Origin of the sequence: Aeromonas sp. 600774 (genome assembly GCF_049175075.1) — a bacterium.
Classification (GTDB): Bacteria; Pseudomonadota; Gammaproteobacteria; order Enterobacterales; family Aeromonadaceae; genus Aeromonas; species Aeromonas veronii_A.
The window spans coordinates 170,918-283,950 of sequence record NZ_JAAKUJ010000003.1 but is presented as its reverse complement, the minus strand read 5'-3'; the positions used below and the strand labels follow the sequence as shown (position 1 = coordinate 283,950).

Annotated in this window: 100 protein-coding genes and 2 tRNA genes (1 of these 102 cut by a window edge); 49 read left to right on the top strand and 53 right to left on the bottom strand. The window is 57.5% G+C overall.

What is annotated here, in order from left to right:
- Positions 1-19 precede the first annotated feature (19 nt).
- Positions 20-5,860 (top strand): type I secretion C-terminal target domain-containing protein, encoded by a 5,841-nt coding sequence (locus G5171_RS05555; protein ID WP_421259936.1) that lies wholly within the window; start codon positions 20-22, stop codon positions 5,858-5,860.
- A gap of 70 nt (positions 5,861-5,930) precedes the next feature.
- On the opposite strand, the gene G5171_RS05550 is transcribed toward G5171_RS05555, so the two are convergent.
- On the bottom strand, positions 5,931-6,425 hold the full coding sequence (locus G5171_RS05550) for a hypothetical protein (RefSeq protein ID WP_216980216.1): 495 nt from the start codon (positions 6,423-6,425) through the stop codon (positions 5,931-5,933).
- Positions 6,426-6,610: 185 nt separating this feature from the next.
- Here G5171_RS05550 and G5171_RS05545 point away from each other — a divergent pair, with 185 nt between their 5' ends.
- Positions 6,611-8,563, top strand: coding sequence for a sensor domain-containing protein (locus G5171_RS05545; RefSeq protein WP_005348383.1), 1,953 nt, complete (start codon positions 6,611-6,613; stop codon positions 8,561-8,563).
- A gap of 56 nt (positions 8,564-8,619) precedes the next feature.
- On the opposite strand, the gene rraB is transcribed toward G5171_RS05545, so the two are convergent.
- The gene (gene rraB / locus G5171_RS05540; protein WP_041234500.1) at positions 8,620-8,955 is read right to left on the bottom strand and encodes a ribonuclease E inhibitor RraB; all 336 of its coding nucleotides are present in this window, start codon (positions 8,953-8,955) and stop codon (positions 8,620-8,622) included.
- A 264-nt stretch (positions 8,956-9,219) separates the two neighbouring features.
- Here rraB and G5171_RS05535 point away from each other — a divergent pair.
- Positions 9,220-9,295 (top strand) — tRNA-Phe (locus G5171_RS05535).
- A 4-nt stretch (positions 9,296-9,299) separates the two neighbouring features.
- Positions 9,300-9,375 (top strand) — tRNA-Asn (locus tag G5171_RS05530).
- Here G5171_RS05530 and G5171_RS05525 read toward each other — a convergent pair.
- Positions 9,354-9,827, bottom strand: coding sequence for a hypothetical protein (locus G5171_RS05525; RefSeq protein ID WP_421259935.1), 474 nt, complete (start codon positions 9,825-9,827; stop codon positions 9,354-9,356). The genes G5171_RS05530 and G5171_RS05525 overlap by 22 nt on opposite strands.
- Between G5171_RS05525 and G5171_RS05520 the strand changes: the two genes are divergently transcribed.
- Together G5171_RS05520 and G5171_RS05515 are read left to right on the top strand one after the other, a co-directional pair.
- Complete coding sequence (locus tag G5171_RS05520; RefSeq protein WP_421259934.1) at positions 9,789-11,063, top strand: alpha/beta fold hydrolase; 1,275 nt, start codon at positions 9,789-9,791, stop codon at positions 11,061-11,063. The genes G5171_RS05525 and G5171_RS05520 overlap by 39 nt on opposite strands.
- A 350-nt stretch (positions 11,064-11,413) precedes the next feature.
- The gene (locus G5171_RS05515; RefSeq protein WP_421259939.1) at positions 11,414-12,139 is read left to right on the top strand and encodes a carbonic anhydrase; all 726 of its coding nucleotides are present in this window, start codon (positions 11,414-11,416) and stop codon (positions 12,137-12,139) included.
- 86 nt (positions 12,140-12,225) lie between these two features.
- Here G5171_RS05515 and G5171_RS05510 read toward each other — a convergent pair whose 3' ends face one another.
- Both G5171_RS05510 and G5171_RS05505 read right to left on the bottom strand, forming a co-directional pair.
- Positions 12,226-13,134 carry a pseudouridine-5'-phosphate glycosidase gene (locus G5171_RS05510; RefSeq protein ID WP_005348314.1) on the bottom strand — a complete coding sequence of 303 codons (909 nt, stop codon included), beginning with the start codon at positions 13,132-13,134 and terminating at the stop codon, positions 12,226-12,228.
- Positions 13,128-14,219: a PfkB family carbohydrate kinase gene (locus G5171_RS05505; RefSeq protein ID WP_236348681.1), complete on the bottom strand. Its 1,092-nt coding sequence runs from the start codon at positions 14,217-14,219 to the stop codon at positions 13,128-13,130. Before G5171_RS05505 ends, G5171_RS05510 begins: the two co-directional genes overlap by 7 nt.
- Before the next feature lie 202 nt (positions 14,220-14,421).
- Here G5171_RS05505 and G5171_RS05500 point away from each other — a divergent pair, with 202 nt between their 5' ends.
- Entirely contained in the window at positions 14,422-14,874 is a 453-nt protein-coding gene (locus G5171_RS05500; RefSeq protein WP_005348310.1) for an RNA methyltransferase, read from the top strand.
- Between the two features lie 14 nt (positions 14,875-14,888).
- On the opposite strand, the gene G5171_RS05495 is transcribed toward G5171_RS05500, so the two are convergent.
- On the bottom strand, positions 14,889-15,641 hold the full coding sequence (locus G5171_RS05495; RefSeq protein ID WP_421259938.1) for a substrate-binding periplasmic protein: 753 nt from the start codon (positions 15,639-15,641) through the stop codon (positions 14,889-14,891).
- Positions 15,642-15,833: 192 nt separating this feature from the next.
- Between G5171_RS05495 and G5171_RS05490 the strand changes: the two genes are divergently transcribed.
- A complete protein-coding gene (locus tag G5171_RS05490; protein WP_005348306.1) occupies positions 15,834-16,265 on the top strand; it encodes a universal stress protein in 432 nt (143 codons plus the stop codon).
- Positions 16,266-16,334: 69 nt separating this feature from the next.
- On the opposite strand, the gene G5171_RS05485 is transcribed toward G5171_RS05490, so the two are convergent.
- The 6 genes from G5171_RS05485 to crp all read right to left on the bottom strand — a co-directional run bounded on the left by G5171_RS05485 (position 16,335) and on the right by crp (position 25,584).
- Positions 16,335-16,964: a murein L,D-transpeptidase catalytic domain family protein gene (locus tag G5171_RS05485; RefSeq protein WP_005348303.1), complete on the bottom strand. Its 630-nt coding sequence runs from the start codon at positions 16,962-16,964 to the stop codon at positions 16,335-16,337.
- A 347-nt stretch (positions 16,965-17,311) separates the two neighbouring features.
- A complete protein-coding gene (locus G5171_RS05480; protein ID WP_216980220.1) occupies positions 17,312-20,446 on the bottom strand; it encodes an efflux RND transporter permease subunit in 3,135 nt (1,044 codons plus the stop codon).
- A gap of 18 nt (positions 20,447-20,464) precedes the next feature.
- The gene (locus G5171_RS05475; RefSeq protein ID WP_216980221.1) at positions 20,465-21,604 is read right to left on the bottom strand and encodes an efflux RND transporter periplasmic adaptor subunit; all 1,140 of its coding nucleotides are present in this window, start codon (positions 21,602-21,604) and stop codon (positions 20,465-20,467) included.
- Between the two features lie 299 nt (positions 21,605-21,903).
- A complete protein-coding gene (locus G5171_RS05470) occupies positions 21,904-22,977 on the bottom strand; it encodes a porin (protein ID WP_216980222.1) in 1,074 nt (357 codons plus the stop codon).
- A 1,042-nt stretch (positions 22,978-24,019) separates the two neighbouring features.
- Complete coding sequence (locus tag G5171_RS05465; RefSeq protein WP_421250712.1) at positions 24,020-24,820, bottom strand: putative RNA methyltransferase; 801 nt, start codon at positions 24,818-24,820, stop codon at positions 24,020-24,022.
- A 125-nt stretch (positions 24,821-24,945) separates the two neighbouring features.
- Positions 24,946-25,584 carry a cAMP-activated global transcriptional regulator CRP gene (crp, locus tag G5171_RS05460; protein WP_005335304.1) on the bottom strand — a complete coding sequence of 213 codons (639 nt, stop codon included), beginning with the start codon at positions 25,582-25,584 and terminating at the stop codon, positions 24,946-24,948.
- 300 nt (positions 25,585-25,884) lie between these two features.
- Here crp and G5171_RS05455 point away from each other — a divergent pair, with 300 nt between their 5' ends.
- The gene (locus G5171_RS05455) at positions 25,885-26,289 is read left to right on the top strand and encodes an OsmC family protein (protein WP_421250718.1); all 405 of its coding nucleotides are present in this window, start codon (positions 25,885-25,887) and stop codon (positions 26,287-26,289) included.
- Between the two features lie 93 nt (positions 26,290-26,382).
- A complete protein-coding gene (locus G5171_RS05450) occupies positions 26,383-26,679 on the top strand; it encodes an MliC family protein (RefSeq protein ID WP_005348285.1) in 297 nt (98 codons plus the stop codon).
- Positions 26,680-26,765: 86 nt separating this feature from the next.
- Here G5171_RS05450 and G5171_RS05445 read toward each other — a convergent pair whose 3' ends face one another.
- From G5171_RS05445 to G5171_RS05435, 3 genes are read right to left on the bottom strand one after another with little or no spacing between them, the layout of a single operon-like run.
- A complete protein-coding gene (locus G5171_RS05445) occupies positions 26,766-27,299 on the bottom strand; it encodes a DUF4136 domain-containing protein (protein ID WP_005348282.1) in 534 nt (177 codons plus the stop codon).
- Positions 27,300-27,315: 16 nt separating this feature from the next.
- On the bottom strand, positions 27,316-28,185 hold the full coding sequence (locus tag G5171_RS05440) for a phosphoribulokinase (protein WP_421213090.1): 870 nt from the start codon (positions 28,183-28,185) through the stop codon (positions 27,316-27,318).
- A gap of 52 nt (positions 28,186-28,237) precedes the next feature.
- A complete protein-coding gene (locus G5171_RS05435) occupies positions 28,238-28,462 on the bottom strand; it encodes a YheU family protein (RefSeq protein ID WP_005348275.1) in 225 nt (74 codons plus the stop codon).
- Between the two features lie 145 nt (positions 28,463-28,607).
- Here G5171_RS05435 and G5171_RS05430 point away from each other — a divergent pair, with 145 nt between their 5' ends.
- The gene (locus G5171_RS05430) at positions 28,608-29,711 is read left to right on the top strand and encodes a membrane-associated sensor domain-containing protein (RefSeq protein ID WP_421250711.1); all 1,104 of its coding nucleotides are present in this window, start codon (positions 28,608-28,610) and stop codon (positions 29,709-29,711) included.
- Here G5171_RS05430 and G5171_RS05425 read toward each other — a convergent pair.
- The 3 genes from G5171_RS05425 to G5171_RS05415 form a co-directional block, all read right to left on the bottom strand.
- Positions 29,690-30,676, bottom strand: coding sequence for a hydrolase (locus tag G5171_RS05425; protein WP_421250710.1), 987 nt, complete (start codon positions 30,674-30,676; stop codon positions 29,690-29,692). The genes G5171_RS05430 and G5171_RS05425 overlap by 22 nt on opposite strands.
- A gap of 65 nt (positions 30,677-30,741) precedes the next feature.
- Positions 30,742-31,641 carry a chemotaxis protein gene (locus tag G5171_RS05420; protein ID WP_371178290.1) on the bottom strand — a complete coding sequence of 300 codons (900 nt, stop codon included), beginning with the start codon at positions 31,639-31,641 and terminating at the stop codon, positions 30,742-30,744.
- A gap of 153 nt (positions 31,642-31,794) precedes the next feature.
- Positions 31,795-32,454, bottom strand: a complete 660-nt coding sequence (locus tag G5171_RS05415) for a hypothetical protein (RefSeq protein ID WP_421250709.1) — start codon at positions 32,452-32,454, stop codon at positions 31,795-31,797.
- Positions 32,455-32,493: 39 nt separating this feature from the next.
- Between G5171_RS05415 and G5171_RS05410 the strand changes: the two genes are divergently transcribed.
- A complete protein-coding gene (locus G5171_RS05410) occupies positions 32,494-32,697 on the top strand; it encodes a YheV family putative zinc ribbon protein (protein WP_005335287.1) in 204 nt (67 codons plus the stop codon).
- 143 nt (positions 32,698-32,840) lie between these two features.
- On the top strand, positions 32,841-33,512 hold the full coding sequence (gene slyD, locus G5171_RS05405) for a peptidylprolyl isomerase (protein ID WP_005348264.1): 672 nt from the start codon (positions 32,841-32,843) through the stop codon (positions 33,510-33,512).
- A gap of 100 nt (positions 33,513-33,612) precedes the next feature.
- Here slyD and G5171_RS05400 read toward each other — a convergent pair whose 3' ends face one another.
- The gene (locus G5171_RS05400; protein WP_005335285.1) at positions 33,613-33,828 is read right to left on the bottom strand and encodes a SlyX family protein; all 216 of its coding nucleotides are present in this window, start codon (positions 33,826-33,828) and stop codon (positions 33,613-33,615) included.
- A 14-nt stretch (positions 33,829-33,842) separates the two neighbouring features.
- On the bottom strand, positions 33,843-34,811 hold the full coding sequence (locus G5171_RS05395; RefSeq protein WP_021230804.1) for a hypothetical protein: 969 nt from the start codon (positions 34,809-34,811) through the stop codon (positions 33,843-33,845).
- 118 nt (positions 34,812-34,929) lie between these two features.
- Here G5171_RS05395 and fkpA point away from each other — a divergent pair, with 118 nt between their 5' ends.
- Both fkpA and G5171_RS05385 read left to right on the top strand, forming a co-directional pair.
- Positions 34,930-35,733: an FKBP-type peptidyl-prolyl cis-trans isomerase gene (gene fkpA, locus G5171_RS05390; protein WP_421250708.1), complete on the top strand. Its 804-nt coding sequence runs from the start codon at positions 34,930-34,932 to the stop codon at positions 35,731-35,733.
- A gap of 151 nt (positions 35,734-35,884) precedes the next feature.
- On the top strand, positions 35,885-37,291 hold the full coding sequence (locus G5171_RS05385; protein ID WP_164537592.1) for a sigma-54-dependent transcriptional regulator: 1,407 nt from the start codon (positions 35,885-35,887) through the stop codon (positions 37,289-37,291).
- A gap of 54 nt (positions 37,292-37,345) precedes the next feature.
- Here G5171_RS05385 and G5171_RS05380 read toward each other — a convergent pair whose 3' ends face one another.
- From G5171_RS05380 to G5171_RS05370, 3 genes are all read right to left on the bottom strand, one after another.
- Entirely contained in the window at positions 37,346-38,215 is an 870-nt protein-coding gene (locus G5171_RS05380) for a hypothetical protein (RefSeq protein WP_421250707.1), read from the bottom strand.
- Positions 38,216-38,328: 113 nt separating this feature from the next.
- Entirely contained in the window at positions 38,329-38,664 is a 336-nt protein-coding gene (locus G5171_RS05375) for a hypothetical protein (protein ID WP_107684268.1), read from the bottom strand.
- 143 nt (positions 38,665-38,807) lie between these two features.
- Positions 38,808-39,152: a DUF2956 domain-containing protein gene (locus G5171_RS05370; RefSeq protein WP_193859634.1), complete on the bottom strand. Its 345-nt coding sequence runs from the start codon at positions 39,150-39,152 to the stop codon at positions 38,808-38,810.
- Between the two features lie 268 nt (positions 39,153-39,420).
- Here G5171_RS05370 and ushA point away from each other — a divergent pair, with 268 nt between their 5' ends.
- Positions 39,421-41,145, top strand: a complete 1,725-nt coding sequence (gene ushA / locus G5171_RS05365) for a bifunctional UDP-sugar hydrolase/5'-nucleotidase UshA (RefSeq protein WP_335853727.1) — start codon at positions 39,421-39,423, stop codon at positions 41,143-41,145.
- Between the two features lie 190 nt (positions 41,146-41,335).
- On the opposite strand, the gene G5171_RS05360 is transcribed toward ushA, so the two are convergent.
- Positions 41,336-42,196, bottom strand: a complete 861-nt coding sequence (locus G5171_RS05360; RefSeq protein WP_110304330.1) for a Tim44 domain-containing protein — start codon at positions 42,194-42,196, stop codon at positions 41,336-41,338.
- Positions 42,197-42,559: 363 nt separating this feature from the next.
- Here G5171_RS05360 and dnaB point away from each other — a divergent pair, with 363 nt between their 5' ends.
- The 3 genes from dnaB (at position 42,560) to G5171_RS05345 (ending at position 45,646) form a co-directional block, all read left to right on the top strand.
- Positions 42,560-43,954 (top strand): replicative DNA helicase, encoded by a 1,395-nt coding sequence (gene dnaB / locus G5171_RS05355; RefSeq protein ID WP_026035132.1) that lies wholly within the window; start codon positions 42,560-42,562, stop codon positions 43,952-43,954.
- Between the two features lie 199 nt (positions 43,955-44,153).
- Complete coding sequence (alr, locus tag G5171_RS05350) at positions 44,154-45,227, top strand: alanine racemase (protein WP_158114146.1); 1,074 nt, start codon at positions 44,154-44,156, stop codon at positions 45,225-45,227.
- On the top strand, positions 45,227-45,646 hold the full coding sequence (locus tag G5171_RS05345; RefSeq protein WP_124928662.1) for a secondary thiamine-phosphate synthase enzyme YjbQ: 420 nt from the start codon (positions 45,227-45,229) through the stop codon (positions 45,644-45,646). Before alr ends, G5171_RS05345 begins: the two co-directional genes overlap by 1 nt.
- A gap of 123 nt (positions 45,647-45,769) precedes the next feature.
- Here G5171_RS05345 and pepE read toward each other — a convergent pair whose 3' ends face one another.
- The 5 genes from pepE to G5171_RS05320 form a co-directional block, all read right to left on the bottom strand.
- Complete coding sequence (gene pepE / locus G5171_RS05340; RefSeq protein ID WP_421259933.1) at positions 45,770-46,495, bottom strand: dipeptidase PepE; 726 nt, start codon at positions 46,493-46,495, stop codon at positions 45,770-45,772.
- A gap of 233 nt (positions 46,496-46,728) precedes the next feature.
- Positions 46,729-48,099 carry an endonuclease/exonuclease/phosphatase family protein gene (locus G5171_RS05335; RefSeq protein WP_421259932.1) on the bottom strand — a complete coding sequence of 457 codons (1,371 nt, stop codon included), beginning with the start codon at positions 48,097-48,099 and terminating at the stop codon, positions 46,729-46,731.
- A 230-nt stretch (positions 48,100-48,329) separates the two neighbouring features.
- Positions 48,330-49,142, bottom strand: coding sequence for a heme ABC transporter ATP-binding protein (locus tag G5171_RS05330; RefSeq protein WP_421259931.1), 813 nt, complete (start codon positions 49,140-49,142; stop codon positions 48,330-48,332).
- Positions 49,143-49,153: 11 nt separating this feature from the next.
- Entirely contained in the window at positions 49,154-50,185 is a 1,032-nt protein-coding gene (locus G5171_RS05325) for a FecCD family ABC transporter permease (RefSeq protein ID WP_199259014.1), read from the bottom strand.
- The gene (locus G5171_RS05320; protein WP_042080088.1) at positions 50,182-51,033 is read right to left on the bottom strand and encodes a heme/hemin ABC transporter substrate-binding protein; all 852 of its coding nucleotides are present in this window, start codon (positions 51,031-51,033) and stop codon (positions 50,182-50,184) included. Before G5171_RS05320 ends, G5171_RS05325 begins: the two co-directional genes overlap by 4 nt.
- Positions 51,034-51,203: 170 nt before the next feature.
- Between G5171_RS05320 and hutX the strand changes: the two genes are divergently transcribed.
- Together hutX and hutZ are read left to right on the top strand one after the other, a co-directional pair.
- Positions 51,204-51,716 carry a heme utilization cystosolic carrier protein HutX gene (hutX, locus tag G5171_RS05315; protein WP_005362516.1) on the top strand — a complete coding sequence of 171 codons (513 nt, stop codon included), beginning with the start codon at positions 51,204-51,206 and terminating at the stop codon, positions 51,714-51,716.
- Positions 51,713-52,270 carry a heme utilization protein HutZ gene (hutZ, locus tag G5171_RS05310; RefSeq protein WP_005335257.1) on the top strand — a complete coding sequence of 186 codons (558 nt, stop codon included), beginning with the start codon at positions 51,713-51,715 and terminating at the stop codon, positions 52,268-52,270. Before hutX ends, hutZ begins: the two co-directional genes overlap by 4 nt.
- Positions 52,271-52,357: 87 nt before the next feature.
- Here hutZ and G5171_RS05305 read toward each other — a convergent pair whose 3' ends face one another.
- The 3 genes from G5171_RS05305 to G5171_RS05295 are packed head-to-tail and all read right to left on the bottom strand — an operon-like array spanning position 52,358 to position 54,330.
- Positions 52,358-52,741, bottom strand: coding sequence for a hypothetical protein (locus G5171_RS05305; protein WP_216978135.1), 384 nt, complete (start codon positions 52,739-52,741; stop codon positions 52,358-52,360).
- Between the two features lie 37 nt (positions 52,742-52,778).
- Positions 52,779-53,333: a cysteine hydrolase family protein gene (locus G5171_RS05300; protein ID WP_005335255.1), complete on the bottom strand. Its 555-nt coding sequence runs from the start codon at positions 53,331-53,333 to the stop codon at positions 52,779-52,781.
- A 25-nt stretch (positions 53,334-53,358) separates the two neighbouring features.
- Entirely contained in the window at positions 53,359-54,330 is a 972-nt protein-coding gene (locus G5171_RS05295; RefSeq protein WP_421259930.1) for a ChaN family lipoprotein, read from the bottom strand.
- A 192-nt stretch (positions 54,331-54,522) separates the two neighbouring features.
- Here G5171_RS05295 and G5171_RS05290 point away from each other — a divergent pair, with 192 nt between their 5' ends.
- The 7 genes from G5171_RS05290 (at position 54,523) to G5171_RS05260 (ending at position 65,393) form a co-directional block, all read left to right on the top strand.
- Positions 54,523-56,628, top strand: a complete 2,106-nt coding sequence (locus G5171_RS05290; protein WP_216978137.1) for a TonB-dependent hemoglobin/transferrin/lactoferrin family receptor — start codon at positions 54,523-54,525, stop codon at positions 56,626-56,628.
- 306 nt (positions 56,629-56,934) lie between these two features.
- Positions 56,935-57,645, top strand: coding sequence for a LuxR family transcriptional regulator (locus tag G5171_RS05285; RefSeq protein ID WP_337072483.1), 711 nt, complete (start codon positions 56,935-56,937; stop codon positions 57,643-57,645).
- Between the two features lie 226 nt (positions 57,646-57,871).
- Positions 57,872-58,390, top strand: coding sequence for a type VI secretion system effector Hcp1 (gene hcp1 / locus G5171_RS05280; RefSeq protein WP_010634242.1), 519 nt, complete (start codon positions 57,872-57,874; stop codon positions 58,388-58,390).
- A gap of 348 nt (positions 58,391-58,738) precedes the next feature.
- On the top strand, positions 58,739-60,784 hold the full coding sequence (gene tssI, locus G5171_RS05275; protein WP_421259929.1) for a type VI secretion system tip protein TssI/VgrG: 2,046 nt from the start codon (positions 58,739-58,741) through the stop codon (positions 60,782-60,784).
- A 9-nt stretch (positions 60,785-60,793) separates the two neighbouring features.
- Positions 60,794-63,301 (top strand): pesticin C-terminus-like muramidase, encoded by a 2,508-nt coding sequence (locus G5171_RS05270; RefSeq protein ID WP_337072481.1) that lies wholly within the window; start codon positions 60,794-60,796, stop codon positions 63,299-63,301.
- A 1-nt stretch (position 63,302) separates the two neighbouring features.
- Complete coding sequence (locus G5171_RS05265) at positions 63,303-63,836, top strand: hypothetical protein (protein ID WP_216978141.1); 534 nt, start codon at positions 63,303-63,305, stop codon at positions 63,834-63,836.
- A 402-nt stretch (positions 63,837-64,238) separates the two neighbouring features.
- Positions 64,239-65,393, top strand: a complete 1,155-nt coding sequence (locus G5171_RS05260) for a 3-phenylpropionate MFS transporter (protein WP_421259928.1) — start codon at positions 64,239-64,241, stop codon at positions 65,391-65,393.
- A 77-nt stretch (positions 65,394-65,470) separates the two neighbouring features.
- Here G5171_RS05260 and G5171_RS05255 read toward each other — a convergent pair whose 3' ends face one another.
- The 3 genes from G5171_RS05255 to G5171_RS05245 are packed head-to-tail and all read right to left on the bottom strand — an operon-like array spanning position 65,471 to position 67,524.
- Positions 65,471-66,688 (bottom strand): hypothetical protein, encoded by a 1,218-nt coding sequence (locus G5171_RS05255; RefSeq protein WP_421259927.1) that lies wholly within the window; start codon positions 66,686-66,688, stop codon positions 65,471-65,473.
- Between the two features lie 7 nt (positions 66,689-66,695).
- Positions 66,696-66,905 carry a helix-turn-helix domain-containing protein gene (locus G5171_RS05250; protein ID WP_005335250.1) on the bottom strand — a complete coding sequence of 70 codons (210 nt, stop codon included), beginning with the start codon at positions 66,903-66,905 and terminating at the stop codon, positions 66,696-66,698.
- 7 nt (positions 66,906-66,912) lie between these two features.
- Positions 66,913-67,524 (bottom strand): DUF2975 domain-containing protein, encoded by a 612-nt coding sequence (locus G5171_RS05245; protein WP_337072479.1) that lies wholly within the window; start codon positions 67,522-67,524, stop codon positions 66,913-66,915.
- A gap of 344 nt (positions 67,525-67,868) precedes the next feature.
- Here G5171_RS05245 and G5171_RS05240 point away from each other — a divergent pair, with 344 nt between their 5' ends.
- A complete protein-coding gene (locus G5171_RS05240; RefSeq protein ID WP_421213120.1) occupies positions 67,869-71,324 on the top strand; it encodes a NahK/ErcS family hybrid sensor histidine kinase/response regulator in 3,456 nt (1,151 codons plus the stop codon).
- Between the two features lie 15 nt (positions 71,325-71,339).
- Here G5171_RS05240 and G5171_RS05235 read toward each other — a convergent pair whose 3' ends face one another.
- Positions 71,340-71,951, bottom strand: coding sequence for an arylesterase (locus G5171_RS05235; protein WP_421259926.1), 612 nt, complete (start codon positions 71,949-71,951; stop codon positions 71,340-71,342).
- Between the two features lie 56 nt (positions 71,952-72,007).
- On the opposite strand from G5171_RS05235, the gene G5171_RS05230 reads away from it, so the two are divergent.
- Positions 72,008-72,703: an ABC transporter ATP-binding protein gene (locus G5171_RS05230; protein ID WP_421250694.1), complete on the top strand. Its 696-nt coding sequence runs from the start codon at positions 72,008-72,010 to the stop codon at positions 72,701-72,703.
- Between the two features lie 36 nt (positions 72,704-72,739).
- A complete protein-coding gene (locus G5171_RS05225) occupies positions 72,740-75,187 on the top strand; it encodes an ABC transporter permease (protein WP_421259925.1) in 2,448 nt (815 codons plus the stop codon).
- A gap of 117 nt (positions 75,188-75,304) precedes the next feature.
- Here G5171_RS05225 and G5171_RS05220 read toward each other — a convergent pair whose 3' ends face one another.
- Positions 75,305-76,210, bottom strand: a complete 906-nt coding sequence (locus G5171_RS05220) for a TIGR01777 family oxidoreductase (protein ID WP_421245162.1) — start codon at positions 76,208-76,210, stop codon at positions 75,305-75,307.
- 246 nt (positions 76,211-76,456) lie between these two features.
- Here G5171_RS05220 and G5171_RS05215 point away from each other — a divergent pair, with 246 nt between their 5' ends.
- Positions 76,457-77,986 carry an EAL domain-containing protein gene (locus G5171_RS05215; RefSeq protein WP_216978150.1) on the top strand — a complete coding sequence of 510 codons (1,530 nt, stop codon included), beginning with the start codon at positions 76,457-76,459 and terminating at the stop codon, positions 77,984-77,986.
- A 73-nt stretch (positions 77,987-78,059) separates the two neighbouring features.
- Here G5171_RS05215 and G5171_RS05210 read toward each other — a convergent pair whose 3' ends face one another.
- Entirely contained in the window at positions 78,060-79,241 is a 1,182-nt protein-coding gene (locus tag G5171_RS05210) for a PLP-dependent aminotransferase family protein (protein ID WP_376902379.1), read from the bottom strand.
- Positions 79,242-79,442: 201 nt separating this feature from the next.
- Positions 79,443-80,510 (bottom strand): M28 family metallopeptidase, encoded by a 1,068-nt coding sequence (locus tag G5171_RS05205; protein WP_421259924.1) that lies wholly within the window; start codon positions 80,508-80,510, stop codon positions 79,443-79,445.
- A 274-nt stretch (positions 80,511-80,784) separates the two neighbouring features.
- Between G5171_RS05205 and trmB the strand changes: the two genes are divergently transcribed.
- From trmB to G5171_RS05175, 6 genes are all read left to right on the top strand, one after another.
- The gene (gene trmB, locus G5171_RS05200; RefSeq protein ID WP_421259923.1) at positions 80,785-81,498 is read left to right on the top strand and encodes a tRNA (guanosine(46)-N7)-methyltransferase TrmB; all 714 of its coding nucleotides are present in this window, start codon (positions 80,785-80,787) and stop codon (positions 81,496-81,498) included.
- 48 nt (positions 81,499-81,546) lie between these two features.
- Positions 81,547-81,879, top strand: a complete 333-nt coding sequence (locus tag G5171_RS05195) for a YggL family protein (protein ID WP_005348158.1) — start codon at positions 81,547-81,549, stop codon at positions 81,877-81,879.
- A gap of 122 nt (positions 81,880-82,001) precedes the next feature.
- The gene (glsB, locus tag G5171_RS05190) at positions 82,002-82,922 is read left to right on the top strand and encodes a glutaminase B (RefSeq protein WP_421259922.1); all 921 of its coding nucleotides are present in this window, start codon (positions 82,002-82,004) and stop codon (positions 82,920-82,922) included.
- 29 nt (positions 82,923-82,951) lie between these two features.
- Positions 82,952-84,247: a sulfurtransferase gene (locus G5171_RS05185; RefSeq protein WP_421259921.1), complete on the top strand. Its 1,296-nt coding sequence runs from the start codon at positions 82,952-82,954 to the stop codon at positions 84,245-84,247.
- A gap of 203 nt (positions 84,248-84,450) precedes the next feature.
- On the top strand, positions 84,451-84,660 hold the full coding sequence (locus G5171_RS05180; RefSeq protein ID WP_069526451.1) for a YgdI/YgdR family lipoprotein: 210 nt from the start codon (positions 84,451-84,453) through the stop codon (positions 84,658-84,660).
- Positions 84,661-84,827: 167 nt separating this feature from the next.
- Positions 84,828-85,229, top strand: a complete 402-nt coding sequence (locus G5171_RS05175) for a DUF2541 family protein (protein WP_005335217.1) — start codon at positions 84,828-84,830, stop codon at positions 85,227-85,229.
- An 82-nt stretch (positions 85,230-85,311) separates the two neighbouring features.
- On the opposite strand, the gene mog is transcribed toward G5171_RS05175, so the two are convergent.
- A complete protein-coding gene (gene mog / locus G5171_RS05170) occupies positions 85,312-85,842 on the bottom strand; it encodes a molybdopterin adenylyltransferase (protein WP_005348144.1) in 531 nt (176 codons plus the stop codon).
- 393 nt (positions 85,843-86,235) lie between these two features.
- On the opposite strand from mog, the gene G5171_RS05165 reads away from it, so the two are divergent.
- The 7 genes from G5171_RS05165 to proX all read left to right on the top strand — a co-directional run bounded on the left by G5171_RS05165 (position 86,236) and on the right by proX (position 92,475).
- A complete protein-coding gene (locus tag G5171_RS05165) occupies positions 86,236-86,571 on the top strand; it encodes a DUF3135 domain-containing protein (RefSeq protein WP_005348142.1) in 336 nt (111 codons plus the stop codon).
- A 235-nt stretch (positions 86,572-86,806) separates the two neighbouring features.
- Positions 86,807-87,604, top strand: a complete 798-nt coding sequence (locus G5171_RS05160) for a threonine/serine exporter family protein (RefSeq protein WP_005348133.1) — start codon at positions 86,807-86,809, stop codon at positions 87,602-87,604.
- The gene (locus G5171_RS05155) at positions 87,601-88,068 is read left to right on the top strand and encodes a threonine/serine exporter family protein (RefSeq protein WP_026035076.1); all 468 of its coding nucleotides are present in this window, start codon (positions 87,601-87,603) and stop codon (positions 88,066-88,068) included. Before G5171_RS05160 ends, G5171_RS05155 begins: the two co-directional genes overlap by 4 nt.
- An 18-nt stretch (positions 88,069-88,086) precedes the next feature.
- Positions 88,087-88,578: a type 3 dihydrofolate reductase gene (gene folA / locus G5171_RS05150; protein WP_337072472.1), complete on the top strand. Its 492-nt coding sequence runs from the start codon at positions 88,087-88,089 to the stop codon at positions 88,576-88,578.
- Positions 88,579-89,132: 554 nt separating this feature from the next.
- Positions 89,133-90,329 (top strand): glycine betaine/L-proline ABC transporter ATP-binding protein ProV, encoded by a 1,197-nt coding sequence (gene proV / locus G5171_RS05145; RefSeq protein ID WP_421250690.1) that lies wholly within the window; start codon positions 89,133-89,135, stop codon positions 90,327-90,329.
- Positions 90,326-91,477 carry a glycine betaine/L-proline ABC transporter permease ProW gene (gene proW, locus G5171_RS05140; protein ID WP_421259920.1) on the top strand — a complete coding sequence of 384 codons (1,152 nt, stop codon included), beginning with the start codon at positions 90,326-90,328 and terminating at the stop codon, positions 91,475-91,477. The genes proV and proW overlap by 4 nt, the downstream gene beginning before the upstream one ends.
- A complete protein-coding gene (gene proX / locus G5171_RS05135; RefSeq protein ID WP_323942193.1) occupies positions 91,474-92,475 on the top strand; it encodes a glycine betaine/L-proline ABC transporter substrate-binding protein ProX in 1,002 nt (333 codons plus the stop codon). Before proW ends, proX begins: the two co-directional genes overlap by 4 nt.
- A 95-nt stretch (positions 92,476-92,570) precedes the next feature.
- On the opposite strand, the gene G5171_RS05130 is transcribed toward proX, so the two are convergent.
- The 5 genes from G5171_RS05130 to prfB all read right to left on the bottom strand — a co-directional run bounded on the left by G5171_RS05130 (position 92,571) and on the right by prfB (position 99,737).
- The gene (locus G5171_RS05130) at positions 92,571-93,353 is read right to left on the bottom strand and encodes a phosphoadenylyl-sulfate reductase (RefSeq protein ID WP_421259919.1); all 783 of its coding nucleotides are present in this window, start codon (positions 93,351-93,353) and stop codon (positions 92,571-92,573) included.
- A complete protein-coding gene (gene cysI, locus G5171_RS05125; RefSeq protein ID WP_421259918.1) occupies positions 93,343-95,067 on the bottom strand; it encodes an assimilatory sulfite reductase (NADPH) hemoprotein subunit in 1,725 nt (574 codons plus the stop codon). The genes G5171_RS05130 and cysI overlap by 11 nt, the downstream gene beginning before the upstream one ends.
- Positions 95,067-96,860: an assimilatory sulfite reductase (NADPH) flavoprotein subunit gene (locus tag G5171_RS05120; RefSeq protein ID WP_421250686.1), complete on the bottom strand. Its 1,794-nt coding sequence runs from the start codon at positions 96,858-96,860 to the stop codon at positions 95,067-95,069. The genes cysI and G5171_RS05120 overlap by 1 nt, the downstream gene beginning before the upstream one ends.
- A 226-nt stretch (positions 96,861-97,086) precedes the next feature.
- Positions 97,087-98,622: a lysine--tRNA ligase gene (gene lysS, locus G5171_RS05115; RefSeq protein WP_216975654.1), complete on the bottom strand. Its 1,536-nt coding sequence runs from the start codon at positions 98,620-98,622 to the stop codon at positions 97,087-97,089.
- A 16-nt stretch (positions 98,623-98,638) separates the two neighbouring features.
- Positions 98,639-99,737 (bottom strand): peptide chain release factor 2 gene (gene prfB / locus G5171_RS05110; protein ID WP_100645262.1). Its coding sequence is split into 2 segments (ribosomal slippage): positions 98,639-99,661 and positions 99,663-99,737, totalling 1,098 coding nucleotides; the frame shifts between segments, so codons are not numbered across the junction.
- 255 nt (positions 99,738-99,992) lie between these two features.
- Here prfB and G5171_RS05105 point away from each other — a divergent pair.
- Positions 99,993-101,864: a methyl-accepting chemotaxis protein gene (locus tag G5171_RS05105; RefSeq protein WP_421259937.1), complete on the top strand. Its 1,872-nt coding sequence runs from the start codon at positions 99,993-99,995 to the stop codon at positions 101,862-101,864.
- 249 nt (positions 101,865-102,113) lie between these two features.
- On the opposite strand, the gene gltS is transcribed toward G5171_RS05105, so the two are convergent.
- Entirely contained in the window at positions 102,114-103,313 is a 1,200-nt protein-coding gene (gltS, locus tag G5171_RS05100) for a sodium/glutamate symporter (protein WP_216978165.1), read from the bottom strand.
- Positions 103,314-103,715: 402 nt separating this feature from the next.
- On the opposite strand from gltS, the gene ansA reads away from it, so the two are divergent.
- The gene (gene ansA, locus G5171_RS05095) at positions 103,716-104,771 is read left to right on the top strand and encodes an asparaginase (RefSeq protein WP_216980274.1); all 1,056 of its coding nucleotides are present in this window, start codon (positions 103,716-103,718) and stop codon (positions 104,769-104,771) included.
- 249 nt (positions 104,772-105,020) lie between these two features.
- On the opposite strand, the gene G5171_RS05090 is transcribed toward ansA, so the two are convergent.
- Positions 105,021-105,314, bottom strand: a complete 294-nt coding sequence (locus G5171_RS05090; protein WP_042061025.1) for a YeaC family protein — start codon at positions 105,312-105,314, stop codon at positions 105,021-105,023.
- A gap of 62 nt (positions 105,315-105,376) precedes the next feature.
- The gene (locus G5171_RS05085; RefSeq protein ID WP_216978166.1) at positions 105,377-106,810 is read right to left on the bottom strand and encodes a glyceraldehyde-3-phosphate dehydrogenase; all 1,434 of its coding nucleotides are present in this window, start codon (positions 106,808-106,810) and stop codon (positions 105,377-105,379) included.
- A 211-nt stretch (positions 106,811-107,021) separates the two neighbouring features.
- Between G5171_RS05085 and G5171_RS05080 the strand changes: the two genes are divergently transcribed.
- A complete protein-coding gene (locus G5171_RS05080) occupies positions 107,022-107,822 on the top strand; it encodes a DUF2989 domain-containing protein (RefSeq protein ID WP_421259917.1) in 801 nt (266 codons plus the stop codon).
- Positions 107,823-107,829: 7 nt separating this feature from the next.
- The gene (locus tag G5171_RS05075; protein ID WP_421259916.1) at positions 107,830-108,393 is read left to right on the top strand and encodes an NUDIX hydrolase; all 564 of its coding nucleotides are present in this window, start codon (positions 107,830-107,832) and stop codon (positions 108,391-108,393) included.
- Between the two features lie 105 nt (positions 108,394-108,498).
- On the opposite strand, the gene lipA is transcribed toward G5171_RS05075, so the two are convergent.
- The 5 genes from lipA to G5171_RS05050 form a co-directional block, all read right to left on the bottom strand.
- Positions 108,499-109,464 (bottom strand): lipoyl synthase, encoded by a 966-nt coding sequence (lipA, locus tag G5171_RS05070; RefSeq protein ID WP_139740976.1) that lies wholly within the window; start codon positions 109,462-109,464, stop codon positions 108,499-108,501.
- A complete protein-coding gene (gene lipB / locus G5171_RS05065; protein WP_421259915.1) occupies positions 109,461-110,138 on the bottom strand; it encodes a lipoyl(octanoyl) transferase LipB in 678 nt (225 codons plus the stop codon). The genes lipA and lipB overlap by 4 nt, the downstream gene beginning before the upstream one ends.
- 62 nt (positions 110,139-110,200) lie before the next feature.
- Entirely contained in the window at positions 110,201-110,464 is a 264-nt protein-coding gene (gene ybeD, locus G5171_RS05060; RefSeq protein WP_005348100.1) for a DUF493 family protein YbeD, read from the bottom strand.
- Positions 110,465-110,756: 292 nt separating this feature from the next.
- The gene (locus G5171_RS05055; RefSeq protein ID WP_216953014.1) at positions 110,757-111,953 is read right to left on the bottom strand and encodes a D-alanyl-D-alanine carboxypeptidase family protein; all 1,197 of its coding nucleotides are present in this window, start codon (positions 111,951-111,953) and stop codon (positions 110,757-110,759) included.
- Positions 111,954-112,137: 184 nt separating this feature from the next.
- A protein-coding gene (locus tag G5171_RS05050; RefSeq protein ID WP_421259914.1) for a septal ring lytic transglycosylase RlpA family protein crosses the window boundary here: on the bottom strand, positions 112,138-113,033 show its 3' portion. Its footprint extends 88 nt past the window's final position; the window shows 896 of its 984 coding nt (coding positions 89-984); its start codon lies off the right edge, out of view — the gene reads right to left on this strand; the stop codon is at positions 112,138-112,140.

Sequence of the window (113,033 nt, the reverse complement as noted above, 5' to 3'; positions counted from 1 at the left end):
GTTCACCGTCAAGGCGGACGTGACCGACCAGGCGGGCAACCCGGCGACCGACAGCGAGAATGCGATCCTGGACAGCGACAGCGCTGACCTGCCGAGCATTGATTTGTCGGCAATTGGCGATGGCAACCTGTCGGTGGCGGAAGCCAAGGCGGTTGAGCTCAAGGGCACGACCAGCAACGTGGAAGATGGTCAGAAAGTCACCCTGACCGTGACCGACGTGAACGGCAAGTCAGTGACCTTCATCGCGACCGTGACCGGCGGCAAGTTCAGCACCACCGTGGACCTGGGGGCCAGCGGCCTGGCGGATGGCAAGTTCACCGTCAAGGCGGACGTGACCGACCAGGCGGGCAACCCGGCGACCGACAGCGAGAATGCGATCCTGGACAGCGTAGCTTCCTCAGCACCGACCGTGACCATCGTTGATGACACCAATAATGACCAAATGCTGACCAAGGCCGAGATTGGCAATGATCAGATCCAGGTTCGGGCAGAGGTCAATCATGCTGACTTGGTTGCGGGTGGCAAGGTGACGCTGACTATCAACAATGGCGGGGTGAACAGCACTGTCCAATTGACGCTCAAGGCCGATGGCACCCTGCTGGCAAGCAATGGCAAGAGCTACGGCTATCAGAACGGCACCATCAGCTGGACGGAGACGACCCCGGCCAACGGCAAGTCGTTGACGGTGACGGCAACCCAGACTGACAAGGCGGGCAACGTCTCACTGCCGGGCAGCGACAACGCGAAGATCCTGAATGAAGCGCCGGAGACTGTGAATAAACAGGCAAACGGTCAGGAAGATGCCGCCAGCATCGCCATTCCGACCCTCAGTGGCAGCGACATTGATGGCAACGTGGTGAGTTTCACCATCAAGAGCCTGCCTGCCAACGGCATCCTCTATCTGAACGGGGTGGCGGTGACCGTGGATCAGAGCATTGCGGTGGCGGACGCCGGCAAGCTCACCTTCACTCCGAATGCGAACTGGAATGGCAACGCCAGCTTCAACTATGCGGCGGTAGACAACGACGGCGCCGTGGATGCGAGTCCCGCAACCGTGACCATCAAGGTGGATGCGGTCAACGATCTGCCGACACTGAGCATCTCCAACGGGGTTGTCGTCTCTGAAGAGGGGTTGGCAAACGGCATTGCCGACACGGTCGGCAACCCGGATACCACCAATGCCATCAAGGCGTCGGGTACCCTCTCGGTGGGCGACATCGACAGCAGCACACTCAACATTTCCCTGAATGGACCGGCCGGGCTGACGTCCGGTGGGGCCAAGGTCCAGTGGAGCTGGGATGCGGGCAGCAAGACGCTGGTTGGCTACACAGGAGTGATTGGCGGCGCCGATTACAAGGCTGTGGTCGAGGTCAAGCTGACGGCACCCAATGCCAGTGGAAAGGGAGAGTGGACCTATGACGTGACCCTCAAGGGTCCCCTCGACCACGGGGATACGACCTCGGAAGACAAGTTGTCGTTCCAGCTGGATGTGGAGGTCTCCGATGGCAGCGGCGTCACCAAGGACAAGCTGGATATCAGCGTTGAGGACGACTCCCCCATTGCCGACAACAGCGATGCTGTTTCCGTGGTGAAGACCGATATTCCGAACGTGCTGACCGGGCTCTTTGACCTGACCAGGTACAGTGGCAACCAGAGCACTCTGAACATGGCGGGCTTTACTATCAGCGCCCTGGGCTTCAAGTCGGCAACAGACTCCTCACTGGTAACGGCGGTGGTCAACGGTTCCAGCTCGGGGCTGGGGGTGGCCAGCGGAGCTGCGCCTTACCACAACCTCGCCAACGAGATTGACTTCCGTCACTTTGCCGACGGATCGTCCGTCTCCGAGCAGTTGATCGTCAGGCTGGATGCAGGCAAGGTTGCCTACGGCGCCAACATCAAGTTCAGCAAGATGTTTGGCGGCGAGCTCGAGAGCGGGGTCGTGGAGTTCTATCGCGGTGGTGTACTGATCAGTACCCTGGTATTCAACTCCAACGCATCGGGTGGGGAGTTCAACCAGAACTTCCAGGTGCAGCAGGGCGGCTTTGATACCATGGTGATCAAGGCGACCAACAACGGCAACACCAATACCTCCGACAACAGCGACTTCACCGTACAGAGCATCGAGTTCCTCGGTTCCAACACGGCGCAGGCAATCGCCTATGGTTCCGGCACCGTGACCCCGCAGTGGGGGGCGGACGGCAAGGGCTCCATCGGGCTGGTAATGGACCCGGCAACCTTCGAAAATGGTCTGCGAACGGCTTCCGGTTCTGCCATCGCCATCACCGCCAGCGGCGCCAATACCCTGGTCGGGAAGGATGCGGACGGCAACCTTGTCTTCAAGCTGGAGTTTACGCCGGCCACAGGCAAGTGGGAGTTCTTCCAGTATCAGCGTATGTCCAAACCTCTGGGTGATGGTGACATCGACTTCCAGATCCGGGTGGTGGATGGTGACGGCGACGCCAGCATTGGCTCCTTTGCAACCAAGCCTCTCTTCACGCCGCTGGTTCAGGGAGTTTCCAGCGAGAGCGTAACCGAAGGGGGCAATCTGCTGCACAAAGTCACCCTGTCAGATGCGACCCAGGAAGCGACTGAATACGATTTCGCCATTCGTGGTTCGGGCAACAACTCCGCCTCCAACCAGGATTGGGGCAATGCCCAGTTCAGCAATGGTGTGACCTATAACAGCACTACCGGCAAGATCACAGTACCAGCCGGCGTGTCGGACTTCACTGTGACCATCCCGACGGTGAACGATCGCTTGGTCGAAACGAACGAGACCCTCTCGGTGACCATCGGTGGGCAGAGCGGGACCGGCACCATAGTGGACAACGATCGGGCGCCGGTGACCACGGGTGGCTACAGTGCCGGCAAGGAGGACACGCCACTGGTGCTGAAGTGGGCCCAGTTTGGTGCCAGCGATGATCAGGCCGCTTCTGACCTGAGCGTGCAGATCAACACCCTGCCGCTGAGCGGCAAGCTGGAATACCTGAACGTTGCTGGCCAGTGGATTGCGGTGAAGGTGGGGGATCTTGTCTCCTACGCCGATATCGACAGCGGCCATCTGCGCTTTGTGCCTAGCCTCAATGAATCCAGCAGCAATGCCCTCAATGGTGGCGGTACGACGACGGGCAACCAGCAAGGGGACTACGCCACTCTGGGTTACCAGATCAGCGATGGTGCCAACCTGAGTAACTCAGGCAAGCTGGTGATCGATATCACGGCGGTCGCGGACAAGCCGGTGGTCGACATCAGCCTGACGGGCAACGGCGTCCCGCTTTATACCCAGTACCCGTCGTCCGGCATCTCCACCGGGGCGTTCCAGAGCGGCAACTTCAACAAGGGCAACTTTGGCATCACCAATAGTCTGACCGACAGCACCACCAGTCAGGATCAAGTGGTGGGTGGCAACGGCAATGACTACATCGTCAGCGTTAAGGGTGGCGGCGATTACTTCGTCGGCGGTGCTGGCAATGACGTGCTGGTCGGTGGTAACTCCACCTCAGGTGACACCCTCGACGGCGGTACCGGCAACGATATCCTGGTGGCCGGGCTGGGTGGCGATACCCTGTTTGGCGGTGCCGGTACCGATCTGGCCGTACTGATGGGCTCACGTGCCAACTATGTCATCGAGCGCAGAAGTGATGGCGGCTTCAACTTCCTGGTGAAGGAGAACGGCGTCACCATCAGCAAGTCGCTCTACGACATCGAGCTGGTGCAGTTTGATGACGGTATCTACCAGTTCAACCAGACCGACGGCACCCTGACGGCGGTACAGCCGAGCGTGGTGGATTACCCGCTCGAGATCACTGCTTCCCTGACCGACCGGGATGGTAGCGAGCAGTTCGACAGCCTGGTGCTGACCGGCATGCCGACGGGGTCGACCCTCTATCAGGGCTCCACCGCGCTCGGTACCGTGGGGGCCAATGGCACGCTGACGCTGAGCGGTCTGTGGAACCAGAGTGCACTGGACATCAAACTGACCGGTCTGACCCTGCGGGTGCCGGGCAGCAGTGCCGGCCAGTTCGACCTCAAGGTTGAAGCCATCGCCAAGGAAGTGGCGACCGATCAGACCAGCAGCGCATCGGATCAGGACTCGATCCGCATGAGCTACTTCCTTTCTACCGAAGGGGAGCCGGGCGATCAGAACCGCACCTATGGCAGCGAACACAATATCGTGGTCGGGGATCTGGATGGCAGCGTGGTGCTGCCGGGCCAGAACTACAACATCGCCTTTATGGTCGACAGCTCGGGCAGTATCGGCACCAGCGCCATGAACACCATAAAGAGCCAGTTGGCACAGATCTTCGCCAGCCTCAAGGCGAGCGCAGGTAGCGAAGGGGCTGGTACAGTCAACATCATGCTGGTTGACTTTGATGCTCTGTCGAATGCCAGTATTAGTGTGAACCTGAAAGACAGCAATGCCTTGAATCAGCTGCAGGCTGTAATCGATTCCATGAGTAGCGGAGGGGGTACCAACTATGAAGATGTGTTCAAGACGGTTGCCAACTGGTTCAGTAGTTCTACGGCTCAAAGTAACAGTAATGCCAAGAATCTGACCTATTTCATTACCGATGGTCAGCCGACTTATTACCTCGGTAACGAAGGTTCCAACCCGAGGGTATTGAATTTCTCAGGTAGCAGCTATGACGTCTATCTCAACAGTCTGCTTGGTGGCACCTATATTCCGGGTCGGGTATATAGCTCCAATGGCTACACCATCATCGATAGCGCTGGCCGAGTGTATGCCGATGGTAGATACAGCAACCCGATCGGTTTTATGCGTCCGGATGGTAGAGGGGGATATACCTACTCAACACTGGATGGTGATGGCGGCACTACCTCCAGCTCAACTATCAATAACTCGGTAGCAGGTTTTGGGCTGCTTACAGGGATGGGGGTTACGGTAGAAGCGATCGGACTGGGGGCCAACATCTCCTACAACGATCTCAAGTCCTACGACTCTGACGGCGTCATCATGACCGGCGTCAACGCCAGCGATTTGGCCAACGCTATTCTGGGCACGTCGGTGAACAACCTGCCGGGCAGTGACCGGATCGACGGCGGTGCTGGCGACGATATCCTGTTCGGGGATGCCATCCACTTCGCCGGTATCAATGGTGAAGGCTACGCGGCCATCAAGCAGTATGTGGCCGGCAAGCTGGGCGCAGGCTCGGTGACCGATGCCCAGGTCCATGACTACATCACGGACCATGCCAGCGAGTTCGATCAGTCCTCCAGCAATGACAAGGCGGACGTGCTAATTGGTGGGGATGGCAACGACATCCTGTTCGGTCAGGGTGGCGATGACTTCCTGTTCGGTGGTGCCGGCAACGACATCCTGTTCGGTGGTGCCGGCAACGACACCCTGTATGGCGAGAGCGGTAACGATACCCTGTACGGTGGCAGTGGCAACGATACCCTGTTTGGTGGAATCGGCGACGATAACCTGATCGGCGGTCTGGGCAATGACATCCTGGTCGGCGGGCTTGGCAATGACATCCTCAAGGGGGATGGCGGTGCCGATACCTTCACCTGGCTGCAGGGCGACACAGCCGCAGGCAGCGTTGCCAAGGATTACGTGGTCGACTTCTCCAAGGCGGAAGGTGACAAGCTGGATCTGAGCGACCTGCTGGATCACGATGGTTCTCGTAACCAGAACGATCTGAAGAGCCTGCTGTCGGTGTTCCAGGACAATGAGGGGGTACATCTACAGGTCAAGGAGAGCAGTACTGCGCCGGTGACTCAGGAGATTGTACTGATGAACCATACCTTCGATAGTCTGACGGGGGGGGCCGGTACCACTGCCAACCAGGTGATCGATTACATGTTGACTAACAACATGCTCGATATCGACAAGTAAGCCCAACTCGGGGCAATAAAAAAGCGGCAGAGTAATCTGCCGCTTTTTTTATCTTTGCAGGTAAGTGAAATCAGTTGCCGAGGGTGGCGAACAGGCTCTGCTCCAGAGAGCCGCGGGAGACACAGACCGGCTTGATGGACGGGGCTGGTACGCGCTCGCCTGAGGATTCAACAAAGAACAGCTCGGTGTTGCCCTTGACGTTGACAGTGGCCACGCTGCTGTTGCCGCTCTGGGTGATGATCAGGTTGATCTGCAGGTTCGGGTTGCCCAGTGCAACTTTTGAACCCATGGTACCGCAGTCCAGCCACTCCAGTCCGTCGGCTGATTGGTTGACATTGGCGGTCATCAGGCCGGCACCGCGCTGACTGTTTTCGATGGTGAGGCCGTGATCGGTGAACCATTTCTCGGCGCGAGCCCATACCAGATCCACCGGGATCGCCATCTCCTGGGTATTGTTGGTCGCTTTGGCGACCGGCGGATTGTAGCGATACTCCTCACCACCGTTATTGTCACCAGCACAACCCGCCAGCAACAGCGCCAATGCGCACCCCATCATCTTTTTCATCTTGCTTCTCTCGTCCATTTATCAGGCCATTGGCCAACCGGTGCCTATTATCACCTGAGCGACAACCTCTGTCAGCATGCGTGCTGCATCGGTGTAAACTGAGGGGTTACCGTGGGTGCTTTACAAAATTGGTTTGCTATCATAGATTTGCTCGAAATTCCTCCATAAGCGCCTCTGTGACCAACATGCTTACCCCGGATCTGCTGCAGCAGATCATCGACCAGTTGCCAATGAGTATCTTTTGTCGTGATAGGCATGGTCGCTACCTGTTTGCCAATCGTGAATTTGCCATTGAGGCCAGGCTGGGTTCACCCGCCGAGGTGGTCGGCAAGAGTGATGCCGAGATGCCATGGGGTGATGTATTTCGCACTGAGGATGCGCAGTTGCTGACGGGGGGCGTTCCCTTGCTTCATCAACAGTTGCACTGCAACCGGGGCGGTGAGACCTGCTGGATGGAGGTGCACAAGATCCCGCTTTACACGGCTCAGGGTGAGCCATACGCCGTATTCGGAATGGTCAACGAGATTGCCCAGCGCAAGCACCTGGAACAGACGGTCAAAAAACAGCAGTTGTTGCAGCGTTTTCTGCTCGATGCCATCCCTGACCTGATCCGTTTCGATGATCACAACGGGGTGTTGCTGGAGTGTAACCAGGCATTTCTCGACTTTATTGGTCAGGGGGCGGATGAGGTGCTGGGTCAGCAGATACCATATCGGTTGGCGGCCCCCCAAGGGATGGGCCACGGCGAATGTTGCCTGCTGGATGCCAGCGGGCAGGGGCGGCACATGGAGATCACCCGGGTCGATGTCCCCGATGGTGATGGTCACTCCCTCGGGATCCTGACGCTGGGACGCGATATCACCGGCTTGCGGACCACCCAGGCGCAGTTGCAGCAGGAGCAGCACTACGACAGCCTCACCGGGCTGCTCAAACTCTCCCGTTTCTTGCAGACCAGCCGCCATTTGGGGGGCCGCAGCGCCACGCTGGTGCTGGTCGATCTGCACCACTTTCGTGAGGTTAATGATCGTTTCGGGATCCGGATTGCCGATCGCCTGCTGAGCCAGGTGGCCAAGCGACTACAGCAGTTGGTTCCGCCGCGAACCCTGCTTTGCCGTGTGGCTGCCGATGACTTTTGTCTGCTACTTCCCGAGTTCAACGAGCCTTTGCTGGAGTGGAACCAGCATCTGCAGCAGCAGTTGATGGAGTTCTATCAGGTGGAAGAGCATCGTATCCAGATTCCGGTGTTTCTGGGGTTGGCTCAGGGGCGGGCAAACGATGCCGAGCGATTGCTTAGCCACGCCGAAGCAGCGTTGGCGCAGGGCAAGCGGCAGCAGCAGTACTGCACCCTGTTTGATCCTTATCTGCAGGCGAGACTCAAGCGGCGCCAGCTGATCGCCGCCCAGTTGCCGCTCGCCATCAAGTCATCCCAGCTGATTGCCGTCTATCAACCCATTATCAGCAGCACAACCCATCAGCTTTGTGGCGCAGAATTACTTTGCCGCTGGCCGCATCCTGAACTTGGCATGATCTCGCCGGAAGAGTTCATTCCACTGGCGGAAGAGATGGGGATCATCGGCCAACTTGGTCAGCTGATGCTGGAGTTGGGGTGTGCTCAGTTGGCCCAGTGGCAAACCGCTCGGTCGGATATGGTGCTCTCCATCAACCTTTCGCCGTTGCAGTTTCGTGATCCGGCGCTCTGCAAGCTGGTGCAGGGCTGCATTGCCCGTCATGGTCTGAATGCAGGCCAGCTGGAGCTGGAGATCACTGAAGGAGTCTTGATGGAGAATGCCGATGAGATTGAGACCAACCTGGATAACCTGATCGCCGCCGGTTTTCAACTGGCCATCGATGATTTCGGTACCGGGTATTGCTCGCTGGCCTATCTGCCAAGGCTCAAGGTCGCCACGCTCAAGCTGGATCGCAGCTTCACCCAGGGGTTGGTCAGCAACAGTGCCACCACCGCCATCGTGCGATCGGTCATCGGACTTGGCCATGAGCTGGGGATCCGCATTACTGCAGAAGGGGTGGAAACCGTCGAGCAGCAGTTGTGGCTGACCCAGGCGGGTTGTGATCGGCTACAGGGCTATCTGTTCAGCCCCCCGTTGCCGCCCGACCAGTTTGCCGCCAGTTATTTGTGACAGTCTGCAATAACAGAGAGGCCACCCACAGGTGGCCTCTCTGTTTGTGGCAGGGATCAATCCTGAAAGTAGGTGCCCCAGCCATCGTAGTCCACCCCGTATTTTTCCAGGATGGGCAGCATCTTTTCGATATCGGCAACGATGGCTTCGACATCCAGTTTGCACTCGATGGTGGCATCGAAGCAGAAGATGGTGGCGCCGTCATCCAGCTCCATCTCTTCGGCATCGGTCACTTCAAATCCGGCCTTGAACAGGTCAACCGCTGCTTTTTCCAAACGGTCGAAATCCTGGCAGGCGAAGTGGTGCTCGATGTCGTAATCCGCATCGGGATTGCTGCCATCGGCCAGCAGTTCGTTGACGATCTCGGTGGTCTCATCACGCCACTCTTGCATATTCAGACTCATGTTGCCTCCAGGCGGTATCATTGCGGCAAAGCATACTCGCAGAGTGGATTCGGCTCAATGTGGCTGACCTGCTGACCCTCTAATTTCTATCATATTGACGCTGCCTGTAGGCATGCAGGGGCCAGCAAGTGTGGGAAAAGGGACTGAAATGGGTGATATATGGCCATGGCGTTCAGTTGTTGAGCGAACGCGCTTTTTATCGTGCCATCATGGTTGACACTCTGCGCAGGAAAGGGTTTAATGCGCGCCGTTGCCCAGATAGCTCAGTCGGTAGAGCAGGGGATTGAAAATCCCCGTGTCGGCGGTTCGATTCCGTCTCTGGGCACCACAATTCCTCCTTAGTTCAGTCGGTAGAACGGCGGACTGTTAATCCGTATGTCACTGGTTCAAGTCCAGTAGGAGGAGCCAAATTCGAAAAGCCCGCTCAATCGAGCGGGCTTTTTCATTTCTAGTTGCTGTTGCATGCCGCCAAAAAGAGCGTCGCACCACAGGTGGCACTGAACAACAGCATTCCGGTCTGCAGCATGCTGCCAGGGCAGGGCTTCTTCTCTCTTTTTCTGGCCCTGATCCACTTCGGTTTCATCACGTTTCCTTATCCATTTTGTCGCACTCCTGTGCAGGCTCGCCATCTTTGTTGAATGGCGCCATGGCGTCAATCTCCCTCGCAAAACAATTAATTCAGCACAGTTGAACCGTGTCTTCTCTGGAGATGTTTCGACCTTTAAGCCATTGTTAACATTTTGGAAAACCTGAGTGACCCTGTGGCCTGGCGGGGATATGATGGGATCAATGATGTTCCCATCCTGACGGAGAGATCCCAGATGAGCAGCCCCTTGAGCTATGTACTGGACGGCATTCATTGCGAGCCGCACTTTTTTACCGTTCCCCTCGATCATGATGAGCCGGATGGTGACAGCATTACCCTGTTTGCCCGTACCCTCTGCCGTAAAGACAAGCTCGATGAGAAGTTGCCCTGGCTGCTGTTTTTGCAAGGGGGGCCGGGATTCGGGGCGCCGCGCCCGACGGCTAACAGTGGTTGGCTCAAGCGGGCGTTGCAGGAGTTCAGAGTGCTGCTGCTGGATCAGCGTGGCACCGGGATGTCGAGCCCCATCCATGGGCATATTCTGGCCAAAATGACACCGACCGAGCAGGCGGAGTATCTCAGCCATTTTCGCGCCGACAGCATAGTGCAAGATGCCGAGTTCATCCGGCTGGAGCTCAGTCCCAAGCATCGCTGGAGCCTGCTGGGGCAAAGCTTTGGTGGTTTTTGCTGCTTGACCTATCTCTCGCTCTTCCCCGATAGCCTGCGGGAGGTTTATATCACCGGCGGCATCGCGCCGATTGGCCGCAGCGCCGAGGAGGTTTACCGCGCCACCTATCAGCGGGTGGCTGACAAGAACCGAGCCTTCTTCGCCCGCTTCCCCCACGCTCAGGGGATTGCCAACCGGTTGGCTAACCATCTGCACCAGCACGATGTGCGGCTGCCCAACGGCCAGCGCCTGACGGTGGAGCAGTTCCAGCAGCAAGGGCTGGATCTCGGCGCTACGGGTGCTTTCGAGGAGCTTTATTACCTGCTGGAAGAGGCCTTTATCGGCGACAAGCTGAGCCCGGCCTTTCTCTATCAGGTGCAGAGCATGCAGCCATTCAATACCAACCCGCTGTTTGCCATCCTGCACGAGGCTATCTACGCCGAGGGGGAGGCGACTCGCTGGGCGGCGGACCGGGTCAGAGGGGAGTTTCCTGCGGTGAACTGGGTGCCCGGCAAGGATTTCACCTTCACCGGAGAGATGGTTTACCCCTGGATGTTCGAGCAGTTCCGCGAGTTGCAGCCCCTGAAAGAGGCGGCTCATCTGCTGGCCAACAAGGCGGACTGGGGGGCGCTCTATAATCCGGCCCAACTGGCCCGCAACAAGGTGCCGGTAGCATGCGCCGTTTATGCCGAGGATATGTATGTGGAGTTTGACTACAGTCGCGAAACTCTGCGTGGTCTTGGCAACAGTCGCGCCTGGATCACCAATGAGTATGAGCACAACGGTTTGCGTGCCGATGGTGAGGCGATTCTTGATCGCCTGATCGCGTTGAATCGCGACCGTTAATTGCCGTTATCGGCAACCATCGCGGGAGCCCGGACTCCCGCGATGGTTGTGATGGATGGTTGTTATGAAAGCGTGACTCCCTGAACCTTGACTCGTATCCGCCAGACGATGAGTGGATAGCTGGCTGATTAATTTCCCCCTCTTTCACTGTATCTGCCGATCCCTCACCATATACTTGCCAAACGACTCTGAATTGAGCGGCAGTCAAATCGATTGACCAGCCCTTGCTCGTTACCATTAGAAAGTCGCTCTACCGCTCTGTATCCCGCGTATCAGATATGCCATCTCTGCATGCCCCACTATCAGGGGGATGGGATGGTTGTGCTTTTCAATCAAGATAAGGATGTATGATGAGAAAGTCTCTGTTGGCCTGCTCCCTGTTGCTGTGCCCTGTCGTGTTTGCTGCCGCCCCCCATTGGGAATATAGCGGTGAGGCGGGGCCTGCCCACTGGGCCAAGCTGACCCCTGAGTTTGGTCAGTGTGCGGGCAGCAATCAGTCGCCGGTTGACCTGAGCGGATTGGTCGAGGCCAAACTGGCCCCGCTGGTACTCCACTATCAGGCGGGTGGCAACACAGTGGTCAACAACGGTCATACCGTGCAGGTCGGTTATGCCCCGGGCAGCACCTTGCAACTCGATGGCACCACGTTTGAACTAAAGCAGTTCCACTTCCACGCCCCGAGTGAGAACCTCATCGAGGGCAAATCCTATCCGCTGGAAGGGCATTTGGTACACGTCAGTGACAAGGGAGAGATCGCCGTGGTGGCGGTGATGTTCGAGGCTGGTAAGGCCAATCCGGCACTGGCGTCAGCCTGGGGTGAACTACCGGCCAAGGTGGGGGAGATCCACACCCTCAAGGCACCGCTCTCTGCTGAGCAACTACTGCCCGAGAATCGTGACTACTATCGCTTCAGCGGCTCCCTTACGACGCCTCCCTGCTCGGAAGGAGTGCGCTGGCTGGTGATGAAGCAGCCGGTTGAGGTTAGTCAGGCCCAGACCGACGCCTTCAAGTCGGTGATGCACCACCCCAACAACCGGCCGGTGCAACCGCTCAATGGGCGCGTGGTCCTGCAATAACACAGCGTTGCAATAGCACAGTAGATAGCAAAAACAACAAGAGGGCCGTCAGGCCCTCTTTTACATGGCGAGGTATCGGTGTGCGATTACAGGCTAGCAGCGATGCGGGCGCCGAGGGCCGCGTTGTTCAGTACCAGCTGGATGTTGGCTGCCAGCGAGTTGCCGCCGGTCAGTTCGCAGACGCGGGCCAGCAGGAAGGGGGTTGACGCCTTGCCCTTGATCCCCTGCTCGTCCGCTTCATGGAGCGCTCGGGCGATGGCCGCGTCGATATCGGCTTTCGGCATGGCGTGTGCGGTCGGGATGGGGTTGGCCACTACGGCGCCGCCCGCCAGTCCCAGCTCCCACTTGAGGCGCAGCGCCTCGGCGATGGCTGCCGGGGTATCGAGGCGATAGTCAACCTTGAAGCCGCTCTCGCGGGTGTAGAAGGCGGGCAGCTCGCCCGTTTGATAGCCGATCACCGGCACGCCCTGGGTCTCCAGATACTCCAGCGTCAGGCCGATATCGAGGATCGACTTGGCACCGGCGCAGACCACAGCCACCGGCGTTTGTGCCAGCTCCTGCAGGTCGGCTGAGATATCGAAGGTCTCCTGCGCACCGCGATGTACCCCGCCAATACCGCCGGTGGCAAAGACCCGGATCCCCGCCATGGCGGCGATGATCATGGTGGATGCGACGGTAGTAGCGCCCATTCCCTTGCGTGCCAGCACGAACGGAATATCCCGGCGGCTGCACTTGGTTACGTCGTGGCCTGCCCGGCCCAGCGCTTCCAGCGCCCCCGCATCGAGACCCACCTTGAGGCGGCCGTCGAGGATGGCGATAGTGGCTGGAATAGCGCCGTTATCGCGTACCACTTGCTCTACCTGACGGGCCGTCTCCACGTTCTGCGGATAGGGCATGCCGTGGGAGATAATGGTGGATTCGAGGGCGACGACCGGTTTGCCAGCGGCCAGCGCGGCAGCAACTTCCGGTTGGATATCGAGGTAAGTATTCAGCATGGGTACTCCTCCAGTATGCGGTCAACGGCGGTTTTGCAGAGACCGGAAAAAACGGTATCGGAACAATTGACGGTGAGGGCGGCACAGCCCAGGGCAAAACGGGTGGTCTGTGTGATATCGAGATCTTGCAGCCAGGCGTGGGCGAGGCCGGCCATAAAGGCATCCCCGCCACCGGTGACGTTGAGCACCGGGCTGCCCAGTATCGGCAGGTGGCCCTGCTGCTCGCCGTCGCTATAGAAGATCCCCTGCTCACCCAGACTGAGGAACAATCGCTTGACTCCGGCGCGGTGGAACCAGGCGGCTACCATGGGCCAAGAGTCTGGCCCGGCGATGGTCATGCCACACAACTGTTCGGCTTCGCTGCGATTGGGTTTGAGGGTGTGGATCTTGCCGAGCCAGGGGCGGATCTTCTCCACCTTGGCCACCGAGACGGTATCGACAAAGATGGCGTGATCCCCCTGTCGTTCGAACAGCCAGTCGAGGGTGTGGATGGCCAGATTGGTGTCGAGCACCCAGAGCTTGGCACCCCCGAGAAAGCCGCCAAGGGGGGTCAGGCGGGCAGGGGTGAGCTGCTCTATGATAGCCATGTCGTTAATGGCGCAGCTCATTTCACCGCTCCCATCGTGAATGCTGAGGTAGCAGGAGGTCGCGTGACCATCGAGCACCAGGGTCTGGCGTACATCGACGCCGGCTCGTTGACTCACCTCTAGCAGATGGTGACCATACTGGTCGTTGCCGACGGCAGTCAGCAACCGGGTATCGCTCCCTAATCGCGCCAGATTCTCGGCGATATTGCGGCCGACACCACCGGCTGAAGTGCGCACTTTGCCCGGGTTGGAGTCACCGAGCAGCAGGTTGTCGTGGCTGGTACCGCATATATCCATATTGGCACCGCCGATCACGACTACATAGGGCCCCTCTCGTAGTACATAGCCTCTGCCCTGCACATATCCCTGCCGGATCAGGCTGGAGATATGGCTGGCCAGCGCAGAGCGGCTAATGCCGAGGTTGTCGGCCAGATCCTGCTGGGCAATCATGGGATCCTGACGCAACAGGGCGAGGATCTCTTGTTCACGCTCGGTCATAGACAAATATCCATTTAAAAACGTTTGTCTATTATTGCTGATAAACGTTTTCTAGCTATCGGGTTATACAAAATTTGTCGGTTCGCGCACAAAAAAACGTCATGTGGGTTGGTTGGTGAACGGGTAAGCCGGCCGAAGTATTTTTCACCGGGCTGACGTTCCATTGCGGCTTATAATGGCCGCAGCAAGATGAGGAGAGATAATGGAAAAGAGTGCATTCTGCTGTGTGGGGCTGGTCAATCCCAAGTCCCCGGAAAATGTCGGCTCGGTGATGCGGGCTGCGGGTTGCTACGGAGTGGATGAGGTCTACTACACCGGCAACCGATTCGAGCTGGCACGCCGCTTTGCCACTGATACCAAGCAGATGGTGGAGAAGATCCCGCTGCTCGGGGTGGATGACCTGATGGCGTTTATCCCGCAAGGTTGTGTGCCCGTGGTGGTCGATCTGATCGACGGAGCCACGCCGCTCCCGGACTACGTTCATCCGGAGCGTGCCTTCTATATCTTCGGACCGGAGGATGGCACACTCGATCCCGCACTCTACGGGGCGGTGAAAGATGTGGTTTATGTGCCGACCCGGGGTTGCATGAATCTGGCTGCCTCGGTCAATGTGATCCTCTATGATCGGTTGGCCAAGGGAATGAGGGGAGAGTAATTAGCGCAACGCTATCACTCAGTTGCAGGGCTGGTCGCCACTTTCTGCTCCAGCTCTTTGATAAAACCCTGATAGTAGTCATAGAGCTGATAGTGCTTATAGATCTCTGCCAAAGCCCCGCTGCGGATCAACTGAACCATCTCCTTATCCCAGAGCTGCAACATCCGGTTGCCTTGCTGGGTATTGGCAAAGATGGGATAGGTCGGGATCCAGCGCAGGAAGACACGATGCAGCTCGGGAGGGATAGCCTCATCCACATAGAGCACGCCGGCAGTCAGGTAATAACGATAACGCTCTTTACCGAGCAGTTGCAGAGCCAGCTCATCGCTATCAATTTCATGCCACAGCATGTTGACCGTAATGTATTTGTCGAATGCCCAGCCTCGTTGCCATATCACGGTTTGCCCTTCCAGACTTTGCTCTCCCTGCCACTGGGGCTGCCATTTTTTGAGCATGAATACGGTCAGGTCATCGGCTGATGCCGCATAGCGAGGCTGTTGTACGCCGGAGACTTCATCGCGATATACCCCCATGGCGATATCTCCTCCTTTTTTAGCAATAATCGCGAGGGCACGCTTATAGGGCACAATATGGGGGATGACCTGGTAACCGTTAGGCTGGTAGATGGCTCGCACCAGATCAAGATAAAGGCCTTTGCCATCCTTTTGACAAAAACCGGGCCAATCATCGCAATAAACGTCAATAGACTCTGCCCGGCAATTAACCGCAGTACACAGACAACAGAGCAACAGACAGATGCGTAGCATGGTCAGAGCTGGCCTCATTGGGGTAGAGGAAAAACACTCATGACCTACTTTATACCATGGCATTGATGGTGACGGCGTACAGAAAAAATCCATGATGTTCATTTTGCGACAGGGTCGAGGGTTATTTTCAATCTGATGGTTATGATGGTCTCAAGATTCAATAGCACCCCAATCAGTAGAGGAGACTGCGTTATGCCATCGATCAAAACTCTGCTTTGTCCTGTCGATTTTTCCCAAATGTCCCGGACTGTACTCGACTATGCCGTATTCATGGCGCAGAGCCATCAGGCCCAGCTCAAGCTGATCCATGTCGTTGACCAACTACACGGCTTTGACAGTTACAAAATTCTTCATATGACCGCTGTTGAGATCACTCACGAAATGGAGCGTCAGGCCAGAACCCAACTCAAGGAACTGATTGCAACCCTCCCTATCCCGGCTACGTTTGACATTCGTTTTGGCCGAGCGGCGGATGAAATCATTATTCAGGCCAAGGAAGACGAGGTTGAACTTATCGTCATGGGCAGCCACGGTCGTTCCGGTATCAGTCATCTGCTGGTAGGCAGCGTTGCCGAGTCCGTGGTGCGTCATGCTCCGTGTCCGGTACTGGTGGTGCGCCAATGATTCACTGTATAGCAACACAATAAAAAACAAGGCCAGCAAGAGCTGGCCTTGTTTTTTATTGTGTTACTGCTAGCCGTGAGCGTAGATGACACTTCCCCCTTTTATGGTATCTATGATGGCCCTGGCCTGCTCCTTTGGCAGGGCTGGGCAGCCCCAGCTGCGGCCCAGTCTGTCATGTTTACGCAGATGGTTTGGGCTGGCATAGGCGGCGCCGTGTACTACGATTGCGCGTTTGCGGGCATTGCAATTTTTGCCTGGTGACAAGCCATCAAGTCGAAGTGAATAGCCATGTTTGCCTAGATAGGTCTCTGCTGTGCGGTATACTCCGAGAGAGCTTTGCCGGGAGTTGAGCTGATTGGAGAAGCGTTCCGCGGCCAGTTCGCCGGAGTTTCGGCCATGACTGACCCAGGTGTGATAAAGCAGTTTGTGGCGTTTCATGTCGATGACGAACAGCCTGCGTTGAGTCGAAGGCTTGCTGTAATCAATGATGGTCAGGATGGTTTTTTGCTTGCTGCGTACGCTTTGATAGCTGACAAGGGCTTTTTGAAAGGTTTGTCTGTCGAGTTTACCGGCAAGCCCAAGCTGCTGGTAGAGATGGCGCTCACTACTGGCGGCGCTATTCCCGCTCCAGCCAATGCTCACCAGCAACAGTAACACTGGCCATAGTGGCCTCCACCGTTTTCCGAGTAACTCTGTCATCCCTGATCCCCTCTTTGCGCATCCTTGCCTGTCAAACGGGCTGAAATTACAGCTATCCGCTCGATAGTTATATGCAAGACCATGAAAACGCGCAATAAAAAAACGGCCGCAGAGCGGCCGGAAGAAAATAAAATAGTAGACATAGATATTACAGGGTATAACTGACTTCCAATCACTTGGAAGCTGTAGTGCAGAGCAACAGCAGCAACAGTGTTATCGCTGTTATTGCTCAGATAGTTGGTGGCATAGCCACCAACTGAATCGAGCTGGTTCAGTTTTCAATCCGAACTTAAGCCGAATCATACAGCGGTAGATACGTACTCGGCGTAACCAGCATCGATATTCTTCTAGTTCCCACTTTCTGGTATGACCGATAGTTGTTCCGACATTTTTGGTGGAAACTTTTTCATTACTATATCAAAGAACAGAGGCACGAAAAAAATAGCCAGAATAGTTGCTGTGATCATGCCACCGATGACACCTGTACCAATAGCATGGCGACTGTTGGCTCCAGCACCTGAACTGATTGCTAATGGCAAAACACCCAGCAAGAAAGCCAAAGATGTCATGAGAATTGGCCGTAGACGCTGTCGAGCAGCTTCAATAACTGCTGATTGTAAATTAGCACCTTGTGCATAAAGGTCTTTTGCAAACTCAACTATTAAGATTGCGTTCTTAGCTGACAGGCCAATTGTCGTTAATAGACCAACTTGAAAATAGACATCATTTTCAAGCCCGCGCACATATGTTGCAACTAATGCTCCAATTACGCCTAATGGTACTACTAATATAACAGAAGTAGGAATTGTCCAACTTTCATAAAGTGCTGCAAGGCACAGAAAAACAAAGAGTATGGAAATAGCATAAAGATACGGTGCTTGTGATCCCGACTTTTGCTCTTCCAGTGATAATCCTGTCCAAGAGACGGTAATACCATTGGGCAATTTTTCGGCTATTTCTTCAACGGCCTTCATGGCGTCACCGGTACTATAGCCAGGGGCTGCCTCACCAACGATTTCGACTGCAGAGTAACCATCATAACGTTCTAACCTCGGCGATGCCACCTTCCAACGGGTGGACGCAAAGGAAGAGAAAGGCACCATATCTCCTTTACTGTTACGAATATACCATAGGTTAAGATCATCGGGAGTCATTCGATAATTTGGCTCCGCTTGCATGATTACTTGTTTTTGGCGGCCACGGTCAATGAAATCATCGATATAACTACTACCCCAACCTGTTGATAGAGTTTCATTAATATCATCAATACTGACACCTTGTGCGATTGCTTTTTCATAATCAATATCGATAATAAACTGAGGGCTATCTTTCATCCCATTAGCTCTTACATTTGCTAGTCGAGGATCCTTGTTGGCATTCTCCAGAAATGTTTTTTCTAGATTCATTAGTTCATTGTGCCCCAGATTTGAACGATCTTGCAAAAAGAAGTCAAAACCAGAAGATGTTCCCAAGCCACGAATAGCTGGTTGATTGAAAGCCATTACATTGGCTTCCTTTATTGAGGAGAAATATTTGTTGGCTCGTTTTATTATGCTATCAACCTGATCGTCTTCATTTTTACGAAGGTCCCATGGTTGTAGTTTTACAAATGCCATTCCCATATTTTGCCCGCGACCAGAGAAGTTAAATCCATGTACAGCTAGCATCATCTGCACATTATTTTTTTCTTCGCTGGAAAAATAATTGTTTACTTTTTCCAAGGTAGCCTGAGTCTGTTTTAGATTGGCTCCATCAGGAAGCTGAATAGATACAAAAAATGAACCCTGGTCTTCCGTAGGCAAGAACGATGATGGTAATACCTTAAATAAACCAAGCATTACGCATAGCAGTAAAACATAGATGAGAGTAAACGTTCCTCCTCTTTTAAGTATTTGTACCAGGCCAGTTTCGTAGTTGATTGTCATTCTCTCAAAATATATGTTGAAAGTCTCAAAAAATTTATTTCTTGTCGAGCTGTCATGTGTCGCTTTTAATAATGTTGCACAGAGGGCTGGCGTAAAAACCATAGATGTAATTACAGATAGCCCCATGGCTGCAACGATAGTAAGTGAAAATTGACGATATATAACACCAGTTGAACCACCAAAGAAAGCCATAGGAATAAAGACAGCGCTTAATACTAGTGAGATACCAACTAGTGCACCTGTGATTTGATCCATGGATTTGCGAGTCGCCTCAATAGGAGAAAGTGACTCCTCCGTCATTAAACGCTCGACATTTTCTACGACGACAATTGCATCATCGACCAGCAAACCGATAGCCAGTACTAATCCAAACATGCTAAGGGTGTTAATACTGAACCCCATAACCGACATAATCCCGAATGTACCTAATAGTACTACTGGAACTGTAAGGGTTGGAATCAAGGTTGCACGAAAATTTTGCAAAAACAGATACATGATAAGAAACACAAGGATGACAGCTTCAAATAGTGTTTCTACAACCTCTTCAATTGATAACTTTACAAATGGCGTCGTGTCGTTAGGATACTCCAATTTATAATCCATTGGGAATTGTTGAGACAATTCATCCAGTTTTTCACGTACCAGCTTTGATGTAAGCATCTCGTTCGCACCAGATGCCAGTTTTATACCTACTGCTGCCGTAGCTTGGCCGTTTAATAATGAAGATGTGTCAAAAGATTCGCTATTTAATTCTACTCTTGCAATATCTTTCAATTTTACATTTTTACCATCAGTTTTTGCCAAAACTACAATGTTCTCAAATTGCTCGCTGGTATTCAAACGACCGCGACCAACAATCGTTGCACTGAAGTCTTGAGCTGATGTGGCTGGTGCTCCACCGAGCTGACCAAAGGATACTTGAGAATTTTGGGATTTAATAGCTTTTTTAATATCAGCAACAGATAAGTTAAGCTGTGCCAATTTATTAGGATCAAGCCAGATACGCATGGCATATTGGCTACCGAATACTTGTAGCTCTCCAACACCGTTGACCCGGCCTAGTGGTTCATAAATATTATTTAATAAGTAGTCTGAAAGATCTGCCCGGCTGACTTTTGGATTGCTGGAGGTAATTGATGCAATCATTAGAAAAGAGTCGGATGTTTTTTTAACCATGACACCCTGTTGTCTTACTGCATCAGGTAAATGAGCCTCAACAGTTTTTAACTGATTTTGTACCTGCACCTGAGCGATATCAGGATCGGTTCCTGGTTCAAAGGTTAGTTGAGTGACACCATTACCATTCGAATCACTCGTTGACTTTATATACATCAGATTATCGATACCAAGCATTTTCCGCTCAATATTCTGAGTTACTGTATTCTCTACAGTTTCAGCCGACGCACCGGGGTAACTTGTAGTAATTCGAACTACTGGGGGGGCGATATCAGGGTATTGCTCTATAGGCATAAAGATAATGGATAATATGCCTGAGAGCATTATTATTATGGCTAAAACCCAAGCAAAAATAGGGCGATCTATAAAAAAACGAGCCATGTGATAGATACTCCGGCCTTAGTTATAAAGGTATGGTTTTACTAAATCACCAGGATTGATTTTTTGAATCCCTTCAACAATAACTTTATCAATGCTTGACAAACCAGATGTAACAGTCCAATTAGAACCAGTCATTTTACCTAGCGACACATTTTTTATTGCAACATGATTATCTTTGGTTAGTGTCATTACAAATGCTTCTCCGCGAGGAGTCCTCTGTATTGCTTTCTGGGGTATTAAAAAGCTGTCCTTTAATGAACCCTCTTTTATTGAAGCTTTGACAAACATGCCCGGTAGTAATTTGTGTTCCGGATTCGGCACTGTTACACGAACCAATACCATACCTGTATCTTGGTCAACACTAATGTCAGAAAATTTTATACTGCCAAGATGAGGGTAATCGGTATCATTCATTAGTGATATTTTTACATTATTTCCTGTTGAGCTAAGGTTAGTGATTTTTCCTTTGCTTACGGCGTTTTCTAGATTGATGAGGTCAGTAGATGACTGATTCACGTTAATATAGACATGATCAAGTTGTTGTATAGATGCAAGCGCTGCCGTTTGGTTGGCGGTGACCAGCGCGCCCTCAGTGATATTCGAGCGACCGATTTTTCCGCTGATAGGGGCTCGTACATTTGTATAACCAAGATTTATTTCAGCTTCATCTAGTGCTGCTTTAGCAGCCATGACGGCAGCTTTTGCCTGTTGCCAAGCTGAGTGATTCTTATCATAATCTTGTTTACTTATAAGATGTTTGCTTAAAATATATTTAAATCGTTCATCTTGCAGTCTCAGCATCTCTTCATTAGCCTGTTCTTTTGCTAATTCAGCTTTGAGTTTTTTGACTGTTGCCTCATATGGTGTTGGATCAATCTGATACAGTATTTGTCCTTTTTTTATATCAGCACCTTCTTCAAAGAAACGCTTTAAAATTATTCCATCAACTCTGGGCCTTACTTCAGAGACACGCTCTGCTTCAACTCTACCAACTAAACTTGTAATGACAGGGATGTTTTCATTAACTAAGTTAATATAACTAACCTCAGTAGGTAAGGTACTTATAGATGGCGTGTTAGTATTTCTATTGCATCCACTGAGTAGTGCTGAGCAGCTAAAAATAACAAAGGATAACAATAGAGTATGTTTTCTATACATGCATTTATTACCTGGCTGATAAAAATATGGGTGGCAAGAAGATATAACCTTATGACTGTAAGTGAACAGCAGAAATCATCCTTGGCGATATTTAATACTTGATAGATATATTCTGTATTAATTTACAAAATCAAGTATGCTCATTAATTATTAAAGTGTAACCAAGATATGTGTTATGAATGTGTTTATCTGTAGCAAATTGTGTCAGCAATTAATTGATGATTGTTTTTAAAGACAAAAAGAAAAAGCAAAAAAAAATGCCGGATGACCGGCATTTTTTATTTTAATGCTATCTGTAATTAGAAGTTATATTCCATGGAGATAGCTACGATATCATCTGTCGGCTGACCATATTTGCTATAGCCACTCATGGAACCATCATCCAGCAGATTCATTTTATAATCTACAAAGGTAGTGAAATTCTCGGTGAAGTAATATCTTACGGACAGGTCAACATATTCGTTAAGGCGGCCGCTAATATTGTTAGAGGTGTCTTTTACATCTTCTCTAATGTAAGCTGCGATGGGTTCAAAGTCGCCAGCACGATATTTTGCTACGGCTTCATAACCATTGCTCTCTGCAGCAAAACCATTGTTTACGATAGACTGATATTCACCATGAGAGTAGTTGACTGCCATGTAGAAACCGCTATTGGTATAGCTAATTGCGCCACCAACAAGTTTGGCATCATGGTCGCCACCAAACGATGAATAGTTTCTTTGATCGTTAGTTTTCTTGGCTTGGTTATAAGCAACACCCAAACCGAGACCATTATCAAAGTTGTAAGTAGCTGATGTGGCGAAACCGTTACCAGTCCCCATCAAATGATTACCAGAATTGGTAAAACGGTCATTATTTTGAGCTTTACCTTCACCGGTAAACTGAGCACCCAAGGAGAGGCCATCGTATGTATAGATGTACTGAAGCAGACCGTTGCTACGTCCAGTACCAAATAGATCGTTTACTTTACCAAGGCCATCACCACCAAATTCTGGCATGATATCAGTGGTGTTCTTTACTGCTTTATCGAACAAACCATCTTGACGACCATAGACTAACGTTCCGAAAGTATCATGCTTCATACCTGCATAGGCATAACGCAGTTCATCGTTGTCAGAGCCAGAGGTTGGCAAGTTATACTCAGCGAAACCAAAAGCATTTAGCTCATTATTGATAGCCGTTTCACCGTTAACATGCAGGCGAAAATAGCTTGAATCACCACGGAGATCTTTGTTACCGGAGGCATAATATTCACCGTTTACTCGGCCACCAATATCCAGCTTAGTACCATTTTGATTAATAACAGTGGCTGCTTGAGCGCCGCTGGCCAGTACTAAGCTGGTGATGGCCATAGTCAGTGCAGATTTTTTCATATCCATGTTTCCTCTGATGTAAACACTTCCGAACCTGTGATCGGCTCTATGGAAATCGGAAAGGGTCCGATAACCACACGGTAGGCGCCTGAACCTTGACTGGGCCTGAATCTGTCGCCGTTTAATTGAGCGGGGAAGGGGGCTGGAAATATCAGAAAAGACATTTTTGAAGTAGGTGAAAAGCAATTAAATTCAATGTGTTATTATCATTTTAATTTTTATGTATTTCGACATTCCTCATCAACCAAGCCGATAAAGCAAGTTGTGAGCTGTGTCACAGCTGATAGTGCCAACGCTTTTCTGGATAGCAGACGGCACACAACCTGTAGCACTTTGTGAACCTGGTTGTCTGCTATCTTGCATGAGCATGTATTGCGCCATAATGCTCAGGTTCTCCATCCGTTTTTTGCTGACAAATAGTTAGATTGGAGATCCGGAGTGCTGATGAGTTCACTAACATGACCTGCTCGTGCCACTCTTGAGCTGGTTGAAAGGGCGGTTGAAGTGGTGAGAATGGTGGTTGCCTATGTGATATGCCCAGCGCTGATGCTGTAGGTAGTCTGGCTTGCGATACCCAGTTTTGGATACAGCACATATACCCACCTAGTACTCCGCAGATTGCTTAAGGTACTTGCTGTCAAGGAGCTAGCAGGTCCATCCCGTGTTTCCTGCACGTAACCATATAAGAATGGGCTAGTTTACCCTGACAGCCATAACGCGTCGGCGTCTGCCAGCATATCAACTCACCAGTTTTGCTCTATCCGATAAAGGGCAGTTTAAAAATCGGTGAGTCTCACTCCTCGTCCCATCGGTGCTCCATGTATAAGGTCAGCCATATTCAGGCTGTAATACTGGAAACATTGCACGTTATCTGATGAACAATACCTTGTTTATATCTGCTGCAACAGTGAGGAATTGCGCCAAAATAAGCCAACGCCAGGGGGGCGTGACAGCGCCTCAGTTTGTTACACCTCCCTGTGTACCCGCACTGATGACGACGCTATCCTGGAAACCCAGCCCCTTTGAGTGTCTTGCCAGGTAGTCAACTTGCTTTTTGCCACAGGGTCAGCAGCAGATCCTGTTCCAGTTCATCCGGACCCTGTTGAGCGAAAGCGTGACGCTGCTCACCGGTTGCCCGCCAGCCGAGACGGCTGGTCTCCAGAATAAAGCTGCGCATGGCCTGATCCATGGTGAAGCTGAACTGGCAGCGCTGTTGAGCCATCAAATTGAGGCCGTCGAGGGTTGGCCAGCTGAGGGAGTGTTCCATGCTCACCGGATTGAGGCTGACCCGCAGTTGCCACTGATGGCGCGGGCCCGGCTGCAGATAGAGCAGATAGCCACCGGGGGCCAGCCAGCTAACAAGCTGTTCGGTCTTGACCTTGAGATCGTTGACCAGCAACACCTGAACCGAGCCTGGTTGCAGCGGCGCACGGGCGGGATCGGCAATGACAAATTGACCGTCCGGCTGCGCTTTTTTTGCAGCAAAGATGGTGTTTTTGGCGATATCAATCCCGGCAAACTGCCAGCCGGGCAGGCGCTCTGCCAGAGCACGGCAGTAGTAGCCTTCACCGCACCCGAGATGGATCAACTCTTGCGGGGCCAGCGGAGAGAGCAGGGAGGCCATTGCTTCAACCAGCGGCAGTTGGTGTCCGGCTTCCAGGAAATGGTGCTTGGCGCGCATCAGGGCGCGGCTGTCGCTGTCTTTGGGGTTTTTCTTGCCGGGAATGAGATCCAGATAACCTTCCGGTGCCGGATCGAAGTGATGTTTGTTGTCGCAATAGCGCCCCTGGGAGGCTTCATGAAGATGGAGCGGGCTGCGGCAACGGGGACATTGAAGGTGCATAGTAACTCTCTGGGCGAATGCCGGAACAGTGAAAGGCGTTCGGGATTATAGGGGAGAGGATCGAAAAAGGCTGCCGTAGCAGCCTTTTTTATCCCAAGGCCTCAGCCAGGCCTGCGGACGGGTCATCAGCGAGTGCCAAATACCACAATGGTCTTGCCGTGAGCAGAGATGAGCTCCTGCTCTTCCAGCATCTTCAGGATGCGGCCCACGGTTTCACGGGAGCAGCCGACGATCTGGCCGATCTCCTGACGGGTGATCTTGATCTGCATGCCATCCGGGTGGGTCATGGCATCCGGCTGTTTGGCCAGGTTGAGCAGGGTCTGGGCGATCCGGCCAGTCACATCCAGGAAGGCGAGGTTACCCACTTTCTGGCTGGTGTGTTGCAGGCGCTTGGCCATCTGGCCAGAGAGACGCATCAAAATGTCCGGGTTGACCTGGATCAGCTGGCGGAACTTCTTGTAGGAGATCTCTGCCACTTCGCAAGAGCCTTTGGCGCGAACCCAGGCGGAGCGCTCGGGATTCTCGTTCTCCTCGAACATCCCCATCTCGCCCAGGAAATCGCCCTGGTTCAGATAGGAGAGGATCATCTCTTTGCCCTCATCGTCCTTGATCAAGACGGCCACAGTGCCCTTGACGATGTAGTAGAGGGTCTCCGCTTTTTCACCCGCATGGATCAGGGTGCTCTTGGCGGGATACTTATGAATGTGGCAGTGCGACAAGAACCATTCCAGGGTGGGATCGCTTTGCGGTTTGCCAATGACCATGAGAATTCCTCTGTAGTGTCTTTTTATGGACTTGTGCGTCCGGGCAAGCTGCCAATCTTGCCATTCCTTGTATTGGTCGCAGTAGGATAAGAGCCTTTGCCTGTGCTGACAAGGCTTTGCGGGCTTTTGACAGAGCCCTTTGAGTAATGCCTGCTGCGCCGCTTCGGCCATTCTAGGGAAGATAGAGGTCGGAGATGTTGATTTTGATCTATTTCCATCCCAACTCCCCCTGTTCGGCAGAGATAAGCGACTGGGTTATGCTAGGGATCCATCATCATGATTAACAGGAGAGAGTGCGAGATGAAAGCCAAGGTCAGCTGGGTGGAAGGGATGAAGTTTGTGGGTGAGATTGAATCCGGTCACAAGGTGATCCTGGATGGTGCCAACCCCGGTGAGGGGGCCAGCCCGATGGAGATGATCCTGCTGGCGGTTGGTGGCTGCAGCTCCATTGATGTGGTCTCCATCCTCGAAAAAGCGCGCCAGTCGGTGACCGCATGTCATGTTGATGTCAGTGGCGAACGGGTCGATAGCGTGCCCCGGGTTTTCGAGAAGATTAATCTGCACTTCGTGGTGACAGGCAAGGGATTGGCAGAGAAACAGGTGGCCAGAGCGGTCGATCTGTCGATGGAAAAATACTGTTCTGTTTCCCTGATGTTGGAAAAAGCGGTACAAATTACCCATAGTTATCAAATTGTTGAAGCTTGATAACGATAGTTTCGTTGGTACCCTGGCATAAGGCCGTTACGTAAGGCCACTGCACAAGGCCATGACATAAAGCCATTACATAAGGAAAGTGCAATGAAAAAATTGATCGCTCTGCTTCCCCTTTTGGGCCTGGCGGCGTGCAGCAGCCCGCAACCTACCCAGTATCAATACAGCCAATACCAGTGTGGCGAAGAGATGCTGGCCGTTACCTATGATGCCCAGGCTGATATGGTGCAGTTCCCCTATGCCGGTGTTTACCACAAGCTGGCGCGTGTGGAGTCAGAGTCTGGCGCCAAATATTCTGACGGCCTGACCACCTTCTGGAATCAGGAAAAACAAGCTCTCCTTACCCAGAAAGGGGTGACGCTGCTGACCTGTACGCTGAAGTAATCCCGGTGTGTTCCCGCAAGAAGAGCGGCTTGTCATTCGACAAGCCGCTCTTCTTATTAAAAGCATCAACAAAAATGATGAGGACGTCAGTGGGTTGGTACTGGTGCCAGCAGTTTGGCCGCGAGCTGTTGGCTGAGAGCCTGGCGCTGGTTATCGGCAATGGCGACATCGCTGGCCAGCGAGATGGCGCTACTCCAGACGGCTTTCTGGGTTTTGCGGTCGAGTAGCACGATGGCCAGGGTGCCCTTGCGCTGATCTGGTGTGGCCTGCACCCCGGGCGTCATGCCAAGGCGGGAAAAAATCTGTCCATCGCTGATATCCTTGTTACCCGCTACACCGATAGCGACCCAGAGATCCGCTTCATCAAGAGGAACGCTCTGCCACCCCTTGCCATTGAGTTCTTTACTGACCGCATTCTGGATGGGTTCCAGCCATCCTTCGGCCTGATCGCCGGCAAACTGATATTGTTCAGCCAGTGCGTAGCGCGGAGTGGCGCCGAAGGTCCAGTCACCGAGCGAGCGAGCCACCATGGTTCCGGGCTCAAACGTTGGTGCTGACGGCCCGCTACTGCAGCCACCCAGCAGGGCAAGTAGCACCACAGAGAGAGAGGCAAAGCGCATCATAAGCTCCTTTGTATCAGGTGATTTTGCCCGTTTCGAGCAGTTGCTGGATCAGTGGCTTGAGGATCAGCTCCATGGCAAACCCCATCTTGCCGCCCGGCACGACGATGGTATTGATCCGCGACATGAATGATCCATCGATCATTGACAACAGGTAGGGAAAATCAACCTGTTTTATGCCACGAAACCGGATCACCAGCATACTCTCGTCCAGACTCGGGATCACCTTGGCGCTGAAGGGGTTGGAGGTATCCACCGTCGGTACTCGCTGAAAGTTTATATGGGTACGGGAGAACTGCGGGGTAATGAAGTTGATGTAATCATCCATGGAACGGACGATGGAGTCGGTCACTGCCTCACGGGAGTGGCCACGCTCCGAGGTATCGCGAATGAGCTTCTGGATCCATTCCAGGTTGACGATGGGCACCACGCCGATGAGAAAGTCAACGTGGCGGGCCACATTGTGATCCTCGGTGACCACACCGCCGTGTAACCCTTCGTAGAACAACAGGTCGGTATCGTTCGGCAAATGCTGCCAGGGGGTAAAGGTGCCGGGCATCTGGTTGAAGGGGACCGCCTCGTCAAAGCTGTGCAGATAGCGGCGATATTGACCGGTGCCATCCTGGCCATAGCCCTGGAAGAAGCTCTCCAGCAAGCCGAAGTCATTGGCCTCGGGGCCAAAATAGCTGATGTGGCGTCCCTGCTCGCGCGCCTTGCGGATTGCCACGTCCATCTCGGGGCGGGTATAGCGGTGAAAACTGTCACCTTCTACCACGGCCGCCTGATAACCCAGCTGGTGGAACATAGATCTAAAGGCAATGGTGGAGGTAGACGTACCGGCACCGGACGACCCGGTGACGGCGATAATGGGATGCTTGGCCGACATAGAATGCTCTCTTCCTTGGGAGTTTCGTTATACGGGCGTGAACCCGAGATGGTCAAGACGGCTCGTTGAAACGATCACGCGGCACAATATTGACCGATTCATGCAACTCGCTATAGACGATCACGGCGATGCCTTGCTGTAATTGAGTCCTTACCATAGCGACCTTAGCCTCAAGCGGCACATCATGCTCGCCATATTCGGTGCCTTCCTGCAGCACAAAGTGCTCGATCAGGTTGGTCAGGGTATCGGCATCCAATGCTTGCCAGGGGATTATCATGAAGGGATCTCGATGCAAAAGGGTATAACTGTCAGCTATTGTTGTGCGCAATAAAATGAGTGCAACCTCTTTTTACGCGTTTCGTGGAGTGTGAGACATGTTGTCTGAAGAGCAACGCCGGGCCCCCTCAACGATGTCGGCTCACATGGATCTTGCTCGCCGGCAGGCTATCAGTCGCGGCATGGTCTGGTTCTGGCTGTTGAACTGGCTGGTGGTGCTGTTTCTTGCGATACGCTACCAGGTCTACAGTCAGGCGGGCCTGGCCAGTGATGGTGCTCTACCATGGCGTTTTCAGAGTGAGTTGGGTTTTGTCATGGTAGTGCTACTGCTACTGCCGGTTGCAGCCCTGCTCTGCAACCATATGCAGGATCGAGTCTGGCTATGGTGCGCACTGGTCGTAATGTTGGTCTGGGGGGGCGTCTGGACGCTGCATATCTTCACCATTGGTGAAGTTGAGCTGCGGGGAGGTGCAAGCTATGCCAACGGGATCATGCGCCTCAATTTACTGGCCGCGCTGATCGCGTTCTATCCCGACCGACGCGTGCTATATGCCTATCTCAGTGTACCGTTGCTATTTGGCGTTGCGCGCTTGTGGTGGCTGGAGGTGGATTTTCCCCAGCTTTATCTGCTTGAAGTGGTATGTACCATCATGGCGCTGGAGGTTGGCCGCCGGATGCTGCATCGCTGGTTTGAGTTGGCCGTAATTCGCGAGCATGACAATCTGGCTCTGTTGCGGCGCCTCGATGCACTGGCCAAGCAGGATCCACTGACCGGTCTTGCCAACCGGCGCCACTTCAGTCAGGAACTCGAACGTTGCAGAGCCCATAGTCAGTCGAGCGGCACTCCGCTTGCCCTTATCCTCATTGATGTGGACTACTTCAAGCGCTTTAACGATCACTATGGCCATCAGGCGGGAGATGTCTGCCTGCGGGAAGTGGCGCAGTTGATGATGCGTGTGGTGCGCAGTGAGGCGGAGCTGGCTGCCCGTTACGGCGGTGAGGAGTTTGTGTTGCTGCTACCCGATGCCGATAGTCAGGGCGCAGCTAAGGTAGCGCAGCGGTTGCAGGATGGGCTGGCTGAAGTGCAGCTTGAGCATCTGGCATCCGACGTCGCCGATCGGGTGACCATCAGTCAGGGGATCGCAGCACTGGGAAACGGGGAGAGTGGCGAGCAGCTACTGGAGCGGGCCGATCAGGCGCTCTATCGGGCCAAGGAATTCGGACGCAATCAGTTCTGTGTTGCAGAGTGACTCTGTTCGGCAATCCAGCGGCTGATCCGCTCATCCAGCCAAAACCGTGGCCGCCAGGGCGTGCCGTGCAGAAAGCCGACATGGCCGCCGCGCTGGCTCAGCTCATAGCGCACCGTGGGCGAGAGTTGCTCCGGCCGTGGAATGACGGCGTGTGACATAAAAGGGTCGTCGGCGGCGTGGATGATCAGGGTCGGGATCGCGATCTGGCGCAGCAGGGGAAGGCCGGAGCAGCTCTGGTAGTAGTGGGTTGCACTGTGAAAGCCGTGCAGTGGCGCGGTGACCAGCTCGTCAAAATCACGCAGGGTGGCAATCTGCTCTACTTGCTGGGGTTGCCAGCGTTCACTCGCTTTCTGCTGCTGGCTGATTTTGTTGAGCAGATTGCGGCGCATGGTACGCAGCAGATAGTTCTGGTAGACCTTCGAGAAGCCCTGATTGACCCGCTCGGCGCAGCTCGCCAGTTGCAGCGGGGCCGAGACCACCACCGCCGCTTTCAATGCCGCAGGACAGGCTCGCGCCAGCAGATTGACCAGCATATTGCCACCCAGTGAAAAGCCGATGGCGATCAGCGGTTTGCCCGGGAAGCGCTGGCTCAGCTCGGCAATCAGCTCCTGCGCATCACCGATGGCGCCGGAGTGATAGGCTTGCAGGTGGCGATTGGGCTCGCCACTGCAACCGCGAAAGTGCATCAGCACAGCCTCTCTGCCTTCTTGCTGCAGGTGGGCGAACAATCCCTTGGCATAGTGGGAGTGAATGCTCCCCTCCAGCCCGTGAAACACCACTACCAGCGGCCGTTCATCAAGGCTGACTTCCCCGCTCCAGGCGAGGTCGACAAAGTCGCCATCCTGCAGTTCAAAACGCTCAGCCACAAAACGGGCAGGGGGGCGGCGCAGCCATTTGGGCAATATGGTCTGCAGATGAGGATTGCGGGCCCACCAGGGGGCGTGGAAGTGGCTCTCGGTCAGCATGGGGTCAGCCGGTCAGTGTCGAAGATAAGGAGGACGGGAGGAGTGACCTCCCGCCAGTCATTGGTTTATTTCAGCAGGCGATCGTGATGTTCGGCGCCGCGCAGCATGGCCTGGATCAGCTCGTTGGCCTCGAACTTGGTCAGCGCCTCATGGGCCCCCACCTGATGTGCACGCTCCACACTGATCTCGCTGGAGAGCGAGGTGTGGAGGATGATGTAGGCTCCCGCCAGTTTGCTGTCGCTCTGCACTTCGAAGGCCAGCTCGTAGCCATCAAGCCCCGGCATCTCGATATCGCTCACCAGAATGTCGATAGGGGTCTTCTGGCTGGCCCGTTGCTGCATCAGGGTCAGTGCATCCTTGCCATTGGTACAGACCTCATAAGGAATATTGATGTAGTCCAGCGCTGCCATCAGCTGACGGCGGGCAACCGAGGAGTCATCAACCAGCAGGATCCGCATCGGCTTGATCCGCTCCCGCTGCACATCGGTCAGTACCGGATAGAGGTGGCTCGGATCGTCCGGATAGACCCGGGAGAGGATCAGCTCCACGTCCAGCAACTGGATCAGCTGGTCATTGACCCGGGTTACACCGGTTACGAACACATTGTGGCCGAGGGCGGCGGGAGGTGATTCGATATCGCGCCAGTTGCACTCGGTGATCTTGTCGATACCCCGTACCAGAAAGCCCACCAGGGTGCGGCGGCAGTCGGTGATGATGATGAAGCAGTGCGGCATCTCCTCCTTGCTGATGGGGCGATAACCCACCGCCATTGCCATGTCGATCACCGGAATGGTGGAACCGCGCATGTTGGCGGCCCCCAACACGGTCGGATGCGAGTGTGGCATGGCGGTCAGCTGGGTGTAAGGGACTATCTCCTTCACCTTGAGAGTACCGATGGCAAAGGATTGCTGGGCCGAAAGGTGAAACAGCAACATGCCTTGGGATTGATTGGCTTTGCTCGTCATGGCAGATGTCCTGTTGGTCGAAACGTTGGCAGTCACTTCAGGTCTCTAGCATAAAGGATTACGGTGGGGATGGCCCTTCCTTGTTAACGATCATCTGGCAAAAAACTGGACTCGTTCAGCCGATTTATTTGGCGCATTCACACCGGCGTCCGGTTATTGATCACCATCTTCGCCAAATCCCCACTGCTGGCAGGCAGCTTGCAATGAGGCCTCATCGGCATAACCCAGCTTGCTGGCCACCTGCGCGGGTTTGCTGCCGCCCTTGAGCAATCTGAGCGCCTGTAGAAGTTGCCACTGTTGTTGCAATTTACTCCCTTCCATCGGCGCATCGGCTTGTTGTGCCCACTGTTGCAGAGACTCCGGCTGGCCATTGGCCAGCGCTTGCCAGCAAGCTTGCAGCTCACCATAACCCTGCTGGCTGATGGCGCACTGTTGCAGCTCATCCAGGATCACCTGCAGTCGCTGACCGTAGGCCCCTTGCCACTCTTTCGGACGTTGCCACCGGGCTAGCGAGTCGAGCAGGGCATCGAGCAGCGGGGTCGTCTGCAGCCAGCCTGCCTGCTGCGGCTGAGCCACGCGCAAAGAGACATTCAGCTGATCGTACTCGCAACCGCTGAGGGGGCTGAAGGCGGCGAGGGCATCGGCGCAGAGCCAGAAGCTGCTGCCTGCCGGCAGCAATAGCTCATGTTGGCCCAGTCTCAGCAGCGCGGCGCCCCGGGTGATCCGCAACAGCTGCCCGACCGGAGTTCGTTTGCGGTTGCCGGCGTGCAGGCCCTGGCAGGAAAAATGGTGATACTCGATGGCGTGATGCATGTAAAAACCCTGATATGATGCTGCCTGGAGGTAACAAATATGGAAACCAGACGTAAAAAGCGCTTCATTGCCGGTGCAGTCTGCCCGGCGTGCGGCAAGTTGGACAACATGATGCTGTATCTGGAGCATGGAGTCGAGAAGGTGACCTGCGTCGCCTGTGGCGATACCCAGGTACAAACGCCTGCCGAGGTCGACAAGCAGACTCGCGAGGCGGAAGAGGTGATCGGGGTGTTTCGCCCCTGATAAGGGAACGGCGGGTGGAATGAGGGTCTCCTTGCTGACGCTGTTGCCGTTTTTTTCGTCACTCAGTGGCGCCGCACGGCATATGCGCGGCCCGCTTTTTAGGGTATTCTGAGCCCGTTTTTTTCTATCCGCAGGATCCTGACATGAAAGTAGCTCCTCTGAGCGTGGTTACGCTGGAATACACAGTCACCGACGAGCACGGTGAAGTCATCGACAGCACTGTCGGCAAAGAGCCGCTGGTCTATCTGCACGGCACCCGTTACCTGGTCTCAGGCCTGGAAGCCGAGCTGGAAGGTCGCGCGGTAGGTGAAGCCTTCGAAGTGACTCTGGCACCGAGCCAGGCCTACGGCGAATATGACGAGACACTGGTACAAGAAGTACCGGGCGAGCTGTTCGATGGCATGGAAGTCTCCGAAGGGGATACTTTTGTGGCTGAAACCGACGATGGCCACCGTCCGGTGACCGTGGTTGAAGTGTCCGAAGAGTTCGTCAAAGTGGATGGCAACCATCCGCTGGCTGGTGTGACTCTGGGCTTCAAGGTCGAGATCAAGGACGTGCGTGCTGCCACTGCCGAAGAGCTGGCTCACGGCCACGTTCACGGTGCCGGTGGTTGCGGTCACGATCACGGTCATGACCACGATCACGGCGGCTGCTGTGGTGGTCATGGTCACGACCATGATGAGGATCACGGCCAGGGCGGTTGCTGCGGCGGTGCTGGCCACGGTCACGATCATGGCCACGACCACGGTGATGACCATGGTCACGGCGGTTGCTGCGGTGGTGGCGGTTGTGGTGGCAAGGGTCATCACCACTAATCACGGCCAGGCCGATGATAAAAAACCCGCGATAATCGCGGGTTTTTTATTGGCTGACAGTGGTGCCAAGCCATGTCGCCAGACCAGAGATAGCGCCGGTTCAGTAGTGCGGCGGAGGGGTCTCTTCGGCCATGCTGGCAATCTGGCTGGGTTGTACGCTTTGCAGTTTGTCGATCAGCAGCTGGATCTGGTATTTGAGTCGATCGAGTTCACGGCCCTGGGTGGTTACCTCGTCGTTGAGCTGCTCTATGGTGTACTCCGCATAGGCGAGACGGGTTTCCAGGGTTTCGATGCGATCGTTAAGTTGCTGACTCATGGGCCTTCGGGTCCTTACTTGATTGTCCAGATTTCGGCCAGACCACTGGAGCTGGCACTGACAAGGTGGCTATTGTCGCGCAAAGCGACGCCGTAGACCACTGCGCTGGGCGGTTTCACCTTGGGTTGCGGCGAGACGCGCCAGCTCTGCAGCAGGGCACCATCGCTCACTTGCCACAGGGAGAGCTGACGGGAAGGGGCGCCGGTGATGAGCCACTTGCCATCGTTGGCAAAGCGGGCGCTGGTGTAGACCTCGAAGCGGTGATCATATTGCAGCTGACTCACCTCCTTGCCGGTTTTCAGATCCCAGATGCTGGCCCGGCTGCTGTCGGCGGTGAAGGCGTAGCGGCCGCTCGGCTCCAGTCTGGCCATGATCACCCGGCCACCATGGTTGAACCGCCAGATCACCTGCCCGCTACGGGTATCCCACAGATAGGCGCTGTAGTCGTTGCCGCCAGTCAGGGCGTAGCGACCGTTGGCGGAGAGATCCACCGTATTGACCTGTTCGGTGTGCCCCAGAAACTGCAGGCGACGACCGCTTCGGGTATCGAGCCACTCGGCCTTGCCATCTTCCCGACCTATCAGCACATAACGACCGTCGGCAGAGAGCGCGATGTCCCTCAGCCTGGATTCAGGAAGTGAGTAGTAGCCTTGTGATTGCCCGTCGTTCAGCCGCCAGGTAGCAAAGGTGTCTGGGGTGGCGGTGACGGCATGGCTGTTGCCTTCGGAAAAGCGGGTAATGAATACCAGATCATCCGCCGAGTCGGATTGCTTCCAGCGCCAGCGTTGACGGTTCTGTTCCAGATCCCAGACGATGATGCCCTGGCTGATGCTGGAGACGATGGCCTGCTTGCCATCACTGGAGAGATCTGCGGTCAGCAGACCCGTGCTGGCGAGGGTCATTTGCTGGTTGGGTTGGGAGCTCTGCTCGCAACCGGTGAGCATTAAACAGAGGCTCACCAGATAAATGGCACTTTTTATCATTTTTGCGGTCTCACGCTTTTGTTACCTGCGATCACGGCGTTAGTATAAGGCGCTTATCACGATAAACCTCTCATTTCACGATGGAACCGAGAGCGGTATTTGGAGTTTGGAGAAACTGATGAACAAATTTCTGAAGGTGTCCCTGTTGGCGGCGGCCGTTGCCGTCGGTCTGACTGCTTGCCAAAAAGACGAGAAGCCTGCTGCGGCCAATACCGCCGAAGTGAAGGCAGAAGCCAGCAAGCCGGCAGAGGCGACCAAGGCTGAAGCCAAGAGCTTTGAAGAGCAATCTGGCTACGCAATTGGCCTCTCCATGGGTCGTTACATCGCCAATACCCTGGAGCGTCAGCAGGAACTGGGCATCAAACTGGACAACACCGTGATCCTGAAAGGGGTGACTGACGGTCTGGGCAAAGAAGCCAAGATGACTGATGAAGAGATCCAGAAGGTACTGCAGGATTACGACGCCAAGATCAACGAGCTGACCAAGGCCAAGGCCGAGAAAGACGCCGTTGAGAATCTGAAGAAGGGCGAAGAGTTCCTGGCTGCCAACGCCAAGAAAGAGGGTGTGAAGAGCACTGAATCCGGCCTGCAGTACGTGGTCGAGAAGATGGGCACTGGCGCCAAGCCGAAATCTACCGACATCGTCAAGGTTCACTACACCGGTACCCTGACCGACGGCACCAAGTTCGACAGCTCCGTCGATCGCGGCGAGCCGGCTACCTTCCCGCTCAACCAGGTTATCCCGGGTTGGACCGAAGGTGTTCAGCTGATGCCGGTTGGCTCCAAGTTCAAGTTCTTCCTGCCGTCCAAGCTGGCCTATGGCGAGCACGGTGCAGGCTCCATCCCGGCGAATGCCGTGCTGGTGTTTGACGTTGAGCTGCTGGCTATCGAGAAGCCGACTGCTGACGACGCCAAGAAGTAATCCCTTCTTGTAGTTAAAAACGGCTCCTTAAGGAGCCGTTTTTACTTGTGTATTCCCTGCAATCGCGGGATAACAGAGCTGTCTTGGCGTTGGGTTTGCGCGCGAAAATAAGGCAAAATAGATCGCAGAATCAAAAACAAGGATGAGTCCAGTGGCTGAAAATAAATCGCGTGTCCTGCTGGTGGAAGATACCCGTAGTCTGGCGGTGGTCTATGAACAGTACCTGCGCCAGGAGGGGTATGAGGTGGTTCAGGCCGACTGTGGTCAGCAAGCGTTGGCGCAGTTGCTGGCAAGTCCTCCCCCCGTGGTGCTGCTGGATCTGGAGCTGCCGGATATGTCCGGTATGGATATTCTGCAAATGATCACCGAACAGCAGTTGCCTTGCTCGGTGGTGGTGATCACCGCCCACGGCTCGGTGGATGTGGCGGTGGAGGCGATGCGCCTCGGAGCCTTCGATTTTCTGACCAAGCCGTTTGACAGCAAGCGACTCTGCGCCACCGTTCGCAATGCCTTGAAACACCAGCAGTTGAGCTCGCTGGTTGCCCACTATCGGGAGAACTTCGAGCGCAGCTCCTTCTTCGGCTTTATCGGTGCCTCCATGTCGATGCAGGCGGTCTATCGCATCATCGAAAGTGCGGCGCCCAGCAAGGCGACCGTCTTTATCACGGGCGAGAGCGGCACCGGCAAAGAGGTGTGTGCCGAGGCGATTCACCAGTGCAGTCCCCGCAGCGAACAGCCCTTTATTGCCCTTAACTGCGCCGCCATTCCCCACGATTTGATGGAGAGCGAGATCTTCGGTCATGTGAAGGGCTCTTTTACCGGCGCCCAGGGGGATCGCAAGGGGGCGGCCAGTCTGGCCGATGGCGGAACCCTGTTTCTCGACGAGATCTGCGAGATGGACCTGGATCTGCAGAGCAAGCTGCTGCGCTTCATCCAGACCGGCACAGTGCAGCGAGTCGGCAGCGGCAAGCTCGAGACGGTGGATGTGCGTTTTATCTGCGCCACCAACCGGGATCCGCTGGTGGAGGTGAAAGCAGGCCGTTTTCGCGAGGATCTCTACTATCGGCTCCACGTCATTCCCCTCACCCTGCCGCCGCTGCGGGAGCGGGGTGAGGATATCCTGCTGCTGGCGCGTACCCTGTTGCAGAGCTACGCCAAGGAGGAGAACAAACGCTTCAAGGATTTTGATGTCGAGGCGGCGCGAGTGCTGCTCGACTACCCCTGGCCTGGCAACGTACGCGAGCTGCAGAACGTGGTGCGCAATATCGTGGTGCTCAATGACAAGGAGCTGGTGAGCCCGGATATTCTGCCGCCACCGCTCAATGGGGTTCGCCCCCAGCTGCCGGCTGCGATTGCGGCAGCGGTGGCATCGGCTCCGGCCGCCACCGGGGTTGCCAACGGGCCAATTCGTCCGCTCTGGCTGGTGGAAAAAGAGGTGATCGAACAGGCCATCGCCAGCTGTGACGGCAATATTCCCAAGGCGGCGGCCCTGCTCGAGATCAGCCCCTCTACCATTTACCGTAAAAAGCAGGGGTGGGAGGAGTCCAATCGGGCCTGAACCATCTTGCCAGCAGAAAGGGCGGCTAGTGTGCCGCCCTTGCTATTTTGGGGATCAGAGTTTGGCGAGGCGCTTGAGGCGGGCCAGTCGCTCCCCCTCGTTGGCGCTGAACCAGCGGTCTTGCGACAACAGAAACCAGGCACGGGAGAAGTATTCCGCGGCCAGCGGATCGTCGAGTACCAAGGCATTCTCCCCCAGCTCCTCGAACAGATAACCATCCTCAGGTTCGCCTGCCTCGGCCATATCGGCCTTGAGCTGGTGCAGCTCTGCCAGTGCCTGCTGGTGCTGACCCTGGGCCCGGGTCAGGCGAGCCAGACTCCAGCGAGCGATAAACGCCTTGGCCGGCTGGTTATGCTGCAGATGCCAGGCCAGGCACTTCTGTTGCTGGATTTTCGCCTCATCAAAGCGGCCCAATTCGAACAGGGTCCAGCCCTGATTGTTGTAAAGGGGGGCAAGCCAGCCACGCACCTTCTCGTCACTGCTGCGTTCCGCCAGCTCCATCGCCAGTTGATGCCAGCGGCTCTGCTCTTCCAGTGGTGCGGCGATGGCGATCATGTGAGCGGCGTCGATGGCGAGATAGGTTTCTTTCTCCTTGAGCCCCCATTGCCAGGCTTGTTCAAACAGCGGTTTGGCACTGGCTTTGTCGCCCGCCGAGTTAAAGGTGCGGCCTCGTTCCAGCAGGGCCCTGATCCGCGCTCTGGGGGTTTGATCGGTGAGGCGGGGCTCTATCTCGTCGAGCAGCTGATGGGCTTCGGCAAACTGGCGCTGCAGCGAGTGGGTGCGGGCAATTTGGGTCAGCAACTCCAGTTCGAGTTGCAGGTCGGCGGCGGCACGCGCTTCGGGAAGAAGGGTGTGAAAACGCAGGGCGCTGGCGGCGGGATCCTGATAATCCCACAGCGCCATGAAATCGGGCGGATTGTCCATCTGGCCTCCTTGCTGGTTATCCTGTTACCAAGATGCCTGCAGGCCATTGTTTGTACAAGGGGCGCCCGTCACAGAGCGCCCCTTGCATCATGCTAACTGCTGTGGCCGGTTGGTCAGTAGACCATGGCCAGGCTCATCAGCATCAGACCGAGGGCGGCAAAGGCCCCCTCTTTGATGGCGAGCCGTGGCACCAGCGCCTTGGGCAGGGCCGGAAACAGGCTCAGGGCAAAGCCAAGGCCCGGCATCAACCAGTGGAATGCCGGATCGCGCAGGGCGGGATTGGCGGCTCCATTGATGATGATCAGCAAAATAAACAGGGTGAAGGCGGGGAGGATAAACCAGCGTACCCCACCGGCGGCGACCGCCCGCAGCGGCGAAATGCGATAGAGCAGCATGGTCACAAGGAACAGTACAAAAGGGGCCAGCAGATAGAGCGGAGCGGGGTTCATAACATCTTTCCTGAAAACTGATCGTCAAAAAACAGGGAGTCCGGTGCAAGAGGCGCGGGATTTAATCACTCTTCGCAGGTAATCACCAGCAGCCCGGGCCCGGGCTGTGAAGAGGATCCCGGATAAAGGTTTGCTAGCGCATCTTAGTGCAACCAGAACCAGGCTGCTGCAAATCCCAGCCAGCTCACCACCAGCAAGATCCAGGGCAGGGGATGCTGATGGCTTACTTCAATCACTTCAAGCTGATCGTCTTGCTCTTCGGTTTGTGGCGCGCCCTGTGGCTGCCTGGCTTTGGCCTGCATTTTTTTCTGGCGGCTCGCTTCGCGGGCTCGCGCCTTCATCTGTTTCTTGTATTCGTCGATGCCTTTCTGGATCCCTTGCGCGATAAGCTGGGTCTGTTCCTTGGTCTGCCCCGGCTTCTGGTTGGCACGGGCAATTTTCATCGCCTCCTGCTGGGTCTCGGGGGAAATCTTGTCGTACTTGGCCATCAAATCATCTCCTCGGGCATGGCTGGCTGGGGAGTATGCCACAAAGGCGCGTCCGGGTGGCGCCTCCTTGGTGCGGGAGGGGAGCAAGTGAGTGACTGCTCAACAAAAAACCTGATAAATCAGCAGGAAGCCGGATGTTGGGCCGAAGATCACAATTAGCAGAATTTGTGAGTCATCGATGAAAAACGGTCATCTGTTGTTTGTTATATTGGCGCCCGACCCGCTGGACAGGGTTGATAAATAACAAAACAATCAAGGTGATATGGAAATGAATAATAACTTTATCAAAGGCGGCGTGGCTCTGGCCGTGCTTGCTGCACTGACTGGCTGTAATACCTCGAGCAATGACACCGTTGCACCCTGCACCGAAAATGTCTGCAAACTGACCATCCTGCACACCAACGATACCCACGGCCGTTTCTGGCACAACGCTGAAAATGAGTACGGTATGGCTGCCCAGAAGACTCTGGTCGAGCAGCTGCGTGCCGATGCCAAGGCTGCTGGCAGTGACGTACTGGTTCTTTCCGGTGGTGATGTAAATACCGGGGTGCCGGAGTCCGATCTGCAGGATGCCGAGCCTGACTTCATGGCGATGAACAACATTCGCTACGATGCCATGGCAGTGGGCAACCATGAATTCGACAACCCCCTCAGCGTACTGGAGAAGCAGCGCAAGTGGGCCCAGTTCCCCATGCTCTCGGCCAACATCTATGACAAGGCCAGCGGTAAGCACTACTTTGACCCCTACAAGGTGTTCAAGCTGGAGAGCGGTCTCAAGGTCGCCGTACTGGGTCTGACCACTGAGGATACCGCCCAGCTGGTTGATCCCAACAACGTGCAGACCCTGGAGTTCCGCGATCCGACCAGCGAGGCGGCCAAACTGGGCCAGCAGATCCGCAGTAACAAGGAAGCCAATCTGGTCTTCGCCATCACTCACATGGGCCATTACGAGAATGGTCAGCACGGCAGCAATGCGCCGGGCGATGTAGAGATGGCTCGTGCACTGCCGGCAGGGACTCTGGATGCCATCATTGGTGGCCACTCCCAGAATCCGGTCTGTATGGAACCGGGTACCACCAACAAGTACGCCAATTTCAAACCGGGTGATAACTGCCAACCGGATCAGCAAAACGGCACCTGGATCATGCAGGCCCACGAGTGGGGCAAGTATGTGGGCCGTGCCCAGTTTGAGTACCAGAATGGCAAGTTGACCCTGACCAGCTATGACCTGATCCCGGTCAACCTGATCAAGCGCAACGCCAAGGGCGAGGCGATCGATGCCAACGGCGCCGTAACCAAGGATCCGGCCAAGATGCAGTTCGTACAGGACGAGATCACCAAGGATCCCGAGCTGTATAACACCCTGCTGGGTTATCAGGAGAAAGGTCAGCAAGAGCTGAATGTCGTCATTGGCTCGGCAGATGGCTTGCTGGTTGGTGATCGCAACTCGGTTCGCAACAAGCAGACCAACCTGGGTCGCCTCATCACCACGGCGACCAGCAGCAAGCTGGGTGTCGACTTTGGTATCGTCAACTCTGGCGGCGTCCGTGACAGCATCCCGGCCGGTGATATCACCTACCGCAGCGTGCTGCTGGTACACCCGTTTGGCAACACGGTCAACAAGGCTGTCATGAAGGGAAGCGATCTGGCGACCTATCTGGGCCAGGTGGCAAGCAAGACTCGCAATACCGGTGGTTATGCCCAGTTTGGCGGTATCAACATGGCGGTGGATTGCCAAGCCAAGAGCGTCAATATCACCAGTATCGGTGGCAAGGCGTTTGATCCGGCAGCAACCTACAGCTTCGCGATCCCGAGCTTCAGCGCCTCCGGTGGTGACGGCTATCCGAAGATCGATACCATCAACGCTGGGTTGGTGGATGCTGCCGTGCTGAAGGAGTACATCGAGATCAAGAAGACCATCAACGTGGCCGATTATCAGCCAGGCAATGAGGTGAGCTATCTGAACTCAACGTCTACCGAAGGGTGTAACTGATTCGTCAGCGGGGCGCATAGCCCCAGATGTGATCCGAAAGGGCAGCCGGTGGCTGCCCTTTGTCGTTGTTTGGGTGGCGGTTACAACTCTTCAATCATCAATGACGATAGCCATCGCCTGTATGAGGTGAGGGGATGAAATGAAAAGAGGCAGCCCGTGGGCCGCCTCTTGCGTAGTGACAATCTAAACCTTACAGCTGTTCGATACCGACGATATGCCAGGGGGCATTGTTCTTGGCCAGATCGCGCTCGAGGTGCCACACCTCTTTAATGTCTTCCTCGACCTGCTCCTGACGGTCCATGTAGCGGCCGCTGAAGCGCACGCTTACCTGAGCCCAGTCGCTGCCGTAGTCGGCGCGTACCAGCTGGGTATCGACGTACATCACTTCGGTGTGCTGGTCGCCAGTCAGTTCGGCGCGCTCGGCTTTGAGCTGTTCAAACAGCTCGGGGCTGACGTACTCGCGCACCTTTTCCAGATCGTTCTTGTTCCACGCCTCTTGCAGGGTGCGATAGTGATCGCGGGCACCGGCCAGGAAGCTGTTCATGTCAAAGCCTGGCGGCAGGCGGAACGGCACATCGCTGTCGGCAAAGCCGGTGGCTTGCGGTGCGCTGTTGCTCTGCTCAAACTGCTGCGGGGCCGTGGATTGCGGTGGCTGATAGCCCGCATAGGCCGCCTGTTGTGGCTGTGGCGTCGCGACCTTGCCCTTGCGCAGGGTACGGATCAGGAAGACGGCACCCAGCGCCAGCAGGGCGATCAGCAGGAAGTCCATTCCTTGCAGACCTTCAAAGGCACCGCTGCCCAGCAGGTAGGCAAACAGGCCGCCAGCCAGCAGGCCGCCCAGCAGGCCACCCATCATGCCGCTCTTTTTCGGCGGCGTCTGGGCATTCAGTGTCGGATTCTTGTTGTCGACCGGTTTGGCCGCAGGCTGGGCCGGCGCAGTTTTGTAACTTTTACCAAAGGATTTGCCGCCGCCAAATTTCTTGGCTTCGGCGTGAGGTGCCCCCAGGCCAATGGCCAGGATCACGGCAAACAGGGTCAGCATCTTTTTCATTTTGACTCTTTTCACTCTCGTCTGTGGGTGGGGCATGCTCCGCTTTGGCAAGCTCAGCAAGGCGCATGGCAGGCTGCCTGTCCCTAATTGTGTCGCAGCTTGTATTCATCAATATCACCTCTGGCATGAATTATTCATGAACGAGGTAGCCGCGATGCGGCGTCAAACAAGAGGAGTAAACCGGATGAAAAGCAGAAGATTGAGTCGCAAGGAGCGCAAAATGCGAAGCAAAATCAAAATGGTCAAGGTAGAGCAGACTCTGGTTTGGCCCTTTATGATGGTATGAGCCGCCAGATAGGGCTCGCCGTAGTTGGCTTTCTTTTGTAAAATTCCCGTCCCCTTCCCGCTGCGGTTTTTATGTGTATGGCAGAGCAAGTGACGGCGAAAAAAGACGCCAAGACACAACAGCTGAAAGTTCCTCCCCACTCTTTTGAGGCCGAACAGTCCGTACTGGGCGGCCTGATGCTGGATAATGATGCCTGGGATCGGGTTGCCGAACGGGTGATCGATCAGGATTTCTACAGCCGTCCGCACCGGTTGATCTTCCAGGCCATGACCCGCCTCTCCAACGCGGGCAACCCCATTGACCTCATCACCCTGCAGGAGGAGCTGGAACGCTCCGAACAGTTGGAAGAGGCGGGTGGCTTCGCCTATCTGGTGGAGATCGCCAAGAACACCCCGAGTGCCGCCAACATCAACGCCTACGCCGAAATCGTGCGCGAGCGGGCGGTGGTGCGGGAGATGATCTCGGTCGCCAACGAGATAGTCGAAGCGGGCTATGAGCCACAGGGCCGCACCTCCGGCGATCTGCTCGACCTGGCCGAGAGCAAGGTATTCAAAATTGCCGAGCAGCGCACCAGCGCCAACGAGGGGCCTCAGCCCCTGAAGCTGATCCTCGAGCAGACTGTCGACAAGATTGAAGAGCTGTTCAAGACCCCCCACAACGGGGTGACCGGGGTATCGAGCGGTTACAACGATCTCGACAAGATGACCGCCGGTTTGCAGCGTTCGGACTTGATCATCGTGGCGGCCCGTCCCTCCATGGGCAAGACCACCTTTGCCATGAATCTGTGCGAGCATGCGGCCCTCACTGCCGACAAGCCGGTGCTTATCTTCTCGCTGGAGATGCCCTCCGAGCAGATCATCATGCGTATGCTCGCCTCGGTCGGTCGCATCGATCAGACCAAGGTACGTACCGGTCAGCTCGATGACGAGGATTGGGCGCGCCTCTCCTCCACCATGGGATTGCTGCTGGAGAAGGGCAAGATGTATATCGATGACGCCTCCGGCCTCACTCCGACCGATGTGCGCTCCCGTGCCCGTCGGGTGGCACGCGAGCACGGTGGCCTATCCATGATCATGGTGGACTACCTGCAGCTGATGCGGGTGCCGGCGCTCTCTGACAACCGTACCCTGGAGATCGGCGAGATATCCCGCTCCCTCAAGGCGCTGGCGAAAGAGCTGCAGTGCCCGGTGGTGGCGCTCTCCCAGCTGAACCGAAGCCTGGAACAGCGGGCCGACAAGCGCCCGGTCAACTCGGACCTTCGTGAATCGGGCTCCATCGAGCAGGATGCGGATTTGATCATGTTTATCTATCGTGATGAGGTTTATCACGATGACAGCCCGGACAAGGGGATTGCCGAGATTATCATCGGCAAGCAGCGTAACGGCCCTATCGGAAGAGTGCGTCTCACCTTCCAGGGTCAGTTCTCCCGGTTTGACAACTATGCCGGTCCGGCGTTTGATGACGATTATTGATAAGTAACAATCATGGCAATCCAGTGGTCAGGATTGCCACCACCGCTCTGACCCGCTTGCCATTCGCTGCAAAGCAGCCCGTCAGAGCCTGTTTTCCCGGTTCGACAATTATGCCGGTCCGGCCTTCGACGACGATAAGTGAGTGGCGGTCTTCGGCCCGATGAGGGGGAGACCATTTGTGCCCTCGTAAGGGAAAACCATGAAAGCGGCTACTGCCCAAATCAATACTGCGGCCTTGCGCCACAACCTCGCCGTGGTCAAGCGCCACGCCCCCGCTTGCAAGATCATCGCTGTGGTCAAGGCTAACGCCTATGGCCACGGACTGCTGCCGGTCGCCCGCACCCTGGTGGATGCGGATGCCTACGCGGTGGCCCGTATCGAAGAGGCGCTGATGCTGCGCTCCTGCGCCGTGGTCAAGCCCATCGTGCTGCTGGAGGGCTTCTTCTCCGCCGATGATCTGCCGGTGCTGGCGGCCAACAACCTGCAGACGGCGGTTCACACCTGGGAGCAGCTCGAAGCGCTGGAGCAGGTCGAGCTGCCAGCGCCCGTGGTGGCCTGGCTCAAGCTCGACACCGGCATGCACCGCCTCGGGGTGCGTGCCGACGAGATGCCCGCCTTTATCGAACGACTCGGCAAGTGCAAGAACGTGGTGCAGCCGTTCAACATCATGACTCACTTCAGCCGATCCGATGAGCTGGAGCAGCCCACTACCCGCGAGCAGATTGACCTCTTCAGCCGTCTCACGGCACCGCTGGCGGGCGAGCGTGCCATGGCCAACTCGGCGGGCATTCTGGCCTGGCCGGACTCCCACTGCGACTGGGTGCGCCCCGGCGTCATCCTCTATGGCGTGTCGCCCTTCCCCAACACGGTGGCGGCCGATTACGACCTGCAGCCGGTGATGACCTTGAAGACCCAGCTGATTGCGGTGCGGGATCACAAGGCGGGCGAGCCGGTGGGCTATGGCGCCAACTGGGTGTCAGATCGCGATACTCGCCTTGGCGTGATCGCCATCGGCTACGGTGACGGCTATCCACGCATGGCCCCCAACGGCACTTCCGTGCTGGTCAACGGCCGCATCGTGCCGCTGGTGGGGCGTGTCTCCATGGATATGAGCACGGTCGATCTGGGGCCGGGCGCAACCGACAAGGCCGGTGACGAGGCGGTGCTATGGGGCGAGGGGCTGCCGGTAGAGCGGGTGGCCGACGAGATTGGCACCATCCCCTACGAGCTCATCACCAAACTCACCTCCCGCGTCTTTATGGAGTACGTCTGATGTGGCAGCAGTGCCTGCTGACTCTTAAGCCCCGTTCGAGGGGCTTTCATCTGGTGACGGACGAGCTGGTGGCCAAGCTGCCGATGCTGGCGGATTACCGGATTGGCATGGCGCACCTGCTGCTGCAACACACCTCCGCCTCGCTCACCCTCAACGAGAATTGCGATCCGAGTGTGCGCAGCGATATGGAGGCCCATCTGCATCGGCTGGCGCCGGAAGATGCCCCTTACTATCGCCACACCTATGAGGGGCCGGATGACATGCCCGCCCACATCAAATCCTCCCTGCTCGGGGTGAGCCTGCAACTGCCAGTTCGCGATGGTCAGTTGGCGCTCGGCACCTGGCAGGGGATCTGGCTTGGCGAGCATCGCATCGATGGTGGCGCCCGCAAGGTGCTGGTGACCCTGCAGGGTGAGTAAGCAGGCTGCAACCAGCTGAAAGATGACGATAAAAAAGAGGGATGGCATTGAGCCATCCCTCTTTTTTCGTTTTTGCGGTTTCGCGAGCTATCCGCCTGCCAGTGGTGAAGAGCTCTTCGTGGTTTAGCCGATCTTGAAGGGGGTCAGCTCGGCCAGCGGGGCGGCGACCATAAAGGCTTGCGGCTCCTGGCCATGTTTGAAGATCTTGAAGCCCTGCTCGCGGGCACTCCAGTACTCCAGACGCTCGCCACTTACCTGCAGCAGGCTCGCTTCGCGCAGAGCCACCACATATTCACTCGGGTTGATGGCGCAGAACTCGGCCAGACGCTCGTCGCGGGTCTCGCCCATGTGGCCGCTGATGCTGGCATCCAGATAGTGCGGGTTGATCTGCAGCGGGAACAGGCCCAGCGCGGGCAGCACGGCGGCGTTGCAGACCGGCATGTCGTTGGTGGTGCGGATGCTCGGGGTCGCCACGTTGCAACCGGCGCTCCAGCCCACATAGGGGACACCCCGCTCGCGCACGGCACGCTGGATCGGCACGATCAGGCTGTTTTCATGCAGCATCTGGTTGAGGCGCCAGGTGTTGCCGCCGCTGATAAAGATGGCGTCCGCCTGATTGATGGCATCAACCGGATCATCGAAGTGGTGGATGCTGATGGCATCGACTCCCAGACTCTCCTGCAGCTCGTTGGCGCGGGCATCCCAGTCGCTGCGGATCACCGCGTAGGGGATCAGCAGGATGCGCTTGACCTGTTTGCGAGTCAGCAGGCTTTGAACCCGGTCGCGGGCCCAGCCGAGCAGACCCGGAAATTCGTTGGCTTTACCGTTGCTAAGCAGAAGCAGTTCCATCAAATCGTTCCTCAAAAAGTGAAAGCGGAGGAGGGAGGGCCACCGGATCCGCCGTGCGGCCGGGTGGCAAGAGGAGGCATGCTACCACCATTGGCGCGGCGGTTCTGTGATCGCGAGGTCCATTCAACTGCTATGGATGAGTAACTCAATTCCAAACGGTGGATTAATGAACCGTGGTCAACTTGTCACCCATCGCCAATAAAAGACCCCGCCGCAGCGGGGTCATGGCAGAGTTAGTCGAGTTTGAGATCGACCCACACCATGCGGTGATCTGAACTGACTCCCTTGGCGATGCCGAGTTTCGCATCATAGACCAGGTGGTAACCGGCCTCGAAGCTGGCCGGCCAGTAGACACCACTTTTCACTGCGTTGAGGTTGGCTGAGGGGATGACGTGATCCAGCTGCAGCACGCTGCTATTGGTGATCCGCTCCGGGTTGGGGCGATTGAGGTTGCGTTTGCAGTCGGTCCCCTTGCTGACACACTCCGGGCCCCCTTCGCTGACCGGGATCAGGGTGCCATTGGTGATGGCCTGATTCATCAGCGGGTTGTTTAGCAAATCCTGAATGGCGGTCAGGTCGCCGTCACCGGTGAGCGGATCGGCGTTGAGATCGCCGGCGATGACGAACTTGGCGTTTTTGGCAAGCCCACCCTTGGAGCCCTTGTCATCGGTCATGTAGTCGAGACCCTTGACGTAATCATTCCAGAAGGCGATCTCGGCGCGGTTGTGCTTGACGGTGTGACGCGCCGCGTTGGCAAAGATTGGCGGGGTCGGGTGGGAGATCAGGAAGTGGATCACCTCTTCACCCTTCTCGGTCTTGATGCGTACCGGCACATCGGCGTGGTTCTTGGAGGAGAGCGGGTACTGCTGCCACACCTCATCTGAATACCAGGCATCGCCGCATTCACGATATGGGTTTTTGACCCCGTTCTTGTCGAACAGCTTGTTGCAGTCATCGATGATGGGGTTCTTCTCGCCCGGCATATCCTTCCACTTGAAGTGCTGGAAGGTACGTATCTGCTTGGTGTCGATAGGATATTGGGACATCACCGCAAAGGCGTACTGGCCGTGGTAGTTGCCAAAGCCCCAGGCATCGTCGGGGCCGCTGTTGACCTTGCCATCCAGATTGAGGTCATAACCGCTCATCAGGCCGGTGTTGGTGGCGAAATTCTGCATCACCGGATAGCTGATGGCCGTCACCTCTGCGTGCTGGGCGTGGGCCAGATAGTTGTCGTTGAAGGCTTTCAGATCGGCGGTGCTCTCGCCTTTGCCGTCGTTGTCGAACTCGTTGAGCAGGAACACATCCGGGCGGGTGCGCTGGATGATCTCCGCCACGTTGCGGATCTGCTGCACGTTCTTGGCTTTGGTTTCCGTGGCGCCGCTCAGGCTCCCTTCGGCGAGGCGGGCCAGCAGGGCATCCTGCTCGGTGCGAGTCAGCGCCAGCTCACCGGTCAGCATACCGGCGGCAGTGCGGTCAAAAGAGAGGTTGAAGGTGGCAAAACGAACCATGGGATCAGCTGCCTTTGAGTCGTTGTCGCTGTTGCAGCCAGCCAGCATCCCGAGGGAGATGGCGGCAGCCAGTAGGGTCTTGTTGATATTCTTCATTGTAATTATTCCGTAGCATCAATGAGTTATGCCTTCTGTGAGGCGGCGCCATTATAAGTAGACGGCGATGCTGCGGGGATTTTGCCTGAGCAAAGTGTGAGGATATTCACACCACATATCTGGCGATGATGAATGTTAGCAGGGCGATATGGGGTGTGAAAAACCGGTTTATACGCTGCAGTTTCCGGGATGAATGGCGCGCTTCCTGCCGTTACCGCACTCTGAATTTGTCACACCACCATCGGCAGGCCGCTCTCGGGGTGGTGGATCACCTGTGCCGGATAGTCATAGAGACGGGCGATCAGCTCAGGGGTGAGCACCTCGGCAGGCGTGCCATCGGCCATCAGCTTGCCCCGCTCCAGCATCACCAGCCGATCGGCATAGCGCGCCGCCAGATTGAGGTCGTGCAGCACCACCAGCACTGCAGTATTGCGGCTGGCGAGGGCACGCGCCATGGTGAGCAGCTGGTGCTGGTATTTCAGATCCAGCGCCGAAGTAGGCTCGTCGAGCAGCAGCAAGCGGGGTTGCTCGGTCTGCTCGGTCGGAGAGGGAGCCTGCCAAATCTGCGCCAGCACCCGGGCAAACTGCACCCGCTGCCGCTCGCCGCCGGAGAGCCCGGGATAGAGCCGCTTGGCCAGATGCTCGACCCCGGCATGGGTCATGGCCGCAGCCACAATCTCGTCGCGCCGCGCTGCCGGTTCACTGTGGGGCAAGCGCCCCATGGCGACCACTTCCTCGCAGAGAAAGGGGAAGTTGAGGGAGGAGCTTTGCGGCAATACCCCGAGCCGGTGGGCAAGCTGGCTGCTGTCCCACTGCTGGCGATCTGCGCCAAACAGGGTGATGGAACCCTCATATTCCAGCTCGCCGGTCAGGCACTTGAGCAGCGAGCTTTTGCCCGCCCCGTTGGGGCCGAGCAACGCGGTGAGGGTGCCGCTCTCGAGACTAAGATCGAGCCCATCCAGGATCTGGCGCTGGCCACGGCGCAGGCTGAGTCGGCTGCAGTTCAACAGGGGGGCGGAGAGTGAGGATGAGAGTGGTTGCATAACAGTCCGTATCACAGGGTGCGGCGGCCTTTTACCAGCAGCCAGATGAAGAAGGGGGCGCCGAGCAGAGCGGTGATGATGCCCACCGGCAGCTCGGCCGGGGCCTGCAGGGTGCGTGCCAGCATATCGGCTGCCAGCAGCAGGGCGGCGCCAAGCAGGGCCGAGAGTGGCAGCAACCTGACATGGTTGGGGCCCGCCAGCAGGCGCACCAGATGGGGCACTACCAGCCCGACGAAGCCGATCATCCCCGATACCGCCACCGCCACCCCGACGCCCGCGGCGGTGAGCAGAATCAGGCGACGTTTGAGGGATTGCACATTGACCCCCAGATGACGGGCCTCTCCTTCACCCAGCAGCAGGGCGTTGAGGGGATTGGCATCTCGCATAAAGAGCCACAGCAGGGCCGCCAGGGTGAGCAGGGCCAGCGCCACATCGGCCGGTTTGCCTGCTGCCAGCGTTCCCATCTGCCACAGGCTCAGGTTGCGCAGCATCTGATCGTCCGCCAGATAGGTGAGCAGGCCGATCACTGCACCGGAGAGCGCCGTGATGGCGACCCCGGCCAGCAGCATGACGGTGACCGAGGTGCCTCCCTCACGGGTGCCGAGCAGATAGACCAGGGTGGTGGTGAGCGCGCCGCCGAGAAAGGCGAGCAGCGGCAGCAGACCAACCCCGATGGTGGCTTGCAGCTGCTGGCCGAGGGGGGCCAGCAGCACGATGGCGAGCGCCGCACCGAGCGCCGCACCGCCGGAGACACCTATGATGCCGGGGTCAGCCAGGGGGTTGCGAAACAGCCCCTGCATCACGGCGCCACAGAGCCCGAGGATCCCCCCCACGGCGATGCAGAGCAGGGTACGAGGCAGGCGAATTTCCTGCACGATCAGCAGCTTGTGTGACTCAATCCCGCTCTCCTGCCCGGCAAACAGCGCCCGCAGACTCTCGCCCAGGGTGAGAGTCATGGGGCCGGTTGCCAGCGAACCGAGCAGCAACAGTGCCAGTGCGGCCGTGGTGAAGGCCAGCAGCCAGGAGAGGGGTAACCGCATCATGACCCCTGCTTGATCCACTGGGCGATCTGGTTCGCCTGTTGCAGGGAGTTGAGGCTCAGGCCCCCTTGCAGGGCGTGGCCATCGATGGCGTGAATGGCGTTACGCTTGCCAGCCGGGGTGGCGGCCAGGGCGGGCACTTCTGCCAGCACCTTGGCCGGGTCGGCATATTGCTGCCAGTCACGACCGCTGACCAGTACCAGATCGGGCTGCATCTCGATGAGGGATTCTGCGGATACCGGCTTGTAGTTGCGCAACTCGGCGACCGGATTGATGCCGCCCGCCAGCGAGATCAGCGCGCTGGCGGTGGTGTCACCCCCGGCGATGCTGGTGGGTTGCCCCTTGTGCAGCAGCAGGAAGGCGACCTTGAGCGGTTTGTTCTGTTTGGCTTGCGCCGCCAGCTGATCGGTCTGAGCCTGGATCTCTGCCTTCAGGCGATCGCCAGCGGCTTTGTCGCCCAGCAGGCTGGAGAGGGTGTCGATACGCTGGTTGAGGTTAGCGAGGGTTGGCGCGGTATCCAGCACTTCCACCTTGACCCCGGCACGGCGCAGCTGATCCAGGGTCGGGGCCGGGCCCATCTCGTCGCTGCCCACCAGTCGGGTGGGGGATAGGCTCAGGATCCCTTCGGCGGCCAGTGCTCGGTGATAACCCACCTTGGGCAACCCTTTTGGCAAGGGGCTGCTGACATCGGTGGCGATCAGGCTCGATTCACCGCCAAGGGCCAGAATGAGTTCTGTGGTGGCCGGGCCGATACTGACGATACGCTCTTTCTGTCCGTCTGCGGCAACGGCAGAGAAGGGGGAGAGTGAACTGCAGAGCAGGGTGATGGCGAGGGCAAGACGACGGCCCATGCTAACCTCCGAAGGGGTGAATGAAACGGGTGTGCCGTCGAGAATATCAAGGCTTTGGAAAAAATGCACTGATAATGATAGCAATTATCAATTGCATTGATTCCGGTGCTTTATTAGAGTAGCCGCCATGATAAACAGCGGGACAAGATGGTCCCGCAGAGGGAGAAAACATGAGCATTGCACAACGCATTCACGCGCTGCTGGAGCAGGATCCCGGCGCTCATCCGTCCACCCTTGCGGCCCAGCTTGCCATCAGCGAATGGGAGGTGGTTCGCCATCTGCCCGCCGAGCTGGTGACCCTGCTACCCGCCGATCGCGCCCAAGGTCTGCTGGAAGATCTGGCCGACTGGGGCCCGGTGACCACCATCGTCGAATCAGAAGGATCCATCTTCGAGGTAAAAGCCCCCTTCCCGAAAGGCAAGGACGCACGCGGCTACTACAACCTGATGGGCCGCGACGGTGAGCTGCATGGTCACCTCAAGCTCGACAACGTGGCGGGGATTGCGCTGGTCAGCAAGCTGTTCATGGGCAAGGAGGGGCACTCCTTCCAGTTCTTCGGTCACTCCGGCCGCTGCATTTTCAAGGTCTATCTGGGTCGCGACGAGAAACGCCAGCTGCTGGCCGATCAGGTCACCCGTTTTATGGCGCTGCGCCACAACTCTCAAGAGGAAGTCAAAGCATGAGTGAACGTCAGGAGCGTCTGCAGAACCGCCTGCAACCGGAGATCCGCGAGTTTCGCGACAGCTGCCGTACCCTGCAGCTCGCCACCGTCGATGGCGAAGGCAATCCCAACGCCAGCTATGCCCCGTTCGTGCTGCAGGAAGATGGCTACTATGTGCTGATCTCCGAGATCGCTCGCCACGCCCGCAACCTGCAACAGGTGCCGCGGGTATCCCTGATGCTGATCGAGGATGAGAGCGGTGCCCGCGAGCTGTTTGCCCGCAAGCGCCTGACCTTCGATGCGGTGGCTGAAGTGGTAGCCCGTGACGACGCTCGCTGGAGCAAGGCGGTCGCGGCGCTGGAGGGGCGTTTTGGCGAGATCATCAAGGGTCTCTCCAACCTCAAGGATTTCAAACTGTTCCGCCTCAAGCCGGAGCAGGGGCTGTTCGTCAAGGGCTTCGGCCAGGCGTTCGCGGTCTCCGGTGACGAGCTGGTGGATTTTGTCCATCTGGTGGAGGGGCACAAGCGCATCGACAACGGTGCCGAGCTCACCAGCCCGGCCGATGCGCCGGTCTGAGGATCCCTGTCGACCACGACAGCCGTCATAACAAAACGGGCAGCCACTGGGCTGCCCGTTTTTATTGCGTTATCTCATCCGGCCTGTTCAATCCTGCCAGCTGGCCTTGTTGGGAAAAGCGCGACGATCGGCGTCGGTAGCCGTTTCGTTGCACTCTCCCCGCACCTTCCAGGAGGTCTGGCTCAGCACTATGTAGCCCTGGCGGCAATACTGCTTGGTCGCCAGGGTCTCGGTCAGCAGGTTCTCCTGTAACGCCTCCCGCTGCTCCAGCAGCCGCTGGCTCTGGGCTGCCGAGAGGCCGCGCGGCAAGGTGTCGTTGGGCGCGGCTTCAAAGGTGAACCGCTTGCTCCCCTCCTCGTTGATGTGGGTCAGAAACAGGGGGGCCGGCCCGTCATACTTCTGGCCGGGCAAGCTGGAGCAGGCCGACAGCAGGGGAACAATCAACAACAGGGTGGCAGACAACAGGCGCACGACAGACTCCAGTGAGAAACGAGGCGAGGCTCGCAGATTAGCACGGCTGCAGGGCGGGTGTTACTGCCAGCAGCTCGTCGGTGGTGAGCAGGGTCACACTGCGCCCCTCCGGCAGGCTGAGGTGGCGCCACATCCAGTGATGGTGCTCGGTGATCTGGGCCGCGCTCAGGTGGGGGCGATCGGCGGTGGTGTGACCATCGCTCAATACCAGCACCTCGTACCCATGGGAGGCGGCACTGCGCACCGTGGTATCGACGCAAAAATCGGTGGCACAGCCACAGAGAATGAGTCGATCGACCGGCTGCTCGGCCAGCAGGAAGGCAAGCTCGGTATCGAGAAAGCTGTCACATGCTGTCTTGCGCACCCGGCTATCTCCCTTGGCCGGTTGCAGCGCACTGTGCAACTGCCAACCCGGGGTGCCCGGTTCCAGTTCGGTACCGGGGGGCGAGTCATGCTGGATATAGATGACCCTTCCCTGTTGCTGCCTGACATGGGCCGCAGCCCGATTGATATTGGCCAGCACCTGCTCCTGGCGGTAACGGGGCTCGTTGAACAAGCCTTGCTGCACATCGATGATCAGTAACACATCCATATTTTACCCGCCGTTTCCTGGAAGATTAGGGTTGCAGCCACTGGCTGCAGTCACGACTGCGGGATTGATGCAGCGCGCCCATATCTTGCTTCATCTCGTCACTGTTTTGCCAGCGCTTAGGCAGCGGCATGATGGTTACCTGCACATCGGCTGCGGGATCTGCAACAGAGGTCTCATCTGTACGGGGCACGACCAGCGCCACCTTGAGGGCAGGATTGCGGCTGGCGATGCGACTGGCGAGTCCAAGCCCCCCCTCGACGTGGAAATTGCCGGCGATATGCATGATCTGCTGGCCCGGGTGCTTGGCGAGATAATCCACCATGCTCTCGGCCATGGTGTCATCCCAGCTGGTCTGGGCGGCGAAGCGGCGAGCGTTGCTGTCGGCATCGCCGTGGTGCATGGAGGCCATAAATTTCTGGCGATAGGGATCATCCCCCAGCGTCAGTTGGCGGGCCAGCTGGCTGCGGCGCGACGCGGGCAGTTTGTCGAGCCACTCAGCCCCCTCCTGACCGACACAGCTCACCAGCGGTTTGGGGGCGTTGGCGGCGATCACCTGCATCTGGTGCGCTTTGGCAAACTCCACCAATGGGCGATAGTCGCTCGGATAGTTGGGCCAGGCGTTGCCTTCGCGGATCAAGGCCGCTTCACCAATCTGGTTCGCCAGATAGGCATCCAGCGTCTTCTGATCGGCGCGACTGAACTGCTCCATGGAGAGGGCCAATGGCCGACCGTGCTGCTGACCTGCGGTGTAGAGCCCGCTCAGCAGGCGCGATTGCAACAGATGCACGGCGGGATGGCTGTGCAGCTCCCCCACCAGAATGATGTCGGCGTCGGCAATGCGCGCGATCGCCTGCTCCAGCGTCAGGTCTGCGGCTCCCTCGCTGCTCAGCCGGTAGTCATAGAGCGTCTGCAACTGTGATGACACGGTCGGCTGGGTGGGGATGGCACAGGCTGCCAACAGCAGCGGCAGGGCGAGCAGGGGAAGTCGTCTCATCATGGGATCTCACGGCTGATATGCCCGGATGCCGGTGCATCTCGGGGGCTAATAGAGAATAAGGGCAACACAGGGCGACAGTGTAAAACCAATTTGGTTCAAAGCAAATGAGAATGATTTCGTTTCTTGTTGATCTTTGTCGAGAGCCGGGTAATATGCGGCCTGTTTGATAACAGTTCTCAATAAGGATTCGCTGTGACCCATCATAACGCACTCTCTCTGGTTGCCCTCGCCGTGGCGGCTGGTCTCTCCTCCCAGGTCTTTGCTGCCACCCAGAAGGCGGATGAAGTCGTGGTCGTCAGCGGCTCACGGATGGAGCAAAAACTGGAAGATGTCTCCGGCCCCATCTCGGTGATCACCGCCAAGCAGATTGAAGAGCAGGTCGTCACCAACGTCGCCGACCTGTTCCGCTACGAACCCGGAGTGACCGTGCTCGGCGGTCAGGGTGATGCGCAGACCTTCATCATCCGCGGCATGGGTGAAAACCGGGTCAAGGTGGTGCGCGACGGCGTGCGCCAGAACGATGCCTACAGCAAGGGCGGTGTCGGTCAGAGCTACTTTGATACCGACATGATCAAGCAGGTAGAAGTGGCCAAGGGGCCCGCTTCTGCCGCCTACGGCTCCGATGCGCTGGGTGGCGTGATTGCCATCACCACCAAGGATGCCAGCGACTTCCTCAAGGGCAAGGATAGTTATCTGGACGTGACCAGCGGTTACGCCTCCAGCAGCCACCAGAAGATGGCGGGCTTTACCGGCGCCTTGCGCACTGGTGAAGTGGAGAACCTGCTGCGCTACACCTGGCGCGATGGCGGTGTGACCCAGAATTTCGATTCCACCAAAAACGACTTCGATATCGGTACCCACGCCCTGCTGCTCAAGAGCAAATGGAACCTCTCCGATGAGCAGTTCCTCAAGCTGACCGTTGACTACCTGACCGATGGCGAGGAGCCGGATGCGGTCAAGCTCAACAAGGTCGGTACCGGCACCGCCCGTGTCTTTGATCAGCCCATCACCGACAAGCAGACCGACAACCTCTCTGTGGTGCTGGATCACGGCATCGCGCTGAATCAAGGCTGGGCAGATCGGATGGATAGCAAGGTTTACTTCGCCCGCACCAAGCAGACGCTGGATCAGTACGCCTCATCCAAGTATCCGGTCAGCCCCGGCAACCCCTATGTGACCAAAAACTCGCTGGATCACAACGTGTTCGATCAGAAGAACATCGGCGCCCAGCTGCAGTTCCATAAGGCGGTCGCCAACCATCGCCTGGCCTGGGGGGCTGAATACGAGCACACCGACAACGAACGTACCCGTTACAAGGGGCCGACGACTCCCGGTGATTTTGTCGGCTACAACGAGCTGAGCTTCCCGGCTACCACCAGCGAGCGTAGCGCCCTGTGGGCCTTTGACGAGATCAAGTTTGGCGAGCGCTGGGTGCTGACCCCGGGTGCCCGTTATGACTACTACCGGATGACACCGGACAACGATCCGGCTTACACAGGCGACAAGCTGCACAAGTTCTCCGAAGGGGAGTTGTCACCCAAGCTGGGTCTGGTGTTCAAGGCCCACGAGGCGGCCAACCTGTTCGCCCAGTACAGCCATGGCTTCAAGGCCCCCATGTATGACAGCGCCTTCTCCACCCTGAACCATCAGGCTTACGGCTATCGCATCGAGCCCAACCCGAACCTCAATCCGGAGAGCAGCGACGGCATCGATCTCGGCGTGCGTGGCAACAGCCACGGCTTTAGCTATGAATTGGCCAGCTTCTACAACAAGTTCGACGATTTCATCGAGATGGTGGAAGTGGGTCAGCAGGGACGCACCGCCGTCTACCAGTACCAGAACCTGAGCAAGGCGACCACCAAAGGGGTCGAAGCCAAGGCGGATTACTGGCTCAACAATATCGTCAATGTCTGGGGCAACCTCGCCTACATCGAAGGCAAGGATGGGGATGGCAACTACATCAACAGCCTGAGCCCGCTGAACGGCTCGGTCGGTGTGCGTCTGGAACAGTCCCAATGGAACTTCAACACCGCGCTGCGCTTTGCGGACGACATGGACAAAGTCCGTAAAGACAGCAAAGGCAAGGATTACGTGAAGAGCGCCGGTTGGGGTGTTGTGGATATGTACGCCCAGTTCAACCCGATGACCGATCTGCAGCTCAACGTCGGGGTCTTCAACCTGTTTGACAAGGAGTACACCAGCTACGAGCGCATCGCCGGTCGTGCCCAGGGCTCCGATAACAGCATGATGACCGAACCGGGCCGCAACCTGAGTGCACGGGTCAAATACGTATTCTAAAAAGACAACACACGCAGTGAGCGAGGGCTGTTGCCCGCACCGGATCCCCGCCCTGACAGGCGGGGATTTTTTATACATGTAGCCAGGTGTGAGGTGACCCGCTCACACCATGTTATTCATTGGCTTCGCCTTTTTCTTTGTGTTGGCGAGATATTATGCTATTTGATTCATTGTTAATGACATTTAGTAATTCTTTACAATGGGTGTGCCTAGCTTTTGACTTCGACATCGAACTTTTTCCTCGACACCGCCGACGCTCTTGAGCTGATTACCCGCTTCAATGAGGCCTCTGACGAGCAGACCATAGTGGCCCTGCTGCGTACCCTTAGCCAGCAGATGGGTTTTGACCACTTCCGGCTGGGATTCATCTTTCCCAGTTCGATTCAGCGTCCTGATGTGAGGATTTTTAACGGATGCCCTGCCGAGTGGGTGCAGAGCTACGACAAACAACGTTTCTTTACGGTGGATCCCGTTGTGAGAAAAGGGATGAAGCAGAGCACCCCCATCCTCTGGGGCAGCCTGATCACCGAGTGTTGTGAGCGGCAAGATATGGTGGGGCTGGAGGTGATGCGGCAGGCATATGAGATGGGGCTGCGCGACGGGATCACAATTCCCTGGCATGGGGCTAATGGCCATGTTGGCTTGCTGTCATTGATCACTCGCGCCCCACGAACCGAGCATCAATGGTTGAGTGCCACTCCTTTTTTAAGCTGGCTGGCTGTGCATGTCTTTGAAGCGGTAGCCCGTGTTTGTCTCTGTGTGAGGCAGCCTCAGGAAGAGCTGACGTTACGGGAGCAGGAAGTGTGCCAGTGGGCTGCCGAAGGCAAGCAAGTGAGTGATATTGCCCAGATCCTGGGGATCAAGCCCAGAACCGTCACTTTCCATCTTGAACGGATAGCGGAGAAGCTGGGTGCGAGCTGCAAAAATCAGGCGATATCATGGGCGCTGATGCAGGGTATTGTCAGACTGAACATTGACACGGCACAGATTGAAAATGTGGATGATGACAGTGCATGATGCTGCCTAACGCAAAAAATTGCTCATTACGTAGATTAAATTACTAAAAATGTCAGTTTTGCCAGTGGGTGTGATGATATTGCGCAAGTTATTGCATCTATGCGCGTAGAGAGAGAACAGATGGAAGGTAATTGACTGATAAATAAAGAATAAAAAAGTGGCATGGTCGCTGCTAAAGGTTGGTCGAGTGCTATCTCGTTTAACCAACTTATTTAGGAGCATACACATGCCAACTCCATGTTATATCAGCATCGAAGGTAAAACCCAGGGCAATATCACCGCCGGGGCCTTCACCTCTGACTCAGTCGGCAACATCTTCGTGCAAGGCCACGAAGACGAGATGCTGGTACAAGAGTTCCAGCACGTTGTCACCGTCCCGACCGACCCGCAATCCGGTCAGCCTGCCGGTCAGCGTGTCCACAAGCCGTTCAAGTTCACCGTCGCCCTGAACAAAGCCGTGCCGCTGATGTACAACGCGCTGGCTTCCGGCGAAATGCTGCCGAAAGTGACCCTGAAGTGGTATCGCACCTCCGTTGAGGGCAAGCAGGAGCACTTCTTCTCTACCGTGCTGACCGATGCCACTATCGTTGACATCGACTGCCAGATGCCCCACTGCCAGGACCCGGCGAAGTCTGACTTTACCCAGCTTATCCAGGTCTCCATGGCTTACCGCAAGATTGACTGGGAGCACACCGTTGCCGGCACTTCCGGTGCGGACGACTGGCGCGCCCCCATCGAGGCGTAAGCCTTGCTTCGGTACTTTGGTATTCCTTGTAAGTAGTAATGTGTCTTTGAGCCGGTTGTTCAACCGGCTTCTTGTACTGTGCATTTTCTCCAGCCTGGCCAACGGGTTGGCTGGAGCTTTTCTGTTTTGCCATCCCCCAGCCGGGGTTTGATGCCCTGCGAGTGAGCGCGGAGGGATGGCAAAGCACTAAAGGGTGTCCTGTGATGCAGACCCAATCCGCCCGTAACCCGTGTTCGCCGTTATCTTGGTTGCCCGTTGTGGCACAGGAGAGGGCGGTAGCGTGGTTTGGCGGTTGGGGTCTTGAAGAGGGGCGCAGACATCGCGTGGCCGTGACAAGAGGGGAGAGCCATGGCTAATCAAACCGGATTGCAATTTACCGTCAAGGTGGGGGCGCTGCCCGAGAGCACCTTCGTGGTAGCGAGTTTCCAGCTGGACGAGGGGCTGAACCGGCCGTTCAACCTGCGCCTTGAGCTGGCCAGCAGCCAGCCCGATGTAGACTTTGGCGCCGTGCTGGACCAGCCCTGCGAGCTGATGGTGTGGTACAACGGCGAGCTGCAGCGCAGGGTATGCGGGGTAGTGAGCGAGTTTGCCCAAGGGGACAGCGGCTTTCGCCGTACCCGTTACCGCATTGAGGTGAAACCCGCCTTGTGGCGGCTTGGGTTGCGCCAGAATTCCCGTATCTTCCAGGCGCAAAAGCCCGACGAAATCCTCAGCATCCTGCTGCAAGAGCACGGCATCACCGACTACGCCTTTGCCCTGAAAAACGAGCACGCCCAGCGCGAATACTGCGTCCAGTACCGGGAGACCGACCTCGATTTTGTGAATCGCCTCGCAGCCGAAGAGGGCTTGTTCTACTTCCACGAATTTGAAGCAGGCAAGCATCGCATTGTGTTTGCCGACGACGCCGCGGCCCTGACAGCTGGCCCCGAGCTCTTCTTCAACCTTGGCAACCGCTCGCTGGAACAAGGGCCCTATGTGCGCCAGTTCCACTACCGCGAGGCGGTGCGCCCCTCGGATGTGGAGCTGAAAGACTACAGCTTCAAGACCCCGGCCTATGGCCTCTCCCACAAAAAGCAGGGTGCAGAGCTCGACCATCAACGGGACACTTACCAGCACTTCGACTACCCGGGCCGCTACAAGCAGGACCCGAGCGGCAAGGCCTTTGTCCAGCATCGGCTCGATGCCCTGCGCAACGACGCGGTGGCGGGCAGTGGTAAATCCAACAGTGCCGCCTTGTTGCCGGGCCAGCACTTTTCATTGACCGAACACCCCAACGGCAGCCTCAACACCGACTGGCAAATCGTTCATATCCGCCACACCGGTGAGCAACCCCAGGCCTTGGAAGAAGAAGGCGGCAGCGGCCCGACCGTCTACCACAACGAATTTGGCGTGGTGAAGGCGAGTACCACCTGGCGCGCCCGCATCGGCAGTCCCGAGGCGCCCTACAAGCCGATGGTGGATGGCCCGCAAATCGCCATTGTAGTCGGCCCCGATGGGGAAGAGATTTACTGCGACGAGCATGGCCGGGTGAAACTGCAATTCCCGTGGGACCGCTACGGCTCAAGTAACGACCAGAGCTCCTGCTGGGTGCGAGTATCGCAAGGCTGGGCCGGCGGTCAGTACGGCATGATGGCCATCCCCCGTATCGGCCACGAGGTCATCGTCTCGTTTCTGGAAGGTGACCCCGACCAGCCTATCGTGACCGGTCGCACTTTTCATGCCACCAACCGGCCGCCGTATGAGCTGCCCGCCAACAAGACCCGCACCGTGCTGCGCACCGAAACCCACAAGGGCGAGGGCTTTAACGAGCTGCGTTTCGAAGACCAGGCAGGGCAGGAAGAGATTTACATCCACGGTCAGAAAGACCTGAACTTGCTTATCGAAAACGATGCGGCATGGCACATCAAGCACGACCAGCACACGGATATCGACAATGAGCGGGTGACCCGTATCAAGGCCAATGACCACCTGACGGTGGAGGGTGAGAAGCGGGAGCACATCAAGGCGGACTATTCGCTGACGGTGGATACCTCCCTGCACCAGAAACTGGGTCAATCCCTGTTGGTGGAAGCGGGTGAAGAGGTGCATATCAAGGTGGGTGACAAGTTGGTGCTGGAGGCGGGCTCAGAGATCACCCTCAAGGGGGGTGGCAGCTTTGTCAAAGTTGACCCGAGCGGCATCAAGCTGGTCGGCCCCGCCATCAAACTCAATGCCGGAGGCAGCCCGGGAGCTGGCTCTGGCTGGGCTGGTCAGGCTCCCGTTATTCCCAAAGGGGTTGAGGTGGTCAAAGCTCCAGAACTGGTTGAACTGGTCAAGGCCATTCCTACCGAGAAGGCGATGGAGGCGCTCTTGAAAGAAGAGAAGCCCGCTGCGTTCTACCTCTTTTCTGAATAAGGAGAAAGCATGAAGTTTGCATTTCCCATCCTCACTGCCAAAGGTGAAGAATTCAAGGATGTCAAAGCGCTGACTGCACTTATTAATGGCGAAAAATCCGGTCATTATCTCCTTGGCAATCACAACAAATGGCACGGTGGTATTCATATCAGCGACCAGAGCGCCCCCTGGTGCAAGGATAAATATCCTGTCCGAGCCATTGCTGACGGCAAAGTCGTGGCTTTTCGGATGATGAAGGATTATCTGACCTCTGAATTTCAGGGGGAGTCACTGCGTTATTCCAACTGCTTCTGCCTGGTCCAACACGAATATTGTGAAATCAATGCAGAAACAAAAGCTAAAAACGAGTTCACCTTTTATTCGCTCTATATGCACCTGTTGCCTTGGGATAAGTACCAAAGTACCGAGAGGCTGGTGTTGAAAAAGGGTTGGAATGCTCGCAATTCTGTCCCCCATAGGAATCCCAATGCAGAGCAGCAGCGTGCCGATGCTGCCTTGCCCCGTTTCACTTTGCCTAAGGATACCGAACTGGAGATGGATAGCAGCATTCCCCCCAAAAAGGGGAGTGTTGGGGGCAAGGAGTATGATTTCATCAAGGTAAAGATCAAGAGCAAGCTGTCCAATGCCCAGATAAAAGAGGCTGAAAAGGTGGGGGTATTAGTCAGTGAAGGGAGTTCAGTCTGGATCGCCAATAGCCCGGATGCCGTGACCTTTATCAAGCCCAATGTGCCAACCTGGCTATTCGATCAGATAGATGCAGAGCTATTGAAGGATATGGCTGGGCGTGCAGATCCTGTCTTGGATGATAAAAGTGGTCGCTTGATGGCTGGCAGTGGCAATGTCTCACTGCCAGCTGGCACCAAGTTGCAGTATGATGCCCACCAACTCGAATTCCATTGGATTGGTGATAAAGCGCGCAAGATGGCCAGATGCAAATATGTCATGCCGAGTGGGAGTGACGCTCAGGGGAATTGTGGTCTCGCCTGGGTGTGCGTTGAAGATGAATTTATCAAAGCTAAAAGGCTTCCCCCTTCCCATCTCGACGAGCTATATGTGCTGCCATCTCCCGTGGTAATTGCTGCGGGTGAAACCATAGGCTATCTCGGCTTGGTGGAAACACCGGGGTCCCTGATTGGGGGCAAACAGAGCAAGCATCAGGTTCATCTTGAGGTGTTTACTCAAGATCCCCGTCTGGATGATGTTCTGGCCAACAAGGCGGGAACGCAAGGTGGTGCAATCTATGCCAAAGTGCCTGCCGATTTGATCCTCCATGAGAAGAAGAGTGAGGCAGGCAAATCCAAGTGGGTGGCAACCAAGGATAAAAGCAAGGAAGCGCTGGTTGAAGCACCCAAGCTGGAAAAGGATGCTGCCAAGCAGGAGTGGATTTGTGTCTCATCAGATAAATATGTCAAGAAAGAGCAAGTTGAGTTATTGAGTCAGCATGACTGGTTGAAGATCGGTTTTAAAAAGATCGATGGTAGTGGCTCCGACGGTTATCTGGATCCCGATGCGCCGCCTTCCCTTTTTACTGATTTGGTGAAAAGCTTTGATAAGAATAAGGATGGCAAGCTGAGCAGCGGCGAAATTCATGCTGCTTTGAGCAATCCGAAAAACAGTGAGCAGTTGCACAAGCTCATTGTCAAACATCTCAGCGAGTGGTATGAAAAGTCTTCAGCCAGCAGTTATCAATGGCTGGATAAGCTTATGACCAAGATTGGCCTGCCAAACTTTGATTTACTGGTTGATCATGAAAAGCAGCGTATCGATAAGCTGGAGTGGATGCAGAGTGCGACCAAGTTAAAGCTGGATAAAGAGGTTTGGCATTTTTCACCAATAGGAATAATGGCATTAATAACAGAGCAGCTCCCAAGCGGAGATACAATCGATTTTAATACCACTCTTGGGATTTATAGAATTTCTAAAAAATCTGCGGAATTTATATTGTCTTGGGAAGCATACATGCCCAAACCATATGTCCCCAAAGGAGATCAGTCAAGTGGCGTTACTATTGGGTATGGGTACGATTTAGGACAACAAGAAATCTCATCAGCACGGACTATGTTGAGTGATTATTATACGGCGACACAGGTGGAGCGTTTGTTAACCGCAATTGGCAAAAAAGGGGATAATGCAAGAGCTATTGTTCATGAATTATCTGACATTTCGATTGATAAAGAACGAGCACTAGATATGGCAATGCGTTTAAAGGAACGATACTGTCAAGTTGTTGTCAACACTTACCCACAAGCTATTAACCTACCTCCAGATAGTGCTGGTGCCATATTGTCATTGGTTTATAACAGAGGTCCATCATTAAAAAAACCGAAAATAGGGGATCCAATAGATAGTCGTCGTGAAATGAGAGAAATAGGCGATGATTTTTCTAAAGGGAATATTAAAAACATACCTGCCAGACTAAGGAGTATGAAAAGGCTATGGGCTAACCAGCGGGGCCTAAGAGACCGCCGTGAAGGTGAAGCTAAATTTATTGAAGAAGAATTGGCTGGGGGAGAATGATATGACTAGTATTTTAAGTAGGTTACTGTTCATTTTTATTTTTTTGTTTTCAACATATGCACATGCGTGTGGTAATAACAACAATGCAATTGTTCAGGGCCCTTTCAGAGATATATCCTTCAATGAAGGATATATCTGCTTTCAAAGCACTTCAGATAAAAAAGATATAGAGTTTTATCTTGGGTATGAGTCACCTAAGGGAACGCAAAATCATTTGATTGATACTTTTTATCATTCAGATGCACCAGTGGAATTAATGTCTGTTTTTTTTGTTTCTGTAAATAAAGAGAGGAATGTTGCTATACTTCTTCGCTGGAATGTAAATTATGAAAATAATGGTATAGAATATCCTTATTTTTATGAAATTAAAACATATCGAAAAAGTAAAGAAGGAAAGTATGAACTAAATTTAAGTTCAGAAACTGATGATGCTCTTTCTGGTTATCAGATTGTAAAAAATGGTAAAATGCAAAATTATGCATTAGACAATGCCAAAAAAATTAAAAATTATCTTATTGATAAGTATGGTGCATAAATAAAGGAAGGTTCATAGAGCCCGTAAGCTCGATTTGTACCGTTCTAGTTATCACCTGACACCGGCTTAACGCCGGTGTATTTTTATCTTGAGTTGCAGGATAGCTCGAAGATGTGCTGTATCCAGATGATTTTTCGTTGTGAGGATGGATTTAAATTTGAATCCGAGATGCAGATCCTAGTGATGAAGAAAAGTGATTAGGGGACAAAAAAGAAACCCGCCATGGGCGGGTGGAAGGATTGCAACACTAACCAGGAGGAGGTGTTACCAAGTAGACCCTGTACCTTCGGTAATAGTTCAATTTTATTGAAGTTTTTTCGATTTCTTAGCGGGGTTTCCATCGGGATCTGCGGGGGCGGATGAGTTATCATTCTGCTCCCGTCATCCGGTTGCAGAGGATCTATGCCCGCGTTTTCCTGGTTAGCGCTCTTTTTCGGCGCCTTCTATTTTGTCTACGGTGCTTACTTGCCGTTCTGGTCGCTCTGGCTGGAGGGGGTGGGCGTCAGCGCCGAGATGATTGGTCTCCTGCTGGGAGCGGGGATGGCGATCCGCTTTGCCGGCAACCTGATGGTGATGGGGCAGATCAAGGGGGCGGGCCATCTGCTGCCGGTTACCCGGTTGCTCTCCCTGCTCAGTCTGCTGGCCTTTCTCGGCTTCTATCTCAGCCATCACCTCTGGTGGCTGGTGGGCTTGACCCTGCTGGCGAACTTTATCTATCCGACCCTGATGCCGGTGGGGGAGGCGCTGGCGACCCGCATGGTGGTGCAGGCGCACCTCGATTACGGCAAGGTGCGGCTGTGCGGCTCGTTTGCCTTTATCGTCGCCTCTACCCTGGTAGGGGCGCTGGTGGGCAACTTCGGTAGTGACTGGATTTTGCACACCATGGTGGCGGGGCTGGTGCTGATGCTGCTGCTCAGCTGGCTGCCGCTCTATCCGGCGCCACAGGATAGTCAGGACGAGCGCGCCAAGGCGTCCTTGCTGGCAACCCTGCGCAGCGCACCGGTGCGCCGTTTCCTGCTGCTGACAGCTCTGCTGCAGGGGAGCCACGCCGCCTATTACGGTTTCAGCGCCATCTACTGGAAGGCGCAAGGGTATAGCGGCACTATCATCGGCTATCTGTGGGCGCTCGGGGTGGTGGCGGAGATCTGTATGTTTGCCGCCGACAAGCGTTTCTTGCAGCGCTTTGGCGCCCAGAGTCTCTTTATCGCCGGTGCCATCGGTTGTGTGGTGCGCTGGGTATTGCTGGGGGCCTCGACCGAGTTGTGGGTGCTGGTGCTGGGGCAATTGCTCCACTCGGTGACGTTCGGTATGAGCCATCTGGGGGCGGTGCGCTTTATGACCCGTCAGCTACCGGCCGAGCAGTTGATCCCGACTCAGGCGCTCTATGCGGCCCTTGGCCTCGGCATGACGGTGGCGGCCCTGATGGCACTCTGCGGCGTGCTGTTCGAGCCTCTCGGCGGCGGCATCTTCTTCCTGATGGTGCTGGTGGTCTTGCCGGTGCTCTTCCTGCGGCTGCGCCCCTTTGCGCCGTCTGCGCAGGAGAGTGCTCCAGCCTGATATTTGTCTATTTGAATCATCTCCTCACAAAAGGGAGAGCCACGGCTCTCCCTTTTTCGTTGTTGCAGTTTGCGGCGTTACTGCTGCTCGCCAAGATAGAGGCGGCTGAGACGGCGCCAGGTATCCGAGCCGATGGTGCCGGCAAGCAGCTCATTGGAGGCGGCATCAAAGCGTCCATCCGGCAGCCAGCCCAGTTGGGGCAGCAGTTGCGCCAGCGTCACGTCATTGTGTTGCAGTTCCCGCTCCAGCGCTTCCCAGAAGGCGCTCCCCTTGACGTAAAAGAGCGGGTAGTAGGAGCGATCGCCCGCCAGCACCTCGCGAGCTGCCCGATAGAGGCCGCTCTCGCGATGGGGCATCTGTTTGCCCCGCTCGGCCAGCTCGTTGACCGCCGTGACTTGATGCAGCCGAAAGCGGCGCAGCGCCTTGATGGCGAGGTACTCGGCGAGGCTCTCGTTGACCCAGGTGGGTTGTGGAGCAGAGTGGCGAGCGCTGAGGATATGCACCGCCTCGTGGGCCGAGGTGCGCAGCAGGCGCAAGGGGGCCTGTGGCGTCGGTTTGCCAGCCTCGGTGGGGTAGTTGGCGACAAACACCTGATCCCCGGCGGCGCCGCCAAGGGAGCGGGTCGCCACATCCCGCCCCAGCCACACCAGTTGCCATGGATGAGTGGGTGGCTCCACATCGAGCTGGAAGGCCAGATAGTCGATGATCTCATTCAGTTGCTGCTGCAAGGCTGGCAGATCGAGCTGGTTGGCGGTCTCGTCATGGCTCAGCACCAGCCGCGGATCCGGCTTGGTGACGGGCACAGTGTCCAGACCAAATGGCAGGATCAGCGGCGGCTGGTTGACATCCGGCAGTGGTTGGCAGCTGCCATCCGGCAGACAAACCCTTCCTTGGCGACTCCCCATCTGGCGCACAAAGTTACCCCACTCGGTCAATAGCCACTGGTCAGGGGCAAACAGCAGCGACTGTTGGGCCGAGGCATCAGCACCCTCTGCCGGAGCCGGTGTGAGCGTGATCTGCCAGCCGATCTCCTTGCAGGAGAAGGGCTGGTTGAGGGCAACCGGCTGGTTGTCTGCAAGGCAGACCAGCGCGGGGGAAACCGGCGTGGCACTGCCCGGCAACTGACGAGCGGGGAGCAGGGTAAAGGGAGGTTTGCCCTGCATAGTGAGGTGCACTTGCAGCACATTGGCGCTGGCGCTCTGCTCGATAAGGTAGCGGGGGCCGTTCGCGTCATTGCCAGCGCAGGCCCACAGCGGCAGCAGCCACAGGGCAAACAGGGTGATATGACGACTCATAAGAGGGTTAGCGCTCCTGCTCGTAGCCCAGCAGATCGCCGGGCTGGCATTTGAGTTCACGGCAGATGGCCTCCAGGGTGGAGAAGCGCACCGCCTTGGCGTGGCCATTCTTGAGGATCGAGAGGTTGGCCTCGGTGATGTCGATGCGCTGGGCCAGTTCGCGGGCGGTCATTTTGCGCTCGGCCAGCAGGGCATCGAGCCGGATGATAATGGGCATGGGATCCTCACACCGTCAGTTGTTGTTCATCGGCCAGCTGCTTTGCTTCCCGCATCACCAGTGCCAGCGCCGAGACGATCAATCCACCCAGCAGCAGCTGAAAGTTTGAGGAGCTGATATTGATGGTGCAGTACAGTTCAGGGCCATGCAGAGTGAGCACTATATCCAGCAGTGGCGTGGTGATGATCTCGGCGATGAAACTGGCACACAGCAGCAGTCCGATCATCTTGTAACGACGGATCTGGCCGAAGGTGAACAGCATAGCGCGTCGATAGCCACGAAACAGCTGGAGCAGTTGCCACAGGATGAGCATGAAAACTACATCAGGCAGCAGCATGACCAGGGTCGCCAGCAGGCGGGTTCCCATACTGAGGGAGTAGTCGGCAATCGAGGGGGCCGGAGTGGTCACTACTGGCGAGGGCATGTTCAGTGGGACATTGCGGAGTGTGGAACCGTCATTCACTGCCAGGGCATCGACCAGCTCCTGATGCAGATAGTCGTTGCCACCCAACAGGTGTGACCAGGCTCCCATGACGGTCATAAGTGGTGTGGCCACCAGTGCAAATAGTAGAACCCACTCGATCAGGCCGCTCATTCGTTCGAGCTTGTTGTGTTTCATCGTTTATCTCCAGATGGAATGTGACAGAAAGATTAGGGCCATGAACGGTGCTGCCAGCAGGGTCAGCAGCAGGAACCATTCGATGAGGTCGCTGATGTGTCCGAGCGTGTGGTGTTTCATCGTTTCACCTCTTGCTTGAAAGAGAAAGATGGAGCGTGCGCGCATGAAATTATTGTTTATCAATAAACAGGCGCTAGTGTTTATCGTTTTACGATATAGTGTCAAGGCTGAATTTATTGAAAAACGATAAATTCAATCTGACTGCAGGGGGATGACTTTTGGCTGTCGCCTCTCTAGACTGGCGAGGTTGTATACAAAAACTCAACATCTACAAGGGGTTATCGATGCACCAGGGATGGCTGCTGATCGGATTGTCGCTCATCTATCTTGGGCTGCTGTTTCTGATCGCCTTCGTGGCAGACAAGCACAAACGGCACCGTCTCAAGGGGCAACCTCTGCTCTACAGCCTGTCGCTGGCGGTCTACTGCACTTCCTGGACCTTCTTCGGCACAGTGGGGCAGGCGAGTGAATCCCCTTGGTCACCGGTGCCCATTTACCTTGGCCCCATGCTGGTCTTTCTGTTTGGCTGGCGGCTACTGGCCCGCCTTATTCTGGTGGCCAAGCGCGAGCACATCACCTCCATAGCCGACTTTATCGCCGCCCGTTACGGCAAATCCCAGCGGCTTGCCATGGTGATCGCCCTCATCGCCATCATGGGGATCCTCCCCTATCTGGTGTTGCAGCTCAAAGCCATCGTTACCGGGCTGGATCTGCTGATGGTCAACAGCGGCGGCATCAGCCCGACCAGCAACACCAGCGAATTGGCGCTCGGGGTCACTCTGCTGCTGGCGCTGTTCAGCATCCTGTTCGGCACCCGCCATCTCGATGCCACCGAGCACCACAGGGGGATGGTGGTAGCCATCGCCTTCGAGTCGGTGGTCAAATTGCTGGCCTTTATCGCGGTGGGGGGCTTCGCCCTCTGGCTGATCCTGAGCAAACCGGGCGAGGCTCACGAGGTGGTGACTCGCGACTTCTTTGCACAGGTGGTGGCGGTGAGCCCTGGCAACCTGCTGGAGCTTGCCATCTATACGGTGCTGGCGATGTGCGCCGTCATCTGCCTGCCGCGCCAGTTTCATGTGACTGTGGTGGAGAACAATCAGGGACAGGATCTGCATTGGGCGCGCTGGATCTTCCCGCTCTACCTGTTCGTGATGGGGCTCTTTATCTGGCCGCTGGCGCTGGCGGGCAAGCAGTGGGTGGGGGCCGACATGGCCTCCGACACCTATGTGATCAGCCTGCCGATGGCCCTCGGGTTCGATGGCATGGCAATGCTGGCGTTTCTCGGCGGCACCTCGGCGGCCACTGGCATGGTGATCGTCTGCACCATCGCGTTGGCGATCATGGTGAGCAACGATCTGGTGCTGCCGGTGCTGCTGCGCCGCTTCTGGCGGCAGGGGCGTGACGAGCGGCTGGTACGGCTGCTGTTGCAGGTGCGCCGTGGCGCCATCCTGCTGATCTTGCTGGCGGCCTGGGGGCTCTACCTTTGGCTCGGCGATCTCACCAGCTTGTCGCGCATCGGCTATCTCTCTTTTGGCGCGGTGGCCCAGTTTGCGCCAGCCCTGCTGCTCGGTCTTTACTGGCGTCACGGCAATCGCAAGGGGGTCTATCTTGGGTTGAGCCTCGGGGTGAGCCTCTGGTTCGTCACCCTGCTGGTGGAGAGCGGGCTGCTGGCCGGTTCACCGCTGGCCGAACTGCTGGCACCGCCGGACTGGCCCGCATTTCGCGAGCTGAGTCTCGGAGCCTGGTGCATCTTCCTGAGCCTGCTATTCAACCTGCTCGGTTATGTGGCGGGCTCGCTGCTGTCGCGCCCTGCGGTGAGCGAGCGGCTGCAGGCGGCCAACTTTGTCGGCAAGCCGAGTCGCGATACCGCCGCCCTCTATCAGGCGCGGGTCTCGGTCAAGGAGCTGGAGATGCTGGCGGCCCGCTTTGTCGGCTCAAGCCGGGTCAAACGCGCCTTTGGTCGTTTCGCCGGTGAGCGGGGCGGCACCCTGGCGCCCCAGATGCAGGCTTCGGCCGAGCTTATCGCTCACACCGAGCGGCTGCTGGCGGGGGTGTTTGGTACCTCATCGGCACGGCTGGTGCTCGCCTCTGCCCTGCAGGGGCGCAACATGCAGCTCGAGGAGATCGCCACCATCGTCGATGAAGCCTCCGACGTTTTTCGCTTCAACCGCGGCCTGCTGCAGGGTGCGATCGAGCATATCGGGCAGGGGATCTCGGTGGTGGACAGGGAGCTTCGGCTGGTGGCCTGGAACCGCCGTTACATCGAGCTGTTCCACTATCCGCCCGGGCTTATTCAGGCAGGGCGCCCCATTGAAGAGATCATCCGCTACAACGCGCAGCAGGGGCTCTGTGGCCCCGGCGATATCGAGGATCATGTGGCGCGGCGGGTCGCCTTTATGAAGCGGGGCAGCGCCCATATCTCGGCGCGGGAGCGCCCGGATGGGCGAGTAATCGAGATGCAGGGCAACCCCATGCCCGCCGGTGGTTTTGTCATGACCTTTACTGACATCACCCCGTTTCGCGATGCCGAACGGGTGCTGCGCGAAGCGAACGAACATCTGGAGGCACGGGTGGCCGAGCGCACCCGTGAGCTCTCCGAGCTCAACCGTCAACTATTGCTGGTGAACCAGCAGGTGGAGCGGGCCAACCACTCCAAGAGTCGCTTTCTGGCGGCGGTCAGCCACGATCTGACCCAGCCCCTCAATGCGGCCAAGCTGTTTACCTCCTCCCTGCTGGAGATGTTGCCCGCCGAGGGGGAACCGGCACGTATCGCCCACCATATCGACGATGCGCTGGGGGCGACCGAGGATCTCATTAGCGATCTGCTCGATATCTCGCGGCTTGAAGCGGGCAAATTCAAAGCCAGGAAACTCGACTTCGCCCTGCATGACTTGTTCGACAACCTCAAGGCGGAATTTGGGGTATTGGCACAGGCGGGGGGGATCCACTTCTCGGTGGTGGAGAGCAAGCATGCGGTGCATAGCGATGTGCGGCTGCTGCGCCGGGTGTTGCAGAATTTCCTGACCAATGCGTTTCGCTACAATCCGGGGGGGCGGGTGCTGCTCGGTTGTCGCAGGTCAGGAAGCAAGATCCGCATCGAGGTGTGGGACAACGGCCCCGGTATCCCGCAGGACAAGCAGGAGGCTATTTTTGACGAGTTCTCCCGTCTCGATCACTCCCGTACCGCCAAGGAGCAGGGGCTGGGTCTGGGGCTCGCCATCGCCCGCGGCATCTCGCAGGTGCTTGGCCATCAGCTCACCCTGCAAAGCTGGCCGGGCAAGGGATCGGTCTTTGCGGTGACCCTCAATCTGGCGACCCGGCCGGTCACGGCCCATCAGCTGGCGGCGCCGGTGGTGCGTGACAGCCAGCTGGAAGGCGTAGCTGTGCTCTGCATCGACAATGAGCGGGATATTCTGACCGCCATGAGCACTTTGCTCAGCCGTTGGGGCTGCGAGGTGCGTTGCGCCGTCGATCTGGCCGAAGCCGAAGCGCTGGTGGCAGACGGGTTTGTGCCGAGACTGGTGCTCTCCGACTATCACCTCGACGATGGCAAGACCGGGCTGGAGGCGCTGGCTGCGCTGCAACAGGTGTGTGGTGACGAGTTGGGGGGCATCGTCATCAGCGCCGATCGCAAGAGCGAGTTGCAGGTGCAGATCCGTGAGCGAGGGTATGGCTACATCAGCAAGCCGGTCAAACCGCTCAAACTGCGGGCCCTGATGAACAGCCTGCTGCTGAGGTAAACAGGGGGATGTTGCTTATGGCTCCATAAGGGGCTCAATAAAAGCGGCTACCTTGTCGCGGATTTTGGGCTGGGCCGCCGGGGTGGGATGAATACCATCGTTCATCATAAGTTCAGGGCGCAGCGCAATATCATCCATGAAGAAGGGCAGCAGGGGCAGATCGTTAGCCTGGGCCAACTCGGGAAAGATCTGTTCAAACTGGCGCAGATAGCGGGCACCGTAGTTGCGGGGAAGCTGGATTTGGGTCAACACCACACGGGTCTGCTGTTCCTTGGCGAGCGCGATCATACTGGCCAGATTCTGGCGGGTAATGGTCGGTGCGAAGCCGCGCAGGCCATCGTTGCCCCCCAGTTCGATCAGCAGCCAGTCCGGCTTGTGCTCCTTCAGCAGGGCGGGCAGACGGGCCAGAGCCCCTTGTGTCGTTTCACCGCTGATGCTTGCATTGAGCAGGGTGTGTTTGCCCCCCTCTGCCTGCCATTTCTGGTTGAGCAGGGCGGGCCAGCTCTGCTCAACCTGCATCAGATAGCCGGCGCTCAGGCTGTCTCCCAGTACCAGCAGGGTCTGGGCCTGAGCCGACGAGAGCAGGCTGCCGAGGCCAACGAACAAGGCAAACAGAATACGCACCATCAATTCAACTCCCGCTATGGATTGTCATCAAGGGATTGGAACAAAGGATACAGAGCATGAGTTCAACCCCCATTATTGTCGTCAAGGGCCTCGGCAAATCGGTTCGCCTCGGCCAGGAAAGCCTCACCATCCTTGAAGGGATCGATCTGCAAGTCAATAGCGGCGAGACGGTGGCCCTGGTTGGCGCCTCCGGCTCCGGCAAGTCCACCCTGCTGGGGCTGCTGGCCGGGCTCGATCTGCCGAGTCAGGGGGAGATCGAGATCCTCGGCAAATCTCTCGGTGAGCTGGATGAGGAGGGGCGGGCCCGATTGCGCGCCGAGCAGATCGGGTTTGTGTTCCAGTCGTTTCTGCTGCTCCCGACCATGACGGCGCTGGAGAATGTGATGCTGCCTGCCGAGCTGCGTGGCGAACGCCACTGCGAGCCGAGGGCCCGCGAGCTGTTGGCGGCAGTCGGGCTTGGCGAGCGGTTGCACCATCTGCCGCCACGGCTCTCCGGCGGCGAGCAGCAGCGGGTGGCCATCGCCCGCGCCTTTATGACCCGTCCCAGCCTGCTGCTGGCGGATGAGCCGACCGGCAACCTCGACAGCAAGACCGGCGAGAAGGTGATCGAGCTGCTGTTTGAACTCAATCGCAAGCACGGCACCACCCTGGTGGTAGTGACCCATGATCATCAGCTGGCCGAGCGTTGCCAGCGGCAACTGGTCATGACGGCGGGCAGACTGGATCGCGAGGTGGCCCATGATGTGGTGTAACGGGGTGAGCTGCGGATCAGGCGGGAGATACAAGGGATGATGCAGTGGCGATTGGGATGGCGGCTGCTGCGCCGGGAAGGGTTCAGTGGCGAGCTACGCTGGTTTGTGCTGGCGCTGGCCCTGAGCGTGGCGTGCGTCTTGAGTGTGGCGCTGGTCGCGGATCGGCTCGATGCCGGGCTCAAGGCGTCGGGCCGCGACTTTATCGGGGCGGATCGGGTGTTGCGCACTGCCGCCGCCCTGCCGGATGGCTGGCTGACTCGGGCGAAACAGGATGGTCTGATGGTGCAGACCACCGTCAGCTTCAACAGCATGCTGTTTCACGGTGATGTGTTGCAGCTCGCCTCCATTCGGGCGGTGCCCGACGGTTTCCCCTTTTACGGCAAGCTGGAGCTGGAACCGGCCCGAGCCCCGGCCCCCGGCGAGATCTGGCTCTCCGCCCGGGTAATGCAGCTGCTTAAGGCCAAAACGGGGGATGAGCTGGAGGTGGGCAATACGGTGCTCAAGGTGGCAGGCCTGCTTGGTGAGGAGCCGGGTCAGGGCTTCAGCCCCTTCCTGCTGGCGCCGCGGGCGCTGATCCACAGTGCCGATATCGAGGCGACCGGTGCCCTGCTACCCGGCAGCCGCCAGCAGTGGCGCTATCTGTTCAAGGGGCCGCGGGAATCGCTGGCCCGTTACGAGCAATGGTTGTTGCCACAATTGCAGGCCGGACAGAAGTGGATCAAACCGGATGACAGCGAATCCCAAGTGGGCCGCTCGCTGGCCAATGCCGAGCGTTTCTTCCGGCTTGCTTCCCTAAGCGGGGTATTGCTGGGGGCGTTGGCGATGGGGATCGCGGTGCGCCACTTTGCCGAGCGCCAGACCAATATGGTGGCGCTGCTCAAAACCCTGGGGGCATCCCGTCGCTCGCTCTGGCAACTGATGGGAACCCTGCTGCTGTCGTTGACGCTGATCGGCGCGTTGCTGGGTCTGGTCGCGGGTACGGCCATGCAGTGGATCACCTTGCAACTGCTGGGGGACCTGCTGCCGCCGGATCTGCCGCCTCCCTCTTGGCGCCCCTTTGCACTGGGAGTAGCGGTGGCGCTCTTTATCACCCTGCTGCTCGCTTTTGTGCCCTTCTTGCGGCTGCTGAAAGTGCCGCCGCTGCGGGTATTGCGTCGGGAGCTGGAGGCGGGCATTCCCCCCTGGCTGGCCCTGCCGGTCGGGTTGCTCGGGCTGTTTGCGCTGGTTTGGGGCTTTACCGCCGATGTGCGGCTGGCGCTGGGTCTGGTGGGTGGCATGGGCTTGCTGATGGGGCTGCTGGCCCTGCTGGCGGCGCTGATGTTGCGGCTGGGAGCAAACGTGAACGGGCCTCATGCCTTGCGGTTGGCGCTGGCCCACCTGTCGCGCGAGCGCAGCAGCGGCCTGTTCCAGCTGGCGGGCTTTGCGCTGGCATTGATGCTGTTTGGCTTGCTCTGGGCGGCAAGGGTCGATCTGCTGGATGAGTTTTCGGCTCGTCTTCCCGTCGATGCACCCAACCGTTTTCTGGTCAATGTGGCCGAGAATGAGCGGGAGGGGATCCTGAGCGAGCTGGCGGCAGCCGGGGCCACCACCTCCGACTTCTACCCCATGGTGCGTGGCAGGCTGACCCATATCGCCGGTGAGGCGGTGGGCGAGGGGGCCAGCAGTGGCCGCGAGGGGGTCGATCGGGAGCTCAACTTCACTACCACCGCCACCCTGCCAATCGACAACAAGCTAGTGGCCGGGAAATGGCTCGCCGGGCCCGGCGAGGTGTCGGTGGATAGCGAGTTGGCCAAGCGACTCGATATCAAGCTGGGGGACATGCTCGCCTTTACCATCGAGGGTCGCAGTTTCGGCGCCAGGGTTACCAGTCTGCGCAGCATCAAGTGGGACAATATGCGCCCCAACTTCTACATGATCTTCTCCGGGGATCTGCTGGCACCCTTCTCCCGCACCTGGCTTGGCAGCTACCGGTTGCCCGAGGCTGGGCGTACTGCCGAGGTGGAGCTTATTCGCCGCCACCCCACGGTGAGCCTTATCGATGTGGATGACCTGATTGCGCGGCTTACGCAGGTATCTGAGCAGGTGAGCCGGGCACTGGCGTTGATGCTGGGGCTGGTGACGGTGGCGGCTCTGCTGGTGCTGCTGACCCAGACACAGGCCAGCATGGCTCAGCGTCGGCGCGAGCTGTTGCTGATGCGCACTCTGGGTGCCAGCAGCGATCTGCTCAGGAAGATGCTGCGCTGGGAGCTGGTGGCCAGTGGTGCGCTGGCGGGGCTCTGTGCCGCCATGGTGGTGGAGCTCTGCTCCTTTGGCCTGCAGTGGTGGTGGTTCGAGGGGCAGTGGCAGTTCCACTGGGCCATCTGGCTTGGTCTGCCGACGCTGGGGGCGCTGCTGGTGACGCTGGCGGGGCAGGGAATGCAGCGCCAGCTGCTGGCTGGCACCCTGAGCGATCGGCTGCGGGGTCTGGGTCAGGGATTGTTGTAATCCCGCCAGCGTGAGCCGATGCACACAAGGTGCAAACAATAAGCAAGCAGCCCGGCCATTGGTCGGGCTGCTTGCTATGCGAGGTATTGATGAACAGGATCAGAGAGCTGGCATCGGTTAACGGGGCTCGCGCAGCAGATTGGCGAGGGCACTAGGCAGTTCGGGATAGCTGAAGTGAAAACCGGCCTGTTGCAGCCGGGCTGGTAGCACTTTTTGCCCGGTCAGCAGCAGGTCTGCCGCTTCGCCCATGGCCAGTCGCAACAGGGGGGCGGGAACGAAGAAGAGGTGCGGTCGGTGCAGGGTAGCGGCCAGCGTCTCGCTGAACTCCCGATTGCTGACCGGATGGGGCGCCGTTCCGTTGAAGATGCCGCCGCACTCTTCGTGCTCCAGCAAGAACAGCATGGCGCGTACCAGATCCTGCACATGGATCCAGCTCATTATCTGTTTGCCCGAGCCCATGGGGCCGCCGAGGCCGAGTCGGTAGGGGGGGAGCATTTTGGGTAGCGCGCCTCCCTCCATGCCGAGTACCAGTCCGATTCGTACGATACAGACTCGGGTCTGGCTGCTCTGGGCCTCCTGCGCCAGGGTTTCCCATTGCTGGCAGAGCTGGTGGGTAAACTCGTCGTGGGGAGAGCTGCACTGCTCGTCGAGGGTTTCGGTACCCTGTTTGCCATACCAGCCGATGGCGGAGGCGTTGATCAGCACCTTGGGCGGTGTGCTGGAGAGTTTGATGAGATCCACCAGCTGCTCGGTCAGCAGCCAGCGGCTATCGCAGAGCAGTTGTTTGCGCGACTCGCTCCAGCGCCCGGCGGCAATGGGTTCACCCGCCAGATTGATCACGGCGTCCACGTCATTGAGGTCATCGAGTCGGTCTAGGTTATCCAATACCTTGATATCGTGACCCAGCAGGGAGTATGCGCGGCTCCCCTGCCTGCTCAATACCACGACCTCGTGATTGACCTTGAGATGGGCAACCAGCTTGCGGCCGATAAAGCCTGTTCCGCCGGTAATCAGAATTTTCATGCTGCACACTCCTGCTCCCTTTTGCTCTACTCTAATTGGCTGATTCTGGATCAACAAGCAGGGTCGCAGAGTATGTGATGAGCAACTCAACTGTGTTAACCGTGCCGCTGATTTGCCGCCAGGTGTGGAATAATAGCGTTAACTGATTGATTTCTGTCGGGTGGTTATTTTGCTCCATCGAAGTCATTGCGATCCTTGTCGCCTTCCATCCGGGCTGTCCCCCGACTTGCACAATAAAGAGGCCGCATGCCATTTCGTCGATTGAAACTTCGTCAGCTCTACAAGCGGCTTCTGGTGTCGCTGTTGATTGGGGTGGGGATCCTGCTGCTGGGGGGGGCTGCCATCATCTGGCAAACTGTTTCGGAGATAGAGCGGGATGCGGAGTCTCGTTTGCAGCGGGCTATGGAGATGTTCGACAGGACCTTCAATCATGCTCGGCAAGCAGCCATCAATTTGGAGGGGATGCTGGGTCACCCCTGCCAGGAGGCGGCACAGCGGTTGCGCGAGCAGGTGACTACGGTACCCGATGTGCGTTCCGCCAATCTGGCTATTGGTAGCCACATCTACTGCACCTCGCTCTATGGTGACTACGATGGTCTCTTCAATCCGGACATCTATGTGGAAGGCAGGCTACAACTGCTACCGGGTAATGAGGTCACACCGGATCGTCCGTTGATCGTGCTGCGTCACCAGACAGACAAGGGGAGTGTATTGATCGTGGTAGATGGGTACTACCTGCGCAATACCCTGGATATCTCCAGCAAGAATTCACGGATTGCCCTGGTGGTGGGAAATACGGCGCTGTTTGGTTCGGGCCAGATGGGGCCCGCCCCTTCTGCTACGGAAGAGGGGTATCTATCCTATCGGTCAGCCAGTTTCCCTTACCAGGTAGCCACTCAGGTCACTAACCATGATTATCTGATCCACGCTTGGCGCCACTCCGCAGGCAGTATCGTGCTCTATCCTCTGCTGGCCTTGCTGGTCGGGATCGGTTCCTTCAGGCTGATGGGGCGTAGCCGCTCACCATCAGAGGAGCTCAAGCGGGCGTTGATCGAGGAGGAGTTTATCCCCTACCTGCAGCCGGTGGTTTCCGGTGAGGATGAGCGATGGCATGGCTGTGAGGTGCTGATGCGCTGGCAACATCCCAAGCAGGGGATGATCTCGCCGGATCGCTTTATTCCGCTGGCGGAAGATAGCGGGTTGATCGTGCCCATGACCAGCCTGCTGATGACTCAGGTGCGCGACTATTTCTCCCCTGATGCCCGCAAGTTGCCAGCCGGATTTCATTTCGGTTTCAACATTTGTGCCAGTCACTGCAAGGATTTGAGCTTGGTGACCGACTGCAGGGATTTTATCAACGCCTTCAAGGATAACCCCGTCAAGTTGGTGCTGGAGCTGACCGAACGGGAGCTGATTGTTGCGGACGAGACGACCGACAAGCTGTTTGCTGAATTGCGTCAGTTGGGAGTCATGATCGCCATCGATGACTTTGGTACCGGCCACTCCAGCCTGACTTATCTGCAGCAGTTCCAGGTAGATGCGCTCAAGATCGATCAGAGCTTTGTCGGAATGATCGGGTCTGATGCCCTTTCCAGCCATATCGTCGAGAATGTGATCGATCTTGCAACCCGGCTGGGTTTGAAGCTGGTTGCGGAAGGGGTGGAGACTGAGGTGCAGTCGGACTACCTGCGGACTCGCCATGTTGATTATTTGCAAGGGTATCTCTATGGCCGTCCCATCCCGATGAAGCAGTTTTGCAAGACCCTGTTTGGCTGATGGGTTGCGTTGAGGACATAAAAAAACCAGCGATGCTCGCTGGTTTTTTGTTGATACGGTTTGGCTTGGGCGATCAGAGCATGCGCTGGAGGGCGCGGGCCAAGCGTTTGACCCCCTCCTCGATGGTCGCTTCATCGACGCAGGAGAAGCTCAGACGCAAGGTGTTCTTGATCTCTGGGCGCACGTAGAAGGGGGCGCCGGGTACGAAGGCCACCTTCTCCTTGATCGCCTCGTCAAACAGCGCCATGGCACTGATGTGGTCAGGCAGGGTCAGCCAGAGGAACATGCCCCCTTCGGGTCTGGTGTAGCTGACGCCGGGCGGGCAGTGACGGGCAAGCGCGGCTTCCATGGCGGCACGCTGGCGACCATAGACCTCCTTGATCTTCTCCAGATGGGCATCCAGTGAATTGTCGGTCAGGAAGCGGTGCAGCACCTGCTGGCTGAAGGCGTTGCTGTGCAGGTCGGTGGCCTGTTTGGCGATAGTCACCTTCTTGCGCAGCCACTCCGGCACCAGCATCCAGCCCAGACGGAAGGCGGGCACCACGGTTTTCGAGAAGGAGCCGAGCAGCACGGTATTGTTTGGCGCCAGCTTGGCAATCGGGGGCAGATGTTCCCCTTCGAAACGCAGCTCGCCGTAGGGGTCATCTTCCACCATCAACAGCTCGTGGTTGACCAGTCGTTCGGCTAGCGCCTCGCGATTGGCACGGCTGTAGGAGACGCCGCTCGGGTTCTGGAAATTGGGCACGCCGTAGAGCAGCTTGGCATTTGAGCCGTTTGCCAGCAACGCATCCAGCGCCGCCAGATCCAGTCCAGCTTCGCCGAGGGTAATTGGCTTGAAGGTGGGTTGGTAGACAGAGAAGGCCTGGATGGCGCCAAGGTAACCCGGCTCTTCAATAATGAGATCCTGTCCCTCGTCGATCAGTACCTTGCCCAGCAGATCCAGCGCCTGCTGGGAGCCGCTGGTAATGAGGATGTTGTCCGGATTGACCTGCATGCCGTGGCGGGCCAGATAGCGGTCGGCAATATACTGGCGCAGTGGAGCGAAGCCCTCTGTCGCCGCATATTGCAGGGCGGCAGCCCCTTGCTCGCGCAGTACATCCTGACAGGCCTGATCGATCGCCTTGACCGGAAACAGATGGGGGTTGGGCAGGCCACCGGCGAAGGAGATGATCTCCGGATTGGCGGCAACTTTGAGGATTTCACGGATAAAGGAAGGTTCGACTTTCTCGAAGCGCTGGGCAAAAAACGGCTGCATAGACAATTCTCTCGGCATGTGGGCGGTCGCTCCATTCGACCGCCAGGTTATCCGTTTGTATCAGATTTCAGAAATGAGGCAATGATTGTCACAAAAATCGCCCAAAAAGGGCAGGTTTGGCACCTGCCCGAATTTTACCTGTCTGTGTGGCGACAATGCATTGAGTTGGGGCGATCTTGTTTTGTTGAAAAGCAACTGACCTTACAAACCCGGTTCCTTGAGGAAGCGGATCATCAGGTCGGTGTTGGCGCCAAGTTGGCTTTCTACTCTGCCTGGGAATAGTTCCGCCATCTTGTCGAGGCGGTCATACTGGGTGTGCCAGATTTTTCCCCACTGGGTTTCGCTGTCACGATCGCAGGCGCTCTTGGTGGCATCGTCGTAGCAATCCCATAGTGCGGGATTGGTACTTTGGGAGTAGCCGTCGTAGCCATCTGCACCGTTGATGGTGAAGTTGGTCGCTTCAACGTAGGCGATCGGCACCCCCAGGCAGGCAAAGGGGGCGTGATCTGACCAGCTGCCGGTCTCCCCTTCCGGATAACCGCTGTAGCTGGGATGAATGGCAAATGGGGTCGCTGTTTGTTTGGAGAGGGTGAGGAGGCGATCCCGCACCTTGGGATCGAAGCTGTAGCGGCTCGGATCGGCGCAGTTGTATTCGGCGACGTCCGAGTGGGCTGAGTGGACGTAGACGATGTCGCCCCCGGCGATGGTGTCGTAGTTCACCATCGCCAGCAGCTTGGCGACGGCGGTGCTGTCGAGGCTGGCGGCATAGGCTTTGGAACCGTTGAGACCGTTCTCCTCCGCGCCGAAGAATGCAAAGCGAACCGTGTAGGGCAAGGTTTGTCCTTTAAGCTCCTCCGCCACTGCCAGCAGGGCCGCGACGCCAGCGCCGTTGTCGGTGGCCCCTTCAGAGCCTTTCTTGTCACCTGTGCTGTCGTAGTGGGCGCCGATCAGGATCACCTTGTCACTCTTACCCTTGAGCTCTGCGATCAGGTTTTGGGAGTTTTTACTGGCGCCATTTTTGGTGTAGGTGAAGGGCTGGCGTTGCACATCGTAGCCCCAACCGGTCAGATGGTCCTGGATCCAGGCCGCGGCACGAGTTTCTGCCTCTGTCCCCGTGGGGCGTGCGCCAATCCCTTCTGCGGTTGAACTCAACTGCACCAGATACTCATAGGCTTGCTCGGCGGCGGCAGGAGCTTGCGAGTCATTTGTGGATGTGTTGCACCCCGTAAGCAAAGCGGTGATGGCAAACGCCAATGCTGTGTATTTCATACTGCAATCCTTTGTTGTGTATGGTTTTATTTGCGCAGGCAGCATGCACTCGACGCGTGACCGATTCTGTGAACGGGTCGGCATTTGTCAACCGTTATAGATGAATTGGTGAGAGATGAGGGATTTGTTTCGTGAAACACTTGCGCCTTGGGCCTATCTTGGGATAATTCGCTCCCCTGTTTTCGCGGGTCGATGAAATGCCGAGCCGCGAGCGGTCCCGCTCGGGATCGGACACAAGATGTATTACCCGGATTGATGAAATAACGAGACCATTATGCCTGTGACCCAAGATGTATTTAACGAAGACGGCAAGTTCATGCGCAAGATCCGCAGCTTTGTCCGTCGCGAAGGCCGCCTGACCAAAGGGCAGGAGAAGGCCCTGGAAGAGCTCTGGCCGGTCATGGGCATCGATTTCGAGCCAAAGCAGCTCGATCTGGTCGCGCTGTTTGGCCGTGAAGCACCTGTGGTGCTGGAGATCGGCTTTGGCATGGGTGCCTCTCTGGTGGCGATGGCGAAGAATGCCCCCGAGAAGAACTTCATCGGCATTGAAGTGCACTCCCCGGGCGTGGGCGCCTGTCTGGGTACCGCTCAGGAAGCGGGGGTCACCAATCTGAAGGTGATCTGCCACGATGCGGTCGAGGTGCTGGAGCACATGATCCCGAACGGTTCACTCTCCTGCCTGCAGCTCTTCTTCCCGGATCCCTGGCACAAGAGCCGTCACCACAAGCGCCGCATCGTACAGCCTGCGTTTGCGCAGGATATTCGCCAGAAGCTGGCCATCGGTGGCGTGTTCCACATGGCGACCGACTGGGAAAACTATGCCGAGCACATGTTGGAAGTGATGAGCGCCGCCGAGGGTTACGAGAACACCTCTGCCACCGGCAACTGGGTGCCTCGTCCGGACTGGCGCCCGCTGACCAAATTCGAGCAACGTGGCCATCGTCTGGGGCACGGGGTTTGGGATCTGATTTTCAAGCGTGTCAGCTAAGCTGGCACGTCAACACACCTAGCGTATCAACTAACTTGAGGAGCTATCATGGCCAATCGTAGCCGCCGCCTGCGCAAGAAACTGCGCGTCGATGAATTCCAGGAAATGGGTTTCGACATCAGTTTCAACTTCCCGGTCGGCACTGCCGAAGAGACCATCGATGCGGTAGTCGATGCGATGATCGATGAGGTTGTTGAACCCCGTAAACTGGCTTTTGCCGGCTCCGGTCACCTGGCCTGGGAAGGGATGATCTGCACCCAGCAACTGGGCAAGTGTACCGAAGAAGACCGCGCTGCCGTCAAATCCTGGCTGGAAGGCAAGGGGATGGAAGCCGTGGTCGTTACCGAGCTGTTCGACCTCTGGTACGGTGAACCGGCCTGATACAAGGCTGCCGCATCTGGCGCCTTGTTGTGGGTAACTGAAAAATCCCGCCGCTGGCGGGATTTTTGTCAGTGGGGATGGGATCTCCACCGCTGTTTTAGTCATGGAATCGCTTATTGCTTATGGTGTTGTCATCCGAATTACTGGCCAGCATCCTTGAAGAGGTGCGCCCGTTGCTGGGACAAGGCAAGGTGGCCGACTACATTCCGGCACTGGCTCAGGTACCGGCCGATCGGCTGGGTATCGCAGTCTGTACCGTCGAGGGGGAGCTGTTCACCGCCGGTGACGCTTTTGAACCCTTCTCCATCCAGAGTATCTCCAAGGCCCTGAGCCTGACCCTGGCACTCACCCTCTATCAGGAGGAGGAGATCTGGGCCCGTGTCGGCAAGGAGCCCTCCGGCCAGCCCTTCAACTCGCTGGTTCAGCTCGAGTTCGAGCAGGGGATCCCCCGAAACCCCTTTATCAATGCCGGGGCGCTGGTGGTGAGCGATCTGCTGGAGACCCGCCTCACTGCGCCCCGTCAGCGTACCCTCGAGCTGGTGCGCCGCCTTTCCGGTAACCCAGCCATCATGGCGGATCAGGTGGTCGCTCGCTCCGAATATCAGCACTCTGCCCGCAACGCCGCCATCGCCTATCTGATGAAGGCCTATGGCAACTTCGAAAACGAAGTGGACAAGGTGCTGCAAAGCTACTTCAATGCCTGTGCCATTCGCATGAGCTGCGTCGATCTGGCGCGGGCATTCATCTATCTGGCCAACCGTGGTGTGCCACTGGGTGAGAGCGTGCCGCTGCTGCCCGCCCGTACCACCAAGCAGGTCAACGCCCTGCTCGCGACCTGCGGCCTCTATGACGAGGCGGGCGATTTTGCCTACCGGGTTGGCATGCCGGGCAAGTCCGGGGTCGGCGGTGGTATCGTGGCCCTGATCCCGGGCGAGCTCTGCGTCTGTGTCTGGTCGCCCGAGCTTAACAAAGCGGGCAATTCGCTGGCAGGGACGGCAGCGCTGGAGTTATTGGCCGAGCGTCTGGGCCGCTCCATTTTTTAACCTTGTTCACTATGAATCGAGAAATCACCATGAAACGACATCTTCGCTTCCTGCAGGCCGCGCTGGCGACCTTACTGCTCTGGTGTGCCCTGCCCGCCGTGGCAGGGGAGTTGCCACCGCTCTCGCTGGCCGATGCCAAGGCCAAACAGGCTGTCATCCTGGATACCCGCGCCAGCTACTTCTATCAGGGGTGGCCGATGGAAGGGGAGAAGCAGGGCGGCCATGTGGCGGGCGCCGAGAACCTCTCTGCCGAGTGGAAGTACAGCGATGAAGAGTGGCCAAAGGCGCTCGAGATCAAGGGGCTGAAGGCCGATCGTCCGGTTGCCCTCTACGGTGCGCCCCGCGAAGTGGCCGAGGTGGCCCGTCTGCTGCGCAAGCAGGGGATCAAGCAGCTGTTCGAGCTGCAAGGGTGGCAAGCCGCACCGCGCGAGTCGTTGGCTCGCTGGCAGCAGCTGGTCTATCCGCGCTGGTTGGCGGATCTGCAAGAGGGCAAGCCGGTTGCCGCGGCGCCCAAGGGTGACTGGAAGCTGTTTGAAGTGGATTGGGGTTCACCCAAGGCCTACCTCATCAGCCACATCCCGGGGGCCGGTTATATCGATACCAACAGCCTCGAAGAGGAGCCGCTGTGGAACAAGGTCTCTGACGAAGCGCTCAAGAAGCTGTTGCTGGACAACGGCATCCGTCACGACACCACCGTTATCCTCTATGGTCGCAACACCATGGCGGCTGCCCGTGCCGCGCACCTGATGATGTATGCGGGGGTGAAAGATGTACGCCTGCTGGACGGTGGTCTGGATGCCTGGTTTATCCAGCACCTGCGTACCGAAACCGGTCTGCCCAACAAATATGAGCCGGTGAAGGAGTTTGGCGTGGCCATTCCCGCTCACCCCGAGTACTACACCACGCTAAGTCAGGCGAAAGAGCTGCTAAAGCAGCCCGATAGCGCACTGGTCAGCGTGCGTACCTGGGACGAGTTTGTCGGCAACACCTCAGGTTACAGCTACATCAAGCCGAAGGGTGATATCCCGGGGGCCAAGTGGGGTCATGGTGGCGTCGATGCCAACAGCATGAGCGACTTCCACAACCCGGACGGCACCATGAAGCCAGCCCGCGAGATCCTCGCCATGTGGGAGCAGTGGAATATCGAGCCAACCCAGCAGGCGGCGTTCTACTGCGGTACCGGCTGGCGCGCCTCCGAGGCCTTCTTCTACGCCTGGCTGATGGACTGGAAGCAGATCAGCGTCTACGACGGCGGTTGGTACGAGTGGAGTTCCGATCCCAAGAACCCGACCGTGACCGGTGAGCGTCAGCCTGCCAAGTCATGATTGCGTTCTTGCGCTTGAAAGAAGAGGCCGGACAGAGATGTCCGGCTTTTTTCATTGCGCTCGCCACCCGGCCAGATAACTAGGCTAAGTCGCTGATTATTGACGGCGATCCCGCTTTGCTCATCGCACCATCCCGTGCCGTGCGATTGAACTAGGCTTCAAGAAACATCCTCGTGGTGAGGATGATCGCAGAAGAGGCCGCAATGAAAAAACTGATGATGATCCTGGTGTGCGCCCTGGGGCTGATGGCATGCAGCTCCCAATACATCATGAGCACCAAGGATGGCAAGATGATCACCACAGAGAGCAAACCCAAGCTGGACGAGAGCACCGGCATGTATCGCTATTACGATCATGAAGGGCGCGAGGTGATGATCAAGAAAGATGACGTTACCCAAATCATGGAGCGCTAAGCGCTCTCTTGCCGCAAGGGCCGCTATCTGCGGCTCTTCTCTTTTTGCCGAAAAGTCACGCTGTTTTCTCTGTCGATCCCCGCACATTCGCAGCAAATTCAGCTGTGATACAGCTTCCGTTATGGTTTAACCCTTATCATCAGACTCCATTTTTTATTGGAGGTGTTATGTCCTTGATGTCTATCTGGAATTCCCGTTTTTCTGCACGCAGCTTGCTGGGTGGTGCCTTGCTGGTGGTGGCGTCAGCCAGCCATGCCGGTGACGATCAGTTCACGCTGGGGCGGACTATTTTGCTGGGAGCCGGTGATCATGGTGCGACAATTCCTTTGGTGGTTTGCCGTCAGACCAAATATATCAAGGTGAAGGCGGAGCGTGATTTGACCCTGGATCGGGTGGTGGTGACCTATGGTGGTGATCGTACCAAGACCATTCGTTTCGATCGGGAAATGAGCAGTGATAAAGAGACCGAGTGGAAATCACTGGGTTCGCGCCGTTGTGTGAAAAAAATCGAAGTGTACGGTAATTCAGAGCGCAGCAAAGCGGGCGTAAAAGTATTTGGCCGCAAATAAGTGATGCGGTTTTTCTGCGCAGACAGATGAGTTAAAAATAATGGCGAGCCGTGGCTCGCCATTATTTTTATGGTTGGGTTCGCTATTTTTTCGGCCGAAACGGCTTGATGACGGTTTCATCGCACTCAAGATACGGCCCTTCCATCAAATCGATGCAGTAGGGGATGGCGGGGAATACTGCATCCAGACATTCGCGGATTGATTTGGGCTTGCCCGGCAGATTGACGATCAGGGTGTCGTCGCGCAGTCCGGCTGTCTGGCGCGACAGAATGGCGGTCGGCACAAACTTTAGGGATTCGGCCCGCATCAGCTCGCCAAAGCCCGGCATCATGCGATCACATACCGCTTCGGTCGCTTCCGGCGTGACATCCCGCTTGGCCGGGCCGGTGCCGCCTGTGGTGACGATGAGGCAACACTGCTCCTCATCCGCCAGCCGGATCAGGGTCGCTTCAATCTGCTCCTGCTCATCGGGGATCACCTGATAGACAGGTTCCCACTCCGAGGTCAGATAGGCGTTCAGGGTGTCGATGATGGCCTTGCCGGAGAGGTCTTCATAGATGCCCGCGCTGGCGCGATCGCTGACGGTGACGATACCGATTTTTGCCTTGCTCATGGTCTGCTCTTGAATGTCCGATAAAAGTGGCAATTAAAATAACATAATCAGTGAGATATGTTAAACCGTCAGGAGATGACGCGGGTCGGTGAGGGAAGAATAAAGTGTCGAATGAAGCAAAATAAGGCCACCCGGATTTTTATTTGCAATAAAAAACAGAAAATCACAACCTAAAATGTATAAGTGTTTTATCTCGCCTGAATTAAAAACAATCGCTTGTTTCCAAACACAATTAAAATAGATAGACACCCTCGTAATGACCATTGTCCGGTTTGGTCGCCAGTGGATGGATTGAACCCTTTTTAGCCGCGTCGTATATACAGATTTATATGGCTGGGACGTGATGGTGTGGTACCGCAGTGTGTTGCCAGCAATAGTCGCCAAGGAGGGCATATGGAGTTGCCTGATTTTGACACCCTGAAGGAGTTGGCTGCGAGTGAGCCCTCCCGGCTGGATGCGATTCTGGAGCAGCAGATCGACCAGTTGATGGCCCGAGCGAGCCCCGATCAGCAGCGCCGTCTGCGCGGGTTGCAGTTCAAGATTGATGGTCAGCGCCGTCTGGCGAAAAACAATCTTGATAGCTGTATCCGGATTACCAACATGATGCGGGAATCTTTTTATTTGATGCGCAGCGAAATGAGCCAGTTCAGAGAAGAGGGGGACCCTCCGCCTGAAAGCGATGGCAGTGGTAAAATAATCCGTCTGGCGGACTATCGACGTCGTAAATAATCTGCAATAACCCCCTTGAATGATATTTCAGCCAAATCGGTGAGGCCATAATAAAGGGGATTCCTGGCGACCTGATTGTTATGGTTTTTAATGTTAGTCGTAATGTATTTGTGATGTAATTTCTTTTCTCCTTCTTGTAATAACTAATTAGTCAGGTTGTGATAGGGGTGGATGAATAACAGTAAAAGTTAGGCTAATATGGCCGAAATTTTTATTGCTACGACTCGAAGGGATTATGAGAAGTATCACACCAAGACGGGTGTTGTCGCGGGAGCAACAGACAGAGATCACCCGCATTATCGTCAAGGTGGGTCAGATGTTGGCCCAGTTCGGGGCGGAGAGCCGGATCATCGAGCAGACCACGGTGCGGCTGGGGATGGCGCTGGGGCTGGAGAGTGTCGAAATGGCCATCTCTTCCAGTGCCATCGTGCTCACCAGTCTCTATCAGGGGGGCTGTGTTACCACTACCCGGCGGGTGCGTGAACATGGCATCAACATGCAGGTGGTGTGCGAGATCCAGCGGATCTGCATCATGGCGGAGAAAGAGCTGATCGGTGCCCGTGAAGTGCGCCAGCGCCTCGAGGCCATCGTCCCCTTTCACTATCACCCCTGGCTGGTGGTGCCCATGGTGGGGCTCTCCTGTGGTGCCTTTAGCCTGCTGTTTGGCGGTGACTGGCCCATCTTCCTGGTGACCTGTTTCTCGTCTGCCGTGGCAATGCGGGTGCGCCAGCTGATGGCCCGCCATCACCATAGCCCGCTCATCAACTTTGCCGCCACCGGCTTTATTGCCACCTTGCTCTCCTCCAGCGCCACCTTTTTTAACTGGGGTGACCAGCCCTATCTCGCCATGGCGGCCAGCGTGCTGCTGCTGGTGCCGGGCTTTCCGCTGATCAATGCCGTCTCAGACATGGTGAAGGGCTACTTCAACATGGGGCTGGCCCGCTGGGGGACAGCGACCCTGCTGACCATCAGCGCCGCCATAGGTATCATTTTGGCCATGTCGGTCACGGGGATCTGGGGGTGGAAAGTATGATGGATTTGCTCTGGCTACTGGCCAAGGATGCCTTCTGGTCCTCCATCCCGGCGGTGGGGTTTGCCATGCTGTTCAACGTGCCGCCACGGATGCTGAAGTATTGCGCCATGGGCGGCGCGCTGGCCCACAGCTTGCGTACCCTGCTGATCCACTATGGCATGCCCATTGAGTGGGCGACGCTGGCGGCGGCGACCACGGTCGGCTTTGTCTGCGTCTACTGGTCTCGCCGTCTGCTGGCGCCGCGTCCGGTGTTCAGCGTTGCCTCGATTATTCCGATGATCCCGGGCAGTTATGCGTTCAAAACCATGATTGCGGTGGTAGAGCTCAACATCAACGGCGTGACCATGGAGTTAATCCAGAGTGCGGTGGAGAACGGCCTCAAGGCGCTCTTTATCGTCGGTGCCCTCAGTTTCGGTTTGGCGATCCCCTCTCTGGTCGTGTACCGTAACCGCCCCATAATCTGACAGACGGTGAGAGGCCCAATGAAGATTTCCATGATTGCCGCCATGGCCCACGACAGGGTGATCGGCAAGGACAACCAGATGCCCTGGCATCTGCCTGCCGATCTGGCTCACTTCAAGCGTGTCACCCTCGGTAAACCGGTATTGATGGGGCGCAAAACCTTCGAATCCATTGGTCGGCCGCTGCCCGGACGGCGCAATCTGGTGATCAGCCGCAATCCCGGTTATCAGGCCGAGGGCATTGAGGTGGTGGGCTCCGTCGAGGCGGCGCTAGCGCTGTTGGCAGGCAGCTCGGTGGAGGAGTTGATGGTGATTGGTGGCGGTCATCTCTATGCCGAGATGTTGCCGAGCGCGGATTGCCTCTATCTGACGCAAATCGATCTGGCGGTGGAGGGGGATACCCGCTTCCCTGCTTTTGACGATGGTCAGTGGCAACGCGTTGATTGTGAGAGCCACCCTGCCGATGAAAAGAACCCGCACCCCTACCGATTCGAGACCTGGCAGCGCCGCTGAATCATGGCATGTGCTAACCGATAGCCACGAAAAAGCCCCTTGTGTTGCACAAGGGGCTTTTTTCGCACGGGCTATTTGCCAGAAGTTCCGTGCCAGCAGGCCGATAGTCCAGAGGTGGCTGCGGCGATCTCATCGTGGCGGGTGAATACTCCTTTAGCCTCCCTCCTCAGCTCCTTTTCTTGTCCCCCAATCTGTCCTCATTGCGACCAATAAATAGTTAGATATGTAATCATTTGGTCGTTGTCGATTATCTGGATGGCGCGTTACACAGTTACCGTCATTAACCTGCATTTTATTGCGCTTTTTTGATTGTTTTTGAATGACTTTTCCCAGTACATCTTCGTTTTATATGGAAAATTTTATGGATAAAGCCATGCTTTGTTCGGTTTTTATTGATAAAAATAACTTTTTAAAATCAATGGTTTATTTTGTGGTTTGCTTTTGGGGACTCCATTGGTTCTTTTGTTTTGGTTGTTAATTGCTTAGTGTAAAAAACAATTGGTTCGCGTTCGGCAGGTTAATCACCAAGATGTCGACCATGAAAAAAGGACAGTATGACAGTCAAACTCGAGGTTAAATCACTCTACAAAATCTTCGGCGATCAGCCGGAAAAAGCATTCAAATTGCTGGCGAAAGGGCATGACCGCGCCAGCATCCTGCAAAAAACCGGGCAGACCCTGGGGGTCCAGGATGTCAATCTGGCCATCGACGAAGGGGAGATCTTCGTGGTGATGGGCCTCTCCGGCTCGGGCAAATCCACCCTGGTGCGTCTCTTCAACCGGCTGATCGAGCCGACCCGCGGCCAGGTGCTGATCGATGGCGAGGACATCGCCGCCATCTCCGACAGCGAGCTGCGTCAGGTACGGCGCAAGAAGATCAGCATGGTATTCCAGTCCTTCGCCCTGATGCCGCACCTGAGCGTGCTGGAAAACACCGCCTTTGGGCTGGAGCTGGCCGGTGTGCCGCTGGCGGAGCGCCAGCAGAGCGCCTGTCAGGCGCTCCATCAGGTGGGGCTGGGTCAGTGGATCGATGCCTTCCCCGATGCGCTCTCCGGCGGCATGAAGCAGCGGGTCGGGCTGGCCCGTGCCCTTGCCAACGACCCCGACATCCTGCTGATGGACGAGGCTTTTTCGGCGCTGGATCCGCTGATCCGCACCGAGATGCAGGATGAGCTGCTCAAGTTACAGGCCAGCCAGCAGCGTACCATCGTCTTCATCTCTCACGATCTGGACGAGGCGATGCGCATCGGCGATCGCATCGCCATCATGCAGGACGGCCAGCTGGTGCAGGTCGGTACCCCGGACGAGATCCTCAACCAGCCCGCCAATGACTATGTGCGCGCCTTCTTTCGCGGGGTGGATCTGGCCAACGTGTTCAGCGCCCGCGACGTGGCCAGCCGCAAGCAGATGCCGCTCATCAAGAAGCACACCACCGACGGGCCGGGCAACGCCCTGCGCCAGCTCAAGGAGCAGGAGCGGGAGTTCGGTTACGTGGTGGATCGCCGGCGTCGCTTCATCGGGGTCGTCTCGGTGGAGTCGCTCGGTCAGGCGGTCAGGGCCAAAGGCAGCCTGGAGCAGGCGCTGCTGGCGGACATCCAGCCCATTCTGGCGGACACCGCCCTCAACGAACTGATCAGCCAGGTGGCAGCCGCCCCCTGTCAGGTGCCCGTGGTCGAGGAGGATGGCACTTACCTGGGCCTCATCTCCAAGGCCAACCTGCTGAACACCCTGGACAGGAGTACCCCGGCATGAAGCGGATGAATCCCCAATTTTTACTGAGCGGGCTGCTGGCCCTGGTGCTGCTGGCGAGCCCCTCCCTGCGTGCTGATGAGGCGGCAGCCGACCCCTGGGGGGCCAGTGCAGCTGCCACCGAGGTTGCCGATCCCTGGGGCAGTACCGACACTGAGGCTACCGATTGGCAGAACCAGATCGAGTCGGTCGATACCGCTGCCGCCGTCGACTGGCTGGATCCCTTCCAGCAGGCGCTGGTGCCGCTGGATAGCTGGGTCGAGGGTGGCATCGGCTGGCTGGTCGACAACCTGCGTCCCGTGTTTCAGCTGATCCGCGCGCCGGTGGAGCTGGCGCTGGGCGGCATGACCCATCTGCTGCAGACGGTACCTTCCACCCTGATGATCGGCCTGCTGACTCTGATCGCCTGGCAACTGGTGAACGGTCGCATGGCGCTGGGAACCCTGTTCTCGCTAGTGGTGGTGGGGCTGATCGGCGCCTGGTCAGATGCCATGGTGACCCTGTCGCTGGTGCTGACCTCGCTGTTCTTCTGCGTGCTGATCGGGCTGCCGGTCGGCATCCTGCTGGCGAGGAGCGAGCGGCTGTCGCGCTGGACCCGGCCGCTGCTGGATGCGATGCAGACCACTCCGGCCTTCGTCTACCTCATCCCCATCGTCATGCTGTTCGGTATCGGCAACGTGCCCGGGGTGGTGGTGACCGTCATCTTCGCGCTGCCGCCGATGATCCGGCTCACCATGCTGGGCATTCGTCAGGTGCCCGCCGATCTGGTGGAGGCGGCCCACTCGTTCGGCGCTAGCCCCTCCCAGCTGCTGTTCAAGGTACAGCTGCCGCTCGCCATGCCCACCATCATGGCCGGGGTCAACCAGACCCTGATGCTGGCGCTCTCCATGGTGGTGATCGCCTCCATGATTGCGGTGGGGGGCCTCGGCCAGATGGTGCTGCGCGGCATCGGCCGGCTCGACATGGGGCTCGCCTCCATCGGCGGCCTCGGCATCGTATTGCTGGCCATCGTGCTCGACCGCCTGACCCAGGCGATGGGACAGCCGGATCGCAGTCGTACCGGCCGCTGGTATCAGCGCGGCCCCGCCGCCCTGCTGCTGCGCCTGCTCGGCCGCGACAAGTCTATCGATTACAAAGGAGTAAATGCATGAGGCTCATTACCAAGACGCTGACCCTGGGTTCCCTGCTGTTGAGCTCCCAACTGCTCGGCCCGCTCGCCATGGCCAGCACCGAGCTGCCGGGGGAGGGCGTGCGCGTTCAGCCCCTGCAGAGCTCCTTGCCGGAGGAGAGCTTTCAGACTCTGCTGGTCAGCAAGCTGATGGCGCGCCTCGGCTATGACGTCCAGCCGGCCCAGGAGGTGGATTACAACGTGGCCTACGCCTCGGTGGCGCAGGGGGATGGCACCTTCCTCGCCTTCAACTGGATACCGCTGCAAAACAACAAGTATGAGCAGGCTGGCGGCGACAAGGTGTTCTTCCGTGAGGGCACCTATGTGGCCGGGGCCGCCCAGGGCTATCTCATCGACAAGCAGACCGCGACTCGCTACGGCATCACCAATCTGGGTCAGCTCAAGGATCCCAAGCTGGCGGCGCTGTTTGACGGCGATGGCGACGGCAAGGCCGACCTGGTGGGTTGCAATCCGGGCTGGGGCTGCGAAGAGGCGATCAACCGTCATCTGGCCGGGTTTGGCCTGACCCCGACCGTCACTCACAAGCAGGGCAACTACGCGGCGCTGATCGCCGATACCCGTGCTCGTTACCAGGCCGGCAAGCCGGTGCTCTACTACACCTGGACCCCCTACTGGCTCAGCAGCGAGCTGGTGCCAGGCAAGGACGTGGTGTGGCTGGAGGTGCCCGCCGATGGCCCTGATGCGGCCAAGACCCGGCTGCCGAACGGCAAGAACTATGGCTTCCCGGTCAACACCATGCACATCGTCGCCAACAAGCAGTTCGCCGAGGCCAACCCGGCAGCCGCCAGGCTGTTCTCCATCGTCAAGCTGCCGCTTAATGACATCAACGTGCAGAACGGCCTGATGAACAAGGGGCAGAACAAGCCGGCGGACGTGGAGCGTCACGCCGACGCCTGGCTCAAGGGCCACGAGGCGCTGGTGAACGACTGGCTGACCCAGGCACGCGCCGTCGCCAAGTAATGAGGGGCGGTAGCTCGCTCTTTGCGCAAATAAAAACGCCCGGCAGTTGCTTGCCGGGCGTTTTTTATGGAGGCCGTGCGGGTGGACCCTCTGGCTCAGATGCCGGAGCCGTCGTTCTCGCCGTTCTCCTCGTGCAGGCCGCATTCGCGCTTGAGGCCGAAGAAGCGGGTCTGCTCCTCGCTCATGCCCGGCTCCCACTTGGCGGTGGTGTGGACATCGCCCACCGAGAGGTAGCCCTGCTCCCACAGCGGATGGTAGGGCAGGTCGAACTCCTTGAAGTAGTAGAAGACATCCTTGTTGCTCCAGTCGATCACCGGCAGGAACTTGAAGCGGCCGCGCTGGATGCCGAGCACCGGCAGCTTGCCACGGCTGCCGGACTGCTCCCGGCGCAGGCCGGAGAACCAGGTCTGGGCCCCCAGCTCACGCAGGGCGCGGTCCATCGGCTCCACCTTGTTGAGCTGGTTGTAGCGGGTGATCCCCTCTACCCCCTGCTCCCACAGGAGGCCAAAGCGCGCCTCCTGCCAGGCCGGGCTGAGCTCGGCCCGATAGATCTTCAGGTTGAGCGCGAGGCGCTCGGTCAGCTCGTCGATGAAACGGTAGGTCTCCGGGAACAGATAACCGGTATCGGTCAGCACTACCGGCACGTCGGCCCGCTCGTGGCTTACCAGATGGAGCATCAGCGCCGCCTGAATGCCGAAGCTGGATGAGAGCACATGCTCCCCCGGCAGATTTGCCAGAGCCCAGCGCACCCGCTCGGGGGCACTCATGGTATCCAGCTCCCGGTTGAGGGGGGCGAGTGCCTCGACTTGCTCCTCACGGCCGAGGGCCAGCAGTGCCTGCAGGTCAAGGCGGCCATCTTCAGTGACATTAAGCGGCATAGAAGTCCCTCGCAGAATCGATAACGGGCGCAATTACCCCAACCCGGATCACGAAGTCGCCGAAGCACTCACCCTGATTGCGCTCGGTGGCCCAGCGGCCGATCAACGCGTCCAGTTCGGCCAGGATCTGCGGCTCGGTGATGTTCTCGAGGTGCAGGCGCGGAATGCGGGTGCCTTCCAGGTTGCCACCCAGATGGAGGTTGTAGCGGCCGGGCGCCTTGCCCACCAGACCCACTTCCGCCAGCATGGCGCGGCCGCAGCCGTTGGGGCAACCGGTGACCCGGAAGATGATGGCGTCATCCGCCAGCCCATGTTTGGTCAGCAGCCCTTCGATGTCGGTGACAAACGCCGGCAGCATGCGCTCGGCCTCGGCCATCGCCAGCGGGCAGGTGGGCAGGGCCACACAAGCCATGGACTGCTTGCGCTGCTCGCTCACGCCGTCATCCAGCAGGCCGTATTGGCGTGCCAGCACTTCGATGCGGGCCTTCTCGCCGGCAGGGACGCCCGCGATGATCAGGTTTTGGTTGGCGGTCAGGCGAAAATCCCCCTGATGCACCTTGGCGATCTCCAGCATGCCGGTCTTGAGGGGCTTGCCCGGGAAGTCCAGCAGGCGGCCATTCTCGATAAACAGGGTGAGGTGATGCTTGCCGTCGATCCCCTCGACCCAACCGAAGCGATCGCCACGGCTGGTGAACTCATAGGGGCGAACCGGCCCGAACTGGATGCCGGCGCGGCTCTCCACCTCGGCCTTGAAGGCTTCGACGCCGACCCGCTCTAGGGTGTACTTGGTCTTGGCGTTCTTGCGGTTTACCCGGTTACCCCAGTCGCGCTGGGTGCTGACCACAGCGGCCGCCACCTCCAGCACGTGAGAGAGCGGAATAAAGCCAAAGTCGCTCGCCTTGCGCGGGTAGGTGCTGGTGTCGCCGTGGGTCATGGCGAGGCCACCGCCCACCAGCACGTTGAAGCCCACCAGCTTGCCATGCTCGGCGATCGCCACGAAGTTGAGATCGTTGGCGTGGATATCCACGTCGTTGTGGGGCGGGATCACCACAGTGGTCTTGAATTTGCGCGGCAGGTAGTTGGAACCCAGGATCGGCTCTTCGTCACCCCCCAGCTTCTCGCCGTCCAGCCAGATCTCCACGTAGGCGCGTGTCTTTGGCAGCAGATGTTCGGAGATCTTCTTGGCCCACTCGTAGGCCTCCTGATGCAGTTCGGACTCCACCGGGTTGCTGGTGCAGAGCACGTTGCGGTTCACGTCGCCGGCGGTGGCGATGGAATCGATGCCGGTGCTGTTGAGGGTCTGGTGCATCAGCTTGATGTCGCGCTTCAATACCCCGTGGAACTGGAAGGTCTGTCGGGTGGTAAGGCGGATGCTGCCGTAGAGGCTGTGCTCTTCGGCGAACTTGTCGATGATCTGCCACTGGGCCGGGGTGATGATCCCACCCGGCAGGCGGGCACGCAGCATGACGTTGTGCAGCGGCTCCAGCTTCTGGGCGGCGCGCTCCGGGCGGATGTCGCGGTCATCCTGCTGGTACATGCCGTGAAAGCGGATCAGCTGGAAGTTGTCGCCGTTGAAGCCGCCGGTGAGCGGGTCCTGCAGATCTTGCTCTATGGTGCCGCGCAGAAAGTTGCTCTCGCGCTTGAGGCGCTCGTTGTCGGCCAGCGGCCCTTCGACCGGTCCCGCTTTTGGGTGAGAAAGAGGTTGTTTGCTCATCAATAGACATCCCTTTGATAACGTTTGGCACGACGCAATTCGCTCAAATACTCTTCTGCTTCCTCACGGCTCTTGTGACCGTGTTCGGCAATTACATCCAGCAGGGTCTCCTGTACATCCTTGGCCATCTTGTTGGCGTCGCCACACACATAGAAGTGAGCGCCTGCTTCCAGCCACTGGTAGAGCTCAAGCCCTGCCTCGCGCAGACGGTCCTGCACATAGATCTTGTTGGCCTGATCCCGGCTGAAGGCCAGGGAGATCTGCGACAGCAACCCCGATTTCACATAACGCTGCCACTCCACCTGATAGAGGAAATCCTGGGTAAAGTGGGGGTTGCCGAAGAAGAGCCAGTTCTTGCCTTCCGCGCCCTGAGCTTCCCGCTCCTGCATAAAGGCGCGGAACGGGGCGATGCCGGTGCCCGGGCCCACCATGATGACGGGTGTGTCGGGATTGGCGGGCAGGCGGAAGTTGTCGTTGTGCTCGATGAATACCCGCACCTCGCCATCCTCAATCAGCCGATCCGCCAGATAGGAGGAGGCGGCGCCAGAGCGCACTGTGCCATCTTCCTGCGGGTAGCGCACCACGCCGACGGTCAGGTGCACCTCCTCTTCGACTTCGCTCTGTGCGGAGGCGATTGAGTAGAGGCGCGGGGTGAGGGGTCGCAGCAGGCCAACCAGCTGCTCGGCCGTGAGCGCGGTCGGGAAGCGTTTCAGCACATCCACCACCTGAGCGGAGGCGACCAGTGTATTTACCTGGGCCTTGTCACCGGCCAAGTCTTTCAGCGCCGCGTTGTCCGATATATCAGCGAGCCCTGTGATAAAGCCGCCGTGCAGCCGGGTCAGTTCGAAGTGACCGGTCAGGGCGGCGCGCAAGGTGCCGTGGGCCGTGGCTTCATCGCCAGAGAGGCCGGTCAGGGCCAGCACTTCCCCCACCAGGTCGGCGTCGTTGTCGAACCAGACGCCGAGGGCATCACCCGGTTGATAGGTGATGCCGGAGTCGGCCAGATTGATCTCGATATGGCGGATATCCTTGGTGGAATCCCGGCCGGTGATCTTCTGATTGACCGACAGGCGGGCAGGGAAGGGGTTCTCCTTGCTGTACTGGCTGTGGCCAACCGCCTGCTGCACCGCGCTGGCTACGCTGCTGCTGGCCGCTCCGGTAGAGAGGGTCGCGGCAATGGCGTTGAGTGCCTGTTCGCCCCACGCCTTGGCGGCATCCTGATAATCCACATCGAGGCTGGCGAGTTCATAAATGCGCTCGGCCCCTGCGCTGGCGAGGAAGTTGTCAAAATCTTTGCCGGTCTGGCAGAAAAATTCGTAGGAGCTGTCACCCAGCCCCAGCACCGCGAACTTGAGGCCGTCCAGCTTGCCGATCTTGCCTTTTTTAAGCTGCTCGAACAGATCGACGGCGCTCTCCGGCGGTTCACCCTCCCCGTAAGTGCTCACTACCACCAGCAGATGGCTCTCTTTTTTGAGCTGCTTGGGTTTGTAGTCGGCCATCGACGCGAGGGTGGCCGGTAGACCACGGGCTTCGGCCTGCGCCTTGATGGCAGTAGCGACACCTTTGGCGTTGCCGGTCTGGGAGCCGTAGAGAATAGTTAGGCTCCCGCTGGGAGCCACGACTTCTGCGCCTGCGGTCGCAACGGGCTGGATGCCCACCTGGGAGAGGCCGTAGAGATATCCGCTCACCCAGGCCAGTTGCTGGGTATTGAGGGTCGAGAGTACCTGACCCAGCTGACGTTGCTGCTCGTCAGAGAGGGGGGAGAGGTTGAATGGGGAATCCTTCAATTGCATCACACGCGTCTTCCATGGTCTGATTTTTGGCCAGATTAAAGGGCGTGTTGGCTAACAACAAAGAATAAAAATATCTTCTTTATTCCATTATTGAATTTTGAAAGTGATTTTGCGGTAAAGGAGATAGAAAAACGCCCCGCTGTTGCGGGGCGTTTTTATTGGCTATCACGCTCGGGATTGACCCAAGAGATTTAGCTGGCTTCTGTGGGCCTTACTTCTGCGGATCTTACTTTTGTGGACGTAAGGCCGGGAACAGAATGACGTCACGGATGGTGTGGCTGTTGGTGAACAGCATGACCAGACGGTCGATACCGATACCCTGACCGGCAGTCGGCGGCAGGCCGTGTTCCAGTGCGGTGACGAAGTCGGCGTCGTAGAACATGGCTTCGTCGTCGCCTGCTTCTTTCTGATCAACCTGATCCTGGAAGCGCTTGGCCTGGTCTTCTGCATCGTTCAGCTCGGAGAAGCCGTTGGCCAGCTCGCGGCCACCGATGAAGAATTCGAAGCGGTCGGTTACGTCCGGGTTCACGTCGTTGCGACGAGCCAGCGGAGAAACGGCTGCCGGGTACTCGGTGATGAAGGTCGGTTGCAGCAGCATGTGCTCCACGGTCTCTTCGAAGATCGCGGTGATCACGTGGCCCAGCTCCCAGCCCTTCATCAGCTCGATGTGCAGACGCTTGGCAACGGCCTTGGCGCTCTCGAGGGTCGCCAGATCGTCCAGAGTTACATCCGGGTTGAACTTCAGGATGGACTCGACCATGGTGAGGCGCTGGAACGGCTGACCGAAATCGATGGTCAGACCCTCTTCACCCTCTTTGGCGTAACGGATCTTGGTGTCGCCCAGAATGTCCTGTGCCAAGGTGCGCAGCAGCTCTTCGGTCAGGTCCATCAGATCGATGTAGTCGGCGTAGGCCATGTAGAACTCGATCATGGTGAACTCGGGGTTGTGACGAACCGAGATACCTTCGTTACGGAAGTTGCGGTTGATCTCGTAGACACGCTCGAAACCACCGACCACCAGACGCTTCAGGTAGAGCTCCGGAGCGATACGCAGGTACATGTCGATGTCCAGCGCATTGTGGTGAGTGACGAACGGACGTGCGGAGGCACCACCCGGGATGACTTGCATCATCGGGGTTTCCACTTCCATGAAGCGCTTTTCGTTGAAGAACTTGCGGATACCGGCAACCACCTGGGTGCGGATCATGAAGGTCTTGCGGGACTCTTCGTTGGCGATCAGATCCAGGTAGCGCTGGCGGCAGCGAGCTTCCTGGTCGGTCAGGCCTTTGTGCTTCTCGGGCAGCGGACGCAGTGCCTTGGTCAGCAGGCGGATATCGGAAACGTGAACGGAGAGCTCACCGGTCTGGGTCTTGAACAGGGTACCTTCGACACCCACGATGTCGCCCAGATCCCACTTCTTGAACTGCTCGTTGTAGAAACCTTCCGGCAGGTCGTCACGGGTGACGTAGACCTGGATCTTGCCGGCCATGTCCTGCAGGGTGGCGAAAGAAGCCTTGCCCATGATCCGGCGGGTCATGATGCGACCGGCAATCTTCACCCGTTTACCCAGGCTCGTCAGCTCCTCGGCGCTTTTGTCGTCGAACTCTGCGTGCAGATCGCCAGAGAGGCTGTCGCGACGGAAGTCGTTGGGGAAAGGATTACCCTGGGCGCGCAGGGCGGCCAGCTTGGAACGACGCTCGGTCATCTCGTTGTTGAGTTCGAGAGTGTGGTCGACTTCCGGAGTGATGGTTTGTTCAGACATGGTGATTCCTGCTTGTTTACAGACCTGATTTCAGGCTGGCTTCGATAAACTTGTCCAAGTCACCGTCGAGCACCGATTGGGTATTACGGGTTTCGACGCCGGTGCGCAGATCCTTGATACGGGAGTCATCCAGCACATAGGAACGGATCTGGCTGCCCCAACCGATATCAGACTTGGTCTCTTCCAGGGCTTGTTTCTCAGCGTTCTGCTTCTGAATTTCCAGCTCGTAGAGCTTGGCTTTCAGCTGCTTCATACACTGGTCTTTGTTTTTGTGCTGGGAACGGTCGTTCTGGCACTGTACCACGACACCGGTCGGAACGTGGGTAATACGCACCGCGGATTCGGTTCGGTTAACGTGCTGACCACCGGCACCGGAGGCGCGGTAGACGTCGATCCGCAGATCCGCCGGGTTGATCTCGATATCGATATCGTCGTCGATCTCGGGGTAGACGAACACAGAACAGAAGGAGGTGTGACGGCGGCCACCGGAATCGAACGGGGACTTGCGAACCAGACGGTGAACGCCGGTTTCGGTACGCAGCCAGCCGAACGCATATTCGCCGGTGAACTTGATGGTGGCGGATTTGATACCGGCCACGTCGCCTTCGGAGCATTCAATCAGCTCGGGCTTGTAGCCGTGGGCGTCGCCCCAGCGCAGGTACATGCGCAGTACCATGTTGGCCCAATCCTGTGCTTCGGTACCACCGGAGCCGGATTGAATATCGATATAGCAGTCGGAGCCGTCGTGCTGGCCGGAGAACATGCGGCGGAACTCGAGGTCCACCAGCTTGGCTTCCAGTTGCTCGGATTCGGCGATAGCTTCGTTGAAGGTCTCTTCGTCTTCCCCTTCCACGGCCAGGCTCACCAGCATCTCGACGTCATCCACGCCCTGGGTCAGGGTGTCGATGGTGCCGACCACGTTTTCCAGCGCGACGCGCTCTTTGCCCAGCGCCTGTGCGCGCTCGGGTTCATTCCATACATCCGGCTGTTCCAGCTCGGCGTTGACCTCTTCTAGACGCTCTTTCTTGGCGTCATAGTCAAAGGTACCCCCTAAGAAGCTCGGTCCGCTCAGACAGCTCCTTAAGTTTATTTAATACGGGATTAACTTCGAACATCGTGAAAACTCTCAGGGTCGATGTGATTTAAAAATGGGATATTCTAGCCAATTGTGGAAGGAATAAACAGGGTTGCCTTGGCTTGTGCGGCTCATGCCGTCAATTTCTGGTGTACTTTTCTCCACCTCGGCAGAAAATATCGCCTGCCGACCCATTTTCGGCTTCAGTTTTGGCCATTCGGGCCGCTAATGACTACGTAGTGTTGTGCACTTTTAGGGAAAAACCCGCTCCTCACCTCAATAAGAAGAACGCATGATGAAAAACCTGTCACTCAAGCAGAAGATACTGTTGTCAGTGGTGATCGCCCTTTCGCTGGTGATCTCGTTGCTCTCCTGGCAGAGCTATAGCAGCCAGAAGAGTCTGTTGCTGCAAGGCAGTCAGGAGCAGTTGCAGCGGTTAGGCACCCAGCAGGCCGAGCGTGTCAGCGACTGGCTCGCAGCCCGTCGCGACGTCATTCAGGCGCTCGGCAACAAGGCAGGTGCCGACCCCCTCAATGCCTTGCAACAGGCACAAGTTTCCGGCCGTTTCCAGCTTACCTATTTCGGTGAGAGCAGCGGCAAGATGAATGACTCCGATCCCTCCATCAACCGCGATGGCTACGACCCGCGCTCCCGTGGCTGGTATCAGGAAGCGATGGGCAAGGGCGGCCTGATTGTCACCAAGCCCTATCTCGATGTGGCCTACAACATCATGGTGGTCACTCTGGCCCAGCCGGTATCCGGCGGGGTAGTAGGTGGTGACCTCTCCATCGCCTCGCTGGTGGAAGACGTGACCAAGATGCAACTGCCTGCCGACGGTTTTGCCATCATGATGCACAAGGATGGCACCATCATCGCCTACAAGGATGCGGCCAAGGCGATGAAACCGGCGATCGAGATCGACAACGATCTGACCAACACGCTGATCGAGCAGAGCAAGTCGAGCAGGGAGCTGGTTCCGGCCTACTTCGACAGCGAAGGGCGTGACAAGCTGCTGTGGGCGGTCGATATCCCCGACACGGATTGGGAACTGGTGCTGGTGCTGGACAAGGCCGCACTGGAAGCGCCGCTCTCCTCCTTGCTGATGACCCAGCTGGGGATGGCGCTGCTGGTGCTGGTGGGCAGTATTCTCGCCATCTCCTGGTTGGTCAGCATGCTGCTTGGCCCGCTCAGCAAGGTCTCCCAGGCCCTGGCCCGCATAGCCGATGGTAACGGCGATCTGACCCAGCGCATCAAGATCGATGCCAACGATGAAGTGGGCCAGCTGGCCAACAGCTTCAACCGCTTCGTCGGCAGCCAGCACCAGCTGATCGCCAATATCCGCCAGCTGGCCAACGAGTTGAACGCCGATGCCGAGCGCAGTCTGGTGACCAACCAGGCCGCCGTGGACGAGCTGCAGCGTCAGCAGCAGGAGGTGACCATGGTCGCCACTGCGGTCACCGAGATGGCGAGCGCCACCATGGAGATCGCTGGCAATGCCGAGAATACCGCCGCCGCTGCCCAGCAATCTGCCCAGAGCAGTGAACAGGGCAAGATGCTGGTCAACAAGACCCGCCAGTCCATCAATGGTCTGGCTGAAGAAGTGGGACAGGCGACCGAAGTGATCGGCGAGCTGAGCCGCCACGCGCAGGCCATCACCAGCATCCTCTCCACCATTCAGGGGATTGCCGAGCAGACCAACCTGCTGGCACTGAACGCGGCCATCGAAGCGGCTCGTGCCGGTGAGCAGGGCCGTGGTTTTGCGGTGGTGGCTGACGAGGTGCGGGTGCTGTCGCGCCGTACCCAGGACTCCACCCAGCAGATCCAGTCCACCATCGAGACCCTGCAGCAGACCACCGCCCGTGCGGTGAGCCTGATGCAGACTAGTCAGAGTTTGGCAGATAACAGTGTGCAGGATGCCGATGCCGCCGCTGCCGCGCTGGAGGAGATCACCCAGGCAGTGTCGCTCATCTCCGACATGGCAGGCCAGATCGCTACGGCGGCTGAGGAGCAGACCCAGGTGACCGGAGAGATCACCCAGAACACCACCGCCATCAAGGATGTGAGTGACGAGATCACCGCCGCCGCCATGCGTGATCTGGATCAGGCCCAGAGCCTCAAGGGGCGAGCTACTGACCTGAACCAGCAGGTGTCGACCTTTATTCTGTAAAGTCCGGTTTTAGGCAGTCATCAACAAGCCCCGCACTCGGCCGAGTGCGGGGCTTGTTGTTACCCGGAATATGATGGAGCCTGTCTGTATGGTTGGTTTGGTTGGTACCTTCATGCCTGTGTGGTGCCATTGCCCAGCAAAGAGGCCACAGACGGAAGACTTAGCCAGTAAACAAGATGACGAGTCCAGTAAACAAAAAGCGCCCACCGATTGGTGGGCGCATTTGTATTTACGTCTGACTACAGGGAATTACAAGAAGGGCAGTGCCAGGAATAGCTTGATCACCATGGCGTTAATGATGTCGATAAAGAAGGCGCCCACCATGGGCACCACCAGAAACGCCAGATGGGAGGGACCAAAGCGCTGGGTGATGGCCTGCATATTGGCAATGGCTGTCGGGGTTGCTCCCAGACCGAAGCCGCAGTGGCCCGCTGCCAGTACGGCCGCATCATAGTTGCTGCCCATCACCCTGAACGTAACGAAGATGGCGTAGAGTGCCATCGCTACGGTCTGGGCGGCCAGCAGGATAAAGATGGGGAGCGCCAGGTTGGCCAGATCCCACAATCGCAGACTCATCAAGGCCATGGCGAGGAATAGTGACAGGCTGACGTTGCCGAGCAGGGAGACCTCGCGGTCGCTCACCTCGTGCCAGTTCAGCAGGGTCAGCACATTGCGCAGCAGTACGCCGACGAACAGCACGCAGACGAACACTGGTAGTTCGAAAGCGCCACCTTTCAGGTAGGCGGAGAGTATCTCGCCTCCCTTGAGACTGATGGCAATCAGCGCCAGCGTCTCGATGACGCTGAAGGTGGTGAGGGGCCGCTCCATGTCCGGCATCTCGAAGCCTTGAGGTGCGCCATCCCGGTTGTGCTCCTCACCGGGCACCTGCACCTTTTTCACCAGATAGCGGGCCACCGGGCCGCCGATCAACCCCCCCAGTACCAGGCCGAAGGTGGCACAGGCGATGGCCAGTTCGGCGGCGGATTGCACACCGTACTTCTCGGTGAAGGTGGCGCCCCAGGCAGCCCCGGTACCGTGACCGCCGGAGAGGGTGATGGAACCGGCCAGCAGCCCCATGTGGGGATCCAGGCCAAGCAGAGTCGCCAGACCCACGCCCAGGCTGTTCTGTACCAGCAGCAGACCGGTAACTACCAGCAGAAAGGTGAGTACCGCTTTGCCGCCGCGCTTGAGGCTGGCGAGATCGGCAGAGAGACCAATGGAGGCAAAAAACGCCAGCATCAGCGGTGTCTGCAGGCTGGTATCGAATTGCAGCTCCATCTGCAGGGTGGAGCGTAGCAGCAGTAGCACCAGCGCGACCACCAGACCACCGGCAACCGGTTTAGGGATGTTGAAGGTTCGAAGCAGCCCGACACGAGTGACTAGCACTCGGCCAAGCAGTAATACCAGAGTGGCAGCGACCAGTGTTGCGTAGGAATCAAGTTGTATCATTCAGTACTCCCATGTTGATTGGCTGTGCCTTCTGTTGGTGAAGACTCACAGATTCAGCCGGGATAAAAACAGTGTGGCTTATAGGCCAACTTTAAGAAGGGGAGAGTGCTCCCCGCCCCATGAAAATAGGGCCAGTGCGGGCCTGAAATATTCAGGCATCCAGATGATATTTACGAAAAATCGGGCGAATAGTAGCAAAAAACGTCGTTTGGTGCCAACTTTGTCGTATTAATGTTCGCCTGGGTGCCTTATTGTGAAATTTAATACCATGGTGGTGGTGAGTGAAAAAGCCAAAAAGAGGGTAGGGAACGGCTGTCATTTAGGGTGTCAGTCTCTATAATTCGCCGGTTTCCGCTGCGCGCAGAGGAGCTGGCGGGTGTTGACATTGTGGTTCACCCCGATATGGCTCCTGTGCCGGCGGTGTTCACTTCATCAAGAGGAGAGGGTGTGAAGAAGAAGTCCATCTATATCGCCTACACAGGCGGCACCATTGGGATGCAGCGTTCCGAGCACGGCTACGTGCCGATGGCTGGCTTTATGGAAGACTGTCTGGCGCGGATGCCCGAGTTCCACCGCCCCGAGATGCCGGATTACCATATCCACGAATATGCGCCCCTCATTGACTCTTCCGACATGACCCCGGCGGACTGGCAGCGTATCGCTGAAGATATTCGCGACAACTACGACAAGTACGATGGCTTTGTGATCCTGCACGGCACCGACACCATGTCGTTCACCGCCTCGGCGCTCTCCTTCATGCTCGAAGATCTGCACAAACCGGTCATCATTACCGGCTCCCAGATCCCGCTCGCCGAGCTGCGATCCGACGGTCAGCAGAACCTGCTCAACGCCCTCTATATTGCGGCCAACTACCCGATCCACGAGGTGACGCTGTTCTTTAACAATCAGCTCTATCGCGGCAACCGCAGCAAGAAGGTGCACGCCGACGGCTTCCACGCCTTCGACTCCCCCAACTATCCGCCGCTGCTCAATGCCGGGATCGCCATCTCGCTGGAGGCGGGCGAACTGGGTGTGCCGTCCGAGCGGCCGCTGGTACTGCACGACATCACCCCTCAGCCCATTGGCGTGGTGACCCTCTATCCGGGGATCTCCAGCGAGGTGATCGCCAATATCCTGCAACAGCCGGTGAAGGCGCTGATCCTGCTGTCGTTCGGAGTGGGCAATGCGCCGCAGAATCCGGCCATGCTGGCACTGCTCTCCGAGGCATCGGCCCGCGGCGTTATCATCGTCAACCTGAGCCAGTGCCTGCACGGCAAGGTCAATATGGGTGGCTACGCCACTGGCAATGCCCTGTCGCGGGCCGGGGTCATTTCGGGCTTTGACATGACCGCCGAGGCTGCACTCACCAAGCTCCATTTCCTGCTGAGCCAGAACTTGCCTTCCCACCGCATTCGCGAGTTGATGCAGCAGTCCCTGCGTGGGGAGCTGACTCCCTGAGAAACTGTCCACGATCTTACTGCGAAGCCGCGATCAAGGCTCATGTGCTGCTCGCGTGTTTGTGAACCAGAGGCTCACGTATATCTATACGCTCCGCTTCCTGCGCTGCTCTTCACCTTGCTGACGTCTTCTCGCTACAGGTCGTGAACAGCTTCTGACCTCCCCACCATGGGGAGAGTGGAAAAAGAGGGGAGCCATTATGGCTCCCCTCTCTGTTGTGGCCGCTGCGAGCGGCCTACCGGGTCAGGTTCAATGGTTAAGGTCGACCCGCACTATCTCTTCCTCATCGCGATACTGACGCTTGAGCTCGCTCTTGCTCTTCATCACGATCTCGCCATCACGACCGATATTCATGTGCTCCGGATTGTCGAGATGCATCGCCTGCCAGGCCATCACGGCTTGCAGGGAGGTGGCCTTCTGCTCGTCGGTGAGGGGCTTGCCATCGGGCCACTTGCCCAGCTCGACTGCGGTTTTGAGCCGCTCGTACACCTCTTGTGGCATCTGCCTGATTGCTTGCAAAAACTCACCCTGTTGAAACGACATCCGGCCTCTCCTTGAACTATTGAGCTATAAGCTGCGGGATCTGACGGGCAGATCCTGACGGGCTATGCAGGCAGATCCTGGCGGACTACGCCAGCCATCTGTTCCATCACCCGCACTACCTGACAACTGTACCCGAACTCGTTGTCATACCATACGTAGAGCACGCAGTGATCCCCCTCGGCGATGGTCGCCTGGGAGTCGACGATGCCCGCATAACGGGAACCCACCATGTCGGAGGAGACCAGCTCGGTGCTGGCACTGAAGTCGATCTGGCGATGGAGGGCTGAGCTTAGCGCCATCTGCTGCAGATAAGCGTTGAGGCTCTCCCGATCGGTGGCCTGCTCCAGCGACAGATTGATGATGGCCAGCGACACGTTGGGAGTCGGTACCCGGATGGCGTTGCCGGTCAGCTTGCCCTTGAGTTCGGGCAGCGCCTTGGCCACCGCCTTGGCGGCGCCGGTGCTGGTCATCACCATATTGAGGGCCGCGCTGCGACCGCGGCGCTCGCCTTTGTGGTAGTTGTCGATGAGGTTCTGATCGTTGGTGTAGGAGTGGACCGTCTCCACGTGGCCGTGGCGGATGCCGTACTTGTCCTGCATCACCTTGAGCACCGGGGTGATAGCGTTGGTGGTGCAGGAGGCGGAGGAGATGATCCTGTCACCCGGGCCTATCACCTCATGGTTGACCCCGAACACCACGTTTTTCATCTCCCCCTTGCCGGGAGCTGTCAGCAGCACCTTGCCGGCACCGCGCGCTTTCAGGTGCTCGGAGAGGCCTGCTTCGTCACGCCAGACGCCGGTGTTGTCGACGATCAGCGCATCGTGAATGCCGTAGGCGGTGTAGTCGATGTCGGCCGGGCTATTGGCGTAGATCACCTGAATGAAGGTGCCGTTGGCGATGATGGCGCTGCGCTCCACATCCACCTCGATGGAGCCGTTGAAGGGACCGTGCACCGAGTCGCGGCGCAGCAGGCTGGCACGTTTCTCCAGATCCCCGTCGCGACCGCCACGCACCACGATGGCGCGCAGGCGCAGCGGATTGGCGGCGCCGGTACGCTCGATCAGCAGGCGGGCCAGCAGGCGACCGATACGGCCAAAGCCGTAGAGCACCACGTCGGTCGGCTGCGGCATCTGGCTGCGGCCAAGGGCAGGTGCCAGTCGCGCTTGCAGATAGTCCTCGATCCCCGCCTCATCCTGATGATCCTGCCAGTAGCCGACTGCCAGCTTGCCAAGGTCTACCTCGGCAGCGGTGGGTTTGAGGGCAACGATGGCCTGAAGCAGGGGGAAGCTTTGCTGGATGGGAAGGGGAGCGCCCTGGTGGCGGCGGACGACCCGGTGGGCCTTTAGGATATCGATGGTGGAGGCGTTTTGCAGCGGGCGGCCGTAGAGGGTGATCTCGACCCCTTGTTGTCGGTAGAGGCGACCAATCAAGGGTTGCATGGCTTCGGCGAGCTCCTGGCTCTCCTGCCACGCTTGCAAGTAGTGCTCGTGGGTCATTGACCAGATCCTTTATTTCACGTTGTTGGTGTAAATAGAAAATTCGTCGAATGCAGATCAGTGTAGGGGTCTATATTTCGTTATATTATTCTGCAATCGCGGCCTTATATGGCGCGCGCATTGTAATGGATATGTAACCGGTTTGCTAGCCGGTGATGGCCGACAGAGGCTTCAGTTGTTACCAACCCGCGTTACCAACAAGATGTGAATCATGGCCAATTTCCCCCTGCGACAGACCTTCATCATGCTTTCAGTCGGCCTTGCCGTAGCTGGCTGCAATGACGATCGGATCCACAATATCTGCAGCAACCATGCCGAGCTCTGTCAGGATCTGGTGGACGATGGCTGGTGTCGCTACGAGCGTACCGATGTGATCCGCAGCCGCTTCTATCTCAAGGAGGAGGGAACGGATCGGCGCAAGTACGAGCTGATGCGCAACCTTGAGCGCTATCTTAAGTGTGCCGAGCGCTCTACCAACATCGAGTATAAGAATGCCCGCGAGCAGAAGAGCCCACGGGTGGAGGGGATGTTGGCGGCTGGCGAACAGCTGGCCCAGCTCGATGTGGCCACCCGCAACTCGCAGGATCCCTACTTGCTGCTCTGGCACTGGACCAACAACACCAACGAGCTGGCCCGTCAGCAGTTCATGGCACTGGAAGGTAACAAGGTGCTCGACGAACCGGAACTTCAGCTGGCCCTTGGCGGAGCCTACGCCAAGAGCGACCCCGAGAAAGCTATTTCCATCATGCATCACGGCCTCTCCCTCTATCGGGAAGGTGACAAGATAAACAGCCGCATGTTCACCTCCCTCAGTACCCTCTATATGGGTCAGAAACAGTATGGGCTGGCCTATCTGTGGGGCAAGGTGAGCGAGTCGTTTCAGGATAGCCCCGAGGTCTCAGCCAAGCGTTTTGGCATCTACCACACCCTGAGCAAGACAGAGCAGGATGGCTACGATGTGCGGGCTGCCGAAATTGTCGAGCAGCTCAAGCATGGCAACTACCGGCCCTGAGGCAGTGATGACGATGTTCTCCCCGGCCAGCTGCTGGCCCGCACCTTTTTCCCTCTCGTTTGTCCATGGCGAGGTGATCACCGATGGCCATACCCTGGAACGCCTTACGGTACGTGCCGTAGTACTCCGTGGCGACGAGTTGCTGCTGGTTCACTCCCGGGTCAACGGTGATCTGATGTTTCCTGGCGGCGGCGTAGAAGCGGGGGAAAACCACCATGTGGCGCTGGCCCGCGAGCTGAAGGAGGAGTGCGGTGCCGAGTTGCTGGAAGTAGGGACCCTGCTTGGCGAGACCCGGGAATACCGCGCCGCCCGCGAGCCGGGGTTCGATGCCTACTGCATCCGCTCGCTCTACTACTTGTGCCGGATTGGTGATCAACTGGTGGAGCCACAGCCACAGCCCTACGAGATCCGCCTTGGCTTCGTGCCCGGCTGGTTTGCCCTCGACGAAGCGCTGCAAACCAACAAGACCCAGCTGGCGGGACCCTGTCCCCAGTGGACGGCGCGAGAGACCCGGGTGCTAGCCCAGCTGCAACGCTGGCATCAACAGGGGAGCTTCGACCACGGCTACTGAAGTAGATCAAGCCGCGACGGTCAGTGATACCAACAAAAAGAGCGCCAATAGGCGCTCTTTTTAATTGAGATGGAGGCGGTTATTTGGCCTCTCTGTCGTGCGAGGTTACTTGACCTCTTCGCCCTTGGCTTGCAGATCCGCGTGATAGGAGGAGCGCACGAAAGGACCGCAGGCGGCGTGGGTAAAGCCCAGCTCCATGGCGACATCTTTCAGCTCGTCAAACTCTGCTGGCGGCACGTAGCGCTTGACCGGCAGGTGGTGGCGGCTTGGCTGCAGATACTGACCCAGGGTCAGCATGTTGACGCCGTGAGCGCGTAGATCCTTGAGCACCTCGACGATCTCTTCGTTGGTCTCGCCAAGGCCCATCATCAGACCGGACTTGGTCGGTACATGGGGGTGCATCTCCTTGATACGGCGCAGCAGCTCCAGCGACCACTTGTAGTCGGCACCCGGGCGAGCGACGCGATACATGCGCGGCGCAGTTTCCAGGTTGTGATTGAAGACGTCCGGCGGCGTTTCGCGGAACACCTCAAGGGCCTGCTCCATCCGGCCACGGAAGTCCGGGGTCAGGATCTCGATGCGGGTCTGCGGGCTGTGCTCGCGGATCTCGCGGATGCAGTCGGCGAAGTGCTGGGCACCGCCGTCGCGCAGATCGTCGCGGTCCACCGAGGTGATCACCACATACTTGAGGTTCATCTCCTTGATGGTCAGCGCCAGCTTCTTCGGTTCTTCCGGATCGAGTGCCAGCGGGCGGCCGTGGGCCACGTCGCAGAAGGGGCAGCGACGGGTGCAGATCGCGCCCATGATCATGAAGGTGGCCGTGCCGTGGTTGAAACACTCCGCCAGGTTGGGGCAGGAAGCCTCTTCACAGACCGAGTGCAGCTTGTTCTTGCGCAAGGTGCTCTTGATGTGTTCGATCTTCTGGCTGGAAGGGGGGAGTTTGATCCGCATCCAGTCCGGCTTGCGAAGGATTTCTTCGTTGGGATCCGGCATGAATTTCACCGGGATCAGGGCCATCTTGTCGCCATCGCGCAGCTTGACGCCCGGCTCCATACGAACGGGTTTGCTCATGATTCACTCTCGGTGTTTGTTATTGTCTGATAGCCAATCAGGCTGGCCAGTTCGGCCACCAGAATGGATTGCGCCTCGGCCACGCTCTGCGGGCCGCCCAGGGCGCTGGTCTGGGTCATGGCCATGCCCGCATAGCCGCACGGATTGATGTGCAGGAAGGGGGTCATGTCCATGTTGATGTTGAGGGCCAGCCCGTGGAACGAGCAACCCTTGCGGATGCGCAGTCCCAGCGAGGCCAGTTTGGCCTCCATGCCAAGGTCATTTTTCACATAGACCCCGGGGGCATCTGCCTTGGCATAGGCCTGGATATCGCTTTTGGCCAGGGTGTTGATGATGGCTGTTTCCAGCGCGGTCACCAGCTCGCGCACCGAGAATTTGCAGCGGCGCACATCCACCAGTACGTAGAGCACCAACTGGCCCGGGCCGTGATAGGTCACCTGACCGCCGCGATCGCTCTGCACCACCGGGATATTGCCCGGATTGAGCAGGTGTTCGGCCTTGCCGGCCTGGCCCTGGGTGTAGACGGGGTCGTGTTCGACCACCCAGAACTCGTCCGGGGTGTCGCTGGAGCGGTTGTCAGTGAAGGCTTTCATGGCGTCCCATACCGGCTGGTAGGGGCGGCGACCCAGCTGCCTGACTATCAGGCTGGACTGGGCGGGGATCTGGGATGACATGGTGTCCTCGTGGCGTGCTGCGGCCAAAAACAGTCGCCCCGCAGAACGGGGCGAGAGAGAAATTACAGTACGTATTTCACCAGCTCGATCTTGCCAAGCGCAGTGTACATCGCTTCGATGTGCTCTTTGCTCTGGGCTGTCACGGTCACGCGAACCGAGTGATAGTTGCCCTTGGAGCTGGGCTGGACGGTCGGGCTGTAGGTGCCCGGAGCATGCTGCTGCAACACTTCAACCACCATATCCGGCAACGCAGGATCCGCGATGCCGAGTACCTTGAACGGGAATTTGCAGGGAAACTCCAGCAGTTCATCAAACTTGGTATTCATTTACTCACCTTTTTCGTCATCAGCATGATGACTTCATCTTGGATGGCTAGTGGCCGATGGCCCGTGGAGGCCGCCATTTCAAGTCTGTATGGGTGCGGCTAAACCCTATATGGGCGCCGTACACTCCGGGATCAAGGCCGGGAGCGGTCAGACAAGGATGGAAGTGCTGCTTTTTACCACAAATCAGGGTAAGGCGGAACCTGCAGTTTACAGGGTTATTCACTGCCTTTGCCCGGCGCAGACAGCAGCGGCGCCTGTTGGCGCCGCTGTTCGGTGAGGATTGTGCGTCGGATTACTTGAACCAGCTGGTGACCAGCAGTACCAGGTAGTCCCACAGACGGCTCATCAAGCCACCTTCTTGCACCTCTTCCAGGGCGACCAGTGGTACCTGCTTGATCTCTTTGTCACCCTGCTTCAGGAACACGGTACCAACGCGCTGACCCTTGGCCAACGGGGCTTTCAGCTCGCTGTCGAGCTGGAAGTCTGCCTTGAGGTTGTTGCCCTGACCGCGAGTGACCAGCACGGAGACATCTTTGTCGACGCCCAGTTTCACTTCAGACTTGTCGCCCATCCAGATCTTCTGGGTGACCAGCTCGGTGCCTGCCTTGTATGGAGTCAGGCTTTGGAAGAAGCGGAAGCCGTAGGTGAGCAGTTTCTTGCTCTCGGCGGCGCGGGAGGCTTCGCTGCTGGCGCCCAGTACCACGGCGATCAGGCGCATGCCTTCGTTGTTGGTGGCAGAGGAGACCAGGTTATAGCCGACCTGGCTGACGTGGCCGGTCTTGATGCCATCCACTTGCAGGGATTGATCCCACAGCAGGCGGTTGCGGTTGTGCTGGGTGATACCGTTGAAGACGAAGGATTTCTGGGAGTAGATCTTGTACTCCTCCGGCTGATCATGGATCAGTGCCTGACCCAGGCGGGCCATATCACGGGCTGTACTGTAGTGACCCTCTTCATCCAGACCGTGGGGGTTCTTGAACTGGGTGTCCTTCATGCCGAGCTTGGCGGCCCAGGCATTCATCAGGCTGGCGAAGGAGTCGGTACTGCCGGCCAGATGTTCGGCCATGGCGACGCAGGCATCGTTGCCGGACTGGATGATGATGCCCTTGTTCAGGTCATCGACAGAGACCTGCTTGCCCACCTCGATAAACATCTTGGAGGAGTCTGAGTAGTTCTTGGACCAGGCGTTCTGGCTGATGGTCACCATGTCGGTGCCCTTGATGTTCCCCTTGTGCAGCTCGTCGCCAACGATGTAGGAGGTCATCATCTTGGTCAGGCTGGCAGGGGGCAGACGCTCGTCGGCGTTCTGCTCGGCCAGCACCTGACCGGAGTAGTAGTCGATCAGGATATGGGCCTTGGCGGAGATCTCCGGCGCGGCGGGAACCACCACTGGGTTGGCGTTCGGCGTGGGTGTCGGCACCGGCGTATTGGCCTGAGCGGTTACGCTGATCAGTGAGGCCAGAAGAACTGAACGGGCAAATTTGGACATCTTGAAATTCCTGCGAGCCAGATGGGGATAAAATGCGGGCCTAACTATACCAGATGCGCCCGCAGGTTATAGTCCGACATGGCGATCATGACTGGTTTTTTATCCATCAATCACTGCCATCACGCCATAAAGCGACGTGATGGCGGGGCCGGGAGATTGGTCACCGCCGCTGTCAGAGGAGGGATCAGGGCACGATAAAGGCCTGTTCCAGTCCCCCTTGCCGTACTTTTTCCAGCAGTGCGGCTTGTTTATCCGCCTCCACCGGGCCGATCAAGACCCGGAAGATGGCGCCATGGGCTTCAATCCGGTAGGGCACACCATGGCGCTGGGTCATCACCTTGCCCATCGCCTCGGCCCGATCCCGGGAGCCGCTGGCCAGTACTTGGATCATCTTGCCATCACCGCTGCTGGCGGGCGCTGCAGCCTTGGCCGGAGCCTGCTTGACAGGTGCCGCTTTGGCAGGCTTGGCCGCTGGCGCCTTGACGGGAGCAGGGGCAGCAGCGGGAGTGGCCATCGCCAGTGCGGTCGGTTCACCCAGGAAGCCATCTTGCGCCACTGTGTTGGATGCCGTTGCTGGCGGGGTGGTCGGGGTCATCTCGATGGGCTTCATCGGTTCCATGATCACCATCTGGTCCGGGGTGTCGTTGATCAGCTCCAGTCGAACGCGAGCTGTGCCGCTATCGACCATCTCCAGCTGCTTGGCCGCCGCATAGGAGAGGTCGATCAGGTGAGGGCTGTTGAAAGGGCCGCGATCGTTGACTCGTACTATGGTCTCCAGCCCGTTGTCCAGATTGGTGACCCGCACATAGCTCGGGATGGGCAGGTTGCGATGGGCGGCGCTGAACAGCTTGCTGTCCAGCACATCGCCGTTGGCGGTCTTCTGGCCATCCAGATCCGGTGACAGCCAGCTGGCTGTGCCCTCTTCGCTATAGTGCTTGATATCGCGCCACACCTCGTTTTTCTGTTTGCCAATCCAGTAGTCCCGGTTGCCGCTCGCGCTCAGGGGCTCCGGGCGTGGGATGGCGCCGGTGGCTTGCGGGATCTCGATAACGGGTGGCTTGCTGACCGGTGCAGGCGGCT

Coding starts and splice junctions, on each gene's coding strand:
- G5171_RS05550 (WP_216980216.1), bottom strand. CDS start 6,425: ATGAAAAAGATGATGGGGTGCGCATTGGCGCTGTTGCTGGCGGGTTGT.
- G5171_RS05545 (WP_005348383.1), top strand. CDS start 6,611: ATGCTTACCCCGGATCTGCTGCAGCAGATCATCGACCAGTTGCCAATG.
- rraB (WP_041234500.1), bottom strand. CDS start 8,955: ATGCAAGAGTGGCGTGATGAGACCACCGAGATCGTCAACGAACTGCTG.
- G5171_RS05520 (WP_421259934.1), top strand. CDS start 9,789: ATGAGCAGCCCCTTGAGCTATGTACTGGACGGCATTCATTGCGAGCCG.
- G5171_RS05525 (WP_421259935.1), bottom strand. CDS start 9,827: ATGAATGCCGTCCAGTACATAGCTCAAGGGGCTGCTCATCTGGGATCT.
- G5171_RS05515 (WP_421259939.1), top strand. CDS start 11,414: ATGAGAAAGTCTCTGTTGGCCTGCTCCCTGTTGCTGTGCCCTGTCGTG.
- G5171_RS05510 (WP_005348314.1), bottom strand. CDS start 13,134: ATGCTGAATACTTACCTCGATATCCAACCGGAAGTTGCTGCCGCGCTG.
- G5171_RS05505 (WP_236348681.1), bottom strand. CDS start 14,219: ATGACCGAGCGTGAACAAGAGATCCTCGCCCTGTTGCGTCAGGATCCC.
- G5171_RS05500 (WP_005348310.1), top strand. CDS start 14,422: ATGGAAAAGAGTGCATTCTGCTGTGTGGGGCTGGTCAATCCCAAGTCC.
- G5171_RS05495 (WP_421259938.1), bottom strand. CDS start 15,641: ATGCTACGCATCTGTCTGTTGCTCTGTTGTCTGTGTACTGCGGTTAAT.
- G5171_RS05490 (WP_005348306.1), top strand. CDS start 15,834: ATGCCATCGATCAAAACTCTGCTTTGTCCTGTCGATTTTTCCCAAATG.
- G5171_RS05485 (WP_005348303.1), bottom strand. CDS start 16,964: ATGACAGAGTTACTCGGAAAACGGTGGAGGCCACTATGGCCAGTGTTA.
- G5171_RS05480 (WP_216980220.1), bottom strand. CDS start 20,446: ATGGCTCGTTTTTTTATAGATCGCCCTATTTTTGCTTGGGTTTTAGCC.
- G5171_RS05475 (WP_216980221.1), bottom strand. CDS start 21,604: ATGTATAGAAAACATACTCTATTGTTATCCTTTGTTATTTTTAGCTGC.
- G5171_RS05470 (WP_216980222.1), bottom strand. CDS start 22,977: ATGAAAAAATCTGCACTGACTATGGCCATCACCAGCTTAGTACTGGCC.
- G5171_RS05465 (WP_421250712.1), bottom strand. CDS start 24,820: ATGCACCTTCAATGTCCCCGTTGCCGCAGCCCGCTCCATCTTCATGAA.
- crp (WP_005335304.1), bottom strand. CDS start 25,584: ATGGTCATTGGCAAACCGCAAAGCGATCCCACCCTGGAATGGTTCTTG.
- G5171_RS05455 (WP_421250718.1), top strand. CDS start 25,885: ATGAAAGCCAAGGTCAGCTGGGTGGAAGGGATGAAGTTTGTGGGTGAG.
- G5171_RS05450 (WP_005348285.1), top strand. CDS start 26,383: ATGAAAAAATTGATCGCTCTGCTTCCCCTTTTGGGCCTGGCGGCGTGC.
- G5171_RS05445 (WP_005348282.1), bottom strand. CDS start 27,299: ATGCGCTTTGCCTCTCTCTCTGTGGTGCTACTTGCCCTGCTGGGTGGC.
- G5171_RS05440 (WP_421213090.1), bottom strand. CDS start 28,185: ATGTCGGCCAAGCATCCCATTATCGCCGTCACCGGGTCGTCCGGTGCC.
- G5171_RS05435 (WP_005348275.1), bottom strand. CDS start 28,462: ATGATAATCCCCTGGCAAGCATTGGATGCCGATACCCTGACCAACCTG.
- G5171_RS05430 (WP_421250711.1), top strand. CDS start 28,608: ATGGATCTTGCTCGCCGGCAGGCTATCAGTCGCGGCATGGTCTGGTTC.
- G5171_RS05425 (WP_421250710.1), bottom strand. CDS start 30,676: ATGCTGACCGAGAGCCACTTCCACGCCCCCTGGTGGGCCCGCAATCCT.
- G5171_RS05420 (WP_371178290.1), bottom strand. CDS start 31,641: ATGACGAGCAAAGCCAATCAATCCCAAGGCATGTTGCTGTTTCACCTT.
- G5171_RS05415 (WP_421250709.1), bottom strand. CDS start 32,454: ATGCATCACGCCATCGAGTATCACCATTTTTCCTGCCAGGGCCTGCAC.
- G5171_RS05410 (WP_005335287.1), top strand. CDS start 32,494: ATGGAAACCAGACGTAAAAAGCGCTTCATTGCCGGTGCAGTCTGCCCG.
- slyD (WP_005348264.1), top strand. CDS start 32,841: ATGAAAGTAGCTCCTCTGAGCGTGGTTACGCTGGAATACACAGTCACC.
- G5171_RS05400 (WP_005335285.1), bottom strand. CDS start 33,828: ATGAGTCAGCAACTTAACGATCGCATCGAAACCCTGGAAACCCGTCTC.
- G5171_RS05395 (WP_021230804.1), bottom strand. CDS start 34,811: ATGATAAAAAGTGCCATTTATCTGGTGAGCCTCTGTTTAATGCTCACC.
- fkpA (WP_421250708.1), top strand. CDS start 34,930: ATGAACAAATTTCTGAAGGTGTCCCTGTTGGCGGCGGCCGTTGCCGTC.
- G5171_RS05380 (WP_421250707.1), bottom strand. CDS start 38,215: ATGGACAATCCGCCCGATTTCATGGCGCTGTGGGATTATCAGGATCCC.
- G5171_RS05375 (WP_107684268.1), bottom strand. CDS start 38,664: ATGAACCCCGCTCCGCTCTATCTGCTGGCCCCTTTTGTACTGTTCCTT.
- G5171_RS05370 (WP_193859634.1), bottom strand. CDS start 39,152: ATGGCCAAGTACGACAAGATTTCCCCCGAGACCCAGCAGGAGGCGATG.
- ushA (WP_335853727.1), top strand. CDS start 39,421: ATGAATAATAACTTTATCAAAGGCGGCGTGGCTCTGGCCGTGCTTGCT.
- G5171_RS05360 (WP_110304330.1), bottom strand. CDS start 42,196: ATGAAAAAGATGCTGACCCTGTTTGCCGTGATCCTGGCCATTGGCCTG.
- dnaB (WP_026035132.1), top strand. CDS start 42,560: ATGGCAGAGCAAGTGACGGCGAAAAAAGACGCCAAGACACAACAGCTG.
- alr (WP_158114146.1), top strand. CDS start 44,154: ATGAAAGCGGCTACTGCCCAAATCAATACTGCGGCCTTGCGCCACAAC.
- G5171_RS05345 (WP_124928662.1), top strand. CDS start 45,227: ATGTGGCAGCAGTGCCTGCTGACTCTTAAGCCCCGTTCGAGGGGCTTT.
- pepE (WP_421259933.1), bottom strand. CDS start 46,495: ATGGAACTGCTTCTGCTTAGCAACGGTAAAGCCAACGAATTTCCGGGT.
- G5171_RS05335 (WP_421259932.1), bottom strand. CDS start 48,099: ATGAAGAATATCAACAAGACCCTACTGGCTGCCGCCATCTCCCTCGGG.
- G5171_RS05330 (WP_421259931.1), bottom strand. CDS start 49,142: ATGCAACCACTCTCATCCTCACTCTCCGCCCCCCTGTTGAACTGCAGC.
- G5171_RS05325 (WP_199259014.1), bottom strand. CDS start 50,185: ATGATGCGGTTACCCCTCTCCTGGCTGCTGGCCTTCACCACGGCCGCA.
- G5171_RS05320 (WP_042080088.1), bottom strand. CDS start 51,033: ATGGGCCGTCGTCTTGCCCTCGCCATCACCCTGCTCTGCAGTTCACTC.
- hutX (WP_005362516.1), top strand. CDS start 51,204: ATGAGCATTGCACAACGCATTCACGCGCTGCTGGAGCAGGATCCCGGC.
- hutZ (WP_005335257.1), top strand. CDS start 51,713: ATGAGTGAACGTCAGGAGCGTCTGCAGAACCGCCTGCAACCGGAGATC.
- G5171_RS05300 (WP_005335255.1), bottom strand. CDS start 53,333: ATGGATGTGTTACTGATCATCGATGTGCAGCAAGGCTTGTTCAACGAG.
- G5171_RS05295 (WP_421259930.1), bottom strand. CDS start 54,330: ATGATGAGACGACTTCCCCTGCTCGCCCTGCCGCTGCTGTTGGCAGCC.
- hcp1 (WP_010634242.1), top strand. CDS start 57,872: ATGCCAACTCCATGTTATATCAGCATCGAAGGTAAAACCCAGGGCAAT.
- tssI (WP_421259929.1), top strand. CDS start 58,739: ATGGCTAATCAAACCGGATTGCAATTTACCGTCAAGGTGGGGGCGCTG.
- G5171_RS05270 (WP_337072481.1), top strand. CDS start 60,794: ATGAAGTTTGCATTTCCCATCCTCACTGCCAAAGGTGAAGAATTCAAG.
- G5171_RS05265 (WP_216978141.1), top strand. CDS start 63,303: ATGACTAGTATTTTAAGTAGGTTACTGTTCATTTTTATTTTTTTGTTT.
- G5171_RS05260 (WP_421259928.1), top strand. CDS start 64,239: ATGCCCGCGTTTTCCTGGTTAGCGCTCTTTTTCGGCGCCTTCTATTTT.
- G5171_RS05255 (WP_421259927.1), bottom strand. CDS start 66,688: ATGAGTCGTCATATCACCCTGTTTGCCCTGTGGCTGCTGCCGCTGTGG.
- G5171_RS05250 (WP_005335250.1), bottom strand. CDS start 66,905: ATGCCCATTATCATCCGGCTCGATGCCCTGCTGGCCGAGCGCAAAATG.
- G5171_RS05245 (WP_337072479.1), bottom strand. CDS start 67,524: ATGAAACACAACAAGCTCGAACGAATGAGCGGCCTGATCGAGTGGGTT.
- G5171_RS05240 (WP_421213120.1), top strand. CDS start 67,869: ATGCACCAGGGATGGCTGCTGATCGGATTGTCGCTCATCTATCTTGGG.
- G5171_RS05235 (WP_421259926.1), bottom strand. CDS start 71,951: ATGGTGCGTATTCTGTTTGCCTTGTTCGTTGGCCTCGGCAGCCTGCTC.
- G5171_RS05230 (WP_421250694.1), top strand. CDS start 72,008: ATGAGTTCAACCCCCATTATTGTCGTCAAGGGCCTCGGCAAATCGGTT.
- G5171_RS05225 (WP_421259925.1), top strand. CDS start 72,740: ATGATGCAGTGGCGATTGGGATGGCGGCTGCTGCGCCGGGAAGGGTTC.
- G5171_RS05220 (WP_421245162.1), bottom strand. CDS start 76,210: ATGAAAATTCTGATTACCGGCGGAACAGGCTTTATCGGCCGCAAGCTG.
- G5171_RS05215 (WP_216978150.1), top strand. CDS start 76,457: ATGCCATTTCGTCGATTGAAACTTCGTCAGCTCTACAAGCGGCTTCTG.
- G5171_RS05210 (WP_376902379.1), bottom strand. CDS start 79,241: ATGCAGCCGTTTTTTGCCCAGCGCTTCGAGAAAGTCGAACCTTCCTTT.
- G5171_RS05205 (WP_421259924.1), bottom strand. CDS start 80,510: ATGAAATACACAGCATTGGCGTTTGCCATCACCGCTTTGCTTACGGGG.
- trmB (WP_421259923.1), top strand. CDS start 80,785: ATGCCTGTGACCCAAGATGTATTTAACGAAGACGGCAAGTTCATGCGC.
- G5171_RS05195 (WP_005348158.1), top strand. CDS start 81,547: ATGGCCAATCGTAGCCGCCGCCTGCGCAAGAAACTGCGCGTCGATGAA.
- glsB (WP_421259922.1), top strand. CDS start 82,002: ATGGTGTTGTCATCCGAATTACTGGCCAGCATCCTTGAAGAGGTGCGC.
- G5171_RS05185 (WP_421259921.1), top strand. CDS start 82,952: ATGAAACGACATCTTCGCTTCCTGCAGGCCGCGCTGGCGACCTTACTG.
- G5171_RS05180 (WP_069526451.1), top strand. CDS start 84,451: ATGAAAAAACTGATGATGATCCTGGTGTGCGCCCTGGGGCTGATGGCA.
- G5171_RS05175 (WP_005335217.1), top strand. CDS start 84,828: ATGTCCTTGATGTCTATCTGGAATTCCCGTTTTTCTGCACGCAGCTTG.
- mog (WP_005348144.1), bottom strand. CDS start 85,842: ATGAGCAAGGCAAAAATCGGTATCGTCACCGTCAGCGATCGCGCCAGC.
- G5171_RS05165 (WP_005348142.1), top strand. CDS start 86,236: ATGGAGTTGCCTGATTTTGACACCCTGAAGGAGTTGGCTGCGAGTGAG.
- G5171_RS05160 (WP_005348133.1), top strand. CDS start 86,807: ATGAGAAGTATCACACCAAGACGGGTGTTGTCGCGGGAGCAACAGACA.
- G5171_RS05155 (WP_026035076.1), top strand. CDS start 87,601: ATGATGGATTTGCTCTGGCTACTGGCCAAGGATGCCTTCTGGTCCTCC.
- folA (WP_337072472.1), top strand. CDS start 88,087: ATGAAGATTTCCATGATTGCCGCCATGGCCCACGACAGGGTGATCGGC.
- proV (WP_421250690.1), top strand. CDS start 89,133: ATGACAGTCAAACTCGAGGTTAAATCACTCTACAAAATCTTCGGCGAT.
- proW (WP_421259920.1), top strand. CDS start 90,326: ATGAAGCGGATGAATCCCCAATTTTTACTGAGCGGGCTGCTGGCCCTG.
- proX (WP_323942193.1), top strand. CDS start 91,474: ATGAGGCTCATTACCAAGACGCTGACCCTGGGTTCCCTGCTGTTGAGC.
- G5171_RS05130 (WP_421259919.1), bottom strand. CDS start 93,353: ATGCCGCTTAATGTCACTGAAGATGGCCGCCTTGACCTGCAGGCACTG.
- cysI (WP_421259918.1), bottom strand. CDS start 95,067: ATGAGCAAACAACCTCTTTCTCACCCAAAAGCGGGACCGGTCGAAGGG.
- G5171_RS05120 (WP_421250686.1), bottom strand. CDS start 96,860: ATGCAATTGAAGGATTCCCCATTCAACCTCTCCCCCCTCTCTGACGAG.
- lysS (WP_216975654.1), bottom strand. CDS start 98,622: ATGTCTGAACAAACCATCACTCCGGAAGTCGACCACACTCTCGAACTC.
- G5171_RS05105 (WP_421259937.1), top strand. CDS start 99,993: ATGAAAAACCTGTCACTCAAGCAGAAGATACTGTTGTCAGTGGTGATC.
- gltS (WP_216978165.1), bottom strand. CDS start 103,313: ATGATACAACTTGATTCCTACGCAACACTGGTCGCTGCCACTCTGGTA.
- ansA (WP_216980274.1), top strand. CDS start 103,716: ATGGCTCCTGTGCCGGCGGTGTTCACTTCATCAAGAGGAGAGGGTGTG.
- G5171_RS05090 (WP_042061025.1), bottom strand. CDS start 105,314: ATGTCGTTTCAACAGGGTGAGTTTTTGCAAGCAATCAGGCAGATGCCA.
- G5171_RS05085 (WP_216978166.1), bottom strand. CDS start 106,810: ATGACCCACGAGCACTACTTGCAAGCGTGGCAGGAGAGCCAGGAGCTC.
- G5171_RS05080 (WP_421259917.1), top strand. CDS start 107,022: ATGGCCAATTTCCCCCTGCGACAGACCTTCATCATGCTTTCAGTCGGC.
- G5171_RS05075 (WP_421259916.1), top strand. CDS start 107,830: ATGACGATGTTCTCCCCGGCCAGCTGCTGGCCCGCACCTTTTTCCCTC.
- lipA (WP_139740976.1), bottom strand. CDS start 109,464: ATGAGCAAACCCGTTCGTATGGAGCCGGGCGTCAAGCTGCGCGATGGC.
- lipB (WP_421259915.1), bottom strand. CDS start 110,138: ATGTCATCCCAGATCCCCGCCCAGTCCAGCCTGATAGTCAGGCAGCTG.
- ybeD (WP_005348100.1), bottom strand. CDS start 110,464: ATGAATACCAAGTTTGATGAACTGCTGGAGTTTCCCTGCAAATTCCCG.
- G5171_RS05055 (WP_216953014.1), bottom strand. CDS start 111,953: ATGTCCAAATTTGCCCGTTCAGTTCTTCTGGCCTCACTGATCAGCGTA.